At 63.7% G+C, this 110,497-nt stretch carries 124 protein-coding genes and 1 tRNA gene (1 of these 125 cut by a window edge); 34 read left to right on the top strand and 91 right to left on the bottom strand.

All coding sequences use genetic code 11. The features are described from left to right. The 21 genes from V1479_RS11065 to V1479_RS10965 all read right to left on the bottom strand — a co-directional run. Positions 1–176: the 5' end (the start) of an NADH-quinone oxidoreductase subunit M gene (locus V1479_RS11065; RefSeq protein ID WP_173191176.1), read on the bottom strand. It extends 1,330 nt beyond the left edge of the window; the window shows 176 of its 1,506 coding nt (coding positions 1–176); the start codon lies at positions 174–176; the stop codon falls past the left edge of the window. After that, positions 176–2,158 carry an NADH-quinone oxidoreductase subunit L gene (gene nuoL, locus V1479_RS11060; protein WP_368802939.1) on the bottom strand — a complete coding sequence of 661 codons (1,983 nt, stop codon included), beginning with the start codon at positions 2,156–2,158 and terminating at the stop codon, positions 176–178. Before nuoL ends, V1479_RS11065 begins: the two co-directional genes overlap by 1 nt. A gap of 7 nt (positions 2,159–2,165) precedes the next feature. After that, the gene (nuoK, locus tag V1479_RS11055) at positions 2,166–2,474 is read right to left on the bottom strand and encodes an NADH-quinone oxidoreductase subunit NuoK (RefSeq protein WP_173191172.1); all 309 of its coding nucleotides are present in this window, start codon (positions 2,472–2,474) and stop codon (positions 2,166–2,168) included. 5 nt (positions 2,475–2,479) lie between these two features. Further along, positions 2,480–3,100, bottom strand: coding sequence for an NADH-quinone oxidoreductase subunit J (locus V1479_RS11050; RefSeq protein ID WP_368802938.1), 621 nt, complete (start codon positions 3,098–3,100; stop codon positions 2,480–2,482). 125 nt (positions 3,101–3,225) lie between these two features. Then, on the bottom strand, positions 3,226–3,717 hold the full coding sequence (gene nuoI, locus V1479_RS11045) for an NADH-quinone oxidoreductase subunit NuoI (protein WP_173191169.1): 492 nt from the start codon (positions 3,715–3,717) through the stop codon (positions 3,226–3,228). A gap of 3 nt (positions 3,718–3,720) precedes the next feature. Then, a complete protein-coding gene (locus V1479_RS11040; RefSeq protein WP_368802937.1) occupies positions 3,721–3,912 on the bottom strand; it encodes a hypothetical protein in 192 nt (63 codons plus the stop codon). After that, positions 3,909–4,958: an NADH-quinone oxidoreductase subunit NuoH gene (gene nuoH / locus V1479_RS11035; protein ID WP_173191167.1), complete on the bottom strand. Its 1,050-nt coding sequence runs from the start codon at positions 4,956–4,958 to the stop codon at positions 3,909–3,911. The genes V1479_RS11040 and nuoH overlap by 4 nt, the downstream gene beginning before the upstream one ends. An 11-nt stretch (positions 4,959–4,969) precedes the next feature. Continuing rightward, positions 4,970–7,051, bottom strand: a complete 2,082-nt coding sequence (gene nuoG, locus V1479_RS11030) for an NADH-quinone oxidoreductase subunit NuoG (RefSeq protein ID WP_368802936.1) — start codon at positions 7,049–7,051, stop codon at positions 4,970–4,972. 68 nt (positions 7,052–7,119) lie between these two features. Next, positions 7,120–7,713, bottom strand: a complete 594-nt coding sequence (locus V1479_RS11025) for a helix-hairpin-helix domain-containing protein (RefSeq protein WP_368802935.1) — start codon at positions 7,711–7,713, stop codon at positions 7,120–7,122. A 67-nt stretch (positions 7,714–7,780) separates the two neighbouring features. Next, on the bottom strand, positions 7,781–9,085 hold the full coding sequence (gene nuoF / locus V1479_RS11020) for an NADH-quinone oxidoreductase subunit NuoF (protein ID WP_368802934.1): 1,305 nt from the start codon (positions 9,083–9,085) through the stop codon (positions 7,781–7,783). 11 nt (positions 9,086–9,096) lie between these two features. Then, positions 9,097–10,353 (bottom strand): NADH-quinone oxidoreductase subunit E, encoded by a 1,257-nt coding sequence (locus V1479_RS11015; protein WP_368802933.1) that lies wholly within the window; start codon positions 10,351–10,353, stop codon positions 9,097–9,099. Then, positions 10,353–11,543 carry an NADH-quinone oxidoreductase subunit D gene (locus V1479_RS11010; RefSeq protein ID WP_173191159.1) on the bottom strand — a complete coding sequence of 397 codons (1,191 nt, stop codon included), beginning with the start codon at positions 11,541–11,543 and terminating at the stop codon, positions 10,353–10,355. The genes V1479_RS11015 and V1479_RS11010 overlap by 1 nt, the downstream gene beginning before the upstream one ends. An 8-nt stretch (positions 11,544–11,551) precedes the next feature. Beyond that, positions 11,552–12,157 carry an NADH-quinone oxidoreductase subunit C gene (locus V1479_RS11005; protein ID WP_368802932.1) on the bottom strand — a complete coding sequence of 202 codons (606 nt, stop codon included), beginning with the start codon at positions 12,155–12,157 and terminating at the stop codon, positions 11,552–11,554. Between the two features lie 10 nt (positions 12,158–12,167). Continuing rightward, complete coding sequence (locus tag V1479_RS11000; RefSeq protein ID WP_173191155.1) at positions 12,168–12,749, bottom strand: NuoB/complex I 20 kDa subunit family protein; 582 nt, start codon at positions 12,747–12,749, stop codon at positions 12,168–12,170. After that, a complete protein-coding gene (locus V1479_RS10995) occupies positions 12,740–13,105 on the bottom strand; it encodes an NADH-quinone oxidoreductase subunit A (protein ID WP_173191153.1) in 366 nt (121 codons plus the stop codon). The genes V1479_RS11000 and V1479_RS10995 overlap by 10 nt, the downstream gene beginning before the upstream one ends. A 262-nt stretch (positions 13,106–13,367) precedes the next feature. After that, positions 13,368–13,877 carry a tyrosine phosphatase family protein gene (locus V1479_RS10990; RefSeq protein WP_173191151.1) on the bottom strand — a complete coding sequence of 170 codons (510 nt, stop codon included), beginning with the start codon at positions 13,875–13,877 and terminating at the stop codon, positions 13,368–13,370. Positions 13,878–13,920: 43 nt separating this feature from the next. Beyond that, a complete protein-coding gene (locus V1479_RS10985; RefSeq protein WP_173191149.1) occupies positions 13,921–14,169 on the bottom strand; it encodes a ParB N-terminal domain-containing protein in 249 nt (82 codons plus the stop codon). Between the two features lie 93 nt (positions 14,170–14,262). Continuing rightward, on the bottom strand, positions 14,263–14,628 hold the full coding sequence (locus tag V1479_RS10980) for a GFA family protein (protein WP_368803279.1): 366 nt from the start codon (positions 14,626–14,628) through the stop codon (positions 14,263–14,265). A 73-nt stretch (positions 14,629–14,701) separates the two neighbouring features. Next, positions 14,702–15,031: a hypothetical protein gene (locus V1479_RS10975; protein WP_368802931.1), complete on the bottom strand. Its 330-nt coding sequence runs from the start codon at positions 15,029–15,031 to the stop codon at positions 14,702–14,704. A 77-nt stretch (positions 15,032–15,108) separates the two neighbouring features. After that, the gene (locus tag V1479_RS10970) at positions 15,109–16,161 is read right to left on the bottom strand and encodes an aldo/keto reductase (RefSeq protein WP_368802930.1); all 1,053 of its coding nucleotides are present in this window, start codon (positions 16,159–16,161) and stop codon (positions 15,109–15,111) included. 103 nt (positions 16,162–16,264) lie between these two features. After that, positions 16,265–16,807, bottom strand: a complete 543-nt coding sequence (locus V1479_RS10965; protein WP_368802929.1) for a DUF421 domain-containing protein — start codon at positions 16,805–16,807, stop codon at positions 16,265–16,267. 157 nt (positions 16,808–16,964) lie between these two features. Between V1479_RS10965 and pncB the strand changes: the two genes are divergently transcribed. The 6 genes from pncB to V1479_RS10935 all read left to right on the top strand — a co-directional run bounded on the left by pncB (position 16,965) and on the right by V1479_RS10935 (position 24,330). Continuing rightward, the gene (gene pncB, locus V1479_RS10960) at positions 16,965–18,269 is read left to right on the top strand and encodes a nicotinate phosphoribosyltransferase (RefSeq protein ID WP_368802928.1); all 1,305 of its coding nucleotides are present in this window, start codon (positions 16,965–16,967) and stop codon (positions 18,267–18,269) included. 108 nt (positions 18,270–18,377) lie between these two features. Next, entirely contained in the window at positions 18,378–19,412 is a 1,035-nt protein-coding gene (locus V1479_RS10955; protein ID WP_368802927.1) for an ABC transporter ATP-binding protein, read from the top strand. Next, positions 19,402–20,415 carry an ABC transporter ATP-binding protein gene (locus V1479_RS10950; RefSeq protein WP_368802926.1) on the top strand — a complete coding sequence of 338 codons (1,014 nt, stop codon included), beginning with the start codon at positions 19,402–19,404 and terminating at the stop codon, positions 20,413–20,415. Before V1479_RS10955 ends, V1479_RS10950 begins: the two co-directional genes overlap by 11 nt. A gap of 147 nt (positions 20,416–20,562) precedes the next feature. Continuing rightward, entirely contained in the window at positions 20,563–22,269 is a 1,707-nt protein-coding gene (locus V1479_RS10945; RefSeq protein ID WP_368802925.1) for a peptide ABC transporter substrate-binding protein, read from the top strand. A 119-nt stretch (positions 22,270–22,388) separates the two neighbouring features. After that, positions 22,389–23,402 carry an ABC transporter permease gene (locus tag V1479_RS10940; protein ID WP_368802924.1) on the top strand — a complete coding sequence of 338 codons (1,014 nt, stop codon included), beginning with the start codon at positions 22,389–22,391 and terminating at the stop codon, positions 23,400–23,402. After that, the gene (locus V1479_RS10935; protein ID WP_368802923.1) at positions 23,395–24,330 is read left to right on the top strand and encodes an ABC transporter permease; all 936 of its coding nucleotides are present in this window, start codon (positions 23,395–23,397) and stop codon (positions 24,328–24,330) included. Before V1479_RS10940 ends, V1479_RS10935 begins: the two co-directional genes overlap by 8 nt. 13 nt (positions 24,331–24,343) lie before the next feature. Here the strand turns inward: V1479_RS10935 and V1479_RS10930 are convergent, their stop codons facing one another. After that, the gene (locus V1479_RS10930) at positions 24,344–25,174 is read right to left on the bottom strand and encodes an aldo/keto reductase (protein ID WP_368802922.1); all 831 of its coding nucleotides are present in this window, start codon (positions 25,172–25,174) and stop codon (positions 24,344–24,346) included. Between the two features lie 90 nt (positions 25,175–25,264). On the opposite strand from V1479_RS10930, the gene V1479_RS10925 reads away from it, so the two are divergent. Together V1479_RS10925 and V1479_RS10920 are read left to right on the top strand one after the other, a co-directional pair. Next, positions 25,265–26,245, top strand: a complete 981-nt coding sequence (locus V1479_RS10925; protein ID WP_368802921.1) for a heparan-alpha-glucosaminide N-acetyltransferase — start codon at positions 25,265–25,267, stop codon at positions 26,243–26,245. Then, positions 26,242–26,718 carry a methyltransferase family protein gene (locus tag V1479_RS10920; RefSeq protein ID WP_368802920.1) on the top strand — a complete coding sequence of 159 codons (477 nt, stop codon included), beginning with the start codon at positions 26,242–26,244 and terminating at the stop codon, positions 26,716–26,718. Before V1479_RS10925 ends, V1479_RS10920 begins: the two co-directional genes overlap by 4 nt. 15 nt (positions 26,719–26,733) lie before the next feature. On the opposite strand, the gene V1479_RS10915 is transcribed toward V1479_RS10920, so the two are convergent. The 4 genes from V1479_RS10915 to V1479_RS10900 all read right to left on the bottom strand — a co-directional run bounded on the left by V1479_RS10915 (position 26,734) and on the right by V1479_RS10900 (position 30,348). Beyond that, positions 26,734–27,120, bottom strand: coding sequence for a MerR family transcriptional regulator (locus V1479_RS10915; RefSeq protein ID WP_173191126.1), 387 nt, complete (start codon positions 27,118–27,120; stop codon positions 26,734–26,736). A 103-nt stretch (positions 27,121–27,223) separates the two neighbouring features. Continuing rightward, positions 27,224–27,952, bottom strand: a complete 729-nt coding sequence (locus V1479_RS10910; RefSeq protein WP_368802919.1) for a nuclear transport factor 2 family protein — start codon at positions 27,950–27,952, stop codon at positions 27,224–27,226. A 118-nt stretch (positions 27,953–28,070) separates the two neighbouring features. Next, positions 28,071–29,486 carry a magnesium transporter gene (gene mgtE / locus V1479_RS10905; protein ID WP_368802918.1) on the bottom strand — a complete coding sequence of 472 codons (1,416 nt, stop codon included), beginning with the start codon at positions 29,484–29,486 and terminating at the stop codon, positions 28,071–28,073. Positions 29,487–29,703: 217 nt separating this feature from the next. Then, positions 29,704–30,348 (bottom strand): glutathione S-transferase family protein, encoded by a 645-nt coding sequence (locus V1479_RS10900; RefSeq protein ID WP_368802917.1) that lies wholly within the window; start codon positions 30,346–30,348, stop codon positions 29,704–29,706. 160 nt (positions 30,349–30,508) lie between these two features. Between V1479_RS10900 and rimO the strand changes: the two genes are divergently transcribed. Next, positions 30,509–31,822, top strand: a complete 1,314-nt coding sequence (rimO, locus tag V1479_RS10895) for a 30S ribosomal protein S12 methylthiotransferase RimO (RefSeq protein WP_368802916.1) — start codon at positions 30,509–30,511, stop codon at positions 31,820–31,822. Here the strand turns inward: rimO and V1479_RS10890 are convergent, their stop codons facing one another. The 5 genes from V1479_RS10890 to V1479_RS10870 all read right to left on the bottom strand — a co-directional run bounded on the left by V1479_RS10890 (position 31,823) and on the right by V1479_RS10870 (position 35,956). Beyond that, entirely contained in the window at positions 31,823–32,467 is a 645-nt protein-coding gene (locus tag V1479_RS10890; protein WP_368802915.1) for a glutathione S-transferase family protein, read from the bottom strand. A 115-nt stretch (positions 32,468–32,582) separates the two neighbouring features. Next, the gene (locus V1479_RS10885; RefSeq protein ID WP_368802914.1) at positions 32,583–33,560 is read right to left on the bottom strand and encodes a quinone oxidoreductase family protein; all 978 of its coding nucleotides are present in this window, start codon (positions 33,558–33,560) and stop codon (positions 32,583–32,585) included. 1 nt (position 33,561) lies between these two features. Then, entirely contained in the window at positions 33,562–34,332 is a 771-nt protein-coding gene (pcsA, locus tag V1479_RS10880; protein WP_368802913.1) for a phosphatidylcholine synthase, read from the bottom strand. Continuing rightward, positions 34,329–34,943 (bottom strand): DUF1326 domain-containing protein, encoded by a 615-nt coding sequence (locus V1479_RS10875; RefSeq protein WP_368802912.1) that lies wholly within the window; start codon positions 34,941–34,943, stop codon positions 34,329–34,331. The genes pcsA and V1479_RS10875 overlap by 4 nt, the downstream gene beginning before the upstream one ends. 14 nt (positions 34,944–34,957) lie before the next feature. Continuing rightward, positions 34,958–35,956, bottom strand: a complete 999-nt coding sequence (locus tag V1479_RS10870) for a DUF2182 domain-containing protein (RefSeq protein ID WP_368802911.1) — start codon at positions 35,954–35,956, stop codon at positions 34,958–34,960. Here V1479_RS10870 and V1479_RS10865 point away from each other — a divergent pair. Then, positions 35,937–37,121 carry a UbiH/UbiF family hydroxylase gene (locus V1479_RS10865; protein ID WP_368802910.1) on the top strand — a complete coding sequence of 395 codons (1,185 nt, stop codon included), beginning with the start codon at positions 35,937–35,939 and terminating at the stop codon, positions 37,119–37,121. The two genes, V1479_RS10870 and V1479_RS10865, sit on opposite strands and share 20 nt — an antisense overlap. Before the next feature lie 3 nt (positions 37,122–37,124). On the opposite strand, the gene V1479_RS10860 is transcribed toward V1479_RS10865, so the two are convergent. Then, positions 37,125–38,087 (bottom strand): AEC family transporter, encoded by a 963-nt coding sequence (locus V1479_RS10860; protein ID WP_368802909.1) that lies wholly within the window; start codon positions 38,085–38,087, stop codon positions 37,125–37,127. Positions 38,088–38,221: 134 nt separating this feature from the next. Between V1479_RS10860 and hspQ the strand changes: the two genes are divergently transcribed. After that, positions 38,222–38,554, top strand: coding sequence for a heat shock protein HspQ (gene hspQ, locus V1479_RS10855; RefSeq protein ID WP_173191107.1), 333 nt, complete (start codon positions 38,222–38,224; stop codon positions 38,552–38,554). A gap of 82 nt (positions 38,555–38,636) precedes the next feature. Here the strand turns inward: hspQ and V1479_RS10850 are convergent, their stop codons facing one another. Next, on the bottom strand, positions 38,637–39,269 hold the full coding sequence (locus V1479_RS10850; protein ID WP_173191105.1) for an invasion associated locus B family protein: 633 nt from the start codon (positions 39,267–39,269) through the stop codon (positions 38,637–38,639). 238 nt (positions 39,270–39,507) lie between these two features. Between V1479_RS10850 and V1479_RS10845 the strand changes: the two genes are divergently transcribed. Both V1479_RS10845 and V1479_RS10840 read left to right on the top strand, forming a co-directional pair. Then, positions 39,508–41,319, top strand: a complete 1,812-nt coding sequence (locus tag V1479_RS10845) for an extracellular solute-binding protein (RefSeq protein ID WP_438620517.1) — start codon at positions 39,508–39,510, stop codon at positions 41,317–41,319. Positions 41,320–41,348: 29 nt separating this feature from the next. Further along, positions 41,349–42,035 carry a DsbA family oxidoreductase gene (locus tag V1479_RS10840; protein WP_368802908.1) on the top strand — a complete coding sequence of 229 codons (687 nt, stop codon included), beginning with the start codon at positions 41,349–41,351 and terminating at the stop codon, positions 42,033–42,035. 82 nt (positions 42,036–42,117) lie between these two features. On the opposite strand, the gene V1479_RS10835 is transcribed toward V1479_RS10840, so the two are convergent. The 3 genes from V1479_RS10835 to V1479_RS10825 are packed head-to-tail and all read right to left on the bottom strand — an operon-like array spanning position 42,118 to position 46,210. Then, positions 42,118–42,393: a hypothetical protein gene (locus tag V1479_RS10835; RefSeq protein ID WP_368802907.1), complete on the bottom strand. Its 276-nt coding sequence runs from the start codon at positions 42,391–42,393 to the stop codon at positions 42,118–42,120. Positions 42,394–42,419: 26 nt separating this feature from the next. Continuing rightward, entirely contained in the window at positions 42,420–45,908 is a 3,489-nt protein-coding gene (mfd, locus tag V1479_RS10830) for a transcription-repair coupling factor (protein ID WP_368802906.1), read from the bottom strand. A 14-nt stretch (positions 45,909–45,922) separates the two neighbouring features. After that, positions 45,923–46,210, bottom strand: coding sequence for an FAD assembly factor SdhE (locus V1479_RS10825; protein ID WP_368802905.1), 288 nt, complete (start codon positions 46,208–46,210; stop codon positions 45,923–45,925). A 113-nt stretch (positions 46,211–46,323) separates the two neighbouring features. Between V1479_RS10825 and recG the strand changes: the two genes are divergently transcribed. Continuing rightward, the gene (recG, locus tag V1479_RS10820) at positions 46,324–48,432 is read left to right on the top strand and encodes an ATP-dependent DNA helicase RecG (protein ID WP_368803277.1); all 2,109 of its coding nucleotides are present in this window, start codon (positions 46,324–46,326) and stop codon (positions 48,430–48,432) included. A 352-nt stretch (positions 48,433–48,784) separates the two neighbouring features. On the opposite strand, the gene glmS is transcribed toward recG, so the two are convergent. Both glmS and glmU read right to left on the bottom strand, forming a co-directional pair. Then, complete coding sequence (gene glmS, locus V1479_RS10815) at positions 48,785–50,608, bottom strand: glutamine--fructose-6-phosphate transaminase (isomerizing) (protein ID WP_368802904.1); 1,824 nt, start codon at positions 50,606–50,608, stop codon at positions 48,785–48,787. 139 nt (positions 50,609–50,747) lie between these two features. Beyond that, a complete protein-coding gene (gene glmU / locus V1479_RS10810; protein ID WP_368802903.1) occupies positions 50,748–52,097 on the bottom strand; it encodes a bifunctional UDP-N-acetylglucosamine diphosphorylase/glucosamine-1-phosphate N-acetyltransferase GlmU in 1,350 nt (449 codons plus the stop codon). A gap of 134 nt (positions 52,098–52,231) precedes the next feature. On the opposite strand from glmU, the gene V1479_RS10805 reads away from it, so the two are divergent. Continuing rightward, complete coding sequence (locus tag V1479_RS10805; protein ID WP_368802902.1) at positions 52,232–53,164, top strand: DMT family transporter; 933 nt, start codon at positions 52,232–52,234, stop codon at positions 53,162–53,164. Here the strand turns inward: V1479_RS10805 and V1479_RS10800 are convergent. Then, positions 53,161–53,925, bottom strand: coding sequence for a cytochrome c biogenesis CcdA family protein (locus V1479_RS10800; RefSeq protein WP_368802901.1), 765 nt, complete (start codon positions 53,923–53,925; stop codon positions 53,161–53,163). The genes V1479_RS10805 and V1479_RS10800 overlap by 4 nt on opposite strands. Positions 53,926–54,178: 253 nt before the next feature. Here V1479_RS10800 and V1479_RS10795 point away from each other — a divergent pair, with 253 nt between their 5' ends. Then, positions 54,179–54,385 carry a hypothetical protein gene (locus V1479_RS10795; RefSeq protein ID WP_368802900.1) on the top strand — a complete coding sequence of 69 codons (207 nt, stop codon included), beginning with the start codon at positions 54,179–54,181 and terminating at the stop codon, positions 54,383–54,385. A gap of 13 nt (positions 54,386–54,398) precedes the next feature. Here the strand turns inward: V1479_RS10795 and V1479_RS10790 are convergent. Beyond that, a tRNA-Lys gene (locus V1479_RS10790) sits at positions 54,399–54,474 on the bottom strand. Between the two features lie 199 nt (positions 54,475–54,673). Between V1479_RS10790 and V1479_RS10785 the strand changes: the two genes are divergently transcribed. Together V1479_RS10785 and V1479_RS10780 are read left to right on the top strand one after the other, a co-directional pair. After that, positions 54,674–54,967, top strand: coding sequence for a helix-turn-helix domain-containing protein (locus tag V1479_RS10785; RefSeq protein ID WP_368802899.1), 294 nt, complete (start codon positions 54,674–54,676; stop codon positions 54,965–54,967). A gap of 149 nt (positions 54,968–55,116) precedes the next feature. After that, positions 55,117–55,569, top strand: a complete 453-nt coding sequence (locus V1479_RS10780) for a BA14K family protein (RefSeq protein WP_368802898.1) — start codon at positions 55,117–55,119, stop codon at positions 55,567–55,569. 68 nt (positions 55,570–55,637) lie between these two features. Here the strand turns inward: V1479_RS10780 and V1479_RS10775 are convergent, their stop codons facing one another. Genes V1479_RS10775 through V1479_RS10760 form a run of 4 tightly spaced genes read right to left on the bottom strand, consistent with a single transcriptional unit; the run spans position 55,638 to position 59,569 of the window. Next, positions 55,638–56,366 carry a proteasome-type protease gene (locus V1479_RS10775; RefSeq protein WP_368802897.1) on the bottom strand — a complete coding sequence of 243 codons (729 nt, stop codon included), beginning with the start codon at positions 56,364–56,366 and terminating at the stop codon, positions 55,638–55,640. A gap of 33 nt (positions 56,367–56,399) precedes the next feature. After that, positions 56,400–57,194: a transglutaminase family protein gene (locus V1479_RS10770; protein ID WP_368802896.1), complete on the bottom strand. Its 795-nt coding sequence runs from the start codon at positions 57,192–57,194 to the stop codon at positions 56,400–56,402. Beyond that, entirely contained in the window at positions 57,194–58,135 is a 942-nt protein-coding gene (locus V1479_RS10765) for an alpha-E domain-containing protein (protein ID WP_173191083.1), read from the bottom strand. The genes V1479_RS10770 and V1479_RS10765 overlap by 1 nt, the downstream gene beginning before the upstream one ends. A gap of 21 nt (positions 58,136–58,156) precedes the next feature. Further along, positions 58,157–59,569 (bottom strand): circularly permuted type 2 ATP-grasp protein, encoded by a 1,413-nt coding sequence (locus V1479_RS10760; protein ID WP_368802895.1) that lies wholly within the window; start codon positions 59,567–59,569, stop codon positions 58,157–58,159. A 241-nt stretch (positions 59,570–59,810) separates the two neighbouring features. On the opposite strand from V1479_RS10760, the gene V1479_RS10755 reads away from it, so the two are divergent. Beyond that, on the top strand, positions 59,811–60,233 hold the full coding sequence (locus tag V1479_RS10755; RefSeq protein WP_368802894.1) for a DUF4864 domain-containing protein: 423 nt from the start codon (positions 59,811–59,813) through the stop codon (positions 60,231–60,233). A gap of 7 nt (positions 60,234–60,240) precedes the next feature. Here the strand turns inward: V1479_RS10755 and tgt are convergent, their stop codons facing one another. The 5 genes from tgt to coaD all read right to left on the bottom strand — a co-directional run bounded on the left by tgt (position 60,241) and on the right by coaD (position 64,429). Then, entirely contained in the window at positions 60,241–61,374 is a 1,134-nt protein-coding gene (gene tgt / locus V1479_RS10750; RefSeq protein WP_368802893.1) for a tRNA guanosine(34) transglycosylase Tgt, read from the bottom strand. Between the two features lie 214 nt (positions 61,375–61,588). Then, a complete protein-coding gene (queA, locus tag V1479_RS10745) occupies positions 61,589–62,668 on the bottom strand; it encodes a tRNA preQ1(34) S-adenosylmethionine ribosyltransferase-isomerase QueA (protein WP_368802892.1) in 1,080 nt (359 codons plus the stop codon). 29 nt (positions 62,669–62,697) lie between these two features. After that, positions 62,698–63,171 carry a peptidylprolyl isomerase gene (locus V1479_RS10740; RefSeq protein WP_173191075.1) on the bottom strand — a complete coding sequence of 158 codons (474 nt, stop codon included), beginning with the start codon at positions 63,169–63,171 and terminating at the stop codon, positions 62,698–62,700. Between the two features lie 164 nt (positions 63,172–63,335). Next, positions 63,336–63,914, bottom strand: a complete 579-nt coding sequence (locus V1479_RS10735; RefSeq protein WP_368802891.1) for a peptidylprolyl isomerase — start codon at positions 63,912–63,914, stop codon at positions 63,336–63,338. A gap of 14 nt (positions 63,915–63,928) precedes the next feature. Next, entirely contained in the window at positions 63,929–64,429 is a 501-nt protein-coding gene (coaD, locus tag V1479_RS10730; RefSeq protein ID WP_368802890.1) for a pantetheine-phosphate adenylyltransferase, read from the bottom strand. A gap of 173 nt (positions 64,430–64,602) precedes the next feature. Between coaD and V1479_RS10725 the strand changes: the two genes are divergently transcribed. Then, positions 64,603–64,734 (top strand): hypothetical protein, encoded by a 132-nt coding sequence (locus tag V1479_RS10725; RefSeq protein WP_280515710.1) that lies wholly within the window; start codon positions 64,603–64,605, stop codon positions 64,732–64,734. A gap of 3 nt (positions 64,735–64,737) precedes the next feature. On the opposite strand, the gene gyrA is transcribed toward V1479_RS10725, so the two are convergent. Beyond that, positions 64,738–67,545 carry a DNA gyrase subunit A gene (gene gyrA, locus V1479_RS10720; RefSeq protein WP_368802889.1) on the bottom strand — a complete coding sequence of 936 codons (2,808 nt, stop codon included), beginning with the start codon at positions 67,543–67,545 and terminating at the stop codon, positions 64,738–64,740. A 287-nt stretch (positions 67,546–67,832) separates the two neighbouring features. On the opposite strand from gyrA, the gene V1479_RS10715 reads away from it, so the two are divergent. From V1479_RS10715 to V1479_RS10700, 4 genes are all read left to right on the top strand, one after another. Beyond that, complete coding sequence (locus tag V1479_RS10715) at positions 67,833–68,489, top strand: CPBP family glutamic-type intramembrane protease (RefSeq protein WP_368802888.1); 657 nt, start codon at positions 67,833–67,835, stop codon at positions 68,487–68,489. Then, a complete protein-coding gene (locus V1479_RS10710) occupies positions 68,456–68,782 on the top strand; it encodes a hypothetical protein (RefSeq protein WP_368802887.1) in 327 nt (108 codons plus the stop codon). The genes V1479_RS10715 and V1479_RS10710 overlap by 34 nt, the downstream gene beginning before the upstream one ends. A gap of 71 nt (positions 68,783–68,853) precedes the next feature. Then, a complete protein-coding gene (locus tag V1479_RS10705; protein WP_173191065.1) occupies positions 68,854–69,483 on the top strand; it encodes a MarC family protein in 630 nt (209 codons plus the stop codon). 113 nt (positions 69,484–69,596) lie between these two features. Continuing rightward, positions 69,597–70,133 (top strand): AAA family ATPase, encoded by a 537-nt coding sequence (locus V1479_RS10700; RefSeq protein ID WP_368802886.1) that lies wholly within the window; start codon positions 69,597–69,599, stop codon positions 70,131–70,133. Positions 70,134–70,208: 75 nt separating this feature from the next. On the opposite strand, the gene V1479_RS10695 is transcribed toward V1479_RS10700, so the two are convergent. The 3 genes from V1479_RS10695 to V1479_RS10685 all read right to left on the bottom strand — a co-directional run bounded on the left by V1479_RS10695 (position 70,209) and on the right by V1479_RS10685 (position 72,019). After that, positions 70,209–70,652, bottom strand: a complete 444-nt coding sequence (locus V1479_RS10695; RefSeq protein ID WP_368802885.1) for a DUF4168 domain-containing protein — start codon at positions 70,650–70,652, stop codon at positions 70,209–70,211. Between the two features lie 344 nt (positions 70,653–70,996). Then, complete coding sequence (locus tag V1479_RS10690) at positions 70,997–71,497, bottom strand: GyrI-like domain-containing protein (RefSeq protein ID WP_368802884.1); 501 nt, start codon at positions 71,495–71,497, stop codon at positions 70,997–70,999. Positions 71,498–71,506: 9 nt separating this feature from the next. Further along, entirely contained in the window at positions 71,507–72,019 is a 513-nt protein-coding gene (locus V1479_RS10685) for a single-stranded DNA-binding protein (RefSeq protein ID WP_368802883.1), read from the bottom strand. Between the two features lie 814 nt (positions 72,020–72,833). Between V1479_RS10685 and uvrA the strand changes: the two genes are divergently transcribed. The 5 genes from uvrA (at position 72,834) to V1479_RS10660 (ending at position 81,807) form a co-directional block, all read left to right on the top strand. After that, positions 72,834–75,758 carry an excinuclease ABC subunit UvrA gene (uvrA, locus tag V1479_RS10680; protein WP_368802882.1) on the top strand — a complete coding sequence of 975 codons (2,925 nt, stop codon included), beginning with the start codon at positions 72,834–72,836 and terminating at the stop codon, positions 75,756–75,758. 193 nt (positions 75,759–75,951) lie between these two features. Then, positions 75,952–78,672, top strand: a complete 2,721-nt coding sequence (locus tag V1479_RS10675; RefSeq protein ID WP_368802881.1) for a hypothetical protein — start codon at positions 75,952–75,954, stop codon at positions 78,670–78,672. Then, positions 78,669–79,781 (top strand): hypothetical protein, encoded by a 1,113-nt coding sequence (locus V1479_RS10670; RefSeq protein WP_368802880.1) that lies wholly within the window; start codon positions 78,669–78,671, stop codon positions 79,779–79,781. Before V1479_RS10675 ends, V1479_RS10670 begins: the two co-directional genes overlap by 4 nt. Before the next feature lie 135 nt (positions 79,782–79,916). After that, positions 79,917–80,756 (top strand): hypothetical protein, encoded by an 840-nt coding sequence (locus tag V1479_RS10665; RefSeq protein WP_368802879.1) that lies wholly within the window; start codon positions 79,917–79,919, stop codon positions 80,754–80,756. A gap of 232 nt (positions 80,757–80,988) precedes the next feature. Further along, positions 80,989–81,807: a DUF72 domain-containing protein gene (locus V1479_RS10660; RefSeq protein ID WP_368802878.1), complete on the top strand. Its 819-nt coding sequence runs from the start codon at positions 80,989–80,991 to the stop codon at positions 81,805–81,807. Here the strand turns inward: V1479_RS10660 and V1479_RS10655 are convergent. Together V1479_RS10655 and V1479_RS10650 are read right to left on the bottom strand one after the other, a co-directional pair. Beyond that, positions 81,802–83,289: an NAD(P)H-hydrate dehydratase gene (locus V1479_RS10655; RefSeq protein WP_368802877.1), complete on the bottom strand. Its 1,488-nt coding sequence runs from the start codon at positions 83,287–83,289 to the stop codon at positions 81,802–81,804. The two genes, V1479_RS10660 and V1479_RS10655, sit on opposite strands and share 6 nt — an antisense overlap. Positions 83,290–83,322: 33 nt before the next feature. Next, positions 83,323–83,493, bottom strand: coding sequence for a hypothetical protein (locus tag V1479_RS10650; RefSeq protein ID WP_368802876.1), 171 nt, complete (start codon positions 83,491–83,493; stop codon positions 83,323–83,325). Positions 83,494–83,529: 36 nt separating this feature from the next. On the opposite strand from V1479_RS10650, the gene V1479_RS10645 reads away from it, so the two are divergent. Then, positions 83,530–83,868: a P-II family nitrogen regulator gene (locus V1479_RS10645; protein ID WP_173193501.1), complete on the top strand. Its 339-nt coding sequence runs from the start codon at positions 83,530–83,532 to the stop codon at positions 83,866–83,868. Between the two features lie 49 nt (positions 83,869–83,917). Continuing rightward, positions 83,918–85,327 (top strand): type I glutamate--ammonia ligase, encoded by a 1,410-nt coding sequence (gene glnA / locus V1479_RS10640; protein ID WP_173191047.1) that lies wholly within the window; start codon positions 83,918–83,920, stop codon positions 85,325–85,327. A gap of 89 nt (positions 85,328–85,416) precedes the next feature. Here the strand turns inward: glnA and V1479_RS10635 are convergent, their stop codons facing one another. Further along, positions 85,417–86,088, bottom strand: coding sequence for a hypothetical protein (locus tag V1479_RS10635; RefSeq protein ID WP_368802875.1), 672 nt, complete (start codon positions 86,086–86,088; stop codon positions 85,417–85,419). Positions 86,089–86,254: 166 nt separating this feature from the next. Between V1479_RS10635 and V1479_RS10630 the strand changes: the two genes are divergently transcribed. The 3 genes from V1479_RS10630 to V1479_RS10620 all read left to right on the top strand — a co-directional run bounded on the left by V1479_RS10630 (position 86,255) and on the right by V1479_RS10620 (position 88,764). Further along, positions 86,255–86,515 carry a DUF4212 domain-containing protein gene (locus tag V1479_RS10630; RefSeq protein ID WP_173191035.1) on the top strand — a complete coding sequence of 87 codons (261 nt, stop codon included), beginning with the start codon at positions 86,255–86,257 and terminating at the stop codon, positions 86,513–86,515. Positions 86,516–86,524: 9 nt separating this feature from the next. Further along, positions 86,525–88,342, top strand: a complete 1,818-nt coding sequence (locus V1479_RS10625; protein ID WP_173191033.1) for a sodium:solute symporter family protein — start codon at positions 86,525–86,527, stop codon at positions 88,340–88,342. 62 nt (positions 88,343–88,404) lie between these two features. After that, a complete protein-coding gene (locus tag V1479_RS10620; RefSeq protein ID WP_368802874.1) occupies positions 88,405–88,764 on the top strand; it encodes a YggT family protein in 360 nt (119 codons plus the stop codon). 27 nt (positions 88,765–88,791) lie between these two features. Here the strand turns inward: V1479_RS10620 and V1479_RS10615 are convergent, their stop codons facing one another. From V1479_RS10615 to V1479_RS10445, 35 genes are all read right to left on the bottom strand, one after another. Then, entirely contained in the window at positions 88,792–89,583 is a 792-nt protein-coding gene (locus tag V1479_RS10615; protein WP_368802873.1) for an ATP12 family chaperone protein, read from the bottom strand. Between the two features lie 28 nt (positions 89,584–89,611). Continuing rightward, a complete protein-coding gene (locus V1479_RS10610) occupies positions 89,612–90,532 on the bottom strand; it encodes a DMT family transporter (RefSeq protein ID WP_438620516.1) in 921 nt (306 codons plus the stop codon). Beyond that, positions 90,529–91,515, bottom strand: a complete 987-nt coding sequence (locus V1479_RS10605) for an RluA family pseudouridine synthase (RefSeq protein WP_368802872.1) — start codon at positions 91,513–91,515, stop codon at positions 90,529–90,531. Before V1479_RS10605 ends, V1479_RS10610 begins: the two co-directional genes overlap by 4 nt. Positions 91,516–91,552: 37 nt before the next feature. Further along, a complete protein-coding gene (gene crcB / locus V1479_RS10600; protein WP_368802871.1) occupies positions 91,553–91,930 on the bottom strand; it encodes a fluoride efflux transporter CrcB in 378 nt (125 codons plus the stop codon). Positions 91,931–92,003: 73 nt separating this feature from the next. Continuing rightward, entirely contained in the window at positions 92,004–93,317 is a 1,314-nt protein-coding gene (locus V1479_RS10595) for a replication-associated recombination protein A (protein ID WP_368802870.1), read from the bottom strand. Positions 93,318–93,543: 226 nt separating this feature from the next. Beyond that, positions 93,544–95,019: a DegQ family serine endoprotease gene (locus V1479_RS10590; protein WP_368802869.1), complete on the bottom strand. Its 1,476-nt coding sequence runs from the start codon at positions 95,017–95,019 to the stop codon at positions 93,544–93,546. Positions 95,020–95,096: 77 nt separating this feature from the next. Beyond that, positions 95,097–95,705: an ankyrin repeat domain-containing protein gene (locus V1479_RS10585; RefSeq protein WP_368803275.1), complete on the bottom strand. Its 609-nt coding sequence runs from the start codon at positions 95,703–95,705 to the stop codon at positions 95,097–95,099. A gap of 131 nt (positions 95,706–95,836) precedes the next feature. Further along, positions 95,837–96,268: a 50S ribosomal protein L17 gene (gene rplQ, locus V1479_RS10580; RefSeq protein WP_173191024.1), complete on the bottom strand. Its 432-nt coding sequence runs from the start codon at positions 96,266–96,268 to the stop codon at positions 95,837–95,839. 35 nt (positions 96,269–96,303) lie between these two features. After that, on the bottom strand, positions 96,304–97,314 hold the full coding sequence (locus tag V1479_RS10575; RefSeq protein ID WP_173191022.1) for a DNA-directed RNA polymerase subunit alpha: 1,011 nt from the start codon (positions 97,312–97,314) through the stop codon (positions 96,304–96,306). A gap of 105 nt (positions 97,315–97,419) precedes the next feature. Continuing rightward, entirely contained in the window at positions 97,420–97,809 is a 390-nt protein-coding gene (gene rpsK, locus V1479_RS10570; protein WP_173191020.1) for a 30S ribosomal protein S11, read from the bottom strand. A gap of 146 nt (positions 97,810–97,955) precedes the next feature. Continuing rightward, positions 97,956–98,324 (bottom strand): 30S ribosomal protein S13, encoded by a 369-nt coding sequence (gene rpsM, locus V1479_RS10565; protein WP_173191018.1) that lies wholly within the window; start codon positions 98,322–98,324, stop codon positions 97,956–97,958. 197 nt (positions 98,325–98,521) lie between these two features. Further along, entirely contained in the window at positions 98,522–99,121 is a 600-nt protein-coding gene (locus V1479_RS10560; protein WP_368802868.1) for an adenylate kinase, read from the bottom strand. Then, entirely contained in the window at positions 99,118–100,458 is a 1,341-nt protein-coding gene (secY, locus tag V1479_RS10555; protein ID WP_173191014.1) for a preprotein translocase subunit SecY, read from the bottom strand. The genes V1479_RS10560 and secY overlap by 4 nt, the downstream gene beginning before the upstream one ends. A gap of 178 nt (positions 100,459–100,636) precedes the next feature. Then, complete coding sequence (rplO, locus tag V1479_RS10550) at positions 100,637–101,110, bottom strand: 50S ribosomal protein L15 (RefSeq protein WP_368802867.1); 474 nt, start codon at positions 101,108–101,110, stop codon at positions 100,637–100,639. Between the two features lie 19 nt (positions 101,111–101,129). Then, on the bottom strand, positions 101,130–101,327 hold the full coding sequence (gene rpmD / locus V1479_RS10545; protein ID WP_173191010.1) for a 50S ribosomal protein L30: 198 nt from the start codon (positions 101,325–101,327) through the stop codon (positions 101,130–101,132). A gap of 17 nt (positions 101,328–101,344) precedes the next feature. Beyond that, positions 101,345–101,911 carry a 30S ribosomal protein S5 gene (gene rpsE / locus V1479_RS10540; protein WP_173191008.1) on the bottom strand — a complete coding sequence of 189 codons (567 nt, stop codon included), beginning with the start codon at positions 101,909–101,911 and terminating at the stop codon, positions 101,345–101,347. Between the two features lie 79 nt (positions 101,912–101,990). Next, positions 101,991–102,350 carry a 50S ribosomal protein L18 gene (gene rplR, locus V1479_RS10535; protein ID WP_173191006.1) on the bottom strand — a complete coding sequence of 120 codons (360 nt, stop codon included), beginning with the start codon at positions 102,348–102,350 and terminating at the stop codon, positions 101,991–101,993. 86 nt (positions 102,351–102,436) lie between these two features. Continuing rightward, complete coding sequence (gene rplF / locus V1479_RS10530; protein ID WP_173191004.1) at positions 102,437–102,970, bottom strand: 50S ribosomal protein L6; 534 nt, start codon at positions 102,968–102,970, stop codon at positions 102,437–102,439. A 43-nt stretch (positions 102,971–103,013) separates the two neighbouring features. Beyond that, the gene (rpsH, locus tag V1479_RS10525; RefSeq protein ID WP_173191002.1) at positions 103,014–103,412 is read right to left on the bottom strand and encodes a 30S ribosomal protein S8; all 399 of its coding nucleotides are present in this window, start codon (positions 103,410–103,412) and stop codon (positions 103,014–103,016) included. Between the two features lie 12 nt (positions 103,413–103,424). Beyond that, positions 103,425–103,730, bottom strand: a complete 306-nt coding sequence (rpsN, locus tag V1479_RS10520; protein WP_173191000.1) for a 30S ribosomal protein S14 — start codon at positions 103,728–103,730, stop codon at positions 103,425–103,427. A 24-nt stretch (positions 103,731–103,754) separates the two neighbouring features. Continuing rightward, positions 103,755–104,309: a 50S ribosomal protein L5 gene (gene rplE, locus V1479_RS10515; RefSeq protein ID WP_173190992.1), complete on the bottom strand. Its 555-nt coding sequence runs from the start codon at positions 104,307–104,309 to the stop codon at positions 103,755–103,757. Continuing rightward, the gene (gene rplX / locus V1479_RS10510) at positions 104,302–104,616 is read right to left on the bottom strand and encodes a 50S ribosomal protein L24 (RefSeq protein WP_173190991.1); all 315 of its coding nucleotides are present in this window, start codon (positions 104,614–104,616) and stop codon (positions 104,302–104,304) included. The genes rplE and rplX overlap by 8 nt, the downstream gene beginning before the upstream one ends. 13 nt (positions 104,617–104,629) lie before the next feature. After that, positions 104,630–104,998, bottom strand: coding sequence for a 50S ribosomal protein L14 (rplN, locus tag V1479_RS10505; RefSeq protein WP_173190989.1), 369 nt, complete (start codon positions 104,996–104,998; stop codon positions 104,630–104,632). 72 nt (positions 104,999–105,070) lie between these two features. Then, positions 105,071–105,331, bottom strand: a complete 261-nt coding sequence (gene rpsQ / locus V1479_RS10500) for a 30S ribosomal protein S17 (RefSeq protein WP_173190987.1) — start codon at positions 105,329–105,331, stop codon at positions 105,071–105,073. A gap of 11 nt (positions 105,332–105,342) precedes the next feature. Then, positions 105,343–105,543: a 50S ribosomal protein L29 gene (gene rpmC / locus V1479_RS10495; RefSeq protein ID WP_173190985.1), complete on the bottom strand. Its 201-nt coding sequence runs from the start codon at positions 105,541–105,543 to the stop codon at positions 105,343–105,345. Positions 105,544–105,556: 13 nt separating this feature from the next. Then, entirely contained in the window at positions 105,557–105,970 is a 414-nt protein-coding gene (gene rplP, locus V1479_RS10490; RefSeq protein ID WP_148913241.1) for a 50S ribosomal protein L16, read from the bottom strand. A 27-nt stretch (positions 105,971–105,997) separates the two neighbouring features. Then, positions 105,998–106,705 carry a 30S ribosomal protein S3 gene (gene rpsC, locus V1479_RS10485; RefSeq protein WP_173190983.1) on the bottom strand — a complete coding sequence of 236 codons (708 nt, stop codon included), beginning with the start codon at positions 106,703–106,705 and terminating at the stop codon, positions 105,998–106,000. After that, positions 106,705–107,094 carry a 50S ribosomal protein L22 gene (rplV, locus tag V1479_RS10480; RefSeq protein ID WP_173190981.1) on the bottom strand — a complete coding sequence of 130 codons (390 nt, stop codon included), beginning with the start codon at positions 107,092–107,094 and terminating at the stop codon, positions 106,705–106,707. The genes rpsC and rplV overlap by 1 nt, the downstream gene beginning before the upstream one ends. A gap of 2 nt (positions 107,095–107,096) precedes the next feature. After that, positions 107,097–107,375 carry a 30S ribosomal protein S19 gene (rpsS, locus tag V1479_RS10475; RefSeq protein ID WP_173190978.1) on the bottom strand — a complete coding sequence of 93 codons (279 nt, stop codon included), beginning with the start codon at positions 107,373–107,375 and terminating at the stop codon, positions 107,097–107,099. 16 nt (positions 107,376–107,391) lie between these two features. Beyond that, positions 107,392–108,225: a 50S ribosomal protein L2 gene (gene rplB, locus V1479_RS10470; protein WP_368802866.1), complete on the bottom strand. Its 834-nt coding sequence runs from the start codon at positions 108,223–108,225 to the stop codon at positions 107,392–107,394. Between the two features lie 10 nt (positions 108,226–108,235). Continuing rightward, positions 108,236–108,529: a 50S ribosomal protein L23 gene (locus tag V1479_RS10465; protein ID WP_173190976.1), complete on the bottom strand. Its 294-nt coding sequence runs from the start codon at positions 108,527–108,529 to the stop codon at positions 108,236–108,238. Further along, on the bottom strand, positions 108,526–109,146 hold the full coding sequence (gene rplD, locus V1479_RS10460) for a 50S ribosomal protein L4 (protein ID WP_173193493.1): 621 nt from the start codon (positions 109,144–109,146) through the stop codon (positions 108,526–108,528). Before rplD ends, V1479_RS10465 begins: the two co-directional genes overlap by 4 nt. Continuing rightward, positions 109,146–109,877 carry a 50S ribosomal protein L3 gene (rplC, locus tag V1479_RS10455; RefSeq protein ID WP_173190974.1) on the bottom strand — a complete coding sequence of 244 codons (732 nt, stop codon included), beginning with the start codon at positions 109,875–109,877 and terminating at the stop codon, positions 109,146–109,148. Before rplC ends, rplD begins: the two co-directional genes overlap by 1 nt. A 103-nt stretch (positions 109,878–109,980) precedes the next feature. Beyond that, positions 109,981–110,289 (bottom strand): 30S ribosomal protein S10, encoded by a 309-nt coding sequence (rpsJ, locus tag V1479_RS10450; protein WP_007066362.1) that lies wholly within the window; start codon positions 110,287–110,289, stop codon positions 109,981–109,983. Between the two features lie 71 nt (positions 110,290–110,360). Beyond that, a partial coding sequence (locus tag V1479_RS10445; RefSeq protein ID WP_497831761.1) for an EF-Tu C-terminal domain-related protein occupies positions 110,361–110,497 on the bottom strand: 137 nt, incomplete at its 5' end.

Raw genomic sequence — 110,497 nt, 5'->3', positions numbered from 1 at the left:
CTATCGAAGCCGGCCCAGATGAACAGCGACAGCACGAAGGTGAACACGGTCGTCAGCAGCGCAACGTTGCGGATGTTGCGGCGTGCGGCGGCGCCCTCGTCCCTGATCAACAGGATCAGGAACACGCCGACGAGCGGCAGGAAGGTGACCGTGGAGAGAATCGGCCAGTCGGTCATCAGTAGGAACCCCCGAGCATCATCCACGTCACGAGGGCAGCGACGCCGATGAGCATTGCGAATGCGTAGTGATAGAGATAGCCGGTCTGCAACTTGACGACGCGGTCGGTGATGTCGACGACGCGGGCTGCGATGCCGTCAGGCCCCATGCCGTCGATGACCGTCCCGTCGCCCTTTTTCCAGAGGAAGCGGCCGAGGCGCTTCGCCGGCCTGACGAACAGGAAGTCGTAGAGCTCGTCGAAATACCACTTGTTGAGCAGGAACTGGTACAGCCCCTGATGGCGCTCGGCGAGCTGGCGCGGCGCGTCCGGCGACTGGATGTAGAACCGGTAGGCGGTCACGAAGCCGAGGATCATCGCGACCAGCGGCGCGAGCTTCACCCACAGCGGCACGTCGTGGAACTCGTGCAGGATGTGGTTTTCCGGCAGGATGAACAGCGCGCCCTTCCAGAAGGCATCGTGGTGATAGCCGATGAACCAGTCATGGAACACGATACCGGCGAACAGCGCCCCGACAGCCAGGATGAAGAGCGGCACCAGCATGACCGGCGGCGATTCATGCACGTGGTGCATCACCTCCGACGACGCCCGCGGCTTGCCGTGGAACGTCATGAAGATCAGCCGCCAGGAATAGAAGCTGGTGAAGACGGCCGCCACCACCAGCAGCGTGAAGGCGAAGCCCGCCAGCCCGTTGTGTCCGGCGAACGCGCCCTCAATGATAGCGTCCTTGGAGAAGAAGCCTGCGGTGCCGATCACCGTCAGCGGGATGCCGACGCCGGTGAGCGCCAGCGTGCCGATGACCATCATCCAGTAGGTGGTCGGGATCAGCTTGCGCAGCCCGCCCATCTTGCGCATGTCCTGCTCGTCGGAGACGGCGTGGATGACGGAACCCGAGCCCAGGAACAGCAGCGCCTTGAAGAAGGCATGCGTGAACAGGTGGAAGATCGCCGCCGAGTAGAAGCCCATGCCGAGCGCAACGAACATGTAGCCGAGCTGCGAGCAGGTCGAATAGGCGATGACGCGCTTGATGTCGTTCTGGACGAGGCCAACCGTCGCCGCAAAGAAGGCGGTGAAGGCGCCGATGAACGTCACGAACAGCAGGGCCGCGTGCGACAGTTCGAAGATCGGCGACAGCCGCGCCAGCATGAACACGCCGGCCGTCACCATGGTGGCGGCATGGATGAGCGCGGAGACCGGGGTCGGACCTTCCATCGCGTCCGGCAGCCAGGTGTGCAGCGGCACCTGCGCCGACTTGCCCATGGCGCCCATGAACAGCAGCAGACAGATCGCCGTCAGCGCGCCGCCCTGCGTCAGCGACCAGCCGAGGAACGTAAAGATCGCCTCACCCGAAGCGTCCGGATTCTCGGCGACCGAGGCCGCGCTGGCGAAGATCGTGTCGAAATTGACCGAACCGAACAGCACGAACACGCCGAACAGGCCGAGCAGGAAACCGAAGTCGCCGACGCGGTTGACCACGAAGGCCTTGATGGCCGCGGCGTTGGCCGACGGCTTCTTGAACCAGAAACCGATCAACAGGTAGGAGGCGAGACCTACGCCCTCCCAGCCGAAGAACATCTGCACCAGGTTGTCGGCCGTCACCAGCATCAGCATGGCGAAGGTGAACAGCGACAGATAGGCGAAGAAGCGCGGCCGGTGCGGGTCGTGATGCATGTAGCCGATCGAATAGACGTGCACGAGCGCCGAGACCGTGTTGACCACGACCAGCATGACGACCGTCAGCGTGTCGATTCGCAGCGCCCAGGCAACGTCGAGCCCGCCCGACTGGATGAAGCGCAATACCGGCACGGTGAACGCCTCGCCGTCGCCGAAGCCGACCGTGAAGAAAGCCAGCCACGACAGCGCGGCGGCAATGATGAGGAAGCCTGAGGTGATATATTCCGACGCCTTCGCGCCGATCGACCGGCCGAACAGGCCGGCGATCAGGAAGCCGAGAAGCGGAAGGAAGACGATCGCGTGATACATGATCCGCTCAGCCCTTCATCATGTTGACGTCTTCGACGGCGATCGAACCGCGGTTGCGGAAGAAGACGACGAGAATTGCAAGTCCGATCGCGGCCTCGGCCGCGGCCACCGTCAGCACGAACAGCGCGAACACCTGTCCGACGAGGTCGCCGAGCGCTGCCGAAAAGGCGACGAAGTTGATGTTCACCGCGAGCAGGATAAGCTCGATCGACATCAGGATGACGATGACGTTCTTCCTGTTCAGGAAGATGCCGAACACGCCGAGCGTGAACAGGATTGCCGATACGGTGAGAAAGTGTGCGATGCCGACTTCCATGACACTCAGAGTCCCTTGCCCGTCTCGACCTTCTTGACCTCGATCGAGGTCTGCGGCGTGCGCCGCACCTGCGCGCCGATGTCCTGGCGCTTGACGCCCGGCTTGTGGCGCAGGGTCAGCACGATGGCGCCGATCATGGCGACCAGCAGCACGAGACCCGCGATCTGGAAGAAGTAGATGTAATCCGTGTAGAGAATGTCGCCGAGCGCGGCGGTGTTGTGCCGCTCGGCAAGCGCCGGTATCGACCGCGCGATCTCGCTCGCCAGTTCCGGCGTAAAGGTGTAGCCGCCCAGCACGATGATCAGCTCAGCCGCGAGGATGAGGCCCACCATGGCGCCCACCGGCGCATATTGCAGGGCGCCCTGCTTCAGTTCGACGAAATCGACGTCCAGCATCATGACCACGAACAGGAACAGCACGGCCACCGCGCCGACATAGACAACCAGCAGGATGACGGCGAGGAACTCCGCGCCCGTCAGCAGGAAGAGCGCTGCCGCGTTGAAGAACGTCAGGATCAGGTAGAGCACGGAGTGCACGGGGTTGCGGGCCGAGATGACCATGAAGGCCGCCGCGACCGCGATGAAGGCGAACAGATAAAAGAATATCGCCTCGAGTCCTGTCAGCATGGGTTCCCCCGGTTCCTTTCAAGAGCGGGCGTAGCGCCCTGCCCCTCTCCGGCCGCGCCCGCCTCCGGGCCGCGAATCCGCGTGTCTCTTAGACGAGCCGCCCCGGCGCGTCCACTCGTGACGCCCTACCGATAGGGCGCATCCACTTCCAGATTGCGCGCGATCTCGCGCTCCCACCGGTCGCCATTGGCGAGCAGCTTGTCCTTGTCGTAGTAAAGTTCCTCGCGCGTCTCCGTCGCGAACTCGAAGTTCGGCCCCTCGACGATGGCGTCGACCGGGCAGGCTTCCTGGCAGAAGCCGCAATAGATGCATTTCACCATGTCGATGTCGTAGCGCACCGTGCGGCGCGTGCCGTCGTTGCGGCGCGGCCCGGCCTCGATGGTGATGGCCTGCGCCGGGCAGATCGCCTCGCAGAGCTTGCAGGCGATGCAGCGTTCTTCCCCGTTGGGATAGCGGCGCAGCGCGTGCTCGCCACGGAAACGCGCCGAGACCGGCCCCTTCTCGTTGGGATAGTTCAGCGTCGCCTTGGGCGCGAAGAACTGCCGCATCGAGAGGAAGAAGGCCCCGACGAACTCGGCCAGGAGCAGCGATTTGGCGGCTTGTGCGAGAGCGGACATTTCCTATTCTCCAGCAAAAAGAGAGCCGGCGAACCAGCCCACGATCGGCAGCAGCACGATCTGGACGATGCCGGAAACGGTGAGCGCGCGCTTCGTCTCTGGAAGCTCGACCCTGCCGGCGAGCACGCGCATGAAGATCATGCTCGCCACGCCAAGCAGCAGTCCGATGAAGGCGCCTGTCAGGCTCGCGCTCATGCGACCATCAGCTCCCAGACCTTGAGGAAGGTGGCGGTCGCGACGACCATGAACAGGGAGATAGGCAGGAATACCTTCCAGCCAAGGCGCATGAGCTGGTCGTAGCGGTAGCGTGGCACGAATGCCTTCACCATCGCGAACATGAAGAACATCATGCAGACCTTCAGCACGAACCAGATGACGCCCGGAACCCAGGTGAACGGCGCGAAATCGAACGGCGGCAGCCAGCCTCCCAGGAACAGGATCGTGGCCAGCGCGCACATCAGCACGATGGCGACGTATTCGCCGAGGAAGAACAGCAGGAACGGCGTCGACGAATATTCGATCATGTGGCCGGCGACGAGTTCCGACTCGGCCTCCACAAGGTCGAAGGGCGGGCGGTTCGTCTCGGCCAGCGCCGAAATGAAGAAGATGACGAACATCGGGAACAGCGCCAGCCAGTGCCAGTCGAGGAACGAGTTGGGCAGCCCGATGGTGGTGCCGAGGCCATCGCGCTGCGCAAGCACGATGTCGGTCAGGTTCAGCGAACCCACGCACAAAAGAACGGTGACGATGACGAAGCCGATCGAGACTTCATAGGACACCATCTGCGCGGCCGAGCGAAGCGCGCCGAGGAACGGATATTTCGAGTTCGACGCCCAGCCGCCCATGATCACGCCATAGACCTCGAGTGACGAGATGGCGAAGACGTAGAGGATGCCTATATTGACCGTCGCGATCGCCCAGCCCTCGGAGACGGGGATAACCGCCCAGGCCGAGATCGCCAGCACTGCGGAGACCAGCGGCGCGAGCAGGAACACGCCCTTGTTGGCGCCCGACGGGATCACCGGCTCCTTGAAGACGAACTTCAACAGGTCGGCGAAGGCCTGCAGCAGGCCCCACGGACCGACCACGTTGGGGCCGCGGCGAAGCTGCACCGCCGCCCAGATCTTGCGGTCGGCGTAAAGCAGATAGGCGACAAGGATCAGCAGGACGACGATCAGCAGGACCGACTTGCCCAGGATGATGAGTGCCGGCAGCACGTAATATGCGAAAAAGGATTCCATCAGTCCCGCCCCTACTCGGCCGCCTGCTTGAAGCCGCCCTTCGCCAAAGCCGAGCATTCGGCCATGACGGCGGAGGCCCGGGCGATCGGGTTCGTCAGATAGAAGTCTTTCACCGGCGACGCAAACGGCGTCTTGGAAAGCCTTCCGGGCTTCTTCACGAGTGCCGCGATCTCGCCCGGCGCGCCGGCCGCGATCTCGTCGATGCCCGCGAAATGCGGGAAGTCCTCGTAGAGCTTCGCGCGAAGCTGCGGCAGCGAATCGAAGGGCAGCTTGTGGCCCAGTACGTCGGAAAGCGCGCGCAGGATCGCCCAGTCTTCCTTGGCGTCGCCGGGCGCGAAGCCGGCGCGGTTCGTCATCTGCACGCGGCCTTCGACGTTCACATAGGTGCCCGACTTCTCGGTATAAGTCGCGCCCGGCAGGATCACGTCGGCGCGGTGTGCGCCGGCATCGCCGTGGCTGCCCACATAGACGGTGAAGGCATTGCCAATCGCGTTCATGTCGAACTCGTCGGCGCCCAGCAGGAACAGCACGTCGAGCGCGCCCATCATTGCGGAGGCATCCTTGCCGCCCTCACCCGGCACGAAGCCGAGGTCTAGCCCGCCGACGCGCGCGGCGGCCGTGTGGAGCACAGCGAAGCCGTTCCAATCATCGGACACTGCCTGAACATCGGTTGCGATCTTCGCTGCCAGCGACAGCACCGATGCGCCGTCGGAACGCGCCAACGCACCCTGGCCGACGATGATGAGCGGGCGCTTCGCCTTCTTCAGCACCGAGAGGAACTTGATCGAGCCATCGGCAAGCTGGGCCAGCGTTTCGGAACCTGCGCCCAGCATCTCGTAGTCGTAGCGCAGGTCGCCGACATCGCCGATCACGCCAACCGGCAGATCGCCAGCGCGCCAGCGCTTGCGGATGCGCGTGTTGAGCACCGAGGCCTCGAAGCGAGGATTGGCGCCGATGATGAGCACGGCGTCTGCGGCCTCGATGCCGTCGATCGTCGGGTTGAAGATGTAGCTCGAGCGGCCGGCTGCCGGGTCAAGCGCGGCACCGTCCTGGCGGCAGTCGATATTCGCCGAGCCGAGCGAGCCCATCAGCAGCTTCAGCGCGTACATTTCCTCGACGGTCGCCAGATCGCCGGCGATCGCGCCGATCCTGTCGCCGGAGGTCTTCGACACCGCGTCCCTGATCGCCACGAAGGCTTCCGGCCAGCTTGCCGGCTGCAGGCGGCCATCCCTGCGGATGTAAGGCCGGTCCAGGCGCTGCGAACGCAGGCCGTCCCAGATGAAGCGGGTCTTGTCGGAGATCCACTCCTCGTTCACCTGCTCGTTGACGCGCGGCATGATGCGCATCACCTCGCGACCGCGCGTATCGACCCGGATCGCCGAGCCGACGGCGTCCATCACGTCGATGGATTCGGTCTTGGTCAGCTCCCACGGCCGCGCCTGGAAGGCATAGGGCTTGGAGGTCAGCGCGCCGACCGGGCACAGGTCGATCACGTTGCCCTGCAGCTCGGAGGTCATGGCCTCCTCGAGATAGGTCGTGATCTCGGCATCCTCGCCACGGCCGATCAGCCCCAGCTCCGAGATTCCGGCCACTTCGGTCGTGAACCTCACGCAACGCGTGCAGTGGATGCAGCGCGTCATGATCGTCTTGACCAGCGGGCCGATGTACTTGTCTTCGACCGCGCGCTTGTTCTCGTGATAGCGCGAGGCATCGACGCCGAACGCCATCGCCTGGTCTTGCAGGTCGCATTCCCCGCCCTGGTCGCAGATCGGGCAGTCGAGCGGATGGTTGATGAGCAGGAACTCCATCACGCCTTCGCGGGCCTTCTTGACCATCGGCGTGTTGGTGAAGACTTCCGGCGGCTCGCCGTTCGGGCCGGGGCGCAGGTCGCGCACGCCCATGGCGCAGGAGGCTGCCGGCTTCGGCGGCCCGCCCTTCACCTCGACGAGGCACATGCGGCAGTTGCCGGCGATCGACAGCCGTTCGTGGAAGCAGAAGCGCGGCACTTCCGCGCCCGCCTCTTCCGCTGCCTGCAACAGCGTGTAGTGATCGGGAACCTCGATCTCTTTGCCGTCTACCTTCAGTCTAGCCATATCGCCTCAACCCCGCGGAATAACCGCAATCCTTGCTTTGGCACCGCGTCCGGTGCCGAAATTCTTCGTCACGCGTCTGCCGAAAGCGCCTTCGCCTGCCCGACCCAGTCGTCGCGGCCGATGCGGCCGGCAAATCCCAGATGATCGTCCAGCCAGGCAAGCTCCGCCGGCTGCAACGCGGCCACCTGCCCGTATGTCCAGATGCCGAGCTCGTTCAGCACCTTTTCCAGCTTCGGCCCAATCCCGCCGATCGCCTTGAGGTCGTCCGGCTGCGCCGGCTTCGTCATCGGTGCCGGCTTTCCTGCCGGAGCCTTCGCCGTTTGCGCAACCTTGCGCGCCGGGGCTTTCGCCTTGGCGATAGTCGCAGGCTTCCTGTCCTGCGTCGGCCGCGATACGACCAGCTTGAGCGGAGCCGGCTTCGCTGCGGGACGCGACGCTGGCGCCGCCTCGTCCGAGAGGCCCTGCATCAACCGCTGCGAGGCTTCCGCCGCACCAGCCATGGCGCCAAGCCACATGCCGATCGCCTGGCCCGCGAGGCCGAGGCCAAGCGCGCCCATGGCGGCGGCGCCCGCGAACGGATGCGCCATCAGGTTGATCGCACCAGCGATCTCCTGCGGCATGGCGGCATCGTAGGCCGTTGTGGTTTCCTGGCTCTTGCTCATCTCAGGCATCGTTCCGTTGGGCGTCGCCGTCTTGCCGGTCGCACCCTGCGTCAGGCCGTTTCCCTTGTTACTCCGCCGCGACCAGCGCCGGCTCGGCGCGGTGGGCGTTGCGTGTGAACTCGTCTATCCGCCGCTCGATCTCGGGGCGGAAATGCCGGATCAGGCCCTGGATCGGCCAGGCCGCGGCATCGCCGAGCGCGCAGATCGTGTGGCCTTCGACCTGCTTGGTCACGTCCAGCAGCATGTCGATCTCGCGCTTCTGCGCCTCGCCGCGCACCAGACGCTCCATGACCCGCCACATCCAGCCGGTGCCCTCGCGGCACGGCGTGCACTGGCCGCAACTCTCGTGCTTGTAGAAGTAGGAGAGCCGCGCAATCGCCTTCACGATGTCGGTCGACTTGTCCATGACGATCACTGCCGCCGTGCCGAGGCCCGACTTGAGGTCGCGCAGCGAATCGAAGTCCATCGGCGTGTCGATGATCTGCTCGGCAGGTACCAGCGGCACCGAGGAGCCGCCCGGGATGACCGCCAGCAGATTGTCCCAGCCGCCGCGAATGCCGCCGCAATGCTTGTCGATCAGCTCACGGAACGGGATCGACATCGCCTCCTCGACCGTGGTCGGCGTGTTGACATGACCCGATACGCAGAAAAGCTTGGTGCCGACATTGTTCGGCCGGCCAAAGGACGAGAACCACGAAGCGCCGCGGCGCAGGATGGTCGGCGCAACCGCGATCGACTCGACATTGTTGACCGTCGTCGGGCAGCCATAGAGGCCGACATTGGCCGGGAATGGCGGCTTCAGACGCGGCTGGCCCTTCTTGCCTTCGAGGCTCTCAAGCAGCGCGGTTTCCTCGCCGCAGATATAGGCGCCGGCGCCGTGATGAACGTAGACTTCGAAATCCCAGCCGTTCTTGTTGTTCTTGCCGAGCAGCCCGGCGTCATAAGCCTCATCGATAGCGCGCTGCAGCGCCTCGCGCTCGCGGATGAACTCGCCGCGAACATAGATGTAGGCCGCGTGCGCGCCCATAGCGAAGCCCGCGATCAGGCAGCCTTCGACCAGCGTGTGCGGGTCGTGGCGCAGGATCTCGCGGTCCTTGCAGGTGCCGGGCTCGGATTCGTCGGCATTGACGACGAGGTAATGCGGACGCCCGTCGGTTTCCTTGGGCATGAACGACCATTTCAGGCCGGTCGGGAAGCCTGCGCCGCCGCGACCGCGCAGGCCGGACGCCTTCATCTCGTTGATGATCCAGTCGCGGCCCTTGTCGATCAGCGCCTTGGTGTCGTCCCAATGCCCGCGACGCATCGCGCCGGCCAGCGAATTATCGAACTGGCCGTAGATGTTGGTGAAGATGCGGTCCTTGTCCTGAAGCATCTCTAACCCCCTTAGCGCGGCTTCTTGCCGAAGACGCGGATGTATTCGGCCTCACCGCCCTTGGCGAGCGCCTTGGCCTGTTTCACCCAGTCGTCGCGCTCGATCCGGCCCTTGAACCTGAGATAGCCGTCGACCCAGTCGCGTTCGGCCTTCTTCCACGACGCGACCTGCGCGTAGGTATAGATGCCGAGACCGTTGAGAACGCCTTCGAGTTTCGGGCCGACGCCCGAGATCAGCTTAAGATCGTCGGGCTGCGCCGGTCGCTCGACCGCAGCCGGCCGGTTCTTGTCTTCCAGCGACGGAGCCACTTGCGTTTCGGCTTTCGCAGCCGGCTTGCTTCGCTTGGTCTCCGGCGCCTTGAAGGCGTACGCCGCATCGGCGTGCTTGTCCGGATGCGTGCGCCCCTTGTCGGACTTCTCGACAGCCGGGTCGGCCTTGTCGGCAGCTGCCCTGTTCTCCTTCGGCGCCTTGACGCTGGCGGACTTCTCGACGCTCGCGCTCACCTTCACCTTCGACGGCGACTTGATCGCCGGGTTCGTCTCGGGAGCGTCCGTCTTCGGCTTGGCGGCCTGCGTCGGCGGCACCTGGTTTGCTTCCGCCTTCTGCGACTTGGCGGCGGTCTTCGCGGCCTTGTCGCGGGTCGATTTCAGCACAGCCTGCTCGTCGATCAGCGACGTCAGGCCTGATTGCGGTGCCGAGAAGGTGCGGCCGTTCTGCGGGCCGGTCGGAACCGAAGCACCCTTGCCGGCCTCGAACTCGTCGATGATCTCGGCCAGCCGCTCCGGCGTCAGGTCCTCATAGGCGTCCTTGAAGATCATGACCATCGGCGCGTTCACGCAGGCGCCGAGGCATTCCACTTCTTCCCAGGACAGCGTGCCGTCTTCATTGGTGTGGAACTGCTCGGCATGGATCTTCGAGCGGCAGACATCCATCAGCGCTTCGGAGCCGCGCAGCATGCAGGGCGTCGTACCGCAGACCTGCACGTGGGCGCGGGTGCCCACCGGCTTCAACTGGAACTGCGTATAGAAGGTCGCCACCTCGAGCACGCGGATATAGGGCATGTCCAGCATGTCGGCGACATGCTCGATGGCCGAGCGCGTCACCCAGCCGTCCTGCTCCTGCGCGCGCATGAGCAAGGGTATGACGGCCGACTGCTGCCGACCAACCGGATATTTCTTGATGGTTTGCTTGGCCCACGCCGTGTTCGCCTTGTTGAAGGCGAAGCTGGCTGGCTGGACGCTGGCTTCTGCGAGACGGCGGACTGACATTAACGATCGACCTCACCAAACACGATGTCGATGGATCCGAGGATGGCGGAGACGTCGGCCAGCATGTGGCCCTTGCACAGGAAATCCATCGCCTGGAGATGCGCGAAACCGGGGGCGCGCAGCTTGCAGCGATACGGCTTGTTGGTGCCGTCGGAGACCAGATAGACGCCGAACTCGCCCTTGGGCGCCTCGACGGCGGCATAAACCTCGCCGGCCGGCACGCGATAACCCTCGGTGTAGAGCTTGAAGTGGTGAATCAGCGCTTCCATCGAGCGCTTCATCGCGGCCCGCTTCGGCGGAACGACCTTGCCGTCCGTGGTCGAGACCGGCCCGACCTTCTCCTTACCCAGCAGCAGGTCGACGCACTGGCGAATGATCCTGGCGGACTGGCGCATCTCTTCCATGCGGATGAGATAGCGGTCGAAGCAGTCGCCGTTCTTGCCGATCGGCACGTCGAAATCCATCTCGGCATAGCATTCATAGGGCTGCGACTTGCGCAGGTCCCAGGCAGCGCCCGAGCCGCGCACCATCACGCCGGAGAAACCGAGCGCCCAAGCGTCCTCCAGCGACACGACGGCGATGTCGACATTGCGCTGTTTGAAGATGCGGTTACCGGTCAGGAGATCGTCGAGATTGTCGATCGTTTTCAGGAACGGGTCGATCCAGTCCCCGATGTCCTGGACGAGCTTCTCGGGCAGGTCCTGGTGAACGCCGCCGGGGCGGAAATAGGCGGCATGCATGCGCGAGCCCGAGGCGCGTTCGTAGAAGACCATCAGCTTCTCGCGCTCTTCGAAGCCCCACAGCGGCGGGGTCAGCGCGCCGACGTCCATGGCCTGCGTCGTCACATTGAGGATGTGCGACATGATGCGGCCGATCTCGCTATAGAGCACGCGGATGATCTGCCCGCGCTTCGGCACCTCGATGCCCAGAAGCCGCTCGGTCGCCAACGCGAAGGCGTGCTCCTGGTTCATCGGCGCGCAGTAGTCGAGCCGGTCGAGATACGGCACGGCCTGCAGATAGGTCTTGTGCTCGATCAGCTTCTCGGTGCCGCGATGCAGCAGGCCGATATGCGGATCGGCGCGGTCCACCACCTCGCCGTCCAGCTCCAGCACGAGGCGCAGCACGCCGTGCGCGGCCGGATGCTGCGGGCCGAAATTGATGTTGAAATTGCGAACGGCGGTTTCAGCCATGGCTAGCCTCAGTTCGGCTTCGCTTTTTCGTCACCGGGCAGCACGTAGTCGGTGCCTTCCCAGGGCGAAAGAAAATCGAAATTGCGGAATTCCTGCTTGAGCTCGACCGGCTCGTAGACCACGCGCTTGACCTCGTCGTCGTAGCGAACCTCGACGAAGCCCGTCAGCGGGAAATCCTTACGCAGCGGGTGACCCTCGAAACCGTAATCGGTGAGGATACGGCGCAGCTCCGGATGACCGGAAAACAGGATACCGTAAAGGTCGTAGGCCTCGCGCTCGAACCAGTCCGCGCCTGGATAGACCGCGGTCGCAGAAGGCACCGGCGTGTCTTCGTCCGTCGCCACCTTCACACGGATGCGCAGGTTCTGGTGCGGCGACAGCAGGTGATAGACGACGTCGAAGCGCTTCTCGCGCATCGGGTAGTCGGCACCGCTGATGTCGATGAACGACACGAAGCGGCACTGCACGTCGTCGCGCAGGAAGGTCAGCACGGAGACGATGTCGGCGCCATCGACGTCGACAGTCAGCTCGCCATAGGCAACCGTGGCGCCCTTGATCTTCGCGCCGAGACGCTCGGTGACATGGCCTGCAAGGTCATTGAGAGCTTCGCTCATCTTTTGCCTCTCAGCGCTCGATCGTGCCGGTGCGGCGGATTTTCTTCTGCAGGAGAAGAATGCCGTAGAGCAGCGCTTCGGCCGATGGCGGGCAGCCGGGCACGTAGATGTCCACCGGTACCACGCGGTCGCAGCCGCGCACCACCGAATAGGAATAGTGATAGTAGCCGCCGCCATTGGCGCACGAGCCCATGGAGATGACGTAGCGCGGCTCTGGCATCTGGTCGTAGACCTTCCGCAGGGCCGGCGCCATCTTGTTGGTCAGCGTGCCGGCGACGATCATCACGTCCGACTGGCGCGGTGAGGCGCGCGGCGCGATGCCGAAGCGCTCACTGTCGTAGCGCGGCATCGCCGAGTGGATCATCTCCACCGCGCAGCAGGCCAGGCCGAAGGTCATGTACATCAGCGAGCCGGTACGCGCCCAGGTGATCAGGGCCTCCGACGAGGTTACCAGAAACCCCTTGTCGGAAAGCTCGGCATTGATCTCGCCGAAGAAAACGTCATCCGCGCCGACAGGCTTGCCAGTGTTCGGATCGATGATGCCCTTGGGCTTCGGCGCCACGAGGGTGGAGGAGCCGTCGTTCAATCCCATTCCAGCGCTCCCTTCTTCCATTCATAGATAAAGCCGATGGTCAGCACGCCCAGGAAGACGAGCATGGACCAGAAGCCAAGCCAGCCGATCTCGCCGAACGAGACGGCCCAGGGAAACAGGAAAGCCACTTCGAGGTCGAAGATGATGAAGAGAATCGCGACCAGGTAGAAGCGGATGTCGAACTTCATGCGCGCGTCATCGAAGGCGTTGAAGCCGCATTCGTAGGCCGAAAGCTTTTCCGGGTCCGGATTGCGATACGCCACGAGGAACGGCGCAACGATCAGCGCCAGTCCCACGACGAGCGCGACGCCGATGAAAATCACGATGGGCAAATATGAACTGAGAAGTTCGCTCATGGTCGTTTTCCGTTGGCCGTCACCCGGCCAAGTCTATAGCACCGAACCGGGACAACACCGCGACAAATTCTCCGGCAGGGCCGGTGCGGCAAAGGCTTGTTGCAACGCGGCGAGGGTTAGCGCAGGCGTTCCCGCGAAGCAAGTCAAACATTGGCCCGATTTCCATGCGTCCCGAATGCTGAACACAGCGTTCATACAGACGGTTACGCTGCGGAAAGCCGACAATGCGCCAGGCCGCGCCGTCAGGCGCGCCACACAGGCTTCAGCGGTCGACAGGCAAGGCGAATGGGGTTCCCTCGAAGGCATCGGCACCACGCCCTATTGCCTCGATGGCCGAAATCATCCGACCGTTGCGACCGAGTATCGCATCCGCATGGCGCACCAGCCGCGCATTGGGCGTAGCAGAAGGCGAGAGCTCACGCAGGGTCCAGGCGAGTTCGGCTTCGTCACGGCCGGGATTGAGCGCCGCCGCCGTGATGTAGGCCGAAGCCGTGGAGCGGCTGATGCCGGCAAAGCAATTGATCACCAGCGGGGTCGCCCTGTCCCAGCCTCGCACGAAGCCAAGCAGCGTTTCGACATGGTCAAGTGCGGGCGCCACCATCTCCGGATGGTCTTCCACAATGTCGTTCATCGACAGAAACAGGTGATTCGTCGGCACGATGGAAGCCGGCCGTTCGAATGGCGTGCCGCCATTGAGAAGCGTGACCAGGCGCAGCGCTCCGGCGGCCGTCACTGTCTCGTCCACCTTCGTCATCGGGCATACATAGATCATTGCATGTCTCGTGCTTCAGCAGGCCTGTGAAAGGCGAAGGGGTTCAGTGCCGCCGTGCCTGCACCAGATAGCTGTCGATCGTCGACTCGCCCAGCCATTTCGCCGCTTCCAGCCGGTGCAAACCTTCCACCAGAACGTAGCGGTTCGTGTCCTTGCGCACCTGGATGGGCGTCTTCATGCCATTCTCCAGGATGTCCTCAGCCAGCAGCCGGACCGTGTCAGGGTGCAGCGTCTTGCGCCGCGCCGTCGGCACGTAGATGTCCGAGATGGCAACCTTCTCGATTCTGAGCATCGATCCTCCGGCCCGGTCCGGTCGCCACGTGACCGAACCAGCCATTGAATAGGCCCTGCACGCGGCGATGCCAAGAACCGGCATCGGGTTACCTCACCACGCGTTCTTTCCGTCGATGCGCTCTACCGGGATCGAGGCGATATCGTAGTCGTCGAGCAGCCGGGCGTTAATCGACAGAGTCGGTCTGTCGTAGTCGGGCTCTCCGGAGGAGAAATTCGGAAACTCGCCATAGGTAGTACAGCCGCAGCGGGCGCAGAAATTATGTGCGCCTATCTCCGCGCCCCATCGGTAGGTCGCCTTGGCATCGTCGCAGGCGAATGTGACGTCGGCCGGCGAATAATAGGCCCAAAGGCCGCCCCGCTTGGAGCAGATCGAGCAGTTGCACTCCGTCACGCTTTCGGGTTCGACGGCGAGCTCGAACCGTGTCGCGCCGCAATGGCAGCTTCCCTTGACGATCATCATGGCCTCCTGTCGTTCCGATGATGCGGCGGCGAATAGCAGGAGGCTCCTGACACCCATCTGTCAGGACTGGTCAGAAACCGCGCGGCGGCACGAACAGGCAGATCGTCGCTCCGTCGTCGCGTCCGGCAACCGAGCACCAGTGAAAGACGCCGTCGGGTGATGGCTTCACCCTGCGCGATGTCATCGGAATCACCTCGCCGGTGACCTTGATGACGTAACCCTCCGGCCGCTCCAGCACCTCGGCATCCGCCACCTCGCGGCAGTCATAGTCGGAACAGCAGGACAGCGGATAGGTCCAGCCGCTCTTGGCATCATGAGCGGCCACGGGAAGGCTGGTTACCGGAAGCAGAAGACCGAGTGCCGCGGCGGTGCGCGGAAGGGGAAGTCCCGAGTAGAACATGGCCTGTTCTCCTGAGGTTGCTCCTCCTCCAGAAATGCTGCGCCCCGATGGTTAACGAAGACTTAACGCAATGCCCGTTACGGACATGGGTTGCCCCGCTCCTGGTGTATGGCGTCAACGGCCTTCTGCATTTCCTCGGTCCAGGCCACGTCGGCCGAATCGAGCGCCACTTCGAGCTGCGGTATCGACGTTGCGCCGATGATATTGGAGGCGACGAAAGGCCGGTGCGTCACGAAGGCGTTTGCAAACAGCGCCGGCTCCATGCCGAACTCGCGCGCCAGCGCGTTGTAGGCCTTGTACGCTTCTGCCGCGCCCGGCGTTTCGTAGCGCTGCAACCGGTCGAAAAGCTGCTTGCGCGAACCCTCCGGCAGCGCGCCGTCCTCGTACTTGCCGGTCAGGTAACCCTGCGCCAGCGGGGAATAGGCAAGCAGGCCTACATCCTCGCGATCGCAGACCTCGGCCAGATTCACCTCGAAGGTGCGATTGACGAGGTTGTAGGCGTTCTGGACTGTGACGACGCGCGGACCCACGCCCTTCTCGGCCTCGGCGACAAACTTCATCACACCCCAGGAGCTTTCGTTGGAAAGCCCGAGATGCCTGATCTTGCCCGCCTTAACCAGTTCATCGAACACGGCGAGCGTCTCAGCGACCGGAGTCTCGTCGTCGGCACGCTTGGCCGGCCATTTGCCTACGCGTGTCGGGCTCGACCCCCACGGAACCAGCCTGTCGGGAAAATGGATCTGGTAGAGATCGACGTGATCGGTCTGCAGCTTCTGTAGCGACTTGTCGATGGCATCCATGATGTCGGCGCGCACCAGCTTCGACGGGCGCCCTCCCCTGAACCATTCGTTGGCCGTGCGGCCGACCACCTTCGTGGCCAACACGACCTTGTCGCGATTGCCCCGCGCCTTCATCCAGTTGCCGATATATCGCTCGGTGCGCCCTTGCGTCTCCGCCTTGGGCGGGATGGGGTAGAGTTCGGCGGTATCGATGAAGTTGACGCCGCGATCGAGCGCCATGTCGAGCTGGGCGTGGCCTTCGGCTTCCGTGTTCTGCTCGCCGAAGGTCATCGTGCCGAGGCAGATTTTCGAGACAAAAATATCCGTGCGGCCAAGCCTGCGCTTTTCCATGGTCAAATGCTCCGCATTCTGTCGTCAGGGGGAACCGGACGCGGACGCGCCCTTTAGGCGGTATTCTAGTGCGAATCCCGTCCGGCACAATAGCCGAGCGGCTTCAGTCGTTGCCGGGGAAGGTTGAGACACCATGCTTTGCGGCCACTTTGCGCCGAAACACGCTGAGATGACCCGAAGCCTCGAACCATGCATATTCGACTTCGCCGGTATTACGGATGCCGGCCTGCCTGAGCAGCGAAAACAGCTCTCGCCTCGTCAGCGCACCCGCGCCCAGTCGATTTTCGCAAACCTCGCCGTTGTCCACCACCAGCAGCGGCTCGCCCTCGAGGCGGTGTTCCAGCTTTCGGTGGCGGTTGAGCAGTGCCGTCGTCAGGCGATGCAGCAGGATCACGACGGTGATCGCGGCAATTCCGTGTAGCAGCGCCACGTCCGGATAGATCATCGGGTCGCCGGCGGCCGAACCCACGGCGATGACCAGCACGAACTCGAACGGGCCGATCTGTCCTATGCCGCCTTTGCCGACAAGGCGGGCGAGAAAGATCGTGTAGACGTACATGACGACCGTCCTGAAGACGATCTCGATGAAGAAGAAGAAAGTGGCGGTGTCCGCCTCCCCGAAGAATATGCGGTGAAGTTCCTGCATGAGCGTGCCTCGAAGCGCCCCCGCAAGAAACGGGCAAGCATCTGTCGCGGTTCCGCGCATCTCTGGCGCAAACGATCCTCAACCCGCCCGCATTGACAAGGCAGTCTCCATGAGGTCCGCTCGCACCAAGCAAGCGCCATCGCAATCGAGACTGCCCATGCCCAAGACAGACATTGCCCGCAGGGTCTATAACCACACTTGGAAGCTCGACCCGATCGTGCGCAGCCTGCTCGACACGGATTTCTACAAACTCTTGATGCTGCAGATGATCTGGGGGCTATACCGGGACGTCGACGCCACGTTCTCGCTGATTAACCGGACCAAATCCGTGCGGTTGGCCGACGAGATCGACGAACAGGAACTGCGCGCGCAACTCGATCATGCGCGCACGCTGCGCTTCACCAAGAAGGAAATGATCTGGCTGGCCGGCAACACCTTCTACGGCCGCAAGCAGATCTTCGAGCCGGATTTCCTGACCTGGCTGGAGGGCTTCAGGCTGCCTGAATACGAATTGTCGAAGCGCGACGGGCAATACGAGCTGCATTTCCATGGCCGCTGGCACGACACCACCATGTGGGAGATTCCAGCGCTCGCCATCATCAATGAGTTGCGCTCGCGCGTCGCATTGCGCTCGATGGGGCCGTTTGCGCTCGACGTTACCTATGCCCGCGCCAAAGCCAGGGTCTGGGAAAAGGTGGAGCGTCTGAAGAAGCACCCCGAAATCCGCATCTCGGACTTCGGCACGCGGCGGCGTCACTCCTTCCTTTGGCAGCGCTGGTGCGTGGAAGCGCTCAAGGAAGGCATCGGCGAATCCTTTACCGGCACCTCGAACGTGCTGCTGGCCATGGATACCGACCTCGAGGCGCTCGGAACAAACGCCCACGAACTGCCGATGGTGCTGGCGGCGCTGACCAACAGCGACGCCGAACTGCGCGCCTCGCCCTACAAGGTGCTGCAGGCTTGGCAGACCTATTATGGCGGCAACCTGCTGATCGTGCTGCCGGACGCGTTCGGCACGGCCTCGTTCCTGCGCGATGCGCCCGACTGGGTCGCCGACTGGACGGGCTTCCGCCCCGACAGCGCCCCGGCGATCGAGGGCGGCGAACGCATCGTCCAGTGGTGGCGCGAGCGCGGCCGCGATCCGGCCGAGAAGCTGCTGATCTTTTCCGACGGGCTCGACGTCGACACCATCGAGAAGGCATTTCAGCATTTCCGCGGCAAGGTGCGCATGGCGTTTGGCTGGGGAACCAACCTCACCAACGATTTCGAGGATTGCGCGCCGGCCCATAATGATGCGCTTCGCGCCATCTCGCTCGTCTGCAAGGTTACCAGCGCCAATGGCCGCCCGGCCGTGAAGCTCTCCGACAACCCGGAGAAGGCGACTGGGGACAAGGACGAAATAGCGCGCTATCTCAAGGTATTCGGCGAGGAAGCTCGCGTTCGCCAGCCGGTTCTCGTGTGAGGCGGAAGGCCTATTTGTGCAGCGTTTGTGCATTTGCGGCGGCTGCACATTTCCTGTCTTGAAAAGTCGGAATCCAAGTGGTCAGATGCTCCCCAACGATAAAGGGGAATGCGCTGCAACGTCGGCGCAGCAATATGGCAGGGTGTTCCAATCGCGCATGTATTGGAAGTCTCCGACCTGAAGACCGTCTTTCGCACCCATGATGGTGTGATCCACGCGGTCAACGGAATCAGCTTCACTCTCGACGAAGGCGAGTTGCTTGCCGTCGTCGGCGAGAGTGGCTCGGGCAAGAGCGTGGCGATGATGTCGCTGATGCAGCTCCTGCCCATGCCCCCTGCCCGCATAGCCAGCGGCCATGTGATGTTCCAGGACCAGGACCTCGTACAGCTCGGCGCCTCCGAGATCAGGCAGGTGCGCGGCGCGCGGATCGGCTTCGTCTTCCAGGATCCGATGACGTCGCTCAACCCTGTGTTCACTGTCGGCTACCAGATCATGGAGCCGCTGCGCGAGCATATGGGTCTCAGCAAGAAGCAGGCGCGGCAGCGTGCGATCGAACTGCTCGACCTCGTCGGCATCCCCGCCGCGGCAAAGCGCATCGACGATTATCCGCACCAGTTCTCGGGCGGCATGCGCCAACGCGTGGTGATCGCCATCGCGCTCGCCTGCGACCCCAAGGTGCTGATCGCGGACGAGCCGACGACGGCGCTCGACGTCACGGTGCAAGCGCAGATCCTCGAGCTGGTGCGCGACCTGCGCCAGAAGCTCGGCATGGCGATCATCTGGATCACCCACGATCTCGGCGTCGCGGCCGGCATCGCCGACCGGGTTATCGTCATGTATGGCGGGCTGGTGGTGGAGCACGCGCCAGTGGAAGACCTCTTCGCCGCGCCGCAGCACCCCTACACTCGGGCCCTGCTCGACTCGCTGCCGGGCCGACACGAGGCAGACGAACGCCTGCGCTCGATCGGTGGCCAGCCGCCGCTGCTGTTGGCCGAGCCCGCCTCGTGCCCTTTCGCGCCTCGCTGCAGCCATGCCTTCGACCGCTGCTGGCAGGAGAACCCGCGTCTCGTAGAAGTCACGGCCGGCCATGACGTCGCCTGCTGGTGGAACCCCGCAACCGGAGGGCCGCGCGATGGCCGTTGACCTCGCCACGCGGCCGGGCGCATCCAGCCCTGAAACACAACCGCTCGTCCGGGTCGAGGACCTGCTGCTGCACTTCCCCGTCTACAAGGGCGTGTTGCGCCGGCAGGTCGGTGCCGTGCGCGCCGTGGACGGGCTCACCTTCGACATACGCCGGGGCGAAACCCTCGGGCTCGTAGGCGAAAGCGGCTGCGGCAAGTCGACGACGGGCCGAACGCTCCTGCGCCTCTACCGAGCCAGCGGCGGCCGCATTCTCTTCGAAGGGCAGGACATTGCCGAGTTGGAAGGCGAGCGGCTGCGGCGCATGCGGCCGCGCATGCAGATGATCTTCCAGGACCCGCAGGCCTCACTCAATCCGCGTATGACGGTTGGCTCGATCATCGCCGAACCGCTCATCGAGCATGGCGTTCACAAGGCCGAAGCGCGCAAGGCCAAGGTCCGCGAGCTTCTCGACGCGGTCGGCCTCAACCCCGACTACGTGAACCGCTACCCGCACGAGTTTTCCGGTGGCCAGCGCCAGCGCATCGGCATCGCCCGTGCCCTTGCGCTGGACCCTGATTTCATCGTCTGCGACGAACCGATCGCCGCACTCGACGTCTCGATCCAGGCTCAGGTGGTCAATCTGCTGAAGGATTTGCAGAAAAAGCTCGGCCTCACCTACCTGTTCATCAGCCACGACCTGTCGATGGTGAAGCACATCGCCGATCGCGTGGCGGTGATGTATCTGGGCAAGATCGTCGAGCTTGCCGATGTTCGAACGCTGTTTTCAGCGCCGAAGCACCCCTACACCAAGGCGTTGCTCTCTGCCGTTCCGGTGCCCGATCCCACGGTCGAGGCCAGCCGGCGGCGCATCCTGCTCAAGGGCGACATACCCGATCCCGCCAATCCACCTGCCGGCTGCAAGTTCTGCACCCGCTGCCCGGAGGCGATCGACAGATGTTTTTCGGAAGAGCCGATCTGGCGGGAGGTCGATCCCGGCCGCCACGTGGCCTGCCATCGCGTGTAAGGAAGGAGGACTATAGACCAATTGTGCAACACCGCGCTGTCGTGCGGAAATGAATGCATCCACAGGTCCGGCCATTGCTATGGGAGTTGCATGCCGGAAAGAAAGCATCGCCAAGAAAACCAACAATATGCGTAAGGGGAAGCAGACATGAAAAGGTTCACCGCATTGGCGGCCGGCACGGCCGTCGCGCTGGCGCTCGGCGCAGCGAACGCACAGGCCGAACGGGGCTCCGACGGCAATCTCAACGTCCTCTACTGGCAGGCCGTGTCGGTCCTGAACCCGTACCTTTCGGGCGGCACGAAGGATGTCGAAGGCTCATCCGTGGTGATCGAGCCGTTGGCCAAATATGACGAGGCCGGCAACATGGTGCCGGCGCTGGTCGACGAGATCCCGACTGTCGAGAACGGCGGTGTTTCGGAAGATCTGAAGTCGATCACCTGGAAGATCACGCCCGGCCTGTTGTGGTCCGACGGCACGCCGTTTACGGCGAACGACGTCAAGTTCACCGCAGACTACTGCATGGCGCCCGACGGCGGCTGCCAGCAGATTTCCAAGTTTCAGGACATCGAGTCGATCGAGGTGATCGACGACCAGACGGTCACGATCAACTTCACGGTCCCCAAACCCTTCCCTTACACCGCCTTCGTGGGGGCGGAAACGCCGGTCATCCAGAAGGCGCAGTTCGAAAACTGCATTGGCGCGAATGCACCCAACTGTACCGAGCAGAACTTCGGCCCGCACGGAACCGGTCCCTTCAAGGTCGTCGAGTTCCGCGCCAATGACGTCATCACCTTCGAAGCGAACGAACATTATCGCGATCCGGCGAAGCCGTCCTTTGCGACGCTGACCCTCAAGGGCGGCGGCGATGCTGCTTCGGCCGCGCGATCGGTACTCGAAACCGGCGAGTTCGATTACGCCTGGAACCTGCAGGTGGAGCCCGAGGTGCTTGAGCAGATGTCGGCGGCCGGACGTGGCCAGGTGGTGACCTCCTTCGGCACCTCGGTCGAGCGCATCGAGGTCAACCTGACCGATCCATCCCCGGACAAGGGCGAGAACCGCTCGACCCTGGAGGCAGGCCCGCATCCCTTCCTCAGCGATCCGGCCGTGCGCAAGGCGCTGTCGATCGCGATCGATCGCGAAATTCTCGTGGAAGCCGGTTACGGCGCTTCGGGACAGCCCACCTGCAACATCCTGCCGGCGCCGGAGAACTACGCCTCCACCAACGTGAACTGGTGTCTGGAATACAATCCGGACGAAGCCAATCGCCTGCTCGACGAAGCTGGCTGGGCGCCCGGTGGCGACGGGATCCGCGCAAAGGACGGCGTCCGGCTCTCGCTGCTCTACCAGACCTCGACCAATTCCGTGCGTCAGGCCACGCAAGCGCTGGTCAAGGACATGTGGCAGCAGATCGGCGTCGAGACTGAGCTGCGCAACATCGATGCGGCGGTGTTCTTCGGTGGCGATCCGGCCAGCCCGGACACGTTCCAGAAGTTCTATGCCGACGTGGAGATGTACACCAACAACTTCCCCGGCACCGATCCCGAAGCTTATATGGCCGGCTGGCTCTGCGACGGCATTCCGAGCCCGAAAAACGGCTGGCTCGGCGCAAACATGCCGCGCTTCTGCTCGGAAGAGTACGATGCGCTTACTGGCCAGATGGCCGAAACCGCGGATCTGGAGGCGCGCGGCGAGATCGCCAAGAAAATGAACGACATTCTCTCCAACGAGGGTGCTCTGATCCCGCTGATCCACCGGGGCGACGTCTCGGCGCATTCCGTCACCATCGACGGGGTCCGCATGAACTCCTGGGACTCCGAGCTCTGGAACGTCGCCGACTGGACGCGCAAGGAATAGGACCGGCGCATCGGCAGCGGGCGGTTCGGCCGCCCGCTGCTGCCTGATCCGGCAATTTCCCGCTCGATAAACAAGACACTGGCAAGCCGGCCGAAAGGCCGCCGCCCGGAGTCCGCCAGATGCTGAACTACACGCTTCGGCGCCTGATGTTCGCTATCCCCACGCTGCTGGTGATCAGCTTCATCATCTTCGCCCTGCTCGATCTCGCGCCGAACGACCCGACCGGCAATCTGCCCCTGACGATCCCGCCGGATGTGCGCGAACAGATACGTCAATCGCTCGGGCTCGGTGAACCGTTCCCCATACGCTATCTCTACTGGTTGCAGCAGTTCTTCATCAATGAACCGCTCAACCTCCTCGAACGCATGTTCGGCATAGAGATCGGCAATTCCGCTGAGCGGCTGCGCATACGCTCCTGGGCGACCCGCAGCCCGGTTGTCGACCTCATCATCGAGCGGATGCCGCAGACGCTGTGGGTCGTCGGCATGTCCTACGTGGTCGGCATCCTGATCGCGATTCCCGTCGGCATCATCTCGGCCTACCGGCAATATTCCTGGTTCGACCAGATCGGCACTTTCGTGTCGATGGTCGGCTTTTCGGTCCCGACCTTTTTCACCGGCGTCGTCCTGATCGTCATTTTCAGCGTGAACCTGCAATGGTTTCCCTCGATCTACGACACGACTCTCAAGGTCACTGACTGGTCGAGTTTCTGGGCGCAGGTGCGGCAGATGGTGCTGCCGGTTATGGTTCTGGCGCTCTACAACGCGGCCCAGCTCAGCCGCTTCGTGCGCGCCTCGATGCTCGACAACCTCAACCAGGATTATGTGCGCACCGCGCGTGCCAAGGGCATGAAGGAACGCGTGGTGCTTCTCATCCACGTGCTGCGCAACAGCCTGATCCCGGTCGTCACGGTGATCGCGCTCGGCATTCCGACGATCTTCTCGGGCGCGATCATCACCGAACAGATCTTCCGCGTGAACGGGCTCGGGCAGTTGCTCATCATAGCCATACAGGGCGCCGACATTCCGCTGGTGCAGACGCTCACCTTCATCTTTGCCGTGCTGATCGTGTTCTTCAACCTGATCGCCGACCTGCTCTACGGCATTCTCGATCCGAGGATCCGCTATGAGTGACGCCGTCATCAAGCCGCCCCAGGGCACCCCGGGCGCGCCGCTGGTCACCAGGCAGCGCACGCTGGCCGCCGATGTGTGGCGGCAGTTCCGCCAGCACCGCGGCGGCGTGCTCGGCGCGGTCGTCTTTCTCTCAATCGTGCTGCTCGTGATCTTCGGTCCCTACATCCACGGCATCGACCCGCAGGCACTCAATGTGCGGGACAAGAACCAGGGCATCTCGCTTATCCACCCGATGGGCACCGACAATCTTGGTCGCGACATGTTCGCCCAGGTGCTTGCCGGTGGCCGCACCTCGCTCTCCGTCGGCATCACGGCGATGCTGCTGTCGTTGTTCGTGGGCACCACCATCGGCGTCGTTGCAGGCTATTTCCGACGGGCGGATGGGCTTCTCATGCGCCTGACGGACCTGTTCCTGGCGCTGCCGCTCCTGCCGCTGCTGCTCGTCATCATCATGCTGTTCCGCGACACGCTGCGCGCGACGTTCGGCCCCGAAACAGGCATCTTCCTGCTGATCGTCTTCGTCATCGGCATCACAAGCTGGATGCAGACGGCCCGTATCGTGCGCGGCGCGGTGCTCTCGGTGAAGGAGCAGGAATTCGTCGTCGCCGCCAAGTCTATCGGCACACGCGAGCGGCGCATCGTCACCCGCCACATCCTGCCCAACGTGCTGTCGCCGATCATGGTCTCCGCCACGCTCGGCATCGCAACCGCCATCATCACCGAATCGGCGCTCTCCTTCCTCGGTCTCGGCTTTCCGTCGGACTACCCGACCTGGGGCCGACTGCTCTATGACGGCGTGAACTTCATGGCGATCAACCCGTCACGCGTCATCTGGCCGGGGCTCGCGATCTCGCTGACGGTGCTGTCGATCAACTATGTCGGCGACGGCCTGCGCGACGCGCTCGACCCCCGAATCCGCGGGCGGTGATTGTGGGCGCGGCTCAGGCCGCGTCCCACTCGGGCGAGAAGCCGTAGTCGCAGATGCGCAGGCCCTTGCCGCGCAGGGCGGAGATTGCCGCCATCTCCTCATCCGAGAGCGCGAAGTCGAAGATCGCGGCGTTTTCGGCCAACCGCTCAGGCCTGCTCGTGCGCGGGATCGCGACCATGCCGTCCTGCTGCACATGCCAGCGCAGCACCACCTGCCCCGGCGTCTTGCCGTGCCGGTTCGCGGCGGCCGTCACGGCAGGTTCGGCAAACAGCGCCCCGCCCCTTGCCAGCGGGCAGTAGGCGACCATCGCCATGCCGGCCTCGCGGCAGGCCGCATAGACCTTGCGCTGGTCCAGATAGGGATGGCTCTCCACCTGGTTTACCACCAGCGGTGCCTCGGACAGCTCCCGCGCCTGCGCCAGAAGTGCCGTCGGAAAATTCGAGACGCCGATATGACGCGCCAGCCCGTCGGCCCTGCAACGGTTCAGTGCCGCGACCGTGTCGGCCAGCGGGATTTCAGGGTTCGGCCAGTGGATCAGCAGCAGGTCGACTGCGTCCAGGCCCAGCCGCTTCAGGCTCGCCTCGGCGGAGCGGCGCAGGTCGTCGGGCGCAAGGTCGGTCCACCAGACCTTGGTGGTGACAAACACCGAATCGCGGGTGACGCCCGACGCGCGCAAGCCCGCGCCCACTGCTTCCTCATTGCCGTAGGATGCTGCAGTGTCGATATGGCGGTAGCCGACGTCCAGAGCCCGCTCGACGAGCTCGGTACAGGCGCGTCCTTCGAGCGTCCATGTTCCCAGTCCCAGAGCCGGAATGGCAGCGCCGTTCGCTTCCACGCTGTGCATGGCCATCTCCCTTTCGTGCTTGGCGAGCCGCGCGTCTTTCGTGCTATCGGTTGAAGCGGCGGCGGATGGAGTCGAGATAAGGCAAAACTAGTGCAGCGATCGGCAAAGGACAAATCACGCCTCGAGGCAATCGATCTCGCGCGTGGCGTGGCACTGGTTGCCATGGCGATCTACCACCTGGCATGGGATCTCGAATTCTTCGGCTACGCCACCCCCGGCATGACTGCCGAGGGCGGCTGGCGGCTGTTTGCCCGCTCGATCGCATCGTCGTTCCTGTTCCTGGTCGGCGTCAGCCTCTTTCTGGCGCATGCGCGCGGCTTTCGGCGCGGCCCCTTCCTGACAAGGCTCGCGATGGTGGCCGGCGCGGCCGCCGCGATCTCGCTCGTCACCTGGCTGGCTGTGCCCGGCGGCTTCATATTCTTCGGCATCCTGCACCAGATCGCGCTTGCGAGCGTGCTCGGCGTCGCCTTCATGCGCACCCCCGCATGGGGCGCGATCGTGGTCGGCGTCGCGGTGTTCGCTGCACCGCATTTCCTGCGCTCGACATTCTTCGACCACCCGGCGCTGTGGTGGGTGGGGCTGTCGAGCGTCAATCCGCATTCGAACGACTATGTCCCGCTGCTCCCGTGGTTCGCCGCCGTGCTTTTCGGCATCGCAGCAGCCAAGCTCGCCGCTGCAGCCGGCCTCTTCCAGCGCCTGGGACAGGTTTCCCTGTACGAATGGACGCGCCCGCTGCAGTTTTGCGGGCGCCACAGCCTTGCCTTCTACCTCATCCACCAGCCGGTGCTGATCGCCTGCGTCTGGCTGTTCTCGCTCATCGCACCGCCTGCGCCGATGGCGGCCGATGTCGCCTTTACACGCGCCTGCACCGCCCAGTGCGAGGAGGCCAGAGGGCAGGAGTTCTGCGCGCTTTATTGCGTGTGTGTGCTGGAGGGTCTCGAAGAGGAGAACCGGCTGGAGGAAATCCACAACCAGACGGCAAGCCCGGAAACCACGCAGCGCTTGCAGGAAATCGTGCAGGAGTGCAGTTTCCAGACGGAATTCGCCGTGCCTGGGGAGGAGCAACCGTGACTGCCGTCGAGACCCGTCCCAACACGCTGCCATGGCCGCCGATCGTTTACGTCGCCGCGGTTGCGGCAGCCATTGTCCTGAACTGGCTGGTTCCGCTCCCCTGGATTCCGGGCCCGCTTGGCGAACTGCTCTTCGCAGTCGGCTGGCTGGTCGTCGGCGGCGCGCTGGCGATCGACATTACGGCCATGCGCACTATGGCGCGTGCGAAAACCACGATCATGCCACACCGGGGCTCCGATCATCTCGTGACCAGCGGGCCGTTCTCGTTTACCCGCAACCCTATCTATCTCGGCAACACCATGCTGATGATCGGCATCGGCCTGATCGCCGGCATCGTCTGGTTCATCCTGCTGGCGCCGGTCGCCGCCTTCGTCACGCAGAAGCTCGCGATCGAACGCGAGGAACGGCACCTGGAGATGCGTTTCGGCAAGAAATACCGCGATTACGCCAAGAAGGTCCGGCGCTGGATCTAGCCTGCCGCTGCAACCTCAGGTGCTGACGCCCAGCTCCACCAGCCGCTCCACGCAGGCTTCCTCGGCATTGTCGAGTTCGGACAGCGTCTCTTCCAGGTCGCGACGCTTCTGGCGCAGTTCCTCGCGCTTTTCCTCGATGCGCTTGATCATCAGCTTGAGCTGACCCACCTCACCCGGCGGCTCGCGGTAGATCTGGATGATCTCGCGAATCTCGTTGATCGAGAAGCCCAGCCGCTTGCCGCGCATGATCTGCCTGATGAGGTGACGGTCGGATGGGCGGAAAAGCCGCGTGCGCCCCCGGCGCACAGGCGCGATCAGCCCCTCGTCCTCGTAGAACCGCAGCGTTCGGGTCGAGATGTCGAACTCGCGGGTCAGTTCGGTGATCGTGTAATATTCCCGCATTCGGGCGGCCGTCCTGTCATGAAACCGTAACAGGATGTGGCACGGCATTTACGTAAAAGTCAATTGCGGACACCGACCACGGCCTGCCTGAAGAGCTTCTGCCTCAGCTTTTCGGCTGGGCAAGAACCACGAGGTTGCCGTCGGGATCCCGCATACGCAGCAGCCGAACATAGGTTGCCGGCTCTATGGCTCCAGGCTGAAAGCTCGCCTTTTCAAGACGTTCGCGTTCGTCTTCAAGGTTTTCTACAAACAGTGTCAGCGTGCCCTTGCCGGCATTCTGCGCGTTTTCGAAGAGCTGCAGCCCGGCGGTTTTACCATGGTGCCACTCTGCGAGACCCTGCATCGGCGTCGCGTCGGCTACGCGCCCGAACAGCCTCGCAAACCAGTCAGTGCTTGTTTCCAGATTCGAGCAGTTCAGGTTGGCATAGACCGTTGTCAGTTTCATCGACGCGCCTGCATCGGAATCACTTCCTAGCGAGCCACCTTCGGGCGCATCGTGCGGTACGTTCCAGCCGAAATAGACCTCGGCCTCTACGATCCTGCCGCCTCTCACCGTCAGCACTTCGGTATTGCGGAATTTGCGGCCCGACATCGCCTCGCCCACATAGGTTACGACGACATCGTCCCCGGCGGGCACGATGCGTTCGAAGCGGAAGTCCTTGATGTTGCCGCTGTTTGGCCAGCAACGCTCGAAATAGGCCTTGCGGTCTATGCGGTTGTCGAGCGGGCTCGTGAAATGGAAGTCGGGCGCGATGAGTGCCTCGATAGCCGCCCGGTCGCCCGAGACGTAGGCCAGATAACTGTCGCGCGCGATGGATGCGTTGTCCGTCATTACAAACTCCTTCCGATTGCTTTTTGCAATCAGATGAAGCTAGCGCATCTGCTTTTATTCCGCAACCAGATGAAGTGCGCCGCCTCACTGGAGCCAGGCGTCCGACAAGGCCCCGCCGTTACAGCAGCCCGAACCACCATGTCGCGAGGCCGAGGAAGGCGAAGAAGCCGACGACATCCGTCGTCGTGGTGACGAACACGGCCGAGGCCACGGCCGGGTCGGCGCCAAAGCGGTCGAGAAGCAGCGGGATCAGTATGCCGGCCAGCGCCGCCGTCAGCATGTTGACCACCATCGCGATCGCGATGATGCCGCCGAGGTCCGGATCCGAAAACCAGAAGCCGGCAACGATACCGATCAGCGTGGCGAAGATCACGCCGTTGAGAAGCCCGACACCAATCTCGCGGCGTATGATGCGGCCGGCATTGTAGATGTCGAGGTCTTTGGTAGCGAGCGCGCGCACCGTGACAGTCATGGTTTGCGAGCCGGCATTGCCGCCCATGCCGGCCACGATGGGCATCAGGATAGCGAGCGCCACGATCTGCTGGATCGTTGCTTCGAAAAGACCGATGATCGAAGCCGCCAGGAAGGCCATCACGAGGTTGACCAGCAACCAGGGAACGCGCGAGCGGGACGCGGCGAGCACCCGGTCGGACAGCTCTTCGTCGCCGACGCCGCCGAGGCGCATCAGATCTTCCTCGGCTTCTTCCTGGATGACGTCGACCACGTCGTCGATGGTCAGGACGCCGACGAGGCGTTCGTTCTCGTCGACCACGGCTGCGGACAGAAGGTCGTACTGCTCGAAGACCTGGGCGGCCTCTTCCTGGTCCATCGTCGCCGGGATCGCATGACGCGTCTCGTGCATGACGTCCTCGATCTTCACTACACGCTGCGTGCGCAGGATGCGGTCGAGATCGACGGCGCCGAGCAGGCGGAAGGTCGGATCGATCACGAAGATCTGGCTGAACGACTCCGGGAGGTTCTTGTCCTCGCGCATGTAGTCGATGGTCTGGCCGACCGTCCAGAAAGGCGGCACGGCCACGAACTCGGTCTGCATGCGCCGGCCGGCCGTCTCTTCCGGATAATCGAGCGCGCGGCGCAGCCTGATGCGCTCGGTGAAGGGAAGCTGGGCAAGAATCTCGTCCTGGTCTTCCTGGTCGAGGTCTTCCAGGATGTAGACCGCGTCATCCGAATCGAGCTCCTGCATCGCCTGCGCGATCTGCTCGTTCGGCATGTTATCAACGATATCGAGGCGGATCGCGTCGTCCACCTCGGTCAGTGCTGTAAAGTCAAAGTCGGCGCCCATCAGTTCGACAAGCGCACGCCGCTGCTCCGGCATCAAAGCCTCGAGCAGGTCGCCCACTTCCGACTGGTGGAGCGCGCCGACGTCCTCTTTCAGCGTCAGCGTATCGCGGTCGGCAATCGCCGCACCGATGTGGGCAAGAAACGACGAGCGGACGACGCCGTCCTCATCGTAGATGTCGGCCCCCGTGGCGTGAGCCTGCTCCTCGGGCGGCCGGTCTTGCGGATTTTCCAACAGCGCCTCCCGCCTGGTTGCGTTCGATTACCCCGTCTAGCCCGCCTGAGTGGCGAACACAAAGCCAAACGCGCCGCGAACGGACACGATACCGGCAAGGACGAACGCGCGAACCCTGCTGGCGGTTGCCATTTCGGCCTATCAAAAGCCTTGGGGAAACGTGTCGATTTTAAACGCGGCTCATGCCGCGCGGGCAGCACGGCGGACGTGAATCGGTCTAGGCTTTTGCTGCTCGCTTTTTATCGCCGGCGGCGAAATGAGCCAACTGATCGGCACGCGCCTTCCTGAATGCGGGCCTGTCGGTGATCCTCGCCACATAGGCTTCCGCCGCCGGCCGATTTCCGAAGGCACGCAGTTTTGCTACGCGCAGCACATCGGCCATCAGCAGGTCCGCGACGGTGAAGCGGTCGGCGACCAGCCATTCCCGCTCCGTGAATATACGCTCCATGTGGTCGAGGCGGCTTTCCAGCCAACCGGCCAGGTTATTCTCTTGCGCGCCCGTCACCTCGAGGAACCACCAAGGGACCGAGACCATCTCGATCGAGTTGAGCGCGGCGATCGTCCATTGCAACGTCTGCGCTTCGCCCGCCGGATCGCGTGGCATCAGCTTTTCGCTTTTGCGGGCAAGATGCAGCAGCCCCGCCCCACTCTCGAACAGCTCGACCTCTCCATCGCTGAGAAAAGGCACCTGCGCGAACGGTTGATGCGCTAGATGGTCGGGTCCGCGCTCGTCGAAGGGGACGGTGTGGACCGCATAATCGAGCCCCGCCTCTTCGCACGCCCATCTCAACCGGATGTCGCGCACGAAACCGCGCGGTCCCTCGGGCACCCAGTCATAGGTCCAGACGATCAATTTGCTCATTGCGGCATGTCTCCTACTCGTCGCACGTCATCTAATTGATCATATCCGGGGACTCAAAGGCAGGCGCTTTGCCGCCGTTTGCGCCGCCAAGAGATTACACCTCCGGAATTTTCGTGCTATGGCGCGCGCCAATTCCCTCAATTGTCGAGAGTTTCCGCCCATGTCCGCGCCACGCGTCAGCTTTGTCAGTCTTGGATGCCCGAAGGCGCTGGTCGATTCCGAACGCATCATCACGCGGCTGCGGGCCGAGGGCTACGAGATCGCGCGCAAGCATGACGGTGCCGATCTCGTCGTCGTCAACACCTGCGGCTTTCTCGATTCCGCGCGTGACGAGTCGCTTGCGGCAATCGGCGACGCGATGAAGGAAAACGGCAAGGTCATCGTCACCGGCTGCATGGGCGCGACACCCGAGCTGATCCGCGAGAAGCACCCCAACGTGCTCGCGATCACCGGCCCGCAGGCCTATGAGAGCGTGATGAGCGCCGTGCATGAGGCCGCTCCGCCTGCGCACGAGCCGTTCGTCGATCTGATCCCGCCGCAGGGCGTGAAGCTGACGCCGCGCCACTACGCCTATCTGAAGATTTCGGAGGGCTGCAATAACCGATGCTCGTTCTGCATCATTCCCGCGTTGCGCGGCGATCTGGTCTCGCGCCCGGCTGCCGACGTTCTGCGCGAGGCCGAACGGCTGGTGACGGCTGGCGTCAAGGAAATCCTCGTCATCTCGCAGGATACGTCGGCCTACGGCGTCGACGTGAAGTATCAGCCAAGCGTCTGGCAGGATCGCGAGGTGCGCACCAAGTTCATCGATCTGTCGCGCGAGCTCGGCGAGATGGGCGTGTGGGTGCGCATGCACTACGTCTACCCCTACCCGCACGTCGACGAGGTCATCCCGCTGATGGCGGAGGGCAAGATCCTGCCCTATCTGGACATTCCCTTCCAGCATGCCTCGCCGCAGGTTCTCAAGAACATGCGCCGTCCCGCGCACCAGGAAAAGACGGCGGCTCGCATCAAGGCCTGGCGCGACGTCTGCCCCGATCTCGCGGTCCGCTCCACCTTCATCGTCGGCTTTCCCGGCGAGACGGAAGAAGATTTCGAGTTCCTGCTCGACTGGCTGGACGAGGCGAAGATCGACCGCGCCGGCTGCTTCAAATACGAGCCGGTCGGCGGTGCCCGTTCCGAGACGCTTGGCCTGCCCGAGGTACCGCAGGAGATCAAGGAAGCCCGCTGGCGCCGCTTCATGGAGCGCCAGCAGAAGGTATCGGCCAATCTTCTGAAGAAGAAAGTCGGCAAGCGCCTGCCCGTCATCATCGACGAGGCGAATGGCACGGCCGCCAGGGGCCGCACCCGCTACGACGCGCCCGAGATCGACGGCAACGTCCATCTGGAGTCACGTCGTCCTTTGCGTGTCGGCGACATCGTCACGGTCAAGATCGACCGTGCCGATGCCTATGACCTCCACGGGCAGGCCGCGTAATTAGCCTTGGGAGGCGAACTGCTTCTGGAAGAACGGCGTCTTCATCGCCATTTCCTGGTCCTTCTGGGCCGCGCGGAGGTTGGCGGGGCGGTCACGCAGGCGGTCCATATAAGCCAGGAATGACGGGCGCTGCGGCAGGGCCTTCAGGTTCTCCATCGTATAACCGATGCTGGAACCGAGTTGCACGTCGGCAGCGGTGAACCGGTCGCCCGCCGCATAAGGCCGCTCGGTCAGGATACGGTCGACATAGTTGACCATGTCGTCGAATGTCCCGAACGAGAAGCTGTTGCCTCCATATTTCCAGCCCTGTGCGTGGGCGGACAGTGCCGGGTCGAACACCGAGTCGCAATAGACCAGCATCGACAGATACGGTCCCCGCATCGGATCGCCGATCTGCGGTGCGAGGCCAGCATCTGGAAACGCGTCGGCAAGGTAGGTGGTAATCGCAGCTCGCTCGGTGATAACGATGCCGTCATGCTCGATGGCCGGCACCTTCTTGTTCGGCTGGATCTTCCGGTATTCCTCCGGCACGCCGCCTTCCTGCCGAATGTCGATTTCGACAAGCTCGTAGTCCACGCCCAGTTCCTCCAGCAGCCAAAGCACGCTGGAGGAACGCGACCAGGGGGCATGATAGAATTTCAGCACGGCAGTTTCCTCGCATTCAGCGTTTCGATGAATTGGGTATAGCAGACAGCTCCTGACAACTGACTGTCAGGAGCTGTCGCGACCCGGCCGAAACCTGAAAAGAGCCTGCCGTGCCCTAGGGGATCAGCACCGTGGTGCCGGTGGTTTTGCGGCCTTCCAGATCGGCATGCGCCTTGGCGGCGTCGGCCAGTGCGTAGCGCTGGTTGACCCTGATCTTCACGTCGCCGGACTTCACCACATCGAACAGCGCATTGGCCGAAGCCTGCAGCTCGTCACGCGTTGCGATGTACTGGAACAGCGTCGGCCGCGTGGCGTAGAGCGACCCCTTCTGCGACAGGATCGCCATATTGAACGGCGGGATCGGTCCCGACGACTGGCCGAAGCTGACGAACATGCCGCGCACACGCAGACAGTCGAGCGAGGCCGGGAACGTGTCCTTTCCGACGGAATCGTAGACTACGTCGCACACCTTGCCGCCGGTGATTTCCTTCACCCGGGCGACGAAATCCTCCTCGCTGTAGTTGATGACGTGCTCGTAGCCATGCGCCTTCGCCAGTTCGGCCTTTTCGGCCGAGCCGACGGTGCCGATCAGCGTCACGCCGAGCTTGCGCGCCCACTGGCCGAAGATGAGACCGACGCCGCCGGCGGCCGCGTGGTAGAGCACCGTGTCGCCCGGCTTCACGGGATAGGTGCGCAACAACAGGTACTCTGCCGTCATGCCCTTGAGCATCATGCCGGCCGCGTCTTCATCGGAGATGCCGTCCGGCACCTTCACCAGCCGGTCGGCCGCGATGATGCGCTCCTGCGCATAGGCGCCGAGCCCCCCGACATAGGCGACGCGGTCGCCCGGCTTGACCCAGTCGACGCCCTCGCCCACCTCGAGCACCTCGCCGGCGGCCTCGTTGCCGGGGATGAGCGGCAGCCCCGCCGGGGCCGGATAAAGCCCGGAGCGGAAGTAGGTATCGAGAAAGTTCAGTCCGATGGCCGTATGCCGGATCAGCGCCTCGCCTTTGCCGGGCTTGCCTGCGTCATGATCCTCGTAGCGCAGGACCTCGGGCCCTCCGTGCTCGTGAACGCGTATCGCCTTGGCCATGTCAGTCCTTTTTCAGTCCTAGTTTTGGGAAAAGCTGCATGATGCCGCCGATCACGAACAGGTAGACGCCCGTGATGCCGACACCGATGCGCACGATCTGCGACGAATCCATCTGCTGGAGCAGCGCCACGACGCCGAGAACACACCAGACGAGGAAGATGCCGAGGTTCAGCGGCCGCAGCCGCTTGACGCGCACCGGATGCAGGAAGTTGACCGGCGCGAACGAAAGGATCGCCGCGATCACGACGATGCCGAAGGAGACCCACTCACCGGGATGGATCACGAACAGGGTGAACACGACCATGTTCCAGACCACGGGGAACCCCTTGAAGAAATTCTCCTTCGTCTTCATGCCGGTGTCGGCATAGTAGATCGCGCTGGAAACGACGATAATCGCCGCCGACAGGAACGACAGACCCTCGCCCATGAAGCCGCTCTGGTAGAGCGCGAAGGCCGGAATAAGCACGTAGGTCACGTAGTCGATAATGTTGTCGAGCATCTCGCCCGACCATGTCGGCAGCACTTCCTTGACATCGAGCTTGCGCGCGATCGGGCCGTCGATGCCGTCGACGAACAGCGCGAGGCCGAGCCAAAGGAACATGGCCGTCCACTGCTTCTCGGCGGCAGAGACCAGCGACAGGAAGGCCAGGAACGAGCCCGAAGCCGTCAGCAGGTGCACCGAAAAGGCGCGCGCCTGCGGCCACGTCACCTTCTTCTTCGGTCTCGGAATACGCTGCGAGAGCTTCTTTTTCGGCGATAGTTCGTCTGTCACGGCCCACGCCAGTCCAGCTTGCAGATTTCGGCGGAGCGCCCGGCAAAGTTCCAGTTGCGGCCGAAGGCGCGCAGCCGGCTCTTGTCGGATTTGGCGACGATGATCTCCGGCGCGATCCAGTATTCGGAATTGGTGATGACCGTATCGTCGTCGCGGTTCTTGCCGGGGATTGGCGTCACCGCACCGTCGATGATCTTCGGGATCTGGAAGATGCGGGTCTTGTCGCGCACCTCGTAGCTGATCGGCGCGCGCTCGATGCCGAGGAACTTGCCGACAAGGATCGACAACAGGCCTGTGGTGCCGCCGGCCTTGCCGGAGAATATTTTGCCGATCGCCTTCTGTGCGTAGATCGAGGCGCGCTCGTCCACGAACAGCCCGGCCGTCCAGTTGCCGCGGCTCATATAGCCGGGGATTTCCATAATCAGCCCGAGATTGAGCCCGGATAGGTCGACATCGCCGAAATGACCGGAATCGATGCGGAACCCCGCCCAGGTCTGGCAATATCCCTCCGTCGGCGGATGCTGGCCGAGCGACAGGACGCAGGGGCAGAAGACGGTGCAGTTGCACGACAGCACCAGCTCCCCCTTCATCGCCCAACTTGTTTCGGCCATCGCCACCTCCTCGGCTACCACGAAACTACAAGCAGCACGGCTGCCCAGACAAGCAATATCGCGCCGGCGAGCCGCGTTGGAAGCGAACCCGCCGTTTCCTTTTCCACAAGACTGAACACCGCCAACAGCGCCATCCAGAAGATGTTCATGAGCCCAACGGCGAACATCACCAGCATCAGCGCCCAGCAGCAGCCCAGACACCAGAGCCCCTGTTCCGCCCCGAGGCGCAGGATGCGTGCGGGTCGCACGCTCCAGCGCGAGAACAGCACCGTGAATGGGTTGCGGCACTTTTCGAGGCACGCCGCCTTCAGGCGGCTGAACTGGTAGAGCCCTGCCAGCAACAGCGCCAGCGCGGCAACCGACGCCTCCACCGGCCCGAGACCACCGGCGACCGCGCCTGCCTGCCGCAGCGCCACGGTCAGCGCCGTAAACAGCGCGGATGCGATAAGCCACACGCCGAGATAGCCTGCGACCAGCACCAGCGGATGCGCGACCGGCTCCCCCTTGCGGGCGGCGGTATCGGCAATCTCGCAATAGGTGCGCACCATCGGCGCGGCCGTCGGCAAAATCATCGCCACCGCCATCAGGAACCACATCGCCAGCAGCGCCAGGAACTCGGCCACGGGATCGCCGGCAGGCAACGGCGACAGGCAGAGCGCGAAGAAGCGTTCCAGAAATGCCGGCAACGGCAGGTCGGGCAGCGCCGCCAGCAGGTCGGCTCCAGGCCCTTGCGTTGCCGGCAGCGCGCCCTGTGAGACCCGATGCGCCATAGCGGCAAGCACCAGCCATGACAGACCCACGGCCAGGCCAACGCTTGCATAGACGAGCGCCTTCGCGCGGCCTGCCAGCCCGGCGGCCATCCGGCTGGGCGTATCAAGCCTCGAAAAGTCGTCGCGCAACTCGCTCATCTCGCCGCAATGGGCCAATTCGACACGTTGATCAAGATCGCCCCGCCGCCCTATATGCCAAACGGGCACCATGCGGAGCAGATCCATGAAGATTGAAGCTGACATCGTCGTCGCCGGAACCGGCCCGGTAGGCCTCATGTCCGCACTCTCTCTCGGGCGCGCCGGGTTCCGTGTGGCGCTGGCCGGGCCACCCGCCAATCTCGCCGACCGGCGCACGACGGCGCTGATGAAGCCGTCTCTGGATTTCCTCGATGAACTAGGCCTGCTGGATGCGCTGCGCACCGATGCCGCGCCCTTGAAGGTCATGCGCATCGCCGACGCGACACAGCGCCTGCTGCGCAGCCCCGTCGTCACCTTCCGCGCCAGCGAGATCGGTGAAGACTATTTCGGGCTCAACATTCCCAACCGCCGCCTGCTGGCCGCGCTAGACGAGGCCGTTTCAGCGAGCAAGAGCGTCGAACGCGCCGAAACCACCGTCTCCCACTGGAATATCGATGCCGACTCCATCGAGGCCGAGCTTGCCGACGGCCGAACCGTATCGGCCCGGCTCGCGGTCGCGGCCGATGGGCGTATGTCGCCGGCGCGCGAGGCTGCCGGCATCACTGTTAGCGCCGGGAGTACGGGCCAGTCGGCGCTGGTGCTGGATTTCGCCCACGCGCGGCCCCACAACGACACGTCGACGGAGTTTCACACCGAAGATGGGCCATTCACGCTTGTGCCGCTGTCCGGACAGCGCTCCAGCCTCGTCTGGGTCACGCGCCCGCATCGCGCGGAGGAACTGGTCCGGCTTTCGGATGACGAACTGTCGCTCATCGTCGAGGAACGCATGCAGTCCATGCTCGGGCGCGTCATCGTCGAGCCCGGCCGGCAGGTGTTTCCGCTCAGTTCCGCCCTTCCCCGCCGCTTTGCCGCGAACCGCGTCGCGCTCGTCGGCGAGGCGGCTCACATCTTCCCGCCGATCGGCGCGCAGGGGCTCAATCTCGGCATTCGCGACGTCGAAAGCCTGCTGGATACGGCGATGCGCCATTCCGACGATCCAGGATCGCCGGCGGCACTTTCAGCCTATGATCGTCGCCGCCGCCCCGACATTCTGGCGCGGTCGTCGGCCGTCAACATGCTCAACCGCTCGCTGCTTTCGGACATGCTTCCGGTGCAGCTCATGCGCACCGCCGGGCTGAGCCTGCTGGGTGCCGCGCCGCCTCTGCGCGCGCTGTTCATGCGCGAGGGGCTGCGCACCGGCAGCGGTTTCGGCAGCGTCTTCCGGGTCTGACGATCAGGGAAACAGGTCCGGCGGCAATATGCCGTTGCGGATGAGATAGAGCAGCCCGGTCACCGACACGACCGACAGAACGGTGGTCAGCAGCAGGCTCGCCGAGGCGCGCTGCACCCACACACCGTATTGCTGGGCGATCACGAAAACGTTCGTCGCGGTCGGCAGCCCCGCCAGCAGGACCGCCGAAAACACCCATACTTCCGAAAAATTGCCGATCAGGCTGAGCACCAGATAGCAAAGGATCGGGTGCACCACGAGCTTCAGCGTCACGATCGCGCCGAGTTCGCGCGGCACGCGGCGCAGCGGCTGCAGGGCAAGCGTGACCCCCATGACGAACAGCGCGCAGGGCGCGGCCGCCTGCGCCAGATATTCCAACAGCCGCGCCACCGGAACCGGCGGCTCGAATTTGAGCCATGCCGCCAGGACGCCGACGGCGGTGGCGATGATGAACGGGTGCAGTGCGATGCGCTTGACGACGCCGAGCGCCACCTGGCCGGGCGACGCTTTTTCGTCGCCCGCAAGCGCCATCATCGTCGGCGCGATCGCGAAATGCAGCACGTTCTCGAAACAGAAGATCAGCGCCACCGGCACCGCGGCCTCCGGCCCCAGCGCAAGCAATGCGAGGCCCGGCCCCATATAGCCGATATTGCCGTAGGCGGCCGCCAGTCCCTTGATCGTGCTCTCGGCGATCTCGCCACGCGAGACGATCACCGAGCCGACAAACATCAAGCTGAAGACCAGATAGGTGGAAAGCACAACCCCGAAGATGTAGCGCCACTCGGTCAACTGCTCGATGGGGGTCCGCGCGATCAGCTGGAAGAACAGCGCCGGCAACGCGATGTAGACGATGAACGTGTTCATCCACCCGAGCGCTTCGAGCGGCTGGCGGGTGATGCGCGCGGCGATCGCGCCAAGCAGGATCATGCCGAAGAAAGGCAGAACAAGTCCGACGATGTCTGCCATGGCAACCTTGGGAAATACCGGTCTGTCGAAGGGGCTGATGCTGCGCGGCTACCCTGCCCGCCGCGGCCCGTCAAGCGCGGCAAGGATTGAATTGTGCGCTGCAATGCGCCAAATAGACCCGATGGTGCAAAGAAATGCGTGAAGCAAAAGTAGCAAAGTTCCGGATCGGACAGGTCGTGCGGCACCGCCTGTTTCCGTTTCGCGGCGTGATTTTCGACGTCGATCCCGAGTTCGCGAATACCGAAGAATGGTACGAAGCGATCCCCGCCGAGGTACGCCCGCGCAAGGATCAGCCGTTCTACCATCTGCTCGCGGAAAACGACGAAACCGAATACGTCGCCTACGTGTCGGAGCAGAACCTGCTCGACGACAGTTCTGGCGAGCCGGTGCGTCATCCGCAACTGGCCGAGTTTTTCGACAAGACCAGCGACGGCCACTACGCACCGAAGGGTCGCGCCCAGCACTGACAGGCTTCGTCCGCCGGACGGACGGCATAAAAAAAGCGGGCCGGATGGCCCGCTTTTTTTGTTTCCGGTCTGATGCGGGGCCTTAGTTGCCCTGCTTCGCCTTTTCCTGCTCTTCGCGCAGCTTCTTGGCGAAATCGTCGGTGTTCTTGCTGACGAAGTCCTGAATCTGGCGCTGGCGGTCCTCAAGGTCCGACTGCTGCAGCGGCTCACCGTCGAAGGCTGCCGTGAAGCCTGCCAGCGAAACCTTGATCGGGTTCGCCTGGTTCTGGAAGTTGACCGAGGTCAGCGTCAGTTCCGAGCCGCGCTTGAAGGAAGCGACGAGCTGGTCGTTGAGCTGGCCTTCCGCGATGCAGCGGTCCGGCAGGCAAAGCATGTAGTCGAGCTTCTGGGCCTGGCCGCCATCGATCTGCAGGCCGATGCCGGGAGGCATCATGCGGCCGGTCGGAACCGTTACCTGGAACACGCGGCGGTTGGTCTTGCCCTTCACCTCGATCAGGCTGATGCCGGTGAGAAGCTGGCCGGTATCGGCAACCTTGATGTTCTGCACGTTGCAGATGTCCACGTCTTCCTGCTTGCTGCAGGCCTTGAACCAGCCTTCCGGCAGTTGCTGCTGCTGTTGCTGGGCAGCGGCCGGCAGGGTGGCGGTCACGGCGACGCCAAGAGCACCGGCGGCCAGGATGGAAAGTCGGGTCGCATTGGTTTTGCGGCGGTTCATTGGGTCGTTTTCCTCTCAGAAAGTGAGCTGTGGCGCGCGCCGACGGTCGGCCCGCTACTGCGGATCAATTGCGGCGACAGCATGACTCCTCGCGCCTGTTACACCGCCAGCTTGCCGGAATCCAGACCTGCGGCGAAATTTGGCGACGTGCAAGGCGGGGATTCCTGCCCGCGCGCCTCCCATGTTACGGTGCCGGCGAATCAGCCGTTTCAACATGGGTCAGTGCCGGAGCATGGTCATGCGCCTGTCGCCTCTTTCCGCCGTCCTGGCGCTTGCCCTCCTGCTGCCCATCCCGCTGGCGGAAGCCGGGGAAGGACCTAGCCACGCGATCGCCATGCATGGCGAGCCGGACCTTCCGGCCGACTTCCAGCATTTTCCCTACGCGAACCCGGACGCGCCGAAGGGCGGGCGCATCGACTATGCGCTGCAGGGCACCTTCGACAGCCTCAATCCGTTCATCGTCCAGGGCGACGGCGCACGGGGCCTGTTCGACCAGTTCCTCGGCAACAACGTCTTCGAGACGCTGATGGCGCGCTCGCGCGACGAGGCCTTCACGCTCTACCCGCTGCTCGCGAAAACCGTCGAAACGGACGAGGAGCGCAGCTTCATTGAGTTCACGCTCGATCCGCGCGCGAAATTCTCCGATGGCGAGCCGGTGACGGCCGACGACGTCATCTTCTCGATGGAACTCCTGCTGGAAAAGGCCCGGCCGATCTACCAGAACTGGATCAAGGCGGCGCAGAAGATCGAGAAGGTCGGCGAGAACGGTGTGCGCTTCACCTTCAAGCCGGATGCGGGCCGCGAGGCGCCGCTGCTGCTCGCGATGCTGCCCATCCTGCCCGCACACGCGATCGACCGCGAGCGTTTCGACAAGTCGTCGCTCGAGCCGATGATCGGCTCCGGCCCCTATGTCGTCGAAAGCGTGCGTCCCGGCGAACTGGTCGTGATGAAGCGCAACCCGGACTATTGGGCGAAGGACATTCCCTCCAAGCGCGGCTTCGACAATTACGACGAGGTCCGGATCAACTACATCCGCGACGACAACACGATGTTCGAGGCCTTCAAAAAGGGCGTCGTCACGCTGTTCGAGGAAACCGACACCGGCCGCTGGTCGACCGGCTACGACTTTCCTGCTGTCAGTGCCGGGCGGGTGGTAAAGGACGCGTTCCCGATCGAGCAGCCGTCCGGCATGTATGGCTTCGTGATGAACACGCGCCGGCCGGTTTTCCAGGACCGCGCCTTCCGCCAGGCGCTGGCCGGGCTCTTCGATTTCGAATGGGCGAACCGCAACCTGTTCAACGGCGCCTACACGCGCACGCGCAGCTATTATGACGGATCGTCGCTTTCCTCGCATGGCGTGCCGGCAAGTGATGCGGAGCGCGCGCTGCTGGCGCCCTACCCCGACGCCGTCCTGCCGGAGATCATGGACGGCACGTACAAGCTTCCCGCTTCCGACGGCTCCGGCCGCGACCGGGAATTCCTGCGCACCGGCATGGATGCGCTGAAAGCCGCCGGCTACAGGCTCGACGGGCGGCAGCTCGTCGACGCGAACGGCCGCCCGGTGACGTTCGAGATCATGCTCAACGGCCCGTCCGGTCAGGCGCTGGCCATGGCATGGGCCCGCACGCTGGAGCGTCTCGGCATCCGCGCCACGGTCCGTATCGTCGACAGCGCCCAGTATCTCCAGCGCCAGCGCACCTACGATTTCGACATCATGCTGATGCGCTACACCTCGTCGCTGTCGCCCGGCGCCGAGCAGATCGGCCGCTGGGGCTCGGTGACGCGCGACCTCGACGGCACCTACAATTTCGCCGGCGTCGCCGACCCCGCCGTCGACGCGATGATCGAGGCCCTGCTTGCCGCCCGCACGCGCGAAACGTTCGAGACGGCCGTGCGCGCCTTCGACCGGGTTCTGATGAGTGGCGCCTACGTCGTTCCGCTCTATCATCAACCCGACAAGTGGGTGGCGCGCTGGAACCAGATCGAGCGCCCGGAGGCGACACCCGTCTACGGGCCGCAATTCCCCACCTGGTGGCATGCGGCCGAATAGACCGGCCCCCGCAGCCGAAGGAGATCGACATGAGCGAAGAGAACGGCATCACCGTCGACGTCATTTCCGACGTCGTCTGCCCCTGGTGCTTCATCGGCATGAAGCGGCTGGAAACAGCGATGACGCTCGCCGGCGACGTTCCGGTCAGCGTCCGCTGGCGTCCCTACCAGCTCGACCCGACCATTCCGGCCGGCGGCGTCCCGCGCAAGGAATACATGCTGAACAAGTTCGGCAGCGCTGAGCGCCTCAAGGAAATCCACGCGCAGGTCTCGCAGCTCGGCGAGGCCGAAGGCATCCGGTTCAATTTCGAGGCCATCCAGACTTCGCCCAACACGCTCGACGCGCACCGGCTGATCCGCTGGGCGGCATCGCCCAAGGCCCCCGCCGGCACGCAGGGGCCGGTGGTGCGGCGGCTGTTCGAACAGTTCTTCGAGGAAGCCCGCGACATCGGCGACCGCGCCGTACTCGTGGAAACCGCCGTCGAAGCCGGCATGGACGGCTCGCTGGTCGAGGCGCTGCTATCGTCCAACGCTGACGCCGAATCCGTGCAGAGCGAGATCGCGACCGCCGCCCAGATGGGCGTGCGCGGCGTGCCCTGCTTCCTGCTCGAAGGCAAATACGCCGTGATGGGCGCGCAGGACGCCGAGACGCTCGCCGACGCCATCCGCCAGGTCGCTGTTGCGAAGGCTAAGGGCGAGCTTTCGAACGAGGCTTAAGCACTCCCGGCCACGCCCGCGCTACCCCGGCTGCATGTGAGGGTCTACCGGAGGATCATTATCCGCTTGCTCAGCCAAACGATCACCAGTAGTCGAAACGACGATTAAGCTTAAATCGCCGAATAACAGCGATAAGAAATGAAATTACACAATAAATGACAAAAAAAGAGAAGAATGTTTCAATTTCTCCAAAATACAATATGTCAACTGACATTGCCACGACCGCAGCGAAGCGAAACCATTTAACATTTTGCTGATCGAATATCGAACTTCCGGTGATTTGATACGTCCGACGCTCGATAATCGCCGCCGCATTAACCAGCAAGCCAGCAAATATAAACAAACCAAACTCCAGCATAAGACGACCTCCCCGCCCACAACCTACTAGGCCGCCACCTTCTCCGCCAGTCGCGCGAGTTGCGTCATCACCACGGCCGATCCGGCCAGCCGCTTCTGTGCGCTCGGCCATTCGCGCATCAGCACGATCGAATGGTCGGGCCTGATCTTGGCCAGCGAACCCTGCTCGCCGATGAAACGCACCAGCCCGGCCGGGTCGGGGAACGCCTTGTTGCGGAAGTGGATGACCACCCCCTTGGGCCCGGCGTCGAGCTTCTCGACATTGGCCTTGCGGCACAGCGCCTTGATGAACACGATCTTGAGCAGGTGGTCGACCTCTTCGGGCAGCGGGCCGAATCGGTCGATGAGCTCCGCTCCGAACCCGTCGATCTCCTCCGGCGTCTCCAGATCGGCAAGCCGGCGATAGAGCGCAAGACGAAGCTGAAGGTCCGGCACGTAGCCTTCGGGGATCATCACCGAGGTACCGATGGCGATCTGCGGCGACCAGCTTCCGTCGGCGACCTCGCCCGAGCCGCGCAGTTCCGCGACGGCTTCCTCCAGCATCTGCTGGTAGAGCTCGAAGCCGACTTCCTTGATGTGGCCCGACTGCTCCTCCCCCAGCAGGTTGCCGGCGCCGCGAATGTCGAGGTCGTGGCTGGCAAGCTGGAAGCCCGCGCCAAGTGTGTCCAGCGACTGCAGCACCTTGAGCCGGCGCTCGGCAAGCTGCGTCAGCGTTCGGTTGGCCGGCAGCGTGAACAGCGCATAGGCGCGCAGCTTCGAGCGGCCGACACGACCGCGCAACTGGTAGAGCTGCGCCAGCCCGAACATATCGGCCCGGTGCACGATCATCGTGTTGGCGGTCGGGATGTCGAGGCCGGATTCGACGATCGTGGTCGACAGCAGCACGTCGTACTGCCCGTCGTAAAAGGCGTTCATGATGTCGTCGAGCTCGCCCGCCGGCATCTGTCCGTGCGCGGTCGCGACCTTCAGCTCCGGCACCTGCTCTTCCAGGAACTGCCGCACCTCGGCGAGATCAGAAATGCGCGGCACCACATAAAAACTCTGGCCGCCGCGATAGCGCTCGCGCAGCAGCGTCTCCCGGATCACCAGCGAATCGAAGGGCGAGATGAAGGTGCGCACCGCCATGCGATCCACCGGCGGCGTGGTGATTAGCGACAGTTCCCGCACGCCCGTCAGCGCAAGCTGCAGCGTGCGGGGGATCGGCGTTGCCGAAAGGGTGAGCACATGTACGTCGCTTTTCAGCTCCTTCAGCCGCTCCTTGTGCTTGACGCCGAAATGTTGCTCCTCGTCGACGATCAGCAGCCCGAGATTCTTGAACGTGATCGATGAGCCCAGCAGCGCGTGGGTGCCGACCACGATGTCGACTGTGCCGTCGGTGATGCCCTTTTTCGTCTCGGCCAGTTCCTTGGAGCCGACCAGTCGCGAAGCCTGCCGCACGGTGACAGGCAGGCCGGAAAAGCGCTGGCTGAAGGTACGAAAATGCTGGCGGGCCAGAAGCGTCGTCGGCACCACCACCGCCACCTGGAACCCTTCCATGGCGGCGAGGAAGGCGGCGCGCAGCGCAACCTCGGTCTTGCCGAAGCCCACGTCGCCGCAAATCAGCCGATCCATCGGCCGGCCGGCCGCCAGATCGTCGCTGACGGCATCGATCGCCGCCTGCTGGTCGTCCGTCTCGTCATAGGGGAAGCGCGCGGCGAACTCGCCATAGAGCCCGTCGGGCGGCGTGATCACCGGCGCCGGCCGCATCTGGCGCTCGGCGGCGAGATTGATGAGCTGCCCCGCCATCTCCAGCAGCCGGCGCTTGAGCTTCGCCTTGCGCGACTGCCAGGCAACGCCGCCCAGCTTGTCGAGCACTGTTTCGGCGGCATCAGAGCCGTAGCGCGACAAAAGCTCGATATTTTCGACCGGCAGGAAAAGCCGGTCGTCGCCCGCATAGCGGATTTCGAGGCAATCGTGCGGCGCGCCGGCAGCCTCGATGGTGCGCAGGCCCACGAACCGGCCGATGCCATGGTCTGCATGCACGACGATGTCGCCGGCCGAAAGTGCGGCGACTTCCGCAATGAAATCAGACGCCTTGCGCCGCTTCTTGCTGCGCCGAACCAGCCTGTCGCCGAGAATGTCCTGCTCGGCGACGACGACGAGTTGCTCGGTCTCGAAACCCGCCTCGAGCGGCAGCACCACGAGGCCGGCCTCGCCCGGCTTGAGCTTCGCTGCTTCCGCCAGCGAGCCGACGCGCTTCAGGTTTTCAAGCTGGTGTTCGGCAAGGATCTGGGTCAGCCGGTCGAGCGAGCCCTCGCTCCAGCCCGCAACCAGCACGCGACGCCCCGCGGCGCGCAACGCGGCGATGTGGCGAACGGCGTGGTCGAACACGTTCGCCTTGGGGTCGGCGCGCTCCTCGGCGAAGTTCCGGCCGCCATGGGCGCCGGCGTGGCGCAGCGTGCGGCCGCTCGTCTCCGGCACCTCGAACGGGGTGAACTCCGCGGATCGGCGGCTGGCGGTGCGGCCCGAAACCTCGTCCGGCGTCAGGTAGAGCAGGTCCGGCTTCACCGGCTTGTAGGGCACGGCCTCGCCCATGCCGGCGGCCGGCTGGCGCACGCGCGCCTCGTAATGATCCTCGATCAGCGCATGGCGCTCGCCGATCGCCTCGCGCGTCAGATGATCGAAGATGACCGGCACGTCGGGCAGATAGTCGAACACCGTGTCGAGCCGTTCGTAGAACAGCGGCAGCCAGTGCTCCATGCCGGCAAAGCGCCGGCCCTCGCTGACCGCCGCATAGAGCGCGTCGTCGCGCGAGGGCGCGCCGAATGCCTCGATATAGGCGCGGCGGAAACGGCTGATCGTGTCGGGCGTCAGCGTCACCTCGCTCATCGGCTTGAGCGTCAGCGACGGGCGCTGGCCGGTCGTGCGCTGGCTCGCTACGTCAAAGGCGCGGATCGATTCCAGCGTATCGCCGAAGAAATCCAGCCGCAGCGGATCGTCGCCCGGCGCGTAGAGATCGAGAATGCCGCCGCGGACGGCGAACTCGCCGACATCGCGCACGGTCGGAACGCGCTCGAAACCGCTGGTTTCCAGTCGGGCGGCAAGCTCGTTCATGTCGACCTGATTGCCCGGCTTCGCAACGAAACTCTGCGCAGCGATCGCATCCGCAGGCGGCATGCGCTGCAAAAGCGCGTTGGCGCTCACCAGAATCACCGCACGATGAGGCTTCTCGGCCAGTGCCGCCATTGCGGCCATCGCGTCGAGGCGCCTGGCGGCGGCATCGGAACCCGGCGAAACGCGGTCATAGGGCAGGCAGTCCCAGGCAGGCAGTTCGAGAACCGGCAGGTCGGGCGCGACGAAAGCGAGCGTTTCGGCAATGGCTGGCAGCCGCTGCCCATCGCGAACGACGAAGATCAGCGGTTGCTCGCCCAGCCCGGCGGCAATAGCCGCCAGCGCGAAGGCTTCGTATCCGTCGGCAACACCGTCGACGACGGTGGGGCCGTCCTGCGCAAGGCGGATGGGGTCGATGAGGCTCATGGTTCGGTCGTCACTCAGGCAAGCGGCGTTTCGCGATATGTCAGGATCTTCGCGAACACCTCGTTGTCGTGGCGGGTTGGCACGGCGGCCTCGCCCGTCACCCATTTCAGAATATCGGCATCGGGCTCCGCCATCAGCGCCTCATAGGCCGTCAGCTCGCCATCGGTGAGCCGGCCGATCTCGCCGTCCGCAAAGCTGCCGAGGATCAGGTCGACCTCGCGCATGCCCCGGTGCCAGGAGCGGAAAAGCGCCTTGCGGCGGCGGATGTCGAGATCGGCGCTGGACCGCGTGGTTCCGGTCATGATCGGGAAAACCCCAAGGGTCTGTGGAAAGCCATGGATGAATGGCGCATATAGCGGCTGGCGACGCCAATGTCAGCCTTTGCGGACACGGTCTGCCGACATATGGTCGGCCGATGCGCCCTTCCCTGCTCGATCCGCTGTTTTCACCCGTCACCACGCTCGACGGCGTCGGCCCGAAAGTGGCCGGCCTGATCGCCAACGTGGTGCCAATGGATACGGGCGGTCGCGAGGCGCGCGTCGGCGACCTGCTGTTCGTCCTGCCGCATTCGATGATCGACCGGCGCACGCGCTACCTGATCGCCGACGCGCCGGAGACCGTCGTGGTCACTCTCGAGGTGACTATCGGCCGGCACCAGCCGCCGCCGCGCGGCAACCGCTCCGTGCCTTATCGCGTCTATGCGTATGACGAGAGCGACGAGATCGCGCTGACCTTCTTCCACGCCCGGCAGGAGTGGCTGGCAAAAGCCCTGCCGGAAGGCGAGCGCATGCTGGTTTCCGGCCGCATGGAGTGGTTCAACGGCCGCCCCTCCATGGTACATCCGGACCACATGGTGCCCGTGGCGCGCGCGGGCGACCTGCCGCTGGTGGAACCGGTCTACCCACTGACCGCCGGGCTTTCCGGCAAGGTGCTTCGCCGCGCGATTCTCGGTTCCGTCGCCCGCCTGCCCGACCTGCCGGAATGGCTGGATGGCGAATTGATGCGGCGGCACAGTTTTCCGGCCATTCGCATGGCGCTGCACCGTCTGCACGAGCCCGCCGATCCGCTCGACATTTCACCGGAAGGTGCTGCCTGGCGGCGCCTCGCCTATGACGAGTTGCTGGCGGGACAACTCGCGCTGGCGCTCGTGCGGGCTCGCATCAGGCGGACGACGGGCCGGCCGCTCGTCGGCGACGGCAGGCTCGAGGCGGCGATCCGCGCCGCACTGCCCTATTCGCTCACCGGCTCGCAGGAAGCCGCGCTTGAGGAAATCCACGCCGACCTCGCCTCGCCCGACCGGATGCTGCGGCTGCTGCAGGGCGACGTCGGCTCGGGCAAGACGGTGGTCGCCTTGCTTGCGATGGCGCGGGCGGCCGAAGCAGGCGGGCAGGCGGCGCTCATGGCGCCGACCGAAATCCTCGCCCGCCAGCATCTCGCTACCATCGCGCCGCTTGCCGCCCGCGCCGGCTTGCGCGCGGTGGTGCTGACAGGGCGCGAGAAGGGCCGCGAGAGGGCCGAAATCCTCGCAGGCATCGCATCGGGTGCAATCCATTTCGTGCTGGGCACCCACGCCCTGTTCCAGGAAAGCGTGGTCTTCCACGACCTCGCGCTGGCGATCATCGACGAACAGCATCGGTTCGGCGTCCATCAGCGTCTGGCGATTTCGGCCAAGGGCGAGGCCGTCGACATGCTGGTGATGACCGCGACGCCGATCCCGCGCACGCTGGTGCTCACCGCCTTCGGCGACATGGACGTGTCGCGGCTGACCGAAAAGCCGGCCGGCCGCCGGCCCATCCAGACGGTGACGCTGCCGCTGGAGCGGCTCGGCGAACTGGTGGAGCGCATGCGAAAGGCCGTTGCCGAGGGACAGAAGGTCTACTGGATCTGCCCGCTGGTGGAAGAATCCGAGGAAGTGAAGCTGATGTCGGCGGAAGACCGCTTTGCCGCCTTGCAGCCGGACTTCGGGGAAAAAGTCGGCCTGATCCACGGCCGCATGAACGGCCGCGACAAGGACGAAGCCATGCGCGCCTTCAAGGAAGGCGAAACACTGCTTCTGGTCGGCACGACGGTGGTTGAGGTCGGCGTTGACGTGCCGGACGCCACCATCATCGTCATCGAGCACGCCGAGCGCTTCGGTCTCGCGCAGCTACACCAGTTGCGCGGCCGCGTCGGGCGCGGCGACAAGCCCTCGTCTTGCGTGCTTCTCTACAAGGAACCGCTCGGCCTCGTCGCCAAGCAGCGCCTGTCGGTGATGCGCGAGACCGAGGACGGGTTCCGCATCGCCGAGGAGGACCTGAAATTGCGCGGCGAAGGCGAGTTGCTCGGAACCCGCCAGTCGGGCACACCGGGTTTCCGCGTGGCGCGGCTCGACCACCATTCCGACCTTTTGGAGATCGCGCGCGACGACGCGCGCGTCATGCTCGACCGCGACCCCGACCTGCGCTCACCTCGTGGCGAAGCACTGCGGGTCCTCCTCTACCTCTACGGCCGCGACGACGCTGTGCGCCTGCTGCGGGCGGGGTAGTTCCGTCGGGCGGGGTAGTTAAGTCGATTTCCGTGCCCTAAAAGATCTCGTGCGTCCTTCGAGGCTCGCTTCGCTCGCACCTCAGGATGAGGGAGGTGGATTGATCGAACCCACTCACCGCGGGCTCGATGCGCTACAGTCCTGATCCCGAGGTGCGAGCCCGCAAGCCGCTTGCAGCTTGGCTACAGACTTTCGAGGGCGAGCCTCGGAGATGGGGAGGTGGTGCAGTCGAGCCAGCGACACCTCGCGTTCGAGCGCCAACCGCCCTCATCCTGAGGTGCGAGCCCGCAACACCGCCTGCAGCTTGGCTACAGACTTCCGACGGCGAGCCTCGAAGGACGCACCCCGTTTCCTACTCCACCGTCACCGACTTGGCGAGGTTGCGCGGCTGGTCGACGTCGGTGCCCATGAACACCGCCGTATAATAGGCCAGCATCTGGATCGGCAGCGAATAGACGATCGGCGAGATGATCTCGGGCACGTCGGGCACGATGATGGTGTCGAGCGTGTCGATGGTCGAGTGCTTGGCGCCCTTGGCATCGGTAATCAGGATGATCTTGCCGCCGCGCGCCGCCACCTCCTGCATGTTCGACACGGTCTTTTCGAAGATGCGGTCATGCGGGGCGATCACGATCACCGGCATCTGCTCATCGATCAGCGCGATCGGCCCGTGCTTGAGCTCGCCCGCCGCATAGCCCTCGGCGTGGATGTAGGAGATTTCCTTGAGCTTGAGCGCGCCTTCCATCGCCAGCGGATAGTTGGTGTCGCGGCCGAGATAGAGCACGTGCTTGTAGTGCGAGAGGTCGCGCGCGAGCTTCTCGATCTGCCCGGCGAGCTTCAGCGTCTGGTTGGCGAGTTTGGGCGCCTCCGAAAGCTGGCGTACCAGAAGCTTCTCACCCTCGGCATCAACCTCGCCGCGCGCCGCGGCCGCCTTGACGGCCAGCGATGCCAGCACCGAAAGCTGGCAAGTGAACGCTTTGGTGGACGCGACGCCGATCTCGGGCCCGGCCAGCGTCGGGAAGATGCCGTCGGATTCGCGCGCGATGGTGGATTCGCGCACATTGACGATCGCGCCGATCGGCAGGCCCTCCTGCCGGCAATAGCGTAGCGAAGCCAGCGTGTCGGCGGTCTCGCCCGACTGCGAGATGAAGAGTGCCCCGCTCTGCTTCGACAGCGGCATTTCGCGATAGCGGAACTCCGAGGCGATATCGATGTCGACCGGCAGGCGCGCATGGCGCTCGAACCAGTATTTGCCGACCAGCCCCGCGAGATAGGCCGTGCCGCACGCGGAAATGGCGAGGCGATCGATCTTGCCGAAATCGAACGGCGTCTCGAAATCCTTGGCGACGCCGTTGGCGAAGTCGAGATAATGCGCCAGCGTGTGGGAAACCACTTCCGGCTGCTCGTAAATCTCCTTCTCCATGAAGTGGCGGTAGTTGCCCTTGTCGACAAGATAGCTGCTGCCAATGGACTGCTGGCGCTTGCGGTCGACCGGCTTGCCTTCGATGTCGAAGATTTCCATTCCGCCGCGGCGCACCACCGCCCAGTCGCCGTCTTCCAGATAGGTGATGGCGTTGGTGAAGGGAGCGAGCGCGATGGCGTCCGAGCCCAGATACATCTCACCCTCGCCGTGGCCGACGGCCAGCGGCGGGCCGTTGCGCGCGCCGATGATCATGTCTTCGTCGCCCCGGAACATGATGGCGAGCGCGAAGGCGCCTTCGAGCTGCTTCAGCGCATTGTGCGCGGCCTCGACGGGGCCGAGCCCCTTCGCCAGCTCCCTTGAGACGAGATGAGCCACGACTTCGGTGTCGGTCTGCGAGGCGAATTCATAACCGTCGGCGATCAGCGAAGACCGCAGCTCTGCGAAGTTCTCGATGATGCCGTTGTGAACGATCGCGACGTCGTTGGAGAAATGCGGATGCGCGTTGGTCTCGTTCGGCACGCCGTGGGTGGCCCAGCGCGTGTGGCCGATGCCGATCGTGCCGTCGAGCGGCTCCTCGCCCAGCCGCTTCTCCAGGTTGACGAGCTTGCCCTCGGCCCGGCGGCGACCCAGCCGTCCGTGGTCAATTGTCGCCACGCCCGCGGAATCGTACCCGCGATATTCCAGCCGCTTGAGCGCGTCGACAATCAGCGGCGCAACGGGCGCGCGCCCGACGATCCCAACGATTCCGCACATCTTTCCAGACCCTTCCCGTTCCGCCCCGATCCGCCGGATTGATAGTGTTCCGGAGACTTACGCAGAAATCACATATGGTTTCAGTTCATATCCAATAAATGCAGCAGACGCCGCCTACAACAAAGGCCTGACGATACGGTTACTTGCCCGCCTGGGCCGCCAGCTTCTCGCGTAGCCGGCGCCCGAGCCCTTCCTTGTTTTCCTGCCGCGCGCGGCCGAAGGCAAGGGCATCGTCGGGCACGTTCGCCGTAATCACGCTGCCGGAAGCGATGTAGGCCCCCTCGCCAATGGTCACCGGTGCGACCAAGGAGGTATTCGTTCCCACGAATGCGCCTGCCCCGATCTCCGTATGGTGCTTGGCATAGCCGTCATAGTTGCAGGTGATCGTGCCGGCGCCGAGATTGGCCTTGGCGCCGACATGGGCGTCGCCCACATAGGACAGGTGGTTGACCTTGGCGCCCGCGTCGACGACCGCGTTCTTCACCTCGCAGAAATTGCCGACCTTGGCCTTGGTGCCGATCTGCGCGCCGGGACGAAGCCGCGCGAACGGGCCAATTTCGGAATTCTCGCCGACGATCGCCTTCTCAAGGTGCGAAAAGGCGCGGATGCGCGCGCCGGCGGCGACCTTGACCCCCGGCCCGAAGAACACGTTCGGTTCCAGCACCGCATCCGGCGCGATCTCGGTGTCGTGGGAAAGATGCACGCTGTCGGGGTCGAACATCGACACGCCGTCCAGCATCAGCTCCCGCCGCCGCCGGCGCTGCCAGATCGCCTCGGCCTCGGAGAGTTCGAGCCGGTTGTTGATGCCGAGCACGTTTTCGTAGGGCGCTTCCGTCGCCACCACCTTCAGCCCCTGCCCCGCGGCGATCTCGACGATGTCGGTCAGGTAATATTCGCCCTTGGCGTTGTCGTTCTTCACCGCGTCGAGAAGCGGCAGCGCATGAGCGCCGGCAATCGCCATCAGGCCGCCATTGCAGAAATCGATGGTGCGCTCGGCAGCGCTCGCGTCGCGTTCCTCGCGAATCGCCACCAGCGCGCCATTCTCCTCGATCAGCCGTCCGTAGCCGGTCGGGTCCGGCGCGCGAAATCCCATGACGACGACCGCCGCGCCCTTGGCCAGTTCCGCGCGCAGGTCTGCGAGGGCCTCGGCCTGCACCAGCGGCGTGTCGCCGAAGACGACGAGGACGTCGTCATAGCCGCGCGCAATCTTTTCGCGGGACGCCAGCACCGCATGCGCCGTGCCCAGCCGCTCGGACTGCAGGAAAACCTCGGCCTCCGGCGCAAAGGGCAGCACCGCCTCGCGCACCGTGTCCGCCTCGCGCCCAACCACGACCGCCACCTCGGTCGCCTCGTCGCGCCTTGCCGCCTTGACGACATGCGCCACCATCGGCAGGCCGGCGATCGGATGCAGCACCTTGGGCAGCGCGCTCTTCATGCGGGTTCCTTCGCCAGCGGCGAGAATGACGGACAGGCACGTTCTTTGGCTCATTGAGGCGTTCCGGCTTATCGATTGAACGGGAATCCGATCCTCTGTAACACCACGATCGGCCCGCTCCAATCCTCCCGGTTCGTTGCCAGACGATGCAATGGCGGCGAATGAACTCCAGCTACCGGAATCATGCCTTGACCGACAACACCTCCCGCATGACCCGGCTTGCAATACCGATCATGCTGCTCGCGCCGCTGTTCTTCTCGAGCAATCTGGTGTTCGGCCGTGGCACGATCGGCGAAGTCTCGCCGTTCATGCTGGCCTTCCTGCGCTGGCTGGCGGTGGCTTTGGCACTCTCCCCCTTCATGCTGCGGGAACGGACGGTCATCGGCAGCGTCGTGCGCGCGCATTGGAAAACGCTGGCGCTGCTCGCCTTCCTGGGCATGTGCGTATGCGGCGCCGGGGTCTATCTCGCGCTTCGGTGGACATCGGCCACCAACGGCACGCTGATCTACACCACCTCACCGGTCATCATCCTGCTTCTGGAAGCCATGTTCAGGGGCCGGCGAATCGGCCTGCGCGAGGGCGTCGGTTCCCTCATCGCCTTTGTCGGCATCGCAACCATCTTGCTGCGCGGCGACCCGCTGGCGCTGTTCTCGCTCGACTTCAATCTCGGCGACCTGCTGTTCGTGGCAGCGGCAATCGCCTGGGCGACCTATTCCATCATCTATCGCGCGCCCTACCTTCAGCGCCTTTCCAATGCCGCGCTTCTCGGCCTGCTGGCTGCAATCGGGGCCACGCTTCTCCTGCCGGCCGCGGCGCTTGAGTGGTTCAACGGCGCGGCAATCCCTTCCACCGGCTCGGCCTGGGGCGGCATCGCCGGCATCGTCATCTTCGCCTCGCTGCTGGCATTCTCGAGCTTCCAGTTCGGTCTGCGCCAGCTTGGGCCTTCGCTCACCGGCGTCTTCATGTACCTGATGCCGCCCTACGGCGTGCTCATGGCCGTGGGGTTCCTGGGCGAAAGGCTGGAGGCGTTCCACATCGCCGGCATCGCACTGGTCATGGCCGGCATCGTGCTTGCCACCTTTCCGGTGGCATGGCTGCGCGAAAGGCTGTGGCGCGCCTAGCCCAGCGTGCCGAGCGTCGGGAAGGTTTCCAGCAGCCAGTAGGATGCCGCCTGGATGCCGCCCGTCAGGAACAGCACGCCGGCGATCACGAGCAACACGCCCATGACCTTCTCGACACGGCCCAGATGCATGCGGAAACGACCGAGGAACCGCATGAACGCGCCTGAGAACAGCGCGGCCAGCAGGAACGGGATGCCGAGGCCCAACGAGTAGGCCGCGAGAAGCAGCGCGCCCTCGCCGACGGTATCTCGACCGCCGGCAAGCGTCAGGATCGGGCCCAGCACCGGCCCGATGCAAGGCGTCCAGCCGAAGGCGAAGGCAAGCCCCATCACATAGGCTGCCGCCATGCTGGCCGGCTTGCCGCCGGGCTGGAAACGGGCCTCGCGCGACAGCAGCGGAATGCGGATCACGCCGAGGAAATTGAGCCCCATGGCGATGATGAGCACACCCGCGACCATCGCCAGTTCCTGCTGCCACACGCGCAGCAGCCCGCCGATGGTCGAGGCGCCGGCGCCCAGCGCCACGAATACGGTTGTAAAGCCCAGCACGAAAGCGAAGGAGGCGTTCATCAACGCCAGGCGCGGCGGATTTGCCGCAACGGTTGCAGCGCTGCCGGATGTCGTCTCGCTAGCCCGGAAGTCGTCCATCGATACCCCCGCCATGTAGCAGAGATAGGGCGGCACCAGAGGCAAGACGCATGGCGACAGGAACGAGATCGCGCCTGCTCCGACAGCGCTGAGATAGCCGACATCCACTGCCATATGATCGTTACCTGCGTCAGTTCGATTTTGGCCACGATATAGACGCTGGCGCGCACGTGCTCCAATCATCAAAACGTGTCATAGGGTCGCTGTACCTGCCGGGGGATCGAATTGCTTGCGCGTCGTCCCGGTTCGGACGAAGCGTCCGCAGCGTCCGATTGTGCCAAAATCGCACACAAAGCCGCCCGCATTAACGCATCGTAAACCCTGACGCTGCGATAGGCCCCTCCCGGAGCAGACAGGCGGGACAGCAGTGCAGGACAACAATCGTTTTGAGCGCATCGAGGAACCCTTCGGCACCTGGATGGTATGGGACAATTGGCATGACGAGCCCGCAAAACTCGGTTCGCTGTCTTTGGTGGGGCTATCCTATAGCTCCGCAGCCTTGCTTTGCGAAAAACTCAACGATCCGAATGCTGAGCCTGCCGCCGAGCCAGACAGAAATCGTAGGAAGATATAGACGGGGCATTTTCTGGTGAGCGCGCAGGGGCTCGAACCCTGGACCTACTGATTAAAAGTCAGTTGCTCTACCAACTGAGCTACGCGCTCCCGTGGCGCGCCCGAAGCGGCCTGGAAATTGCGCGCGAACATAGGGAGCGCGCCTGACGCGGTCAACCGCAAAAACAAGTGTACAGCCAAGCAGCTCAACCGCCTGCCTTTGCAGCCTCGCGGCATCTATCAAAGGGCGTTGCGGCACAATCTGCCGGTTGATACGATTTCGCGTCAAGTCATCGGAAAGGCTCTGCAATTGCTGCCTGCACAATGCCGCGCCGGGCGCGCGCTGATCGAATGGACAATCGACGACTTGGCTCGCGCTTCAGCCGTAACTGCCGCCGTGATCGCCGACTTCGAAACAGGCCGCACACCTGTCGAGCCGGCGTCGATCGATGCCATCGCAGCGGCGCTCGAGCATGGCGGCGTCCGATTTATCCCTGAGGGCGGTGGCGGGGCCGGGGTACGGCTCAAGTTCACGCGATCGGAAGTGGCGCGAATTGCGACGCTGGAAAACGAAGGCGGTATTGTCGCGGAAGACGATGTTTAGTCTGCTTCCAGGTAGTGCGACTAATACAAGAGCGTAGCTTGTAGACACTTATAAAGAAGCATAGCCTTCCGGAACGTTCCGGTCGAATGATCGTTTAAGCGCTTGAAGGGATTGGAACGCACGATTTGTTGGACGCAAGGAGACCCGGCATGTTGAAGATCGTTTCCAGTATCTGCGCTGCGGCGATGGCGCTTTCGGTGCCGTTCGTCGCGCCTGCGACCGCGGCGATGCCCTCGCCGGCACCCGCATGGGAAAGACTGGGCCCGACTGAAGTTCAGTACCGTGAGCGCTACCGGGATGGGTATCGTCACCATTATCGTGGCGATCGCCGCGGCTATTATCGCGGCCATCGCGGCTATCGCGACCGCAGGCCGGGCTATCGCTATCACAACGGCTACTGGTTCCCGCCTGCAGCTTTCATCGCCGGCGCCATTATCGGCGGCGCTATTGCCGCTCAGGAACCGCCGATCCGCTACCGCCCGCGCGGCGGCAACGCCCACGTCGATTGGTGCTATTCGCGCTACCGGTCCTACAGGGCCTACGACAACACGTATCAACCCTATAACGGACCGCGCCGCCAGTGCCGCTCGCCATACGGCTGATCCGAGTCTGAGCTTGAAAACAAATAGGGCCCGCTCGCGGGCCCTTCTTTTATGCTGAAAAGGTCAGGCTAAGGCTTGAAGTCGGGCAAGCTCTTGAAGGCCGATTTCAGAGCATCCGACCAACCATCGGAAATCTCCCGATAATAAGCGTCGTCGGAGCCGATGCGCTTTCTGTAGGTCACTTCGAAAGTGTCACGCTCGTAGAATAGAAGATCGAGCGGCAGGCCCACCGACAGGTTCGATTTCACGGTGGAATCGAAGGATACCATGAGCAGCTTGACGGTTTCGGCGAACGTCATGGACGGATCATAGGCGCGAACGAGGATCGGCTTGCCGTATTTCGTCTCGCCGATCTGGAAGAACGGCGTGTCGTCGCTCACCTCGATGAAGTTGCCTTCTGGATAGACCATGAAAAGCCGCGGCTCGGTCCCCTTGATCTGCCCGCCCAGAATGAAGGAGGCGCCGAACGCGTCGGCATTCTGGCCGACCGGGGCGGAGCTGGAGATCACCTCCTTCACCGTATCGCCGATCAGCCGCGCGGTCTGGTACATCGACGGCGTCTTGAGGATCGACGGTTCCCGGTCCTCCGGCGCCTTGGAGCGCTCGTCGAGCAGGCTCACAACCGCCTGCGTGGTGGCCAGGTTTCCGGCCGCGAGCAGTACCAGCACGCGTTCTCCCGGCATCTCCCACGTATACATCTTGCGGAAGGTCGAGATCGAGTCGACCCCGGCATTGGTGCGCGTGTCCGACATGAAGACGAGACCGCGGTCGATCTTGAGGCCTACGCAATAGGTCATGAATCAGGCACTTCGCAGTTTGAGCAAACCTGATTACTGCTCGACAGTGATGTGAACTTCAAGCCGTTCCTGCGCGTGGCCCAGCCTTATGCCCGAAACCGGCATCGCGTCGCGGTAGTCGCGTCCGGTCGCAAGTCGCACATATCGCCCATCGGGCGCGATGCCGTTGGAAATGTCGAAGCCAACCCAGCCGAGCCCCGGCAGATGCGCTTCCGCCCAGGCGTGGGTCGCAACCTGCTCCACGGTATCGTCGAGCCGCAGGTATCCGCTCACATATCGGGCCGGAAAGCCGAGGCTGCGCGCCGCTGCCAGGAATATATGTGAGTGGTCCTGGCAGACGCCCTCGCCCTGCATGACCGCATCCTCGGCGCTGGTCGCCGCATCGGTTGCGCCGACCGTATAGGCGACCCTCTCGCGGATCGCGCCGGACAGCGCGTGCATCCGGCTGAGATCGTCTCCGCCCTCGATGCTGCGAGCGATCTCCCCGATCAGCGGACCGGCCGTCGTCAGCGAGGTCGGGCGCTCGAACAGCCACAAGGGAGCAAAGCCGGTATGGGGGCCGGTGACACCGGCCGTGTCGCGCACCTCCACCTCCCCGCTCGCCGTGATCTCGATCGCCTGCGCTTCGCCGGAAACGCTCAGCAGGCGCGTGTCGTTGCCGAACTGGTCGTGGAAGCGCACCTCCTCGTTCGCGCCTTCGACCTCTACCGTCCATGACACGACCGTCTGCGTGGAGCCGCTGAGCGGCTGCAGACGCACGCGCTGCAACGCATAGGGCACGGGCGCGTCGTAGGAATAAACCGTGCGATGGGAAATCTTCAGCGGCATCAGAAGAACCGGTAATTCTCGGCAACCTCGTTGCCCAGCCTGTTGTTGCTAATAATGAAGTCACTCAGGAATTCATGCAGCCCGCCGTCGAAGATCGATGCGATACTGCCGGGCTTGAGCTTCGCCCTGATGCCTGCGAGCGTGCCATGGCAGTCATGCTGTTGGCCATAGTCTTCGGCAAGGAAATCAAGGCTCTCCGCGATCATATGGTAGCAATACGCGAGCGAGCGTGGCATGCGTCGGTTGAGGATCAGGAAGTCGGCGATGTTTGTCGCCTTGTAGTCGGCTTCGTAGACCCAGCGATAGGACCGGTGCGCCGAGACCGAACGCAGGATCGATTCCCACTGGTAGTTGTCCAGCGACGAGCCGACCCAAGAAATCGACGGCAGCAGCACGTAATATTTGACGTCGAGAATGCGCGCGGTGTTGTCGGCGCGCTCGACATAGATGCCGAGCTGGGCGAAGTCGAAGATCTCGTTGCGCAGCATCGTGCCGTGGAAGGCACCGCGGATCAGCGCCGTCTCGCGCTTGATGGCATCGAGGATCTTGGGCAGCTCGCGCTGGTCGATCGGTGCCGCCAGCATGCGCCGGCATGTCATCCACGCTTCGTTGATGCTTTCCCAGGTTTCCCGCGTTAGTGCGGTCCGCACCATCCGCGCATTGGTGCGCGCCGTCTCGATGGACGAAAGCACGCTCGACGGGTTGGTCACGTCGCGCAGGAGGAAGTCGGAGACGGTATCGGCCGTGTATTCCCCGTGACGCTCGCGAAAAGCCTGGTCCGCGCCCGCGCTCATCACCACCGATGCCCACTCGTCGGCCGAAGAGTCGGTGCGTGTCAGCGCCAGCCGCAGCCCCGCATCCACGATGCGCGCCATGTTCTCGACCCGCTCGATGTAGCGCGTCATCCAGTAAAGGCCGTTTGCCGTGCGACCGAGCAGCACTGTCAGGCTCCCTCCCCGTTCCTAGTCATCGAGAACCCACGTATCCTTCGTCCCGCCGCCCTGAGACGAGTTCACCACCAGCGACCCTTCCTTCAACGCCACCCGCGTGAGCCCCCCCGGCACGATGCGGATGCGGTCCGAGACCAGTACGAAGGGCCGCAGGTCCACATGGCGGGGCGCCAACCCCTTCTCGGTCAGGATCGGGCAGGTCGAGAGCGCCAGCGTCGGCTGGGCGATATAGTTCGACGGTTTGGCCTTGAGCTTCGCCGCGAACGCCTCGCACTCCTTCTTGGATGCGGTCGGCCCGACCAGCATGCCATAGCCACCGGAGCCGTGAACCTCCTTGACGACCAGCTCGTCCAGATGTTCGAGCACGTATTTGAGGCTGTCAGGTTCGGAGCAGCGCCATGTCGGGATGTTGCCGAGGATCGCCTTGCGGCCCGTATAGAACTCCACGATCTCCGGCATGTAGGAATAGATCGCCTTGTCGTCGGCGATGCCCGTGCCCGGCGCGTTGGCGATGGTGATGTTGCCGGCGCGGAACACATCCATGATGCCCGGCACGCCCAGCGCCGAATTTGGATTGAAGGTCAGCGGGTCGAGATAGTCGTCGTCGACACGGCGGTAGAGCACGTCGATGCGCTTGTAGCCCTGCGTCGTGCGCATCGCGACGTGGCCGTCCACGACCCTCAGATCGTGTCCCTCGACGAGCTCGACGCCCATCTGGTCGGCCAGGAACGCATGCTCGAAATAGGCCGAATTGTAGCTGCCGGGGGTCAGCACCGCGACCGTCGGCGAGCCTTCCGCGCTGCGCGGCGCAACCGCCGAGAGCGACTGGCGCAAAAGCTGCGGGTAGTTTTCGACCGGCCGCACCTTCACCGTCTGGAACAGCTCCGGAAAGAGCTGCATCATCGTCTCCCGGTTCTCGATCATGTAGGAGACGCCGGAGGGCGTGCGCGCATTGTCTTCCAGCACGAAGAACTCGTTTTCGCCGGTGCGCACGATGTCGACGCCGATGATGTGGGTATAGACGCCTGCTGGCGGCCGCACCCCGATCATCTCGGGCAGGAACGCCTCGTTCGCCGAAATCAGCTCGCGCGGGATCCGGCCTGCGCGCAGTATCTCCTGGCGATGATAGATGTCGTCGAGAAACGCGTTCAGCGCCTGAACGCGCTGCTCGATACCCTGCGTGAGCCGGCGCCACTCCGCGCCCGAAATGATGCGCGGCACGATGTCGAAGGGAATGAGGCGTTCGGCTGCCTCCTCCTGGCCGTACACGGCAAAGGTGATGCCGGTGCGCCTGAAGACACGCTCGGCATCCTGCATCTTCTCGGTTAGGCGGGCGGGGTCTTGCGTTTGCAGCCAGCCGTCATAGCCAGCGTAGGGTTGTCTCAGCCCGCCTCCGTGCGGGCGCATTTCATCGAATGCAACCAAGCGCATACTCCTCTGCCCTCCATAACAAAGAGCCGCGAGCGTAAAATCAAGGGGAAACCGTCATTTGATCGTGACGTCGGCACCGATTTGGGCCGATGCCCAACAAACCGGCAGTCGTCACAGCCAACTGCCGACGTGCCGTGCAGCCGCTATTGCGCGCGGGCATGAAACCGTCGAAGCTTTGACTGCGTATCTTCCAGAGGCGGTCGGATTCGGGCTGCCGACAACAATGGAGGAGGTCATGAACACGATACATCGTCTTTGTCTCGTCTTGGTGCTTGCGGTCGGCTGGGTACCAGCCGCGCTGGCCGACGACGCCGCCAAGGCGGCGCAGCAGACGATCGAGGGGCAGTTGAAGGCATTCCTCGGCGGTGACGACCAGGCCGCCTATTCCTATGCCGCACCCAATATCAGGCAGATGTACCCGACGCCGGGTGGCTTCATGGCCATGGTGCGCAACGGCTACGCCCCTGTGCATCGGCCGCGCAACTATGCGTTTGGCAAGTTCGAGGCGGTGGCGCCGGGGCGCGTTACGCAGAGCGTCTTCGTGCTCGGCCCTGACGGCAAGGATTACGAGGCGCTTTACGTGCTGGACCTGCAGGACGACGGCATCTACCGGATCGTCTCGGTCAGCCTGCGCGCGGCAAATCTGCCGAGCACCTGAACCGTTTCTAGAGCGCCGGCAGGTCGCCCTTGGCCCAGCCTTCGGAGATGTCCGCAGCGCGGTCCGCGAAGGCGCCGGCCTCGATCGCCGCGCGGATGTCGGCCATCAGGCGCTGGTAATAGGCAAGGTTGTTCCACGTCAGAAGCATTGCGCCGAGCGCCTCGCCCGATTTCACCAGATGGTGCAGGTAGGCGCGCGAGTAGTCGGTCGCTGCCGGGCAATCGCTTTCCTCGTCGAGCGGTCGCGGATCGTCAGCATGGCGCGCATTGCGCAGGTTCACCTTGCCGCGCCTCGTATAGGCGAGGCCGTGGCGTCCGGCGCGCGTCGGCATCACGCAGTCGAACATGTCGATGCCCCGCGCAACCGACTTGAGGATGTCGTCGGGTGTGCCGACGCCCATCAGGTAGCGTGGCTTGTCGGCCGGCAGCAACGGGCAGGTCACGCCAAGCATGTCGAGCATCACCTCCTGCGGCTCACCCACCGCGAGCCCGCCGACCGCATACCCCTTCAGGTCCATCCCCTTGAGTGCGAGCGCGGAGCGTTCGCGCAAAGCCGGCACGTCGCCGCCCTGCACGATCCCGAACATCGCCCGCGCCGGCTGGTCGCCGAAGGCGGTCTTGCAGCGCTCGGCCCAGCGCAGCGACAGCTCCATGCCGCGTTCGATCTCCTTTTCGGAAGCCGGAAGCGCCACGCACTCGTCGAGCTGCATCTGGATGTCGGAATCGAGCAGCCCCTGTATCTCGATCGAGCGTTCCGGCGTCAGCTCGTAAGGCGCTCCATCGATATGCGATCGGAACGTGACACCGGTCTCGTTCAGCTTGCGCAGCTTCGACAGAGACATGACCTGAAACCCGCCGGAATCGGTCAGAATCGGCCATGGCCAGCGCGCGAACTCGTGCAGACCGCCCAGCCGCGCCACGCGTTCGGCGCCGGGCCGCAACATCAGGTGATAGGTGTTGCCGAGAATGATGTCGGCCCCCACGCCCCTCACCTGGTCCATATACATGGCCTTGACCGTGCCGCCGGTGCCCACCGGCATGAAGGCCGGCGTGCGGATCGTTCCGCGCGGCATGGTCACCTCACCACGCCGCGCCGTGCCGTCGGTTGCAAGAAGGCGGAAATTGAAACCGGTCGCGGTCATGCCCACCCCGTTCTGTATTGCCCGGCGGGACAGCGCCCCCCTCTGTCCTGCCGGACATCTCCCCCACTAGGGGGGAGATCAGCCGGCCGCACGGCTTTCGCCAATCGCCCGCGTTGCAGAAAGAGCGTTGAGCCCGGAGCTGCCGATCTCCCCCCTCGTGGGGGAGATGTCCGGCAGGACAGAGGGGGGCAACGTAGGGCGCCAATCTGCGCAATCATTCCTGTTCTTCCCTGAAAAGCAGGCTCGTATCGCCGTAGGAGTAGAAGCGGTAGTTCTGTGCGATGGCATGGGCATAGGCCGCGTGCATCGTCCCCAGCCCGCTGAAGGCAGAAACCAGCATGAACAGCGTCGAGCGCGGCAGGTGAAAATTGGTCATCAGGATGTCGGCTGTGCGGAAGCGATAGCCGGGCGTGATGAATATCTCGGTAGCGCCGCGCCATTGCCGAAACGGTTCGTCATCGGTCGCAGCGCTTTCCAGCAGGCGCAGGGATGTGGTTCCAACGGCGACGATCCGGCCTCCCCTGGCTCGCACGGCATTGAGCGCCGCTGCCGTCTCCGCGCTCACCTCGCCGATCTCGGCATGCATGCGGTGGTCGTCGGTGTCGTCGGCCTTGACCGGCAGGAACGTCCCCGCGCCGACATGCAACGTCACGAAATGGCGTTCTATGCCGGCCTGCTCCAGCGCTTCGAAAAGGCCGGGCGTGAAATGCAGTCCCGCCGTCGGTGCTGCGACCGCGCCTTCCTCCCGCGCATAGATCGTCTGGTAGTCGGTGCGGTCGCGCTCGTCCTCGGCGCGCTTGCCGGCGATATAGGGCGGCAGCGGGATATGGCCGACCTCACGCAAGGCGTCGTCCAGCGCCGGGCCGGTTAGATCGAATTCGAGCGTGACCTCGCCGGCCTCGCCCTTTTCCGCAACCGTCGCGTCGAGCGAGCCGAGCAGGCAGAGATTGTTCTGATGGCCGAAGCGGATGCGATCGCCCACGACAAGACGCTTGGCAGGGCGCGCAAACGCCTTCCAGCGGCTTTCGTTCACCCGCATATGCAAGGTGGCATCGATCTGCGCGACCGCTTCGTCGCGCCGGCGCAGGCCGGTCAACTGGGCCGGTATGACCTTGGTATCGTTGAAGACAAGAGCGTCGCCCGGCCGCAGCAGGCCGGGCAGCTCGCTCACGATGCGATCCTCCGGCGGTTGGCCGGATCGCACGACCAGAAGCTTTGCCGCATCGCGCGGCTCGGCCGGACGCAACGCGATGCGCTCATCCGGCAGCTCGAAATCGAAAAGGTCGACGCGCACGGCGCTCTCCGTCGTGTCGCGTCGATGAATCAGGCGTCGGCGGCGACGCGCATGGTGACGATCGAGTCGGGGTCGCGAACGGGCTCGCCCTTCTTGATCTGGTCGATCGCATCCATGCCTTCGATCACCTGACCCCACACGGAATACTGCTTGTTCAGCCACGGAGCATCATCGAAGCAGATGAAGAACTGGGAGTTGGCCGAATTCGGGTTCTGCGAACGCGCCATCGAGCACGTGCCGCGCACGTGGCTCATGTTGGAAAATTCCGCCTTGAGGTCCGGCTTGTCCGACCCGCCCATGCCGGTGCCCGTCGGGTCGCCGGTCTGCGCCATGAAGCCGTCGATGACACGGTGGAACACGATGCCGTCATAGAAGTTCTCGCGCGCCAGTTCCTTGATGCGCGCAACATGGTTTGGCGCCAGATCGGGCAGCAGCTCGATCACCACCTTGCCCTTCGTGGTTTCCATGACAATCGTGTTTTCGGGGTCCTTGATCTCGGCCATCTGGCTTCCTTCCTGATCTTCTCTAGCTTTGCGCCCACCTGGTTCGGGTCAGGGCGAGTCGAAAATGGTGGATTTCGAGAACCGGAGCGCAGCGTACTTAAGGTACGTGAGCACCGGAAGCGCAGAAAGCCGCCATTTGCAGGCCGCCCTCACCCGAATCCAAACTAGTCGGCCGCGATGCGAACCGAAACCATACGGTCCGGGTCGGTTACGACACCATTCTGGGCCGCGTTGCCGCGCTTGATGTTGTCGACGAATTCCATGCCGCTCTCGACATTGCCGACGATCGTGTAGCCGCCGTTGAGCGAGGGAGCCGGGGCGAACATGATGAAGAACTGCGAATTGGCGGAGTCGGGGCTCTGCGCACGCGCCATGCCGACGGTTCCGCGCGTATAATCCTCGTTGGAGAACTCGGCCGGGATATTGCCCATGGACGAGCCGCCGGTGCCCGCTAGCTGGCTGTTGTAGCCATCCTCCATGTCGCCGTACTGGACATCGCCGGTCTGCGCCATGAAGCCCTCGATGACGCGGTGGAACGCGACATTGTTGTATTCACCGGCACGCACCAGCGCCTTGATCTGCTCGACATGCTTGGGCGCGAGGTCGGGGCGCAGCGCAATCACCACCTCGCCGTCCTTGAGCTCGATGATCATCGTATTCTCGGGCTCGGCAGCCAGGGCTGCGGAACCGGCAAGCACGCCGGCGGCAAGAATCAGCGACGAGGCGACCCTCAGAAATTGCATGAACGACTCCTGTTTCAGGATTTGAACTTGGCATCCAGCGCGGTCGCGACCACGGCCGGAACGAACGGCCTGATGTCGCCGCCCATCGACGCTATCTGGCGGACAAGTGTGGCGGTAATGGTGCGCACTGAGGGGCTTGCGGGCAGAAAGATCGTCTGCAGTTCCGGGGCCATCGTCTCGTTCATGCCGGCCATCTGCATCTCGTAGTCGAGATCGGTGCCGTCGCGCAGGCCGCGGATCAGGATCGACGCGCCCTCGTTGCGTGCCGCATCGACCAGCAGGCCAGAAAACGAGACGATGCGCAGCCGCGAGGCGCCCGCGCCTAGCTCTTCCTTCGCCCATGCCTCGATAAGCGTCACGCGCTCTTCGAATGAGAACAGAGGCTGCTTGGAGGCCTGCACGCCAATGCCGACGATGATCTCGTCGGCGATGGTGAGCGCGCCTTTCAGCACGTCCAGGTGGCCGTTGGTCAGCGGGTCGAAGGAGCCCGCGTAAAAGGCGATGCGCGTCGTCATGGCAGCGCTTCTAGCGGTCGAAACGGACAAAGGCAATTGAGCGGCGCATGTTGCTTTCATGAACGGTAGATGAACGGTCGGATCAGGCTCGGTTCAAACGTCATCCTTCAAGAAAGGCACCGAAATGAAACCAATTCGAGCTTCACTCGTTGTTGAGGCAAGAAGGAGATACGATGATGATGATCTTCATGCTCGCAGCCGCCATGACCCTGGCCATGCTGATCGCAACGGCCTTCGGACTGCATAACGAAGCGCAGACTGTGCGCCTCGAATCCCGTCGTCGCACCGTTCGTAACCGTTTCTGATCCCTATTCCTCCAGTGGAGCGGGCGGCGTTCCCTGTGCGCCGTCCGCTTCCGCCTCTACCGCTTCAGCCAGCGCGTCTTCAGCCTCGGCTTCCGGTTCCGAGATTCTCTCGACCGACACGACCTTCTCGCCTTCCGCGGTATTGAAGATCGTCACGCCCTTGGCGGTGCGGCTCGCAAAACGAATGTTGTGCACCGGCACGCGGATCACCTGACCTCCATCCGACACCAGCATGATCTGGTCGCCGTCCTCCACGGGGAATGCGGCAATCAGGCTGCCGATTTCCGCGGCCTTGGACACATCCGTCGCGCGAATACCCTTGCCGCCACGCCCGATAACCCTGAAATCGTAGGACGATGAGCGTTTGCCGTAGCCGTATTCGGTGACGGTCAGCACGAACTGCTCGTGTTCCTTGAGGAACGCATAGCGCTCCTCGCTCAGGTCGGCGTCTTCGACGATCTCTTCATTGGTCAGCGCGACCTCATCTTCCCCATCGCCGTTTTCGCCAATCAGCGCCGCGCGGCGTTCCGCCACGGAGCGCTTGAGATAGGCGGAACGTTCGCCTGCCGAGGCATCGACATGCTCGAGAATGGTCATGGAGATGGCGCGGTCGCCTGCCCCCATGGAAATACCCCTGACGCCCTGCGAGGAGCGCCCTGCAAAGACGCGGACGGCCGACACCGGGAACCGTATGCACTGGCCGCTCGAGGCTGTGAGCAGTACGTCGTCATTGTCCGTGCAGGTCTCGACGGCGAGGATCGCATCGCCCTCCTCGTCGAACTTCATGGCGATCTTGCCGTTGCGTTTCACGTCGGCGAAGTCGGACAGCTTGTTGCGACGCACAGTGCCGCGCGTTGTAGCAAACATCACGTCGAGCTTGCCCCACTCCTCCTCGTCCGGGAGCGGCAGGATCGCGGTAATGCGGTCGCCCTCTTCCAGCGGCAGCATGTTGCGCAGAAACTTGCCGCGCGACTGCGGCGTGCCGATCGGCAGGCGCCAGACCTTTTCCTTGTAGACAATGCCGCGCGAGGAGAAGAACAGGATCGGCGTGTGCGTGTTGGCCACGAACAGCCGCGTGACGAAATCCTCGTCCTTGGTCGACATGCCCGAGCGGCCCTTGCCGCCCCGCGCCTGCGCCCGGTAGATCGAGAGCGGCACCCGCTTGATGTAACCCTCGTGGGTGACGGTGACGACCATGTCCTCGCGCTGGATCAGGTCCTCGTCGTCCATGTCGGCGCCGCCGTCGGTCAGCTCCGTGCGGCGCGGCGTGCCGAACTCGTCGCGCACCGAGACGAGTTCGTCCTTGACGATCTGCTGGATACGCGCGCGCGACGAAAGGATGTCCAGATAGTCGGAAATCTCGGCGCCGATGGTGTTCAGCTCGTCGGCGATTTCGTCGCGGCCGAGCGCGGTCAGGCGCTGCAGGCGCAGTTCGAGGATCGCGCGCGCCTGCTCTTCCGACAGGTTGTAGGTGCCGTCCTCGTTGATGCGATGGCGCGGATCGTCGATCAGCAGGATCAGCGCCTCGACGTCGGTCGCCGGCCAGCGCCGCTCCATCAACTGCTCGCGCGCCGTCTGCGGATCCGGCGCATGCCGTATCAGGCGGATCACCTCGTCGATATTGGCGACCGCGATTGCCAGGCCAACGAGCACGTGCGCCCGCTCGCGCGCCTTTTTCAGGAGATACTTGGTACGCCGGCTGATCACCTCCTCGCGGAAGGACACGAACGCGCGCAGCATGTCGAGCAGCGTCATCACTTCCGGCTTGCCGCCGTTCAGCGCCACCATGTTGGCGCCGAACGAGGTCTGCAGCGGCGTATAGCGATAAAGCTGGTTCAGGATCACGTCGGCATTGGCGTCGCGCTTCAGCTCCACGACGACGCGATAGCCCTGCCGGTCGCTCTCGTCGCGGATGTCGGAGATGCCCTCGATGCGCTTGTCGCGCACCAGTTCGGCCATCTTCTCGATCATCGAGGCCTTGTTCACCTGATACGGAATCTCGGTGACGACGATAGCCTCGCGCTCGTTGCGGATTTCCTCGACATGCACGCGGCCGCGCATAACGATGGAGCCGCGCCCGGTCGAATAGGCGTTGTAGATGCCCGCACGCCCCAAAACGATGCCGCCGGTCGGGAAATCGGGGCCGGGAATGATCTCCATGAGCTCTGGCAGCTCGATGGCCGGGTTTTCGATCAGGGCGACGCAACCGTCGACAAGCTCGGAAAGGTTGTGGGGCGGAATGTTGGTCGCCATGCCGACGGCGATGCCGCCGGAGCCGTTGACCAGCAGGTTGGGGAACCGCGCCGGCAAGACCTTCGGTTCGCTGCCCGATGAATCGTAGGTGTCCTGGAAATCGACGGTTTCCTTGTCGATATCCTCCAGCAGCTCCTCGGCAACCTTGGTCAGGCGCGCCTCGGTGTAACGCATCGCAGCCGGCGGATCGCCATCGATCGAGCCGAAATTGCCCTGACCGTCGATGAGCCGCACGCGCATCGACCATTCCTGCGCCATGCGTACCAGGGCGTCATAGATCGAGGCGTCGCCGTGCGGGTGGTATTTACCCATCACGTCGGCAACGGGGCGCGCCGACTTCACATATTTGCGATTCCAGTGATAGCCGCTCTCATGCGAGGCGTAGAGAATGCGCCGATGGACGGGCTTCAGGCCGTCCCGCACGTCGGGCAACGCGCGGCTCACGATCACGCTCATCGCATAATCGAGATAGGAGCGCTGCATCTCCTCGATGATGGAGATGGGTTCGATACCTTCGGGCAGTTCGCCCGGGCCGCGCGGCGTGGTCTGGTCAGTCAATTGCAGTCACGATCATGTTGGGAATCACTGTCCCCTTATATAGGAAGCGCGCCGACGATTCCAACGCGGAGCGCCGTTTTCCAAAGCCGTTTTATCAAGCATTTTCAACTAGATACGAGGTGAAGCGAATTGCCGCGTCATCCTGCATCGCGTAATTAACCGCATCGCTGCAAAAATCGACATTGAAGACAGCCTCGCCGCCGGCCGATTCGTGGCACAAACACAACCGCTGGATGCAGCGCGTACGCCCTGCTAGCGTTGCCAACATTCCTCGGAAAGGCATCGGGATGCGAACCGTTTTCTTCGAAAGATACGTTGATCTTGCCCGCCACGGCGCGAATAGCTGGCTGCGGTTTTTCCTGGCGTTCGTCACACTGGCGGTGCTTTACGTGCTGGCCGGCGCTGTGTTCTTCGTCGCGATAGCCCCGTCCGAGGTGTGGCAGACGCCGGAGGCCTTCGACGCTGCATTGGCCACGCCTCTGGGGCTTGCTGCAACGCTCCTTTCAGTCGGCTGGATGTGGATCAGCCTGTGGATCGTCCTGAGACTTTTCCATCGTCGGCGCCTTGCCACGGTCGTAGGGCACGATGGCTGGGCCGGACGGCGAGACCTGACGTGCGGCCTTCTGGTCGGCCTCTTCGTCCCACTTGCCGCGGGTTTTGCCACCTTGCCGATAGGGCCGATACCCGTGCGGGCGGAAATCGCCCTGGAGAGCTGGCTTCTGCTCTTCCTGCCCTTCGCCGCCATCATCCTGATTCAGGCCTCGGCGGAGGAAGCCGTTTTTCGCGGCTATTTCCCGCAGATACTGGCGTCACGAGGCTTGGCAAGCTGGATCTGGTTTGGCCTGCCAACCCTGCTCTTCGCCGCATTCACTGGCGACACGACCTTCCGCTCTGGAAAAATGCGAGCATCGTGGCTTCCATTGCCATCTTCGCGATCGCCATGATGATCCTCGTCATCCGCACGGGCCGGATCGCAGCGGCCAGCGGCGCACACTGGGGCAACAACATGGTGGCGCTTCAGTTCGTCGGCATTGATGACGATCTGGGCCCGATGGCGCTCTTTCACCTGCCCCCGTTGACCGACCTTGCATGGACGCCAGCCGCCATTGGCGTGATGGTGGTCGCGACGATTCCGGTTTCGATATTGCAGCTCGCGCTGCTTTTGCATCCGCGATCTCCGGTTTCGGTGGTTCGCCCCGAAGCGCCGCTGCTGGCGAACAGCCCCTCGACCGTATAGCCTCCAGCCGGCACTGCCTTGTCGCGTCCGATAGCGGGCAAGGCTGCCGATGACACCGGGGGACTTCACCGATGCCGAGCCTGGACCACATCTTCAATGCCTTCGTCACGATCCTGGTGACGATCGACCCTCCGGGGCTCGCGCCTCTGTTCCTGGCGCTGACAGGGGGTATGAATCGCTCAGAGCGCCAGCAGGTGGCGATCCGCTCGTCGATCATCGGCTTCGGGGTTCTGGCGCTGTTCGCGCTGGCAGGCGCCGCGATCCTGTCGGTCTTCGGCATCACGCTGCCCGCCTTCCGCGTCGCAGGCGGGCTGCTTCTGTTCTACATCGCCTTCGAGATGATCTTCGAGCGCAGGCAGGAGCGGAAGGAAAAGAGCGCCGATACGGCAGTCACGAAAGACCACATCCGCAACATCGCTGCCTTCCCGCTGGCAATCCCGCTGATCGCCGGCCCCGGCGCCATCTCGGCAACCGTTCTGTTGTCGGGAACTTTCGCGGGCGCCGCAGGGCACATGATGCTGGTGGCGATCATCGCCGCCTGTATCGCGCTGACCTGGCTGACATTTGTCGCGGCAGAGCGGGTCGACGGCTTCCTGGGCGAGACCGGCCGCTCGATCCTGACGCGACTTCTGGGCGTCATCCTCGCGGCGCTGGCCGTCCAGTTCGTCGCCGACGGCATCAAGGCGCTGATAGCGGCGTAGCGCCCGCTGCCGCCGCCAAGCGACCCATCGGTAGTTGGCAAGGCACACAGTTCGGGTTGTCACGCGGCCATACGGACAACGGCCAATTCGCATGACACGGGAGACGATCGCGAATGGTCGATCACAGCGGTGAAATTCTGATACTGACCGGCACGCCCGGCGCAGGGAAAACCACAACAGCCGCAGCCTTGGCCGCTTTGGGTGGATCGGCAAAGGTACATCTGCATTCCGACGATTTCTGGCATTTCATAAGGCACGGCATGATCCAGCCCTATCTCGCCGAAGCCGAGCGCCAAAACCGGGTCGTGCTTGATGTGCTGGCGAACGCAGCAGCCGGCTACGCCAGGGGAGGCTATTTCGTCATTTTGGACGGTATTATCGGCCCGTGGTTCCTTGATGCCTTCAGAACCGCCGGGCTTCCCACACACTATGTCGTTCTTCGTCCACCGCTTGAAACCGCGATCGCGCGCTGCCGGGAGCGCGGAGGTAACACCCTGTCCGATCCAGAACCCATCACGGCTCTGCATCGCCAGTTCTCCACGCTCGATTCCCTCGAGAAACACGTGCTCGACACGAGAGACCTCGATAGGGAAGCGCTGCTTCGGAGCGTGACAGTCGCCCTGCAAAGTGGAGCGTATCGACTGTCCTGACGAAAGTCGGGCGAAAGGCCCGAAGTCGCCGTCCCGGCCGCAAGGAGAACAGCCGGGACGACTCTGCCCCGGCGTTTATTGCGCCGGCTGCTGGGCTCCGGCCGCTTCGGTGATGTGGCCGTTGATCTGCTGCGCCAGGTCGGGATTGGTCTGTGCCGCCTGGATGATCGTGTTGTACTCCTCGACCGAAATGCCGTCGGCGTTGTTGACCGCCTCGACCATCTTTTCACCCGCCTCCTGCTGAAGTCGCTGCTGGTCTTCTGTTGTGCCTGCAGCCTCGATCTGCGGCTTGTAGCTCTCGGTGACCTTGGTCACCTCGAGAAAGGCGACGGCGAAGGATTTCAGCTTCGTCTCGTCCATCGCAGGTGCGGCGGCGGCAGGTGCTTCTGGCTGCGGCGCGGCTTCCGCCGGCGGTGGTGTTTGCGGCGCGGCATCCTGGGCGTTGGCAGCGCCAAGCACAGTGCCGGTGACGATAGCGAGCGCGGAAAGGCCCGACAGCAAGATCCTGTTCAAACTCATGTTTCAATTCCTCTTCTTGGTCCGTGCGGACGGGAAAAGACCCTCGCAGCACCGACTCTCCGGTCGGGTTACGGAACCCCGCCGCGGAACGAAGCGCGCGAAGCTGCCAAGACTGTGGCAAGCTCAGCCGAATGACGCGGCAGCACGGTCACTTTGTCCGAACGAAAGAGACATTTCTTTACTGAGCCTGCCGGCGGACGCTGCAATCAACGTTCCGGGCTGGGCACGTGCTGCGGCTTCTGTCACCGAACGAGCCCGGCCGTTTCGCCCCGGGTTTTCCCGGCCGCAACATCGCAGCGCCCAACGAACCTATTTGGCTGGAAAGCGGGTTAAGCCGTGCCGGTTTATGCAGGCGAGACCGGAATGAGCAGCCGCAGCGCCGGCGGTTTCGTCAGGTCCACATCGTGCGGGTATTCTTCCCGGTGGTGAAAGTGACGCTTGTCCCAGGAAAGACTCCGGGTTTTCACCCAGTCGATCATTCGCACATAATGTGCGACCACCTCTCCGTCGCCGGCTCCATGCCAGGAACTCGCCAGCGTCATTTCAGGCAGAACAAGCGATCCGAACCCCTCCGGCAGTTCGCCTGCGTCATCCATCGCAATGCCGACGAAGTAGCGGAAACCGTCCGGCCGGTCGTTCCACGACAGCCCGACGATCGGGCTGCGCCAGCCGCTTTCCCGCCGCGCCGCGAAGGCCTGAACGTCTCGGATAACGGAATGGATCGCCCCTCGCGCCGCCTCTCCGTAGCTGCCTTCCCAATAAAGACCGCAAAGCCGGTGAGCGGGCCGCTCGGTCAGGGCAATGCCCTGATCCGCCGCTGCGGCCTCGCTGCACAGAAGGCACATGGGAGAGCCTTAGAAAGGGATCTCGTCGTCCAGGTCGCGCGAGTATCCGCCGCCGCCGCCACCGCCGCCGCGACCCTGATCGCCTGGTCCGGACTGGCCGAAATCGGAGCCGCGCCCGCCGCCCTGGGAGCCGCCGCGATCGTAGCCGACCTGGCCGCCGCCGCCCTCACCGCGTGTGTCGAGCATCTGCAGCTCGCCGCGGAACTTCTGCAGCACGACCTCGGTCGTGTAGCGATCCTGTCCCTGCTGGTCCTGCCATTTGCGGGTCTGGAGCTGGCCCTCGAGATAAACCTTCGCGCCTTTCTTCAGGTACTGCTCGGCGACCTTGGCAAGGTTGTCGTTGAAGATGACGACGTTGTGCCACTCGGTCTTCTCGCGCCGCTCCCCGGACTGCTTGTCGCGCCATGTCTCGGAGGTGGCGATGCGCAGGTTGACGACCGGGTCGCCGGAGTTGAGCCGGCGGATTTCCGGATCGGCGCCCAGATTACCCACCAGAATGACCTTGTTGACGCTACCCGCCATGACGCTCTCCTGCGCTCGTCCTAAACCTGACATCGATGTCGCGGCACATTATCCGAACGCCCTCGCGGATTCGCCCCGCCGGCCGCCCGCTCGGCGACATCTCCACAGTTTTCATTGTTCTTTATTTGTTCTTTACAAGAGAATGGGGCTCCTGACAATCCCGGCAGCCTCTGCGATTCGGTCGCTGCCGGCGACGAAGAAAGCCCCGCCACGTTCGGGACGTGGTCGGGGCCGTTGAGAGCCTTTGCTCTGTTGCCGGGAATGGATTACCGGCACTTTTTTCGGATGCGTCTCGGGTCGTCGCCCGATGATCCGACTATCTGTCAAATTGTAGGTTGATCGATAACGAGGCCGCGATGTGCCCGCGCCTTCAGGTTATCGTGGCTCCACATCGTGGTGGAGCCTGCTGGGACTGTCCGGCGGGGTCATGCCTCATCTCCCTTTGCAGTTTCTCCTGTCGCAGACGCGCTCAAGCCTTGCCGTGTTTCCGACACCCCTTGGGCGTACCAGGACGACCGCCGAGGCGAGCTTCATCTGACCGGGAGAGCATGACTCCGCCCTGCCCCCACGTCAACCGTCGAGGCTGATCCGGCAACAATTCGTGATCGCCAGTGGCCGCGTCCTCCTGCCAACGGATTGTCAGGAGCTGTTCGCTCTCTGTTCTTTCTGCTTGCCCTGTGTGCGAAAACGCGTGAAAAGCCAGAGGCGGTTTTCCGGAGGCCGCCGGCCTCGACGGACGGCACCAACAACACCATATCCGGGGTCTGGCCGGCTACGACGCCGGCCGTTCTGATGTAAGGCGGCACACGGGACCATGGCGGACCAGAAATTCATCTCCATTCGCGGCGCGCGCGAGCACAATCTCAAGAATGTCGATCTCGACCTGCCGCGCGACCAGTTGATCGTCATGACCGGCCTGTCCGGCTCGGGCAAGTCGTCGCTCGCCTTCGACACCATCTACGCCGAGGGGCAGCGGCGCTACGTGGAGAGCCTGTCGGCCTATGCCCGGCAGTTCCTCGAGATGATGCAGAAGCCGGACGTGGACCAGATCGACGGCCTGTCGCCGGCCATCTCGATCGAGCAGAAGACGACGTCGAAGAACCCGCGCTCGACGGTCGGCACCGTCACCGAGATCTACGACTACATGCGCCTGCTCTTCGCGCGCGTCGGCGTGCCCTATTCGCCGGCAACCGGCCTGCCGATCGAGAGCCAGACGGTCAGCCAGATGGTCGACCGCGTGCTGGCGCTCGACGAAGGCACGCGGCTCTACATCACCGCGCCCATCGTGCGCGGCCGCAAGGGCGAATACCGCAAGGAACTGGCCGAGCTCCAGAAGAAGGGCTTCCAGCGCGTCAAGGTCGACGGCCAGTTCTACGAGATCGGCGAGGTGCCGGCGCTCGACAAGAAATACAAGCACGACATCGACGTGGTGGTCGACCGCGTGGTGGTGCGGCCGGACCTCGCCGCGCGGCTGGCCGACTCGCTCGAAACCGCGCTCAAGCTCGCCGAGGGCATTGCGGTCGCCGAGTTCGCCGACAGGCCGCTCGACGCCAGCCAGACCGGCCAGGAGGCGGTCAACAAGTCCAAGAACGAGACCCACGAGCGCATCCTGTTCTCGGAGAAATTCGCCTGCCCGGTCTCCGGCTTCACGATCCCCGAGATCGAGCCGCGGCTGTTCTCGTTCAACAACCCCTTCGGCGCCTGCCCCACCTGCGACGGGCTCGGCACCCAGCGCGCCATCGACCCGATGCTGGTAGTGCCGGAAGAGCACGTCTCGCTGCGCGAGGGCGCGGTGGCCCCGTGGGCGAAGTCGACCTCGCCCTACTACACGCAGACGCTCGAAGCGCTGGGCAAGGCCTACGGCTTCAAGATCGGCGACCGATGGCGCGACCTGCCGGAGGACGCGAAGGACGCCATCCTGCGCGGCACCGGCGATCGCAAGATCGAGTTCGGCTACGACGACGGCCTGCGCTCCTACAAGACGACCAAGACCTTCGAGGGTGTCATTCCCAACCTCGAGCGCCGCTGGAAGGAGACGGAATCGGCCTGGATGCGCGAGGAGATCGAGCGCTTCATGTCGTCCACCCCCTGCCCCGCCTGCAACGGCTACCGGCTGAAGCCCGAGGCGCTCGCCGTCAAGATCGGCGGCCTCCACATCGGCCAGGTCACAGAGATGTCGATCCGCAACGCCAATGGCTGGTTCGAGGACCTGCCGGGCGCGATGAACGACAAACAAAACGAGATCGCGATGCGCATCCTCAAGGAGATCCGCGAGCGGCTGCGTTTCCTCAACGATGTCGGCCTCGACTATCTGACCCTGTCGCGCAAGTCCGGCACACTGTCGGGCGGCGAGAGCCAGCGCATCCGGCTTGCCTCGCAGATCGGCTCAGGCCTCACGGGCGTGCTTTATGTGCTGGACGAGCCCTCCATCGGCCTGCACCAGCGCGACAATGCCCGCCTGCTCGAGACGCTGAAACACCTGCGCGACATCGGCAACACCGTCATCGTCGTCGAGCATGACGAGGACGCGGTGCTGACGGCCGACTATGTCGTCGACATCGGCCCCGCCGCCGGCATCCATGGCGGCAAGGTGGTGGCGCGCGGCACGCCGGCCGAGATCATGGCCAATCCCAATTCGCTCACCGGGCAGTATCTGTCGGGCGAGATGGGCATCGCGGTGCCAGCCGAGCGCCGCCCCGGCAAGAAGGGCAAGCGCATCAAGGTCGTCGGCGCGCGCGGCAACAATCTGAAGGACGTCACCGCCGAAATTCCGCTGGGCACGTTCGCCTGCGTCACCGGCGTGTCGGGCGGCGGCAAGTCGACCTTCCTGATCGAGACGCTCTACAAGGCCGCCTCGCGCCGCATCATGGGCTCAAGAGAGCACCCGGCCGAGCACGACCGCATCGAGGGCCTCGAATTCCTCGACAAGGTGATCGACATCGACCAGTCGCCCATCGGCCGCACCCCGCGCTCGAACCCGGCCACCTATACCGGCGCCTTCACGCCGATCCGCGACTGGTTCGCGGGCCTGCCGGAAGCCAAGGCGCGCGGCTACCAGCCGGGCCGCTTCTCCTTCAACGTCAAGGGCGGGCGCTGCGAGGCCTGCCAGGGCGACGGCGTCATCAAGATCGAGATGCACTTCCTGCCCGACGTCTACGTCACCTGCGACGTCTGCCACGGCAAGCGCTACAACCGCGAGACGCTCGAAGTCCTGTTCAAGGGCAAGTCCATCGCCGACGTGCTCGACATGACGGTCGAGGAAGGCGTCGACTTCTTCGCCGCCGTGCCCGCCGTGCGCGACAAGCTGCAGACGCTCGACAAGGTCGGCCTCGGCTACATCAAGGTCGGCCAGCAGGCGACCACGCTCTCGGGCGGCGAGGCCCAGCGCATCAAGCTCGCCAAGGAGCTTTCGCGAAAAGCCACCGGCAAGACGCTCTACATCCTCGACGAGCCCACCACCGGCCTCCACTTCCACGACGTGGCAAAACTGCTCGAAGTCCTGCACGAGCTGGTCGAGCAGGGCAACACCGTGGTCGTCATCGAGCACAACCTCGAAGTCATCAAGACCGCCGACTGGATCCTGGACCTCGGCCCCGACGGCGGCGACGGCGGCGGCGAACTGGTCGCCTCCGGCACGCCGGAAGCCATCGTCGCTGAAGAGCGGAGCTATACAGGGCAGTTCTTGAAAGAGCTGCTCGAAAGAAGACCGGGGCTAAAGAAGCGCGAGGCGGCGGAGTAGCGGGGTTGGGGTTGTAGTGTCGAAAAGGGGCCGCTTGCAGACTGGCGGCTTCTGGCTTGGCAGAAGAGACACCGGACATTCCACCATGTGAAGTTCTGGCAGGCAATGCCGATATCGAAAGCACCACTTGCGGCTTGTAACCTCTGGTGTGATCGAGATTGACGGCCAATCGAACGCTTCCTAGCTTGCCCCGATGTTTGAAATCACAGGCGACGACATCGCCGCGCTCAGCGACGCGGATTTGCGCACCCTGATCGGACTCCTATGCGAGGCTGAGATGCGTCGAAGGGGCCTGCCCGTATCCGCAGTTACCTACGGTGGGAATCAAGACGCCAAGGATGGTGGTCTCGATGTTCGCGTTGCGCTTCCGACCGACACGGCGATCGGTGGCTTCATACCGAAGCTATCAACAGGCTTCCAGGTGAAGAAGCCCGACATGCCGCGTGCGGCGATTCTGAAAGAGATGAAGCCGAAGGGGACCGTACGACCCGTCATCAACGAGCTCGCGACTGTCGGCGGCGCTTACGTCATCGTGAGTTCTACGGGCTCAACATCCGACTCGGCGCTAGCGGACCGCCGCAAGGCCATAGCCGACGCTATCAAGGGCACGCCCGCTGAGGGCAAACTCACGGTGGATTTCTATGACCGCAATCGAATCGCGACGTGGGTTCGGGATCACCCCGGGCAAATTCCGTGGCTCCGCGCGCGGATCGGCAAGGCAATGCCAGGCTGGCAGTCTTACGGCTCTTGGTCGCTTGCGCCCGCGGGGGTCGACTCAGGCTACATCGCCGATGATCAGGCGCGAATCCTCACGGGCGACAGGCATGAAGGCGATGGGGTCTCTGCGACGGAAGGGATCAACCGCGTCCGGAAAGTACTGGCCACTCCGGGGCATGTGGTGCGCCTTGTCGGGCTCTCCGGTGTCGGCAAAACGCGGCTGGTCGAAGCGCTATTTGACGCCAGCGTTGGAGATGGAGCGCTCGATCCCTCGCTTGCCATTTACACCAACGAAGCCGACGGGCCAAATCCGCCTCCGGCTGGGCTTGCCTCGGACCTGATCGCCGCTCAGACGAGAGCAATTCTCGTGGTCGACAATTGCACACCCGAATTGCACCGGCGGATTTCCGAGATCACGCGGTCGAGCAGTTCGACGATCAGCGTGATCACTGTCGAATACGACATCCGGGAGGACCAACCGGAGGGCACCGACGTTTTTGTGCTGGACACGTCCTCCGTGTCGCTGATCGAGACACTGGTAGAACGCCGATATCCCCATCTGTCGCAGATCGACGCGCGCACCATCGCTGAATTTTCGGGCGGCAACGCCCGAGTTGCCCTCGCACTGGCATCGCGGATTGAGAAAACGGAAACCGTCGCGGGCCTGAACGAGGAGGAGCTGTTTAGGCGTCTATTTCAGCAGCGCCACGATCCCGATCCTTCTCTCCTGTTGGTCGCGCAGAGCTGCTCACTGGTCTACTCGTTCGATGGAGAGACGTTCGACGGTGCCGAAGCGGAGCTTCCCATTCTGGGCCACCTCATTGGAAAATCAATGGACGAGATGTATGCGGGAGTGGCAGAACTCAAGCAGCGGGACCTCGTTCAGGCGCGAGCAAAATGGCGCGCGGTGCTGCCACACGCTGTTGCCAATCGCCTCGCCAAGAGGGCACTCCAAAGCATTCCGCCGGCCAAGGTTAAGTCGGTGCTTGTTGACAATGCGCCCGAACGCATCCTCCGCTCATTCTCGCGGCGTCTGGGTTATCTCGATGACAGCAAGGAGGCGCAGAGCATCGTGAAGGCGTGGCTTGCGCCAGGTGGTCTGCTCAACGACTTGCCGAACTTTACCGAGCTTAGTCGCGCGATATTTACCAACGTCGCACCGGTGGCACCGGAAGTGGTTTTGGCGGCGCTGGAGACTGCCTTGAGCGGCGCCAACGAAGCCGTACTCGGCCGTTGCGGACATTTTGTTCGGCTCCTGCGCTCGCTGGCGTACGAGCCTGGCTTCTTCGTACGCTCGCTGGCTTTGCTGGCGAAATTTGCTGCGCGTCCAAGCGGCGAGACCAATGACAATGAGGCGATCCAGGTCGTGGAATCGCTCTTTCACATTGTTTTATCGGGCACACATGCACCGGTCGAGATGCGCGTCAGGGCTGCGGAAGCGCTGCTCGACTCCGATGAAGAGGCGCTGCGTCGCCTCGGCGTCAAGGCACTCGAGGCGCTGTTGAAAACAGGGCATTTCACCTCGCACTACGAATTCGACTTCGGCGCGCGCTCGCGGGACTACGGCTACTACCCAGCAGACGGCGCGCAGGTGCGCGCATGGTTTGATAGCGTGTTGAAGTTAGCGAGGAGGTTTGCCCTGTCGGACAATCCCATAGCCGCGGAAGTACATAAAGCGGTCGCACGGGAATTTAGGGGGCTGTGGAGCTACTCCGGCCAGGCGGAGCAGTTGGACCAGCTCGCGCGCGCGATTGCTGCGAGCTCGTTCTGGCGCGACGGTTGGATCGCATCTCGCCAGACGCGCATTTTTGATGGCAAGGACATGGACACTGAGCTCCGTCGACGTTTGACGGACTTGGAGGAATTCCTTCGGCCCAAGGATCTCCTCAGCAAAGTGCGCGGGCTCGTCATCGGTGACCGCGCCGGAAGCCTCGACCTGGATGACTTTTACGATGAGGAGGACGAGGAAGAAGGTGGGAGCGACTTCACTGCGGGCTATGCGGAACGTGCCGCACGCTCAGCAGCGGCAATACGTGACCTGGGACAAGACCTTGCAGCGGATGAGGACGCGCTCGAGACAGTGCTTGCCGAGCTGATGGGGGGAATCCGAGGGTGGCTCTGCTCGGCGAAGCGTTGGCGGGGGCCGCGGAAAGTCCGCGCACAATTTGGTACGCCATCGTGGGACAGTTTGCCGTGACCGAGAACGCGGGTCTACAACTGCTAGGCGGCTACTTGAGGGGGCTTATGGGCCGGGATGTAGCGCTCACGGGCGTTCTTCTTGATGAAGCATTGGAGCACCCGGCCCTTGCTGCGTGGTTCCCGATCCTTCAGAGCAGTGTTGAAATTGATCCGTCTGCTCTAGCGCGACTGCACCGCTCGATCGAGCTCGGCATGGCACAAATCACCACTTACTACAGTCTCGCGTATGGTCGTGTGTCCGACAGCGTACCGGGGCCCGAATTCCGTGATCTGATAATCGCCATTGCGCGGCAACCCGGCGGCTGCGCGGTCGGACTTGAGATGGTCTCGATGCGACTGCATTCGGACCGCAGCGAGAAGCGTGAGCCGCTCCCTGAGGTACGGGAGGCGGGACTCTTCGTGATCGCAGCGTTTGAGTTTCAGAAACGGGACGAACGTACGACGCGCAAGGACCACGAGCTCGGCGCTGTCGTCGCGGCCTCTCTCATCGGAGAGGAAGGCGCTCTTGTCGCGAAAGCGCTTTGCCGCAAGCTGATGGTCGCAACAAAGAGCCATCATATCAGTGGCCACGATTACAATGATCTGGTGAAGGGCCTGCTGAAGGTCCAGCCGTTCGTCACACTTGATGAGATGTTTTCGGGTGATCCAGAATCGCAGCGGGCAAGTGTGTGGTTTTTCAACGATCTGCTACGCTTTCACAAGGACGTCCTTGCTGTGCTAGAGGACGAAACCGTAATCAGTTGGTGTGACCGCGATCCGTCGGTGCGCTATCCTCTCGCGGCATCCGTGGCTTTGCTGTTCAAGCGACCGAAGGACGGCGCGCCTCACGAATGGACGCCGCTGGCGAAGCAGCTCTTGGAAAAAGCACCTGAGCCACGCCTCGTCCTGACTGAAATCGTAAATCGTCTCCGGCCCTCAAGCTGGAGCGGATCGCTTGCGAGCAAGCTAGAGGGGCGCCTCAAGCTATTGGACAGTCTGCGCGGGGCCGGCAACCCAGCTCTCGAAGAACCGCTGGAGGCGGCGAAAAAGAGCCTGCGAGCCAGAATTGATGCTGAACGGCGAAGCGAACAGGAAGAAGACCGTGAGCGCAACAATCGGTTCGAGTGATGTCGGCTGTCAATCAACGGTGAAGCACCACCCTATGTCCAACTTGGGGGCGCAAAACTGCCATCCATCTCCGCCTATCCACCCCCGCCAATCCCGGCCGCACAATCCCGCCGCCCTGACCGAACGGAGGTGGCGATGGACTGGAATGCTGCGATCGAGCATCATCGCGCGGCGCTGACTCGCATTCTGGCGATGCTTGTTGCCATGGCCGGACTGAGGAACGAGCAGACGGCAATCACCGGCCAGCAGCCGGAACCCGTACAGTCCGCCGTTGGTCCGACCGATTGCCCATCGCCAATTGCCGACCGCCCCACCCTGCCGCGCCATCTCCACCGCGCCGTGCTGCGCCTGCTGCGTCCCGCCGAGGCGGCGGTGCGGCGGCTGGTGATCGTCGTCGCGCGCGGGCTGGTCGTGACGCCGCAGGCGCCCAGGAGGGGCACACCAACGCCCCCTCCATCACGCTTTGCGTGGTCCCCCTCCCCCGCTTCGCAGGGGAGAAACCTAGGTCGCGGACGGCCGCAGATGTTAGCCCTGCCCCTGTTCGATCCTTTGCCCCGCTGGCGCCCGCGGCGGCCGGTGGCGAGCGGCGTGCCGCGCATTTCGGTGCCCGGCATTGCCGCGCCGTTTCCCGTTCCGGCCCCGCCCTCGCCGCTCGACCCGCTCGATGCGACGCGCCTTGCCCTGCGGCTCGCCGCACTCGCGCGCACGCTGGACGACCTGCCGGTTGCGGCCCGGCGCTTCGCGCTCTGGCAGGCCCGCATCGCCGCGCCCGCTACGCCGCGCAACGGGGGCGATGCCGCAGGCAGGCAGGCGAAGGCTCCTACCCGCGTACGACGCATCTGGCCGTTGCGCCCCGGCCGGCCGCACGGCCAGCGACCGGCGCGCAGCCGCGAGCCCGACCATCCGGTCCACACCGTGCTGGACGACGTTCACGGCCTCGCGCTGTGGGTGCTGGAGCCCGCCGACACCTCATGACCGCGCCGCGGTCTCCGGCTTACGCGGCAATCATCAATCGCCAGGGCGAATTCGCGCAGCGTGGCGACGATCCCTGCTGGCCGAAAGCCATGGCGAGCCCCCGAGCGGGCCTTTCGCGCGACCAGCGCCCGCAGCCTTGGCGACGGGCAAACCTGTCAGGAGCCCGCAGGGATCGGGTGGACAAAGCCGTCGGGCGGACGCATTTTCCCGGAGCAAACGAGGAAACGACACGATGCAATCCGGAAAAAGCGGCGCCGGCCAGGTTCGGGCGGGCATGGGCGGCTGGACGTTCGAGCCGTGGGAAGGCACCTTCTATCCCGACAAGCTCGCCAAGGCGAAGCAGCTTGGCTATGCCTCGCAGCAGGTCAGGACCATCGAGGTCAACGGCACCTATTATTCGACCTTCAAGCCGCCGACCTTCGCCAAATGGGCGAAGGAGTCCGACGACAACTGCATCTTCGCGCTCAAGGCGATCCGCTTCTCGACCAACCGCCGCGTGCTGGCGGAGGCCGGCGAGTCGGTGCAGCGCTTTCTGGAGTCCGGCGTCTCCGAGCTCGGCGACAAGCTGGGGCCGATCGTCTGGCAGTTCGCGCCGACGAAGAAATACGATCCCGACGATTTCGAGGGCTTTTTGAAGCTGCTGCCGGAGAAACAGGACGGCGTGAGGCTGCGCCATGCGCTGGAGGTGCGCAACGATACGTTCGCCGTGCCCGAATTCGCCGCACTCGCCCGCAAATACGGTGCGGCCATTGTCTACGCGCACCACGAGAAATATCCCGAGATCGCCGACGTGACCGGCGACTTCGTCTATGCGCGGCTACAGCGCGGCAGCGACGACAACGAGGCCTGCTACACGGAGAAGGAACTGGACGGCTGGGCGAAGCGCGCCGCGCTCTGGGCCGAGGGCGGCCAGCCGGACGACCTTCCCTATGTCGACGCCGGCATCAAGGCTGAGAAGACGCCGCGGGACGTGTTCGTCTACTTCATCACCGAGGGCAAGGTGCGCGCCCCGTTCGGCGCGATGGCGTTGCAGAAAAGGGTGGATTCATAGGAGTTCGCTGAGCAGCGGCGGCATCAGGCTCGGCAAATCCTCCGCGATGAGGCCGGGGCCGAAGCGGGTCGCGGCCTCGGCGTGCAGCCAGACAGCCGCGCACGCCGCCTCGAAGGCCGGCATCCTCTGCGCGGCCAGCCCGGCGATCAGGCCGGCGAGCACGTCGCCCGACCCCGCCGTCGCAAGCCACGGGCTGCCGTTGCAGTTGATCGCCGCACGGCCGCCGGGCGCGGCGATCACCGTGTCCGGGCCCTTCAGCACCACCACCCCTCCCGCCCGCTCCGCCGCCGCGCGGGCGCTGTCGAGCTTGGACAGCGCGTCTTCGCCGGCGAGGTCAGGGAACAGCCGGCCGAACTCGCCTTCATGCGGCGTCAGCACCAGCGCGGCCCTGGCCTCCTTCGCGACATCGAACAGACGTTCGGGCGCATCGCGGAAGGCGGTGATGCCGTCGGCGTCGAGCACCAGCGCCCCGCGCTCCATCCTCGCCAGCAGCGCCAGCACCCGCCCACGCACCGGCCGCTCCAGCCCGTAGCCGGGGCCGAGCACGAATGCGTCCGGCGCATGCGCCGCCACAAACGCTTCGCCCTCGTCATCGTCGTCCAAACGCTTCAGCATGATCGAGGTGAGGTGCGCCGCGTTGGCCGCCAGCGCGTTGCCCGGCGCCAGCACGGTCACCGCCCCAACACCCACCCGCGCGGCCGCGAGCGCTGCCAGCCGTGCCGCACCCGTGGAGGCCGGCCCACCGGAGAACACCGCCGCATGGCCGCGCGAATATTTATGCTGCGCGTGCGCCGGTTGGGGGAAGGCTTTGCGCCAGAGATCGGGCACGTTGGCGAATGTCTTCGGGGCGATCTCGTCGAGCACCGAGGCCGGTATGCCGATATCGGCCACAACCGTCTCGCCACACGCCGAGCGGCCGGGCTCCAGCAGGTGGCCGGGCTTGAGCCGGAAGAAGGTGACAGTCAGCGCGGCTTCGAACGAACGCTCCCAGGTCGAGCCACTCGCCCCCGCGACACCCGACGGCAGGTCGATGGCGACGACGGTCGCGCCTGCGTCGCGGCAACGCAAGGCAGCGGCCTGCGCTGGCCCATCGAGCGGCCGGGCAAGGCCGGCGCCGTACAACGCATCCACCACCAGCGTGTCCACCGCCGGTTCGAACGCTTCGAGCGGTTCGGCCGCGACGGGACACTCCTTCGCCGCCAGCGCTGCGTCCGAGCCATCGCGCGGTTTGCCCTGCGCGAAAACGCGGACGGCAATGCCCGCCTCCCGGAGCAACCGCGCAACCACATAGCCGTCGCCGCCATTGTTGCCGGGGCCGCACAGGACCGCGGTGCGCGCAAAATCCGGAAAACGCCGCAGCACTTCCATGGCAACGGCAGCACCGGCGTTGCGCATAAGCGCGTGGCCGTCGTGAGGGCCCGCTGCGATGGCAAGCCTGTCGGCTTCTGTCATTTCCTGCGGCGTCAGAAGCTCAGGGGGCATGCCCGTTTCATATGCAGATTGCATAATTTTTCATCAGCCCTCAGTATGGCCGCTGCACGTTGCGCGGGCGGCGGCGGCATGGAATCGCAGGAGGAACTCTCCAACCACCGAATTGCCCTGCGTCATGTCCCGTTTTGCGGCTTCGCCCTTCCAGCAGCCGCATCTGGCATGCTTCATGCTTTCGTTAATGCCGAAGCGGCTCATATCACCCCGTCCTATCTTACCGGAGGCCATTATCGCATGAAAAAGATCGAGGCGATCATCAAACCCTTCAAGCTGGACGAGGTGAAGGAAGCCCTTCAGGAGGTCGGTCTCCAGGGCATAACCGTCACCGAGGCCAAGGGTTTCGGACGCCAGAAAGGCCATACCGAACTTTATCGCGGTGCAGAATATGTGGTGGACTTTCTGCCTAAGGTGAAGATCGAGGTCGTTCTCGCCGACGATCATGTCGAGGCCGCCATTGAGGCCATTCGCAAGGCCGCACAGACCGGTCGCATCGGCGACGGCAAGATTTTCGTATCCAGCGTCGAGGAGGTCGTGCGCATTCGCACCGGTGAAACCGGCGTCGACGCCATCTGACCGCCACGCCGCCACTCAATTTCGCAATGTCATCACAGGGAAATATGAAATGACGACAGCAAACGACATCATGAAGCAGATCAAGGACAACGACGTTAAGTTCGTCGACCTCCGCTTCACGGATCCGAAAGGCAAGCTCCAGCACGTGACGATGGACGTCGTGGCAGTCGATGAAGACATGTTCGCCGATGGCGTCATGTTCGACGGCTCCTCGATCGCCGGCTGGAAGGCCATCAATGAATCCGACATGGTGCTGATGCCCGACACCGAGACGGCTCACATGGATCCGTTCTTCGCGCAGTCAACCATGGTGATCGTCTGCGACATCCTCGACCCGGTTTCCGGCGAAGCCTACAACCGCGATCCGCGCGGCACCGCCAAAAAGGCCGAAGCCTACATGAAGTCCGAAGGCATCGGCGACACCGTCTTCGTGGGTCCGGAAGCCGAGTTCTTCGTTTTCGACGACGTCAAGTACAAGGCTGACCCCTACAACACCGGGTTCAAGCTGGATTCCTCGGAGCTGCCGTCCAACGACGACACCGACTACGAGACCGGCAACCTCGGCCACCGTCCGCGCGTCAAGGGCGGCTACTTCCCCGTTCCGCCGGTGGATTCGCTCCAGGACATGCGTTCCGAGATGCTGACCGTCCTTTCCGAGATGGGCGTCGTCGTCGAAAAGCATCACCATGAGGTCGCAGCGGCTCAGCACGAACTCGGCATCAAGTTCGACACGCTGATCCGCAACGCCGACAAGATGCAGATCTACAAGTATGCCGTGCATCAGGTCGCAAACGCATACGGCAAGACCGCAACCTTCATGCCGAAGCCGATCTTCGGCGACAACGGTTCGGGCATGCACGTCCACCAGTCGATCTGGAAGGGCGGCAAGCCGACCTTTGCGGGCAACGAATATGCGGGTCTTTCGGAGTCGTGCCTGTTCTACATCGGCGGCATTATCAAGCACGCTAAGGCACTGAACGCCTTCACCAACCCCTCGACCAACTCCTACAAGCGTCTGGTTCCAGGCTACGAGGCTCCGGTGCTGCTCGCCTATTCGGCGCGCAACCGTTCCGCATCGTGCCGTATCCCGTTCGGCTCCAACCCGAAGGCCAAGCGCGTCGAGGTTCGCTTCCCCGACCCGACAGCCAACCCGTATCTGGCATTCGCCGCGATGCTGATGGCCGGCCTCGACGGCATCAAAAACAAGATCCATCCCGGTCAGGCCATGGACAAGGACCTCTACGACCTGCCGCCGAAGGAACTGAAGAAGATCCCGACCGTCTGCGGCAGCCTGCGCGAAGCGCTTCAGTCGCTCGACAAGGATCGCGGCTTCCTCAAGGCCGGTGGCGTCTTCGACGACGATCAGATCGATGCCTATATCGAGCTGAAGATGGCAGAGGTGATGCGCTTCGAGATGACGCCGCACCCGGTCGAGTACGACATGTACTACTCGGTCTGATACGGACCCATGATACAAAACCCCCGGCTCCGGCCGGGGGTTTTTCTTTCGATCTTTGATCGTCGGCGGCCAGCGGCTCTGGCGCAAACTCAGTTTCGGGGATGCAGGCTGCGCCAGTCGGCCGCCGCGGCATCGGCGTCGAGCCGCGCGCGAAAATCCCGGATCACCTCGTTCCACGCGAACCTGATGGAATTTTCCACGATCTCCCGGTCGCGCATCTTCAGCTCATCGGCGATGGGCGCCCATTCGATGAGCGCCTTCGGGCTTTCCGTAAATGCACGCCCGCCAACGGCCACATTCTCCCACAGCGTCGCCTCGATACGCTGGATAAACGCGCCGACCCAGCTTTCCGCATCATGGGCGTCCGTCATCTGGTCGGCATTGTCGGCCAGTCCGGCGCGATAGCAGGCCAACGCCCATTCACGGCGTTCCGCCCGTTCGAGCCGGCCGTCCGCGCTGACCTGGGCAACCGCATAGATCGTCATATCGGACAGCGACGCGGCGAAGACATGCATCTTAGCGACGTTGATCGACTGCGCGAAGAGCTCGTCGTCGAACATCTTCGGGTAACGCGTGCCGATGCGCTCCTTGAGGTAGCCGTAGAGCTTCTTCTGCGTGATCAGCGCGGCGCGTGTCCGCGCGAAGTGATCGACCCGCGCGACCGTGGCAATCGGTGCGCGGTCGCGGCGCAAGGTAAGCTTGGAGGCCGCATCGCGCAGCCAGCCAACCGCCTCGGAAATCTGCTTTGCAAAGTCGTTCATGAGAACCAGATGACCGATCCGGGCGCGCTTCTGAATGCTACCATAGCAGTATTTTCGCGTTTGATGACTGTCTGTAATCATCGTTCAGCGCCGATTCCATCCAAGGAGACCCGGCGTGGAGGATTGCGGGCATCCTGCCCGCATACAATCGAGGGGAGGAATTTCCATGTCCAGCACAGACGCTGGCGCCAGGGAACGTCACTGGGAGAAGACCAGAAATCTCAATACGCTGGTCATGATTCTCTGGGTGATCTTCGCCATCATCATTCCCTGGATGGCCGGCCCATTGAACTCCATCAGCTTCCTGGGCTTCCCGCTTGGCTACTACATGTGTGTCCAGGGTTCGCTCATCGCCTTCGTCGCCATCATCTGGATCCAGAACTACCGTCAGGACCAGATCGACGACGAATTCGGCGTCGACGAATAGGAGGGCGCGATGGCAGTCGAACAAGCAAAAAGCGGGCGTTTCATAGACAATCTCGGAAAGGTCTATGCGCTCTACACGCTGGGTTTCCTGGCGTTCTTCGCGTTCATGGCGATCCTCGAACGCATGGGCATGGGGGCCCAGGCGATCGGCATCGGCTTTCTCATCTTCACCATCAGCATCTACGCCATCATCGGCTGGCTCTCGCGCACCGCGGAAGTCGACGCGTACTACGTGGCGGGCCGCGAAGTGCCGGCGCTCTACAACGGCATGGCGACGGCGGCGGACTGGATGTCCGGCGCATCGTTCGTTGCGCTGGCGGGCGGCGTCTACTTCGGTGGCTACCCCTATCTCGGCTTCATCGTCGGGTGGACGGGCGGCTATGTGCTCGTGAACTCGCTGCTTGCGCCCTACCTGCGCAAATTCGGGTGCTACACCGTACCGGACTTCATCGGCACACGTTACGGCGGCAACACGGCGCGTCTGTGCGCTGTCGTCGTGCTGGTGGTGGCGTCCTTCACCTACGTGACGGCGCAGATCAACGCGACAGGTACGATCGCGGCCCAGACACTGGGCATTCCGTTCGAACTCGGCGTGTGGCTCGGTCTGGCAGGCATCTTCATCTGCTCGATGCTGGGTGGCATGCGCGGCGTGACGTGGACGCAGGTGGCACAGTACATCGTGCTCATCATCGCCTATCTCGTGCCGATCATCTGGATGTCCAACAAGCAGGGCTTCGGGATCATCCCGCACTTCTCCTATGGTGACGCGGTGGGACGGATCGCCGAACTCGAGGCCATGTATGGCCTTGCGCCGGCGGCCGAAGCCATTCCCGGCGTATCGGTTCTGACGACACCGCAGAACGCACCGACGGGACAGGGCTGGGCTATGGTCTCGCTCGCCATCTGTATGATGGCCGGCACGGCATCGCTGCCGCATATCCTGATGCGCTACTTCACGACGCCTTCCGTCCGTTCGGCTCGCCGTTCGGTAGGCTGGTCGCTCACCTTCATCTTCCTGCTCTATTTCTCGGCGCCGGCGCTTGCCACGCTGACGAAGCTGCAGCTCCTCGATCCGAACCTGGCGACGTCGATCATCGGCAAGTCGTTCGAGGATGTCGCCAATCTCGAGTGGATCAAGCACTGGAGTTCGGTGGGAATGCTGGCGGTTGCCGACCAGAACGGTGACGGCATATTGCAGCTCAACGAGTTCTTCATGCGGCCCGACATCGTCGTGCTCGCAACGCCGGAAATCGCGGGCCTGCCCTATGTGATCTCCGGTCTCGTGGCTGCGGGCGGTCTTGCCGCCGCCATGTCGACGGCGGACGGCCTGCTGCTCGCCATCGCCAACGCGCTGTCGCACGATCTCTACTACAAGATCATCGACCCGAAGGCGGATACCGCACGGCGTCTCATCGTTGCCCGTATCCTGCTGATCTTCATCGGTGCTGCCGGTGCGGTCGTGGCATCGCTGAAGCTGACGGGCATTCTAGGCGCAGTGGCATGGGCATTCGACTTCGCCTGTTCCGGCCTGTTCTTCCCGCTGGTGCTTGGCGTGTGGTGGAAACGCGCCAACACGGCAGGCGCGATCGCGGGCATGATCGGCGGTTTCGTTGCTGGCTCCTGGTACCTCTACATGGTCTATAACGGCCTGATGGAGCCCTGGTGGGGCATCGACCACATCCGCTTTGGCATTATCGGCATGCCGGTCAGCCTGGTGTGCATGGTTGTCGTGAGCCTGCTCACGCCGGCGCCCAGCAAGGAAATCCAGGATATGGTCGACGAAGTCCGTATCCCGAGCGGCAAGCCGATCCTTGCTTCCCATCACTGATTGGGACTAATGCAGACAGGGGGCGGGCTCCGGCCCGCCCCTTTCTCGTGGGAGGCATTCGCTTGGAAGATCTGATTTTTCTTCACCCGCTCTGGGTGATCGTGCTCGACTATGTGCTCGGCCTGGTGATGTGGACGCTGATCGGCCGCGCGGCGATGAACATCTTCCTGCCCGAGGATTCCGACTTCTTCTTCATGCGCTTCTTCGTCCGGGCGACAAATCCGATCATCGCGGTATTCCGGCCGATCATCCCCGGCTTCCTGATCGAGCCGCTGGTGCCACTCTTCGTCGCCTGGTTCTTCTTTATGGTCCGCTTCTACCTGATGCCCTGGCTGCTCGGCTATTCCGTCATGGGCATGCTGTCGTTCCCGCTGGAAAGCAGCGTCGCGCAGGGGCTCTACGAGATCTTCGGCCAGTGGTGATCGTTATCTGACGGCCGAGGCGAACGATCAGTCGTCGAGAGCGCGCAGGAGTGCCACAGCGGCGTCGAAGTCGCGCCGGCGCGCCTTGCGGCGCTCGGTTGCCTCCGCATCCTCGCCCCACTGGGCGATGTTCCAGTCCTCGTCCACGTGGGCGGCAGCCCAGGCAGCATCCGGTTCCAGCATCCGGGCCTCGACCGCAAGCGCCAGAAGTGCCGACCCGGTCAGGGTCGTCATCAGATGGATCGCGGACAGCCGGAACGGCTCCGCTCTCTGGCGCAGCCAGAGCCCGACGGCGGCAACCGATTCACGCGGCTGCTCGACGTGCATGACGCCTTCGGCCAGGAAGAAGCGGGCACCGAGCGTGGCCTGCGCCCAGTCGAGTACCGGGTCCCAAAGCTCGGCCTGCCTTTCGACCAGCCGCTCCGGCGCATCCGCGCGGTAGCAGAGCAGGTCGGACGAGGAAAAACGCATCACGTCTTCCAGAACCGCCTGCATTTCGTTTGCCACGCCATCGATGGCCGTGTTTGCCAGCCGCAGGATCGGCATCGAGACCGGATCGATGGTTTCGCCCTGCGCGGAAAACTCACTCGCGACCAGCTCAGCAGCCGCCGCAGTTGACAGGGCCAGCACCGCCTTGCCGGGCGTGCGCACCGGTTTGCCGTCGAGGCGCACCGCAAAGCCCTCGGGCACTTCGGCCACCTCGGCCAGCTTGTAAAAGCGTTTCGGCAGAGGCTGCCGCATCTGTATCTGGGCGCGGCGCACGGGGTCCGGGTCGGACAGGTGATTGCCGCTATCGAGATCGCCGAGCAGATCGCGCATCGTAAATCCTTCGAGTTTCAGTCCGGGTTCAGCCCGGCAGTGTGCGCCTTAGCGGCCGGTTGACGAGCAGCAGGCCGACCGCAATCAGGATCAATGCCGCAAAGATGCGCATGGAGAGCGGCTCGTTCAACACCAGCCCCGCGCAAAGAACGCCAAAAGCAGGCGTCAGGAAGGCGAAGCTGGACAAACCGGACGCGGGATAACGCCGCATCAGCCAGAACCACAGCAGATAGGTGAAGGCCACGACATAGATGGCCTGAAACAGCAGCGCGCCGGTCGCCAGCGACGTGACCTCGCGCAGGAGCGGCCCCGCCAGCGGCACCAAGGGTATGAGGAAGGCCGCTGAAACGACGAGTTGATAGAGCAAGGTCTTCTCGGCGCTCGCGACCGAAAGCTTCGAGCCCTTTATGACCAGCGTGGTTGCGGCCCACAGCACGCCGCCCGTCAGGCACATAAGATCGCCGCGAAGCGCCTCGGGGCCAGGCAGGCTGAGCTTGTCTGAAAACACCAGCGCAACACCGCCAAAAGCCAGCGCCAGCCCCCAGAACTTCTGCATCGTGATGCGTTCGCCGAGCAGGAAATGGCCGCCGATCAGCACCCAGAAAGGCATGGTGTTGACCATCAGCGTGGCCCGGGCAGCACTCGTATAGTCGAGACCGAGGAAGATCAGCGCGAACTCGGCGCCGAAGAGCACGCCCACCGCGATGCCGGCCCAGAGCGTGCCGTCGCGCTCGAAGAGCGGAATGCGGCGATAGCGGCACCAAAGCCAGACTAGCGCGCAGGCGATTGCCGAGCGCAGCAGTGCGGCGAATATCGGGTTGTAGCCCGTGTTGGCAAACTTCACCGCCACCTGGTTCAGGCCCCACGAGAAGGTGAGGCCGATCATCAGGGCGGCGGCGAAACTGTCGATCGCCGGTCTCTCGAGTGTCGCGGCCGGCGCGTTGCTCACGCGTCGTCCTCAGCGCTCTGCTCGTCGAAGCCGAGAAGGTTCCAGCTCTGGCGCATATGCGGCGGCATTGGCGCGGTGACGTCGATCACCCCGCCAATGGGATGCGGTATCACGATGCGGCGGGCATGCAGGTGCAAGCGGTTCTGCAAGCCGCCGGGGAATTCCCAATTCTGGTCTGCCTCGAAATATTTCGGATCGCCGATGATCGGGCAGCCAATGTGCGCGGCGTGGACGCGAAGCTGGTGAGTGCGGCCCGTATAGGGCTCCATCTCAAGCCAGGACATGGTTTGTCCGGCCTGCTCCACCACGCGGTAATAGGACACGGCATGGTCCGAATCCGGTTCGCCGTGACGGGCAACGCGCATCCGGTCGCCGTCGAGCGTCTGCTCCTTCACCAGCCAGGTCGAAATCTTATCCTCACGCTTCTTAGGCACGCCCTTGACGAGCGCCCAGTAGGTCTTCTTCGCGTCGCGGCCGCGGAAGGCTTCGGCCAGCTTCATCGCGGCAAGACGTGTGCGGGCAACGACCAAGACGCCCGACGTATCGCGGTCGAGTCGATGGACAAGACGCGGCTTCTCGCCCTTCTTGCTGCGGAAGGCTTCCAGCATGTCGTCGACATGGCGATTAACGCCTGATCCGCCCTGCACGGCGAGGCCGGACGGCTTGTTGAAGACGAAGACGGCGGGGTCCTCGTAGAGCATCATCTTCGACAGCACGGCGCCGTCGTCCTGACCGCGCATCGTGCGCGCCGTCAGCGGCTCGCTGCCCTTGCGATCGACGCCGAGCGGCGGAATGCGGATCACCTGCCCCGGCTCGACGCGCGTATCGGCCTTGGCGCGGCCGCCGTCGACGCGCACCTGGCCGGAGCGCAGCAGCTTCTGCAAATGACCGAAGCCAAGGCCGGGGAAATGGGACTTGAACCAGCGGTCGAGCCGCATGCCCGCTTCGCCGGCTTCAACCGTTATCTGCTCTACGCCTGCCATTCTTCGCCAATCTCTGTGTCGCGTGCGCCAGATAGCATCAGGCGAGGTTTCGCGCGACCCACAATCCGACAAACAGCGCGCCGATCGAGAGCAGCACGCTGGCGGCCACATACGAAAACGCCTGCATGAGCGCGCCGCGCTCGTAAAGCACGGCAAAATCGAGCGAAAAGGCCGAAAACGTGGTGAACCCGCCGAACAATCCGGTCGCCACCAGCAGCCTGAGTTCCGCCGAACTGCCTGTACGGCGCAACAGCCAGGCCATGAACAGCCCCATGGCCAAGCTGCCAACCACGTTGACGGTCAACGTCCCCCAGGGAAAGCCGGATCCGAACAGGCGCAGCGTCGCAAGGTTGACGAGGTGGCGCAGCCCCGCCCCAACAGCGCCGCCAGCCGCAACGAGGACAAGATGGTACATCAACGTCTCCTGAAACCGGAATAGTTGAGAGATGCGGCAGGTCGTCTTCGTGCGTCCTTCGAGGCTTGCTGAATCAATTGCCGCGTTCCTTGCGCAACTTCGCCCAGTAATCCAGCCGCTTTCTGACCTCGCGCTCGAACCCTCTATCCGGGGGATCGTAGAATTTCTGGCGGCCCACCGCCTCGGGAAAATAGTCCTGGCCGGAAAACGCATCCGGTTCGTCGTGGTCGTAGCGGTAGCCGGTGCCGTAGCCCTCCGACTTCATGAGCTTTGTGGGCGCGTTGAGAATATGCTTGGGCGGCGCCAGCGAGCCATGCTCCTTGGCCGTGCGCATGGCCGACTTGAAGGCGGTGTAGAGCGCGTTCGATTTCGGCGCGGTGGCGAGATAGACGCAGGCCTGGGCCAGTGCCAGCTCACCCTCCGGAGAGCCCAGATAGTCGTAGGCATCCTTGGCCGCGTTCGCGATCACCAACGCCTGCGGGTCGGCCATGCCGATGTCCTCGGAGGCCATGCGAACCATGCGACGACCGAGATAGAGCGGGTCCTCGCCGGCGTCGAACATGCGCGCCAGATAGTAGAGGGCGGCATCGGGATCGGAACCGCGCACCGCCTTGTGCAGGGCGGAGATCAGATTGTAGTGGCCGTCCTGGCTCTTGTCGTAGATCGGTGCGCGGCGCTGGACGATGTGTTGCAGCCCCTCGGCGTCAAAAACCTCGTCCTCTCCGGCCGCTCGCCATGCCTCCTCGGCCAATGTGAGCGAAGCACGACCATCGCCGTCGGCCATGCGAATGAGGACAGCGCGGGCTTCGTCGTCGAGCGGCAGCGGCCGGCCTTCCTCGGCCTCCGCGCGTTCGAGCAGCGCGCCAATGCTCTCCGGCTCCAGCGACCGAAAGGTCAGGACACGCGCACGCGACAGAAGCGCGGCATTCAGTTCGAAGGACGGGTTCTCGGTGGTCGCGCCAACGAGAATGACGGTTCCGTCTTCCATAACAGGCAGGAAACTGTCCTGCTGGGCACGGTTGAAGCGGTGGATCTCGTCGACGAAGAGCAGGGTCTGACGGCCGTCAGCCCGGCGCATGCGAGCCGTCTCGAACACCTTCTTCAAATCTGCCACGCCGGAGAAGATCGCCGAAATCTGCTCGAAGGCCAGACCGGTCTCCCCGGCCAGCAGGCGCGCGACCGTGGTCTTGCCTGTTCCGGGCGGTCCCCAAAAGATCATCGATCCGAGCGAGCCCGAACGGATCATGCGCGTCAATGCACCATCAGTTCCCGTCAGATGCTCTTGTCCAACGACGAGCGCAAGCGTCGTCGGCCGCAGCCGATCGGCCAGCGGCCGGCCCGGCTGCTGCACGGTTTCGGGCTCACTGGGAGAGAACAGATCAGCCACGGAACGGGCCCGAAAGGCAGATCGGACACGTCATTGCCCTACGTTGCCCCCCTCTGGCCTGCCGGCCATCTCCCCCACGAGGGGGGAGATCAGCCTTCATTTCGGCCGGCGCCTTTCCTGCGACGAATGGCGAAAGCCGCCGCGACAGCCGATCTCCCCCCTCGTGGGGGAGATGGCCGGCAGGCCAGAGGGGGGCAACGTAAGGACGCGACATAGCCGACCTACCCTAGTATCGTAGGATCTGGTTGGTGACGCGGCCGTCGCGCTCGACGGTAAAGCGCCACCAGCGCGAATTGCTCATTGCGACGTCACGCAGCTTCTCCGGCGTATCGATTTCCTCGCCATTGACCTCGCGCACGATGTCGCGCGGACGGAAACCGAACCTTGCGGCAGGCGAATTGCGATCGACTTCGACAATGGCCACCCCCTTGCCGCGTGCCTGACCGCGGATGCCGAGCCTCTGGACGAGACGTGGCGAAAGCTCGGCCACCTTCGCGCCGGCAAACGGGCTGCGCCCGTCGATTATGATCTCAGCCGTCGATTGGCCTTCTGGCGCGCGGATCAGCTCGATTTCCACTTCCCGCTCGCTTCCCTGGCTGAGCACGTCGAGCGTTGCCACGCTGCCGATGGCCTGCGTTGCGAGCCTGTAGCCAAGCGCGTCGGGGTGCTCGATCGACGCACCATTCATTGCCAGAACCACGTCGCCGGGCTTGAGGCCGGCGTTTTCCGCCGGTCCGCCCTGTGCCACCGACTTGACCAAGGCTCCGGTCGGACTGGCCATGCCAAGCGCCTCTGCCATCTGGGCCGTGACGTTTTCGAAGGTGGCGCCGACAAACGGTCGCTCGAAATAGTCGAGGCCGTTTTTGGCGGCATCCACGACCGCACGGACGATATTGGCAGGGATGGCGAAGCCGATGCCGATCGAGCCGCCCGACTGACTGTAGATGGCGGTGTTAATGCCGATCACCTCGCCGCGCATGTTGACCAGCGCTCCGCCGGAATTGCCGGGATTGATGGCCGCATCCGTCTGGATGAAGAAACCGAAATCGTTGACGCCGATGTGGGTGCGCGCGAGCGCCGAGACGATGCCGCTCGTCGTGGTCTGGCCAACCCCGAATGGGTTGCCGATGGCCAGCACAAGATCGCCGACCTCCAGCGCGTCGGAATCGCCCAGCGGCGCGATCGGGAAAGGCTCCGGCGCATCGATCTTGAGAATTGCAAGATCCAGCGATTCATCCTTGAGCAGGATACTGCTGGTGAATTCGCGCCCATCGGACATCGCGACGCGCACCTCGTCCGCGTTGCTGATGACGTGGTTGTTCGTCACGACGTAGCCGGACGGATCGACCAGCACCCCCGACCCAAGCGAGGACTGGACGCGCGGCGGCATCTGCTGCCGCCCAAAAAACTGCTCGAAGAAGGGATCGCCCGCGAATGGCGAGCGCACCGAGACCTGTTGTGAGGCATAGACATTGACGACTGCGGGCGCGGTCGCCTTGACGAGCGGGGCAAAGGAAAGCTGCATCTCCTGCTGGCCAAACGGCACCCGACGGGCGGGCACCTGCGTCTCGCCGCCGCGCAGAAGATCGCTCAACGCATCCGCCAGACCCTTGCCGCCGGCATCCTGCGCCAAGGCGGGAGCGCTCAAGACGCAGATGGCAATTGCGGCGAACACGGTGGACAGCGGTGAGGCTCGGTGCATGACGACTCCCTTCAGTGGCAGGCGAGCACATTGTGCGAATGATTGTGCAAATTGGAAGGCCGGGGCCGCGCGTTGCGTCAACCAGCCGACGCGATCAGCTCTGCTATTTCCGTGTAGCCGCGACGTCTCGCATGCTCCAGAGCCGAAACGCCATCATTGTCAGGAATGTCCCGCGCTCCGGCGCGGACCAGTTCTCCGACGATCTCCTGGTAAACAGCCCCGCCGTCGCCAAGGATCACCGCCTCCATGAGCGCAGTCCAGCCGAGACGGTTCACGTGGTCTATGTCGATGTCGGTAGCCAGCAGGATGCGCACCGTTTCCGGGTGCCCGTGATGGGCCGCCGGGATCAGCGCGGTGCCGCCGTAGCGGTTGGTGCTCGCCATATCCGCGCGGCCCGAGGCTAGAATCGCACGGAGAATTTTATTACGACCCTCGGCGCCGGCATACAGGAACGGCGTATCGCGGATGTTGTCCCTGGCGTTGACGTCGGCGCCGGCAGCAATCAGGACCAGCGCGATGTCGACATGGTCGAGCCGTGTGGCAATCAGGAGCGGCGTGCGGCGCGCCGGGTCGCGTTGCTCCAGCTCTTCACCGGCGGCCAGCATCGCGTTCACGCGCGCGAGATCGCCCTGTTCCACGGCCCGCAGCATGGTTCTCTCTCCTCCAGCGAATCCGTAGCCCAGCATGGCGGCCAAGATACCGACTGCAACAGCCATCACGCGCCAGCCTTTATGGCAGGGCATCACGCCACACCTCCCCATAAACGAAAAAGGGGGCGCAAGGCCCCCTTCCCGTCAAATCAAGATCGGGGCCGGTCTTACGCGGCCTCGGCCTCGCCATTGGCTTCCTCAGCTTCGACGCGCGCGCGGTCGGCGGCGCCCTTGGCCGAGACGTCGCGGTCGACGAACTCGATCACGGCCATCGCGGCGTTGTCGCCGTGACGGAAGCCCGCCTTCATGATGCGCAGGTAGCCGCCGTTGCGGGTGGCGTAGCGCGGCGCAATGGTGTCGAACAGACGCTTTGCAAGCACGTCCGAACCGATCGCCGAGATCACCTGACGCCGTGCGTGCAGGTCGCCGCGCTTGCCGAGCGTGACGAGCTTCTCCACGATCGGGCGAAGCTCCTTGGCCTTGGGCAGCGTGGTGGTGATCTGCTCGTGTTCGATCAGCGAGGCGGCCATGTTCGAAAACAGCGCCTTGCGGTGGCTAACGGTACGGTTCAGCCGGCGGCCGGATTTTCCGTGGCGCATTGGCCCTCTCCTTCAGTTTGGTCCGAGGCCGAGCCTCAGTATTGATCTTCGTAGCGTTTTGCGAGGTCTTCGATGTTCTCCGGCGGCCAGTCCTGCACCTCCATTCCGAGGTGAAGGCCCATGGCGGCCAGAACTTCCTTGATCTCGTTGAGCGACTTGCGGCCGAAGTTCGGCGTGCGCAGCATCTCGGCTTCCGTCTTCTGGATCAGGTCGCCAATGTAGACGATGTTGTCGTTCTTCAGGCAGTTGGCCGAACGGACCGAAAGCTCCAGCTCGTCGACCTTCTTGAGCAGCGCCGGGTTGAAGGCGAGCTCGGTAACCTGCTCCGAAGCAACTTCCTTCTGCGGCTCGTCGAAATTGACGAAGAGGCCGAGCTGGTCCTGAAGGATGCGCGCAGCGAAAGCCACGGCGTCCTCACCGGTGACCGCACCGTTGGTCTCGATGGTCATCGTCAGCTTGTCATAGTCGAGAACCTGCCCCTCACGGGTGTTCTCGACCTTGTAGGAGACCTTCTTGACCGGCGAATAGAGGCTGTCGACCGGGATGAGCCCGATCGGCGCATCCTCGGCGCGGTTGCGATCGGCGGGCACGTAGCCCTTGCCGGTGTCGACCGTGAACTCCATGCGGATTTCCGCGCCCTCGTCGAGCGTGCAGATCACGTGGTCCGGGTTCAGGATCTCGACATCGCCGACGGTCTGGATGTCGCCTGCCGTGACGACGCCAGGGCCCTGCTTGCGCACGACCATGCGCTTGGGGCCATCGCCTTCCATGCGGATGGCGATTTCCTTGATGTTGAGCACGATGTCGGTCACGTCCTCGCGCACGCCGGCGATCGAGGAGAATTCGTGCAGCACGCCGTCGATCTGCACCGCCGTCACGGCAGCGCCGCGCAGCGAGGACAGAAGCACGCGACGCAGCGCGTTGCCGAGCGTCAGGCCGTAGCCACGCTCCAGCGGCTCGGCCACGAGCGTGGTGAGCGTCTTGCCCTTGGAGGAGAACTCGATCTTGTTGGGCTTGATCAGTTCCTGCCAGTTTTTCTGGATCATTCAGGTTTTCCTTCCGTTTCCCGCCACCATCCAATCGTGGCGGGCAAATCTGGAAACCGAGAGAGGAGCGCCGTGGTGGAACTCGTCAGGGTATATTGCTTCGGCCTAGACGCGGCGCTTCTTGCGCGGGCGGCAGCCATTGTGCGGGATCGGCGTGACGTCGCGGATCGAGGTGATGGTGAAGCCGGCGGCCTGCAGCGCACGCAGCGCCGACTCGCGACCGGAACCCGGCCCGCAGACCTCGACCTCAAGCATGCGCATGCCGTGGTCCTGCGCCTTCTTGGCGACGTCCTCGGCAGCAACCTGAGCGGCGAACGGCGTCGACTTGCGCGACCCCTTGAAGCCCTGCGCACCCGCCGACGACCAGGCAATCGCATTGCCCTGCGCATCGGTGATGGTGATCATCGTGTTGTTGAACGTCGAGTTGACGTGCGCAACGCCCGACGAGATGTTCTTGCGTTCGCGACGGCGAATACGCCCGGCTTCCTTGGCCATGTAGTTTCCTTCCAGTTGATATCAACGCCGCCGTAGTGCCAGCGGCTACACCTCGATGGCAGTAGGACAATAGGCACGGAGGATAAGGAAAGCGGCTGGCCGCCATCCGAAATCGCTAAGCCGTGCCGGCTTGCCTACCCCTCGAATTACTTCTTCTTACCAGCAATCGCCTTTGCCGGGCCCTTGCGGGTACGGGCGTTAGTGTGCGTGCGCTGGCCGCGGACCGGCAGCGAACGACGATGGCGCAGGCCGCGGTAGCAGCCGAGATCCATCAGGCGCTTGATGTTCATCGATACTTCGCGGCGCAGGTCACCCTCGACCTGGTAGTCGCGGTCGATGGCTTCGCGGATCTGCAGCACCTCAGCGTCGGTGAGCTGGTTGACGCGGCGATCGGCCGGGATGCCGACCTTCTCGACGATTTCCGAAGCGAACTTCGCGCCGATGCCGTGGATATACTGCAGCGCGATGACGACGCGCTTGTTGGTCGGGATATTGACGCCTGCTATACGGGCCATTCTCTTCTCCATGTAGGTCGGCCGACGTTCACGTCGAACCGGCGCGTTCTTGTTTTCCCGCGTCCGGTGGAGGCCGGCCCTTGCGGGGATTTCTCATCAAAGCGACCGCGCGGTCCGGAAGGACCGGCGGCACCGTGCCTGGATGGAAGACGGGCCGCTTTAGTCCAGAAAGCGGCGACAGTCAACACCTGGCGGGATTATTGCGCGGCAAGCGCCTTCTGATCGAGCAACGTGTCGATCTGACGGGTTACCGCATCGATGTCGGCCATGCCGTCGACACCCTTCAGCAGCCCCTTGGCGTAGTAGTAGCCGATGAGCGGCGCGGTCTTCTTGTAGTACTCGCGCAGCCGCTCGTCGAACACCTCGGGGTTGTCGTCCTTGCGTACCGGCTGGCCAGCGGCCTTTGCGTCCTCGGCGCGCTTGACGATCCGGCCGACAAGGGCCTTGTCGTCGACAACGAGCTCGATGGCGACATCCAGCTTCAGGTTGCGCTTGGCCAGCATCGCCTCGACGGCGTCAGCCTGCGCAAGCGTGCGCGGATAGCCGTCCAGTATGAAGCCATCGGCACAGTCGGGCTGATCGATACGCTCGGCCACGATCGCGTTGACGATGTCGTCAGAGACAAGCTCACCGGCATCCATCACGGCTTTCGCGCGCTTGCCGACCTCGGTGCCGTTGGCAACGGCCGCGCGCAGCATGTCCCCCGTCGAAAGCTGCGGTATGCCGTGTTTCTCGACAAGCCTCTGGGCCTGCGTCCCCTTCCCCGCTCCCGGCGGCCCGAGCAGAATAAGCCTCATCGTCCCCTCTTTCCTCCACGCAGCTTAGACTTCTTGATCAGCCCCTCATACTGATGCGCGATCAGATGACCCTGAACCTGCGCGACAGTGTCGAGCGTGACGCTCACCACGATGAGCAGCGAGGTGCCGCCAAGGTAGAACGGGACGCCAGTCGCCGAGATGAGGAATTCGGGGATAAGGCAGACGATCACGAGATAGAGCGCACCGACGGCCGTGATGCGCGTCAGAACGTAGTCGATATATTCGGCCGTACGCTCACCGGGCCGGTAGCCCGGAATGAAGCCGGAATGCTTCTTGAGCTGGTCGGCCGTGTCCTTCGGATTGAAGACGATGGCGGTGTAGAAGAACGCGAAGAAGACGATCATCGCGCCGTAGAGGAACATGTAGAGCGGCTGACCGTGGCCGAGCGTCGCCAGCACCGAATTGGCCCATGCGGGCAGCGCCGTCGTGTCTGAGAAGCCAGCGAGTGTCGCGGGCAGCAGAAGCAGCGACGACGCGAAGATCGCAGGTATGACGCCGGCAGTGTTGAGCTTCAGCGGCAGGTGCGAGGTATCGCCCTGGAACATGCGGTTGCCGACCTGGCGCTTCGGATACTGGATCAGAAGACGGCGTTGCGCGCGCTCGAAGAACACGATCACCGCGATCAGGACAAGCGCGAGCACCAGGATCGCCAGGATCAGGCCGGTCGATAGCGCGCCGGTGCGGCCGAGCTCGAGCGTACCGCTGAGCGCAGACGGGAGGCCCGCGACGATGCCGGCGAAGATGATCAGGGAAATACCGTTGCCGATGCCGCGCGCGGTGATCTGCTCGCCGAGCCACATCAGGAACATGGTGCCGCCGACGAGCGTGATGACCGCGGATGCGCGGAAGAACCAGCCCGGATCCGTCACGATGTTGGCGCCACTCTCCAGCCCCACGGCGATGCCGTAGGCCTGCACGGTGGCAAGCAGCACCGTGCCGTAGCGGGTGTACTGGTTGATGATCTTGCGGCCCTGCTCGCCTTCCTTCTTCAGTTGCTCGAGCGTCGGCACGACCGACGTCATGAGCTGCATGATGATGGATGCGGAGATGTAGGGCATGATGCCCAGCGCGAAGATCGCCATGCGCTCGACGGCGCCGCCGGCAAACATGTTGAACATGCCGAGCACGCCGCCCGACTGCTGCTGGAAGGCCTGGGCGAACGAATCAGGATTGATGCCGGGCAGCGGAATGTAGGTGCCGAGTCGGTAGACCAGAAGTGCGCCCAGCGTAAACCAGATGCGCTTCTTTAGGTCCTCGGCCTTCGCGAAGGCCGCAAAGTTGAGGTTTGAAGCTAGCTGTTCCGCTGCCGATGCCATGGAAAATTCTCCGCTTCGTCACGCGAGGGTATTCGCCAGCGCGAACCGCGTGTCGCCGAAGCCACGAGATAGGCTCCGGCCGGCAAAGATGCAAGCGGCGGCCTGCTCATGCTTTCGTCCGATTGATGGTTTTCAACCGGGCTGTAGCATGGGCAGGCCGCCGCCTCGTGGAAGCCCGTTACTCGGCTGCGGCTGCTTCTGGCAGCTTCACCGATCCCCCGGCCTTCTCAACCTGTTCGAGCGCCGGCTTGGAAGCACCGGCGATGTCGAAGTTGACTTTCGTCTTCAGCTCGCCGCCACCCAGCAGGCGCACGCCATCCTTAGCGCGGCGGACGACACCGGCCTTGACGAGCGCCTCGACCGTCACGGTCTCCTTGGCGTCAAGCTTCTTGGCGTCGATCGCCGCCTGAATGCGGCCGAGCGAGACTTCGTTATAGTCCTTGCCGAAGATGTTCTTGAAGCCACGCTTCGGCAGACGGCGGTAGAGCGGCATCTGGCCACCCTCAAAGCCGTTGATTGACACGCCCGAGCGGGACTTCTGACCCTTGACGCCGCGGCCGCCGGTCTTGCCGGAACCGGAGCCGATGCCACGGCCCACGCGCTTGCGGGACTTCGTGGCGCCGTCGCGATCACGCAATTCGTTGAGTTTCATCGTTAGCGCTCCTGCGGTGCTATGCCTCGTCCACGACGCGGACGAGATGCTGCACCTTCGCAATCATGCCGCGCACGGAGGGAGTGTCCTCCAGCGTCGAGCGACGATGCATCTTGTTGAGACCCAGGCCGATCAGCGTCGCGCGCTGTTCGACCGGGCGGCGGATTGGGCTGCCGATCTGTTCGACCGTCAGCGTCTTGCCCTGTTTCTTGGCCATGATCGCAAATCCCTGCCCTATTCTTCAGCCGTCGCGGCGGCGCCACGGCGCGCCTGCAGGGCCGAATACTTGATGCCGCGCTGCGCAGCGATGTCCTTCGGATGCATCTGGCTCTTCAGCGCATCGAAGGTGGCGCGCACCATGTTGTACGGGTTCGACGAACCCATCGACTTGGCAACGACGTCATGCACGCCCAGCGTCTCGAAGACAGCGCGCATCGGGCCGCCTGCGATGATGCCGGTACCGGCCTTGGCGGCGCGCAGCAGGACGCGACCCGCACCGTGGCGGCCCTCGACGTCGTGATGCAGCGTACGGGCCGAGCGAAGCGGCACGAAGATCATGTCGCGCTTGGCGCTTTCGGTAGCCTTGCGGATGGCCTCCGGCACTTCACGGGCCTTGCCGTGGCCGAAGCCGACGCGGCCCTTCTGATCGCCGACGACGACGAGCGCGGCGAAGCCGAAGCGACGACCACCCTTCACCACCTTGGCGACGCGATTGATATGAACGAGCTTGTCGACAAATTCGCTGTCGCGCTCTTCACGGTCACGGCGATCGCGACCGCCGTCCCTACGTTCCTGTGCCATTGCCCTGATCCTTATTCTTTTCCGGTAGCACGGTTGATGGGAAATGCCGCCACGACGTCATGCGCGGGCGGCGGCGAATTTAGAAGCTGAGGCCGCCTTCGCGAGCAGCGTCGGCGAGTGCCTTGACGCGGCCGTGATAGATGTAAGGTCCGCGATCGAACACGACTTCCTTTACACCGGCCTTGGCGGCGCGCTCGGCAAGCAGCTTGCCGACTGCAGCAGCAGCGGCAGCGTCCGCGCCCGTCTTGAGCGAACCCTTGAGGTCCTTCTCCAGCGTCGACGCGGAAGCCAGCGTGTGGCCCTTCGAATCGTCGATAACCTGGGCGTAGATGTTCTTCGAAGAACGGTAGACCGACAGGCGCGGACGCTCGCCGGCAACCTTCTTCAACTGACGACGCACGCGCTGGGCGCGGCGCTGGATGGATTCCTTGGAGGCCATGGCCTGATTCCTTGCCTTGTAAAACGGGGCTGGCCATATGCGGTAAGCTGGGCTTCCCGCGACCACACCCCGTGGCGTTGCAGTTCTTACTTCTTCTTGCCTTCCTTGCGGACGATGCGCTCGCCGGCATAACGGACACCCTTGCCCTTGTAGGGCTCGGGACCGCGATACTTGCGGATCTCCGCGGCAACCTGGCCGACGACCTGCTTGTCGATGCCGTTGACCACGATTTCGGTCGGCTTCGGCACGGAGATCGTCACGCCTTCGGGCGCCTCATAGACCACGTCGTGGCTGAAGCCAAGAGCAAGCTGCAGGTTCTTGCCCTGCATCGCGGCACGGTAGCCGACGCCGGTGATCTCGAGCCTGCGCTCGAAACCTTCCTTCACGCCGGTCACGATGTTCTCGATCTGCGTGCGCGACATGCCCCACTTGGAGCGGGCGTCCTTGCTCTGGTCGCGCGGCTCGACGGCAATCGCGCCGTCGTCCAGCTTCACCAGAACTTCGTCGTTGACGACGAACTTGAGCTCGCCCTTGGGGCCCTTGGCGGTAACGGTCTGGCCGTCGACGCTGGCGGTGACGCCCTGCGGAACAGCGACCGGTTTCTTTCCAATACGAGACATGTTGCTGTCCTCGTCCTTCTTGTTCTTCAGTCAGCCGGCCCGATCAGAAGATCTGGCAGAGCACTTCACCGCCGACATTCTGCTCGCGCGCCTGATGGTCTGCCATCACGCCCTTGGGCGTCGACAGGATCGAGATACCGAGGCCGTTGGCGACCGACGGGATCGACTTGACCGACACGTAGACGCGGCGACCAGGCTTGGAGACGCGGGCGATCTCGCGGATCACCGGGGTGCCTTCGTAGTACTTCAGCTCGATCTCCAGCTCCGACTTGCCATTGTCGTAGTCGACCTTGGCGTAGTCCCGGATGTAGCCTTCGGACTTCAGCACTTCGAGAACACGTGCGCGCAGGCTGGATGCCGGCGTCGTCACCTTGTTCTTGCGACGGCCATAGGCGTTGCGGATGCGGGTCAGCATATCGCCGAGAGGATCACTCATGGACATTTGATGTCCTCCTTACCAGCTGGACTTGACGAGGCCGGGAACCAGGCCGTTGTTGCCGAGTTCGCGCAGCGCAACGCGGCTCATCTTGAGCTTGCGGTAATAGGCGCGCGGGCGGCCGGTCACTTCGCAGCGATTGCGGATACGGTTCTTTGCCGAGTTGCGCGGCAGGGCAGCAAGCTTGAGCTGCGCACGGAAGCGCTCCTCGATCGGCTTGTCCTGATCCATGATGATCGCCTTGAGCTCCGCGCGCTTCGCGGCGTACTGCTTGACGAGCTTGCGGCGCTTCTCGTTCTTCTCGACTGAGCTGGTCTTTGCCATTTCAGGTTCCTTTGTTCGCTGCCGTTACTGCCGGAAGGGGAAGTTCAAGGCCTTGAGCAGAGCCCGGGCCTCGTCGTCCGTCTTGGCGGTCGTACAAACGATGATGTCCATTCCCCAGATCTGGTCGACCTTGTCGTAGTTGATCTCGGGGAACACGATGTGTTCCTTGATGCCCATGGCAAAGTTGCCGCGGCCATCGAAGCTCTTCGCGTTGAGACCGCGGAAGTCGCGCACGCGCGGCAGCGCGATCGTGACCAGGCGATCCACGAAGTCGTACATGCGGTCCTTGCGGAGCGTAACCTTGGCGCCGATCGGCATGTTCTCGCGAACCTTGAAGCCGGCGATCGAGTTGCGCGCCTTGGTCACGACAGCCTTCTGGCCGGCGATCTGGGCAAGGTCCTCGGCGGCGACCGACGGCTTCTTGGAATCCGCCGTGGCTTCGCCGACACCCATGTTGATGACGATCTTGTCGAGACGCGGGATCTGCATCTCGTTGTCGTAGTTGAACTGCTCCTGGAGAGCCTTGCGGATCTGGTCGCGGTAAAGCGCCTTCATCCGCGGTTCGTACTGATTAGCCATTGATGACTTCTCCCGAGCGCTTCGCGACGCGCACTTTCTTGCCGTCGCGGACCTCGAAACCGACGCGTGTCGGCGTCTTGCCGTCCTTGGGATCGGCAACTGCGATGTTGGACAGGTGAATCGGCGCTTCCTTGCGGATGAGCCCACCTTCCTGGGTCTGCGACTGCCGCTGATGGCGCACGATCATGTTGACGCCGCGCACCAGCGCCTTGTCGTCCTTGGGCATGACGCGCAGCACCTCACCGGTGCGGCCCTTGTCCTTGCCGGCGAGTACGACGACGTTGTCGCCCTTGCGAATCTTCTGCATTTCACCGGCCTCCTTAGAGCACTTCAGGCGCGAGCGAGATGATCTTCATGTGGCTCTTGGCGCGGAGTTCGCGCGGAACCGGTCCGAAGATACGGGTGCCGATCGGCTCTTTCTTGTTGTCGACGAGAACGGCCGCGTTCTTGTCGAAACGGATCACGCTGCCGTCCGAACGACGGATGTCCTTGGCCGTGCGAACCACGACCGCCTTCATCACATCACCCTTCTTAACGCGGCCGCGCGGAATGGCTTCCTTGACCGAAACGACGATGATGTCGCCGACCGAGGCATACTTCCGCTTCGAGCCGCCCAGCACCTTGATGCACATGACACGACGCGCGCCGGAATTATCCGCGACGTCGAGGTTTGTTTGCATCTGAATCATGACTGGCCGCCTTCTTCTTCATTTCCGGCAGTGCGCTCGCGGCGCCCTGCCCGGCTTGTCCAAAATTCGTTGTTACTCGGCTTTCGCCGCCTGTTCCTGCGTCTGGTTCTGAATCACGACCCAGCGCTTGTCCTTGGAGATCGGAGCCGCCTCCTGGATGAAGACGAAGTCGCCCACCTTGCAGGCGTTGCTCTCGTCATGCGCCTTGTAGCGCTTGGTCTGACGAACCGTCTTCTTCATCACCGGATGGGTGAAGCGGCGCTCGATCCTGACGACAACGGTCTTGTCGTTCTTGTCGCTGACGACAGTGCCCTGCATGATGCGCTTCGGCATTTTCTTCGTCCTTAAGCCTTCTTGGCGGCGGACTTTTCCGCCGCAATCGTCTTGATGCGCGCGATGTCCTTGCGGACCTGCTTGACGCGCGCGGTTTTCTCGAGCTGACCTGTGGCCTTCTGGAAGCGCAGGTTAAACTGCTCCTTCTTCAGCGAACCCAGTTCGTCGTTCAGCTCGTCGAGGGTCTTGGCCCTCACGTCGGAGGCTTTCATCTCGTGGCCCTTCCTATTCTGCGATGCGCTGCACGAAGCGCGTGCGCACCGAAAGCTTGGCAGCGCCGAGACGCAGCGCCTCGCGGGCGATCTCCTCGGACACGCCGTCGATCTCGAACATGACGCGGCCCGGCTTGACGCGCGCCGCCCAATAATCGACGGAGCCCTTGCCCTTACCCATGCGGACTTCGGTCGGCTTCGAGGTGACCGGCAGATCCGGGAACACCCGGATCCAGACGCGACCCTGACGCTTCATCTGGCGGGTGATCGCGCGGCGAGCCGCCTCGATCTCACGCGCGGTGACCCGGTTGGGCTCGAGCGCCTTAAGGCCGAAGCCGCCGAAGTTCAGGTCGGTGCCACCCTTGGCAGCGCCGTGAATACGGCCCTTGAACTGCTTGCGGAACTTTGTGCGCTTTGGCTGCAGCATCGTTCTTCTCCAAAATCCCTATGCTTCTCAGGCGTTTTCGCGGCGACGCGGACCACCACCGTGGCTGTCGGCCTCGATTGCCTTGCGCTCGGACGCCATCGGGTCGTGCTCGAGGATCTCGCCCTTGAACACCCACACCTTGACGCCACAGATGCCGTAGGCCGTCTGTGCTTCGGCGGTGCCGTAGTCGACGTCGGCGCGCAGCGTATGCAGCGGCACGCGGCCTTCGCGGTACCACTCCATGCGTGCGATTTCCGCACCGCCCAGGCGACCCGCGCAGTTGATGCGGATACCTTCGGCGCCAAGGCGCATGGCCGACTGAACGGCGCGCTTCATGGCACGGCGGAACGCGACGCGGCGCTCGAGCTGCTGGGCGATCGACTGAGCGACCAGCTTGGCGTCGATCTCAGGCTTGCGAACCTCGACGATGTTGAGGTGCGTTTCAGCCTTCGTCATCTCGGTCAGCTTGCGGCGCAGCTTCTCGATGTCGGCGCCCTTCTTGCCGATGATGAGACCCGGACGCGCGGCGTGAATGGTCACGCGGCACTTCTTGTGCGGGCGCTCGATCACGATCTTCGACACCGCGGCCTGCTTGAGTTCCTTCTCGAGGTACTCGCGGATCTTCAGATCCTCATGCAGCAGCTTGCCGTACTCGCCGGTGTTCGCGTACCAGCGCGAATCCCAGGTGCGGTTGATGCCGAGACGCAGACCGATCGGGTTGATTTTCTGGCCCATCAGGCGGCCTCCACTTTCTCTTCAACTTCGCGCACCACGATGGTGAGGTGCGAGAACGGCTTTTCGATCCGGCTCGCACGGCCACGCCCGCGGGCATGGAAGCGCTTCATGGTGATCGACTTGCCGACATAGGCCTCGGCGACGACCAGTGCGTCGACATCGAGATCGTGATTGTTCTCGGCATTCGCGATCGCGGACTCCAGCGTCTTCTTGACGGTGCCGGCGATGCGCTTGCGGGAGAACTCGAGATCGGCGAGCGCAGTGCCGACCTTCTTGCCACGGATCAGCGCGGCAACGAGGTTCAGCTTCTGCGGGCTGACGCGGATCGTGCGCAGTACGGCGCGCGCCTCGTTGTCGGCGAGCCTGCGCGGAGCTTTGGCCTTGCCCATCGTTACTTCCTCTTTGCCTTCTTGTCCGCGCCGTGGCCGTAATAGGTACGGGTAGGCGAGAACTCACCGAACTTGTGGCCAACCATCTCCTCGGTCACATTGACCGGGACGTGCTTCTGGCCGTTGTAAACACCGAAGGTGAGGCCGACGAACTGCGGCAGGATGGTGGAGCGACGGCTCCACATCTTGATCACCTCGTTACGGCCACCCTCGCGAACCTTATCCGCCTTCTTGAGCAGATAGCCGTCGACGAACGGGCCTTTCCAAACTGAACGGGTCACGTCTGACTACCTTTCCTTAGCTCTTGCGCTGGTGGCGCGAGCGCATGATGAACTTGTCGGTCGCCTTGTTGGACCGCGTTCTCTTGCCCTTGGTCGGCTTGCCCCACGGGGTCACCGGGTGCCGGCCGCCGGATGTGCGGCCTTCACCACCGCCGTGCGGATGGTCGACCGGGTTCATGGTCACGCCGCGATTGTGCGGACGCTTGCCGCGCCAACGGGTACGACCTGCCTTGCCGTCGTTGATGTTGCCGTGGTCCGGGTTGGACACGGCACCGACAGTGGCCAGGCACGCACCGGACACGATGCGCTGCTCGCCCGAGTTGAGGCGCAGGATCGCCATGCCCTGGTCGCGACCGACGAGCTGGACGTAAGCACCGGCCGAACGGGCAATCTGGCCGCCCTTGCCGGGCTTCAGCTCGACGTTGTGGACAATCGTGCCGACCGGCATCGCACCCAGCGGCATCGCGTTGCCCGGCTTCACGTCGACGCTCTCACCGGCCACGACGCGGTCGCCGGCAGCCAGGCGCTGCGGCGCCAGGATGTAGGCGAGCTCACCGTCATCGTACTTGATCAGCGCGATGAAGGCGGTGCGGTTCGGATCGTACTCCAGACGCTCCACCGTGCCGCCGACGTCGAACTTGCGACGCTTGAAGTCGATGATGCGGTAGGTGCGCTTGTGACCGCCGCCGATGAAGCGGCTGGTGACGCGACCGGTATTGTTGCGACCGCCGTTCTTGGTCAGACCTTCGGTCAGACCCTTCACCGGCTTGCCCTTGTAAAGACCCGAACGGTCGACGATCACGAGCTGGCGCGTGCTCGGCGTAATCGGATTGAATTTCTTCAGTGCCATCGTTCCGTCCTTACAGTCCGGTCGCGACGTCGATCGACTGGCCTTCAGCCAGCGTCACGACGGCTTTCTTGACGTCGCTCTGGCGCCCGATGGTGCCGCGGAACCGCTTCACCTTGCCCTTGCGCAGGAGCGTATTGACAGCGGTGACCTTGACGCCGAACAGCGCCTCGACAGCCGCCTTGATCTCCGGCTTCGTCGCCTTGCGGGCAACGTTGAAGACCACCTGGTTGTACTCGGAAGCCATGGTCGACTTCTCGGTGATCGCCGGCGAGACGATCACGTCATAGTGGCGAAGATCAGTCATTTGAACCGCTCCTCCAGAGCCTCGACTGCGGCCTTCGACAGCACGAGCGTGCCGCGGCGCAGAATGTCGTAGACGTTGATGCCCTGGATCGGCAGCACGTCGATGTTGGGAATGTTCGACGCAGCGCGCTTGAAGTTCTGGTCGAGCTCGGCACCGCCGATCACCAGCGCGTTGGTCAGCCCCAGCTTGGCGAAATCCGCCACCAGAGCCTTCGTCTTGGGATCCTTCAGCGCCAGCTCGTCGACGACGATCAGGTTCGAAGCCTTCGCCTTGGCCGACAGCGCGTGGCGCAGGCCAAGCGCGCGGACCTTCTTCGGCAGATCGTGCTCGTGGCTGCGAACGACCGGGCCGTGCGCCTTGCCACCGCCACGGAACTGCGGAGCACGAGCGGAGTGGTGACGGGCGCGGCCCGTACCCTTCTGCTTGTACATCTTGGCGCCGGTGCGAGAGATCTCCGCACGGCCCTTGGCCTTGTGCGTGCCCTGCTGCTTCTTGGCTAGCTGCCAGCGAATGACGCGCTGGAGGATGTCCTCACGCGGATCGAGGCCGAAGATCTCGTCGGAGAGCTTCACCTCGCCGGCAGCCTTGCCGGAAAGAGTGGTGATCTTGATATCCATCATTCGGCTCCCTCAGCCGCCGGAGCAGCTTCCGCCGCCGGAGCATCTACCTTCTTGGCGGCGCGGACGGCGCCCGGCTTCGGAGCATTGTCCGGAAGCGGTGCCTTCACGGCGTCGCGAACCATGATCCAGGCGCCCTTGGAACCCGGAACCGCGCCGCGGATCAGGATCAGGCCGCGATCGGCGTCGGTCGAAACGACCTCGACGTTCTGCGTCGTCACGCGGGTGGCACCCATGTGACCGGCCATCTTCTTGCCCTTGAACACCTTGCCCGGGTCCTGGCGCTGACCGGTCGAGCCGTGCGAGCGGTGCGAGACCGAGTTACCGTGGGTCGCGCGGCCACCACCGAAGTTGTGGCGCTTCATGACGCCCTGGAAACCCTTACCGATCGAGGTGCCCGTCACGTCGACCTTCTGGCCGGCGACGAAGTGCTCGACAGTGATCTCCGAACCGACGTCGATCAGGTTGTCCGGCGACACGCGGAACTCCGCGAGCTTGGCCTTCGGCTCGACGGAAGCAGTCGCGAAATGGCCGCGCATCGCCTTCGTCGTATTCTTCACCTTGGCAAGCCCGACGCCGAGCTGCAGCGCCGTATAGCCGTTCTTTTCCTGGGTACGCTGAGCAACGACCTGGCAGTTCTCCATGCGGAGAACCGTGACCGGCACATGCTCACCAGCGTCGTTGTAGACGCGCGTCATCCCGATTTTCTGTGCGATAACACCTGAACGCATCGGTTGTCTTCCTTCAGAGTTCCCTGTCGGGGACCAGCCCCTCCAGCCTCTTGTTTCTCAGAGGAGCCTTTCGGGCGAACCCGGCCGGCTCATGTTTAAGCCCCTAGAGCTTGATCTCGACGTCGACGCCGGCTGCCAGGTCGAGCTTCATAAGAGCGTCGACGGTCTGCGGGGTCGGGTCTACGATGTCCAGGAGGCGCTTATGCGTGCGCATCTCGAACTGCTCGCGGCTCTTCTTGTCGATGTGCGGCGAGCGGTTCACCGTGAATTTCTCGATCCGCGTCGGCAGCGGGATGGGCCCGCGAACGTTGGCCCCGGTGCGTTTCGCCGTCGATACGATCTCGCGCGTCGACGCATCAAGTACGCGATGGTCAAACGCTTTGAGGCGGATGCGGATGTTTTGCCCGTTCATCTAGTCAATTCCTTCAAGTCTTCCGCGGGCGCGGGCAACAACCGCGCCCGCGACAGACCCTGTTGATCTTCTTATTCCGTGATAGCGGCGACGATGCCGGCACCAACCGTGCGGCCGCCTTCGCGGATGGCGAAGCGCAGCTTCTCTTCCATCGCGATCGGCACGATCAGCGTCACGTCGACCGTCACGTTGTCGCCAGGCATAACCA

It is taken from the genome of Neoaquamicrobium sediminum (assembly GCF_040970315.1).
GTDB lineage: Bacteria > Pseudomonadota > Alphaproteobacteria > Rhizobiales > Rhizobiaceae > Aerobium > Aerobium sediminum.
The sequence above is the reverse complement of the archived record's forward strand: the minus strand, read 5'-3'. Positions and strand labels throughout refer to the sequence as shown.

Coding starts and splice junctions, on each gene's coding strand:
- nuoL (WP_368802939.1), bottom strand. CDS start 2,158: ATGTATCACGCGATCGTCTTCCTTCCGCTTCTCGGCTTCCTGATCGCC.
- nuoK (WP_173191172.1), bottom strand. CDS start 2,474: ATGGAAGTCGGCATCGCACACTTTCTCACCGTATCGGCAATCCTGTTC.
- V1479_RS11050 (WP_368802938.1), bottom strand. CDS start 3,100: ATGCTGACAGGACTCGAGGCGATATTCTTTTATCTGTTCGCCTTCATC.
- nuoI (WP_173191169.1), bottom strand. CDS start 3,717: ATGTCCGCTCTCGCACAAGCCGCCAAATCGCTGCTCCTGGCCGAGTTC.
- V1479_RS11040 (WP_368802937.1), bottom strand. CDS start 3,912: ATGAGCGCGAGCCTGACAGGCGCCTTCATCGGACTGCTGCTTGGCGTG.
- nuoH (WP_173191167.1), bottom strand. CDS start 4,958: ATGGAATCCTTTTTCGCATATTACGTGCTGCCGGCACTCATCATCCTG.
- nuoG (WP_368802936.1), bottom strand. CDS start 7,051: ATGGCTAGACTGAAGGTAGACGGCAAAGAGATCGAGGTTCCCGATCAC.
- V1479_RS11025 (WP_368802935.1), bottom strand. CDS start 7,713: ATGAGCAAGAGCCAGGAAACCACAACGGCCTACGATGCCGCCATGCCG.
- nuoF (WP_368802934.1), bottom strand. CDS start 9,085: ATGCTTCAGGACAAGGACCGCATCTTCACCAACATCTACGGCCAGTTC.
- V1479_RS11015 (WP_368802933.1), bottom strand. CDS start 10,353: ATGTCAGTCCGCCGTCTCGCAGAAGCCAGCGTCCAGCCAGCCAGCTTC.
- V1479_RS11010 (WP_173191159.1), bottom strand. CDS start 11,543: ATGGCTGAAACCGCCGTTCGCAATTTCAACATCAATTTCGGCCCGCAG.
- V1479_RS11005 (WP_368802932.1), bottom strand. CDS start 12,157: ATGAGCGAAGCTCTCAATGACCTTGCAGGCCATGTCACCGAGCGTCTC.
- V1479_RS11000 (WP_173191155.1), bottom strand. CDS start 12,749: ATGGGATTGAACGACGGCTCCTCCACCCTCGTGGCGCCGAAGCCCAAG.
- V1479_RS10995 (WP_173191153.1), bottom strand. CDS start 13,105: ATGAGCGAACTTCTCAGTTCATATTTGCCCATCGTGATTTTCATCGGC.
- V1479_RS10990 (WP_173191151.1), bottom strand. CDS start 13,877: ATGATCTATGTATGCCCGATGACGAAGGTGGACGAGACAGTGACGGCC.
- V1479_RS10985 (WP_173191149.1), bottom strand. CDS start 14,169: ATGCTCAGAATCGAGAAGGTTGCCATCTCGGACATCTACGTGCCGACG.
- V1479_RS10980 (WP_368803279.1), bottom strand. CDS start 14,628: ATGATCGTCAAGGGAAGCTGCCATTGCGGCGCGACACGGTTCGAGCTC.
- V1479_RS10975 (WP_368802931.1), bottom strand. CDS start 15,031: ATGTTCTACTCGGGACTTCCCCTTCCGCGCACCGCCGCGGCACTCGGT.
- V1479_RS10970 (WP_368802930.1), bottom strand. CDS start 16,161: ATGGAAAAGCGCAGGCTTGGCCGCACGGATATTTTTGTCTCGAAAATC.
- V1479_RS10965 (WP_368802929.1), bottom strand. CDS start 16,807: ATGCAGGAACTTCACCGCATATTCTTCGGGGAGGCGGACACCGCCACT.
- pncB (WP_368802928.1), top strand. CDS start 16,965: ATGCCCAAGACAGACATTGCCCGCAGGGTCTATAACCACACTTGGAAG.
- V1479_RS10955 (WP_368802927.1), top strand. CDS start 18,378: ATGCGCTGCAACGTCGGCGCAGCAATATGGCAGGGTGTTCCAATCGCG.
- V1479_RS10950 (WP_368802926.1), top strand. CDS start 19,402: ATGGCCGTTGACCTCGCCACGCGGCCGGGCGCATCCAGCCCTGAAACA.
- V1479_RS10945 (WP_368802925.1), top strand. CDS start 20,563: ATGAAAAGGTTCACCGCATTGGCGGCCGGCACGGCCGTCGCGCTGGCG.
- V1479_RS10940 (WP_368802924.1), top strand. CDS start 22,389: ATGCTGAACTACACGCTTCGGCGCCTGATGTTCGCTATCCCCACGCTG.
- V1479_RS10935 (WP_368802923.1), top strand. CDS start 23,395: ATGAGTGACGCCGTCATCAAGCCGCCCCAGGGCACCCCGGGCGCGCCG.
- V1479_RS10930 (WP_368802922.1), bottom strand. CDS start 25,174: ATGCACAGCGTGGAAGCGAACGGCGCTGCCATTCCGGCTCTGGGACTG.
- V1479_RS10915 (WP_173191126.1), bottom strand. CDS start 27,120: ATGCGGGAATATTACACGATCACCGAACTGACCCGCGAGTTCGACATC.
- V1479_RS10910 (WP_368802919.1), bottom strand. CDS start 27,952: ATGACGGACAACGCATCCATCGCGCGCGACAGTTATCTGGCCTACGTC.
- V1479_RS10900 (WP_368802917.1), bottom strand. CDS start 30,348: ATGAGCAAATTGATCGTCTGGACCTATGACTGGGTGCCCGAGGGACCG.
- rimO (WP_368802916.1), top strand. CDS start 30,509: ATGTCCGCGCCACGCGTCAGCTTTGTCAGTCTTGGATGCCCGAAGGCG.
- V1479_RS10885 (WP_368802914.1), bottom strand. CDS start 33,560: ATGGCCAAGGCGATACGCGTTCACGAGCACGGAGGGCCCGAGGTCCTG.
- V1479_RS10875 (WP_368802912.1), bottom strand. CDS start 34,943: ATGGCCGAAACAAGTTGGGCGATGAAGGGGGAGCTGGTGCTGTCGTGC.
- V1479_RS10865 (WP_368802910.1), top strand. CDS start 35,937: ATGAAGATTGAAGCTGACATCGTCGTCGCCGGAACCGGCCCGGTAGGC.
- V1479_RS10870 (WP_368802911.1), bottom strand. CDS start 35,956: ATGTCAGCTTCAATCTTCATGGATCTGCTCCGCATGGTGCCCGTTTGG.
- V1479_RS10860 (WP_368802909.1), bottom strand. CDS start 38,087: ATGGCAGACATCGTCGGACTTGTTCTGCCTTTCTTCGGCATGATCCTG.
- hspQ (WP_173191107.1), top strand. CDS start 38,222: ATGCGTGAAGCAAAAGTAGCAAAGTTCCGGATCGGACAGGTCGTGCGG.
- V1479_RS10850 (WP_173191105.1), bottom strand. CDS start 39,269: ATGAACCGCCGCAAAACCAATGCGACCCGACTTTCCATCCTGGCCGCC.
- V1479_RS10845 (WP_438620517.1), top strand. CDS start 39,508: ATGCGCCTGTCGCCTCTTTCCGCCGTCCTGGCGCTTGCCCTCCTGCTG.
- V1479_RS10840 (WP_368802908.1), top strand. CDS start 41,349: ATGAGCGAAGAGAACGGCATCACCGTCGACGTCATTTCCGACGTCGTC.
- V1479_RS10835 (WP_368802907.1), bottom strand. CDS start 42,393: ATGCTGGAGTTTGGTTTGTTTATATTTGCTGGCTTGCTGGTTAATGCG.
- mfd (WP_368802906.1), bottom strand. CDS start 45,908: ATGAGCCTCATCGACCCCATCCGCCTTGCGCAGGACGGCCCCACCGTC.
- V1479_RS10825 (WP_368802905.1), bottom strand. CDS start 46,210: ATGACCGGAACCACGCGGTCCAGCGCCGATCTCGACATCCGCCGCCGC.
- recG (WP_368803277.1), top strand. CDS start 46,324: ATGCGCCCTTCCCTGCTCGATCCGCTGTTTTCACCCGTCACCACGCTC.
- glmS (WP_368802904.1), bottom strand. CDS start 50,608: ATGTGCGGAATCGTTGGGATCGTCGGGCGCGCGCCCGTTGCGCCGCTG.
- glmU (WP_368802903.1), bottom strand. CDS start 52,097: ATGAGCCAAAGAACGTGCCTGTCCGTCATTCTCGCCGCTGGCGAAGGA.
- V1479_RS10800 (WP_368802901.1), bottom strand. CDS start 53,925: ATGGCAGTGGATGTCGGCTATCTCAGCGCTGTCGGAGCAGGCGCGATC.
- V1479_RS10780 (WP_368802898.1), top strand. CDS start 55,117: ATGTTGAAGATCGTTTCCAGTATCTGCGCTGCGGCGATGGCGCTTTCG.
- V1479_RS10775 (WP_368802897.1), bottom strand. CDS start 56,366: ATGACCTATTGCGTAGGCCTCAAGATCGACCGCGGTCTCGTCTTCATG.
- V1479_RS10770 (WP_368802896.1), bottom strand. CDS start 57,194: ATGCCGCTGAAGATTTCCCATCGCACGGTTTATTCCTACGACGCGCCC.
- V1479_RS10755 (WP_368802894.1), top strand. CDS start 59,811: ATGAACACGATACATCGTCTTTGTCTCGTCTTGGTGCTTGCGGTCGGC.
- tgt (WP_368802893.1), bottom strand. CDS start 61,374: ATGACCGCGACCGGTTTCAATTTCCGCCTTCTTGCAACCGACGGCACG.
- V1479_RS10740 (WP_173191075.1), bottom strand. CDS start 63,171: ATGGCCGAGATCAAGGACCCCGAAAACACGATTGTCATGGAAACCACG.
- V1479_RS10735 (WP_368802891.1), bottom strand. CDS start 63,914: ATGCAATTTCTGAGGGTCGCCTCGTCGCTGATTCTTGCCGCCGGCGTG.
- coaD (WP_368802890.1), bottom strand. CDS start 64,429: ATGACGACGCGCATCGCCTTTTACGCGGGCTCCTTCGACCCGCTGACC.
- V1479_RS10725 (WP_280515710.1), top strand. CDS start 64,603: ATGATGATGATCTTCATGCTCGCAGCCGCCATGACCCTGGCCATGCTG.
- V1479_RS10715 (WP_368802888.1), top strand. CDS start 67,833: ATGCGAACCGTTTTCTTCGAAAGATACGTTGATCTTGCCCGCCACGGC.
- V1479_RS10705 (WP_173191065.1), top strand. CDS start 68,854: ATGCCGAGCCTGGACCACATCTTCAATGCCTTCGTCACGATCCTGGTG.
- V1479_RS10700 (WP_368802886.1), top strand. CDS start 69,597: ATGGTCGATCACAGCGGTGAAATTCTGATACTGACCGGCACGCCCGGC.
- V1479_RS10695 (WP_368802885.1), bottom strand. CDS start 70,652: ATGAGTTTGAACAGGATCTTGCTGTCGGGCCTTTCCGCGCTCGCTATC.
- V1479_RS10690 (WP_368802884.1), bottom strand. CDS start 71,497: ATGTGCCTTCTGTGCAGCGAGGCCGCAGCGGCGGATCAGGGCATTGCC.
- V1479_RS10685 (WP_368802883.1), bottom strand. CDS start 72,019: ATGGCGGGTAGCGTCAACAAGGTCATTCTGGTGGGTAATCTGGGCGCC.
- uvrA (WP_368802882.1), top strand. CDS start 72,834: ATGGCGGACCAGAAATTCATCTCCATTCGCGGCGCGCGCGAGCACAAT.
- V1479_RS10675 (WP_368802881.1), top strand. CDS start 75,952: ATGTTTGAAATCACAGGCGACGACATCGCCGCGCTCAGCGACGCGGAT.
- V1479_RS10665 (WP_368802879.1), top strand. CDS start 79,917: ATGGACTGGAATGCTGCGATCGAGCATCATCGCGCGGCGCTGACTCGC.
- V1479_RS10660 (WP_368802878.1), top strand. CDS start 80,989: ATGCAATCCGGAAAAAGCGGCGCCGGCCAGGTTCGGGCGGGCATGGGC.
- V1479_RS10655 (WP_368802877.1), bottom strand. CDS start 83,289: ATGCCCCCTGAGCTTCTGACGCCGCAGGAAATGACAGAAGCCGACAGG.
- V1479_RS10650 (WP_368802876.1), bottom strand. CDS start 83,493: ATGAGCCGCTTCGGCATTAACGAAAGCATGAAGCATGCCAGATGCGGC.
- V1479_RS10645 (WP_173193501.1), top strand. CDS start 83,530: ATGAAAAAGATCGAGGCGATCATCAAACCCTTCAAGCTGGACGAGGTG.
- glnA (WP_173191047.1), top strand. CDS start 83,918: ATGACGACAGCAAACGACATCATGAAGCAGATCAAGGACAACGACGTT.
- V1479_RS10635 (WP_368802875.1), bottom strand. CDS start 86,088: ATGAACGACTTTGCAAAGCAGATTTCCGAGGCGGTTGGCTGGCTGCGC.
- V1479_RS10630 (WP_173191035.1), top strand. CDS start 86,255: ATGTCCAGCACAGACGCTGGCGCCAGGGAACGTCACTGGGAGAAGACC.
- V1479_RS10625 (WP_173191033.1), top strand. CDS start 86,525: ATGGCAGTCGAACAAGCAAAAAGCGGGCGTTTCATAGACAATCTCGGA.
- V1479_RS10615 (WP_368802873.1), bottom strand. CDS start 89,583: ATGCGCGATCTGCTCGGCGATCTCGATAGCGGCAATCACCTGTCCGAC.
- V1479_RS10605 (WP_368802872.1), bottom strand. CDS start 91,515: ATGGCAGGCGTAGAGCAGATAACGGTTGAAGCCGGCGAAGCGGGCATG.
- crcB (WP_368802871.1), bottom strand. CDS start 91,930: ATGTACCATCTTGTCCTCGTTGCGGCTGGCGGCGCTGTTGGGGCGGGG.
- V1479_RS10590 (WP_368802869.1), bottom strand. CDS start 95,019: ATGCACCGAGCCTCACCGCTGTCCACCGTGTTCGCCGCAATTGCCATC.
- V1479_RS10585 (WP_368803275.1), bottom strand. CDS start 95,705: ATGCTGGGCTACGGATTCGCTGGAGGAGAGAGAACCATGCTGCGGGCC.
- rplQ (WP_173191024.1), bottom strand. CDS start 96,268: ATGCGCCACGGAAAATCCGGCCGCCGGCTGAACCGTACCGTTAGCCAC.
- V1479_RS10575 (WP_173191022.1), bottom strand. CDS start 97,314: ATGATCCAGAAAAACTGGCAGGAACTGATCAAGCCCAACAAGATCGAG.
- rpsK (WP_173191020.1), bottom strand. CDS start 97,809: ATGGCCAAGGAAGCCGGGCGTATTCGCCGTCGCGAACGCAAGAACATC.
- rpsM (WP_173191018.1), bottom strand. CDS start 98,324: ATGGCCCGTATAGCAGGCGTCAATATCCCGACCAACAAGCGCGTCGTC.
- V1479_RS10560 (WP_368802868.1), bottom strand. CDS start 99,121: ATGAGGCTTATTCTGCTCGGGCCGCCGGGAGCGGGGAAGGGGACGCAG.
- secY (WP_173191014.1), bottom strand. CDS start 100,458: ATGGCATCGGCAGCGGAACAGCTAGCTTCAAACCTCAACTTTGCGGCC.
- rplO (WP_368802867.1), bottom strand. CDS start 101,110: ATGAAACTCAACGAATTGCGTGATCGCGACGGCGCCACGAAGTCCCGC.
- rpmD (WP_173191010.1), bottom strand. CDS start 101,327: ATGGCCAAGAAACAGGGCAAGACGCTGACGGTCGAACAGATCGGCAGC.
- rpsE (WP_173191008.1), bottom strand. CDS start 101,911: ATGGCACAGGAACGTAGGGACGGCGGTCGCGATCGCCGTGACCGTGAA.
- rplR (WP_173191006.1), bottom strand. CDS start 102,350: ATGGCCTCCAAGGAATCCATCCAGCGCCGCGCCCAGCGCGTGCGTCGT.
- rplF (WP_173191004.1), bottom strand. CDS start 102,970: ATGTCTCGTATTGGAAAGAAACCGGTCGCTGTTCCGCAGGGCGTCACC.
- rpsH (WP_173191002.1), bottom strand. CDS start 103,412: ATGTCCATGAGTGATCCTCTCGGCGATATGCTGACCCGCATCCGCAAC.
- rpsN (WP_173191000.1), bottom strand. CDS start 103,730: ATGGCAAAGACCAGCTCAGTCGAGAAGAACGAGAAGCGCCGCAAGCTC.
- rplE (WP_173190992.1), bottom strand. CDS start 104,309: ATGGCTAATCAGTACGAACCGCGGATGAAGGCGCTTTACCGCGACCAG.
- rplX (WP_173190991.1), bottom strand. CDS start 104,616: ATGCAGAAGATTCGCAAGGGCGACAACGTCGTCGTACTCGCCGGCAAG.
- rplN (WP_173190989.1), bottom strand. CDS start 104,998: ATGATTCAGATGCAAACAAACCTCGACGTCGCGGATAATTCCGGCGCG.
- rpsQ (WP_173190987.1), bottom strand. CDS start 105,331: ATGCCGAAGCGCATCATGCAGGGCACTGTCGTCAGCGACAAGAACGAC.
- rpmC (WP_173190985.1), bottom strand. CDS start 105,543: ATGAAAGCCTCCGACGTGAGGGCCAAGACCCTCGACGAGCTGAACGAC.
- rplP (WP_148913241.1), bottom strand. CDS start 105,970: ATGCTGCAGCCAAAGCGCACAAAGTTCCGCAAGCAGTTCAAGGGCCGT.
- rpsC (WP_173190983.1), bottom strand. CDS start 106,705: ATGGGCCAGAAAATCAACCCGATCGGTCTGCGTCTCGGCATCAACCGC.
- rplV (WP_173190981.1), bottom strand. CDS start 107,094: ATGGGCAAGGCCAAAGCTCCGCGCAGGCTCGCCGACAACGAGGCGCGC.
- rplB (WP_368802866.1), bottom strand. CDS start 108,225: ATGGCACTGAAGAAATTCAATCCGATTACGCCGAGCACGCGCCAGCTC.
- V1479_RS10465 (WP_173190976.1), bottom strand. CDS start 108,529: ATGACTGATCTTCGCCACTATGACGTGATCGTCTCGCCGGCGATCACC.
- rplD (WP_173193493.1), bottom strand. CDS start 109,146: ATGGATATCAAGATCACCACTCTTTCCGGCAAGGCTGCCGGCGAGGTG.
- rplC (WP_173190974.1), bottom strand. CDS start 109,877: ATGCGTTCAGGTGTTATCGCACAGAAAATCGGGATGACGCGCGTCTAC.
- rpsJ (WP_007066362.1), bottom strand. CDS start 110,289: ATGAACGGGCAAAACATCCGCATCCGCCTCAAAGCGTTTGACCATCGC.